This is a genomic window from Actinomadura madurae (genome assembly GCF_900115095.1).
GTDB lineage: Bacteria > Actinomycetota > Actinomycetes > Streptosporangiales > Streptosporangiaceae > Spirillospora > Spirillospora madurae.
On the sequence record NZ_FOVH01000005.1, the window covers coordinates 52,881 to 168,223 of the forward strand.

General features: G+C 71.9%; 86 protein-coding genes (2 of these 86 cut by a window edge). 33 read left to right on the forward strand and 53 right to left on the reverse strand.

The features are described 5' to 3' along the window. Together BM339_RS16425 and iscB are read right to left on the reverse strand one after the other, a co-directional pair. A protein-coding gene (locus BM339_RS16425) for a Mur ligase family protein (protein ID WP_075021402.1) crosses the window boundary here: on the reverse strand, positions 1-1,197 show its 5' portion. It extends 54 nt beyond the left edge of the window; 1,197 of the gene's 1,251 nt are visible here — the first part of the coding sequence; the start codon lies at positions 1,195-1,197; the stop codon falls past the left edge of the window. Next, positions 1,194-2,621, reverse strand: coding sequence for an RNA-guided endonuclease IscB (gene iscB / locus BM339_RS16430; protein WP_256255374.1), 1,428 nt, complete (start codon positions 2,619-2,621; stop codon positions 1,194-1,196). Before iscB ends, BM339_RS16425 begins: the two co-directional genes overlap by 4 nt. 701 nt (positions 2,622-3,322) lie before the next feature. Between iscB and BM339_RS52300 the strand changes: the two genes are divergently transcribed. Further along, the gene (locus tag BM339_RS52300) at positions 3,323-4,822 is read left to right on the forward strand and encodes a hypothetical protein (protein ID WP_143118451.1); all 1,500 of its coding nucleotides are present in this window, start codon (positions 3,323-3,325) and stop codon (positions 4,820-4,822) included. Positions 4,823-4,976: 154 nt separating this feature from the next. Beyond that, a complete protein-coding gene (locus tag BM339_RS16440; RefSeq protein ID WP_075021404.1) occupies positions 4,977-5,711 on the forward strand; it encodes a flagellar basal body-associated FliL family protein in 735 nt (244 codons plus the stop codon). Position 5,712: 1 nt separating this feature from the next. Here the strand turns inward: BM339_RS16440 and BM339_RS16445 are convergent, their stop codons facing one another. Further along, the gene (locus tag BM339_RS16445; protein WP_024935598.1) at positions 5,713-8,376 is read right to left on the reverse strand and encodes an ATP-binding protein; all 2,664 of its coding nucleotides are present in this window, start codon (positions 8,374-8,376) and stop codon (positions 5,713-5,715) included. Between the two features lie 469 nt (positions 8,377-8,845). On the opposite strand from BM339_RS16445, the gene BM339_RS16450 reads away from it, so the two are divergent. From BM339_RS16450 to BM339_RS16460, 3 genes are all read left to right on the forward strand, one after another. After that, positions 8,846-9,328 carry a transposase gene (locus tag BM339_RS16450; protein WP_075021405.1) on the forward strand — a complete coding sequence of 161 codons (483 nt, stop codon included), beginning with the start codon at positions 8,846-8,848 and terminating at the stop codon, positions 9,326-9,328. Positions 9,329-9,412: 84 nt separating this feature from the next. Further along, positions 9,413-9,775: a metalloregulator ArsR/SmtB family transcription factor gene (locus BM339_RS16455; RefSeq protein ID WP_083597669.1), complete on the forward strand. Its 363-nt coding sequence runs from the start codon at positions 9,413-9,415 to the stop codon at positions 9,773-9,775. Continuing rightward, the gene (locus BM339_RS16460) at positions 9,772-10,266 is read left to right on the forward strand and encodes an SRPBCC family protein (RefSeq protein ID WP_075021407.1); all 495 of its coding nucleotides are present in this window, start codon (positions 9,772-9,774) and stop codon (positions 10,264-10,266) included. The genes BM339_RS16455 and BM339_RS16460 overlap by 4 nt, the downstream gene beginning before the upstream one ends. A 99-nt stretch (positions 10,267-10,365) precedes the next feature. Here the strand turns inward: BM339_RS16460 and BM339_RS48680 are convergent, their stop codons facing one another. From BM339_RS48680 to glf, 15 genes are all read right to left on the reverse strand, one after another. Continuing rightward, positions 10,366-10,668, reverse strand: coding sequence for a hypothetical protein (locus BM339_RS48680; RefSeq protein ID WP_143118452.1), 303 nt, complete (start codon positions 10,666-10,668; stop codon positions 10,366-10,368). Between the two features lie 325 nt (positions 10,669-10,993). Then, complete coding sequence (locus tag BM339_RS16465) at positions 10,994-11,407, reverse strand: DUF4259 domain-containing protein (protein ID WP_075021408.1); 414 nt, start codon at positions 11,405-11,407, stop codon at positions 10,994-10,996. Between the two features lie 63 nt (positions 11,408-11,470). Continuing rightward, a complete protein-coding gene (locus BM339_RS48685; protein ID WP_143118453.1) occupies positions 11,471-12,091 on the reverse strand; it encodes a hypothetical protein in 621 nt (206 codons plus the stop codon). Positions 12,092-12,134: 43 nt separating this feature from the next. Then, entirely contained in the window at positions 12,135-12,599 is a 465-nt protein-coding gene (locus tag BM339_RS16470; protein WP_075021409.1) for a DUF4304 domain-containing protein, read from the reverse strand. Beyond that, positions 12,599-19,534, reverse strand: coding sequence for an RHS repeat-associated core domain-containing protein (locus tag BM339_RS16475; protein WP_143118454.1), 6,936 nt, complete (start codon positions 19,532-19,534; stop codon positions 12,599-12,601). The genes BM339_RS16470 and BM339_RS16475 overlap by 1 nt, the downstream gene beginning before the upstream one ends. 108 nt (positions 19,535-19,642) lie before the next feature. Further along, positions 19,643-23,788: a LamG domain-containing protein gene (locus BM339_RS16480; protein WP_143118455.1), complete on the reverse strand. Its 4,146-nt coding sequence runs from the start codon at positions 23,786-23,788 to the stop codon at positions 19,643-19,645. Positions 23,789-24,239: 451 nt separating this feature from the next. Continuing rightward, entirely contained in the window at positions 24,240-26,273 is a 2,034-nt protein-coding gene (locus BM339_RS16485; protein WP_024935597.1) for a hypothetical protein, read from the reverse strand. 245 nt (positions 26,274-26,518) lie between these two features. Beyond that, a complete protein-coding gene (locus BM339_RS16490; protein ID WP_143118456.1) occupies positions 26,519-27,409 on the reverse strand; it encodes a class I SAM-dependent methyltransferase in 891 nt (296 codons plus the stop codon). After that, positions 27,345-28,958: a DUF2142 domain-containing protein gene (locus BM339_RS16495; RefSeq protein ID WP_075021412.1), complete on the reverse strand. Its 1,614-nt coding sequence runs from the start codon at positions 28,956-28,958 to the stop codon at positions 27,345-27,347. Before BM339_RS16495 ends, BM339_RS16490 begins: the two co-directional genes overlap by 65 nt. Continuing rightward, the gene (locus BM339_RS16500) at positions 28,955-30,040 is read right to left on the reverse strand and encodes a class I SAM-dependent methyltransferase (protein WP_075021413.1); all 1,086 of its coding nucleotides are present in this window, start codon (positions 30,038-30,040) and stop codon (positions 28,955-28,957) included. Before BM339_RS16500 ends, BM339_RS16495 begins: the two co-directional genes overlap by 4 nt. Next, positions 30,027-32,690 (reverse strand): HAD family hydrolase, encoded by a 2,664-nt coding sequence (locus tag BM339_RS16505; RefSeq protein ID WP_075021414.1) that lies wholly within the window; start codon positions 32,688-32,690, stop codon positions 30,027-30,029. Before BM339_RS16505 ends, BM339_RS16500 begins: the two co-directional genes overlap by 14 nt. A gap of 72 nt (positions 32,691-32,762) precedes the next feature. Next, on the reverse strand, positions 32,763-33,551 hold the full coding sequence (locus tag BM339_RS16510; RefSeq protein WP_021595201.1) for an ABC transporter ATP-binding protein: 789 nt from the start codon (positions 33,549-33,551) through the stop codon (positions 32,763-32,765). A 2-nt stretch (positions 33,552-33,553) separates the two neighbouring features. Continuing rightward, on the reverse strand, positions 33,554-34,423 hold the full coding sequence (locus BM339_RS16515; RefSeq protein WP_075021415.1) for an ABC transporter permease: 870 nt from the start codon (positions 34,421-34,423) through the stop codon (positions 33,554-33,556). After that, positions 34,420-36,486 carry a glycosyltransferase gene (locus BM339_RS16520; protein ID WP_256255376.1) on the reverse strand — a complete coding sequence of 689 codons (2,067 nt, stop codon included), beginning with the start codon at positions 36,484-36,486 and terminating at the stop codon, positions 34,420-34,422. Before BM339_RS16520 ends, BM339_RS16515 begins: the two co-directional genes overlap by 4 nt. Continuing rightward, positions 36,483-37,697 (reverse strand): UDP-galactopyranose mutase, encoded by a 1,215-nt coding sequence (glf, locus tag BM339_RS16525; RefSeq protein ID WP_083597672.1) that lies wholly within the window; start codon positions 37,695-37,697, stop codon positions 36,483-36,485. Before glf ends, BM339_RS16520 begins: the two co-directional genes overlap by 4 nt. Before the next feature lie 138 nt (positions 37,698-37,835). On the opposite strand from glf, the gene BM339_RS51405 reads away from it, so the two are divergent. From BM339_RS51405 to BM339_RS16545, 4 genes are read left to right on the forward strand one after another with little or no spacing between them, the layout of a single operon-like run. After that, positions 37,836-39,173, forward strand: coding sequence for a hypothetical protein (locus tag BM339_RS51405; RefSeq protein WP_021595205.1), 1,338 nt, complete (start codon positions 37,836-37,838; stop codon positions 39,171-39,173). 8 nt (positions 39,174-39,181) lie between these two features. Then, positions 39,182-40,366, forward strand: coding sequence for a hypothetical protein (locus tag BM339_RS51410; RefSeq protein ID WP_024935596.1), 1,185 nt, complete (start codon positions 39,182-39,184; stop codon positions 40,364-40,366). Continuing rightward, positions 40,363-41,358 carry a glycosyltransferase gene (locus BM339_RS51415; protein WP_075021416.1) on the forward strand — a complete coding sequence of 332 codons (996 nt, stop codon included), beginning with the start codon at positions 40,363-40,365 and terminating at the stop codon, positions 41,356-41,358. The genes BM339_RS51410 and BM339_RS51415 overlap by 4 nt, the downstream gene beginning before the upstream one ends. Then, on the forward strand, positions 41,342-42,895 hold the full coding sequence (locus tag BM339_RS16545; protein WP_177287707.1) for a glycosyltransferase family 39 protein: 1,554 nt from the start codon (positions 41,342-41,344) through the stop codon (positions 42,893-42,895). The genes BM339_RS51415 and BM339_RS16545 overlap by 17 nt, the downstream gene beginning before the upstream one ends. Here BM339_RS16545 and BM339_RS16550 read toward each other — a convergent pair. Next, positions 42,877-44,343 carry a family 43 glycosylhydrolase gene (locus BM339_RS16550; RefSeq protein ID WP_075021418.1) on the reverse strand — a complete coding sequence of 489 codons (1,467 nt, stop codon included), beginning with the start codon at positions 44,341-44,343 and terminating at the stop codon, positions 42,877-42,879. The genes BM339_RS16545 and BM339_RS16550 overlap by 19 nt on opposite strands. A gap of 116 nt (positions 44,344-44,459) precedes the next feature. Here BM339_RS16550 and BM339_RS16555 point away from each other — a divergent pair, with 116 nt between their 5' ends. Next, the gene (locus BM339_RS16555) at positions 44,460-45,956 is read left to right on the forward strand and encodes a sulfatase family protein (protein ID WP_075021419.1); all 1,497 of its coding nucleotides are present in this window, start codon (positions 44,460-44,462) and stop codon (positions 45,954-45,956) included. 120 nt (positions 45,957-46,076) lie between these two features. Continuing rightward, positions 46,077-49,316 carry a beta propeller repeat protein gene (locus tag BM339_RS16560; protein ID WP_143118458.1) on the forward strand — a complete coding sequence of 1,080 codons (3,240 nt, stop codon included), beginning with the start codon at positions 46,077-46,079 and terminating at the stop codon, positions 49,314-49,316. 25 nt (positions 49,317-49,341) lie between these two features. Here the strand turns inward: BM339_RS16560 and BM339_RS16565 are convergent, their stop codons facing one another. Further along, the gene (locus BM339_RS16565) at positions 49,342-50,304 is read right to left on the reverse strand and encodes a glycosyltransferase (protein ID WP_021599827.1); all 963 of its coding nucleotides are present in this window, start codon (positions 50,302-50,304) and stop codon (positions 49,342-49,344) included. A gap of 158 nt (positions 50,305-50,462) precedes the next feature. Beyond that, positions 50,463-51,902, reverse strand: coding sequence for an LCP family protein (locus tag BM339_RS16570; protein ID WP_075021421.1), 1,440 nt, complete (start codon positions 51,900-51,902; stop codon positions 50,463-50,465). A gap of 142 nt (positions 51,903-52,044) precedes the next feature. Here BM339_RS16570 and BM339_RS16575 point away from each other — a divergent pair, with 142 nt between their 5' ends. Continuing rightward, positions 52,045-52,986, forward strand: a complete 942-nt coding sequence (locus BM339_RS16575; RefSeq protein WP_220126541.1) for a DUF6177 family protein — start codon at positions 52,045-52,047, stop codon at positions 52,984-52,986. 73 nt (positions 52,987-53,059) lie between these two features. Beyond that, positions 53,060-54,475: a DUF1266 domain-containing protein gene (locus tag BM339_RS16580; RefSeq protein WP_075021422.1), complete on the forward strand. Its 1,416-nt coding sequence runs from the start codon at positions 53,060-53,062 to the stop codon at positions 54,473-54,475. An 81-nt stretch (positions 54,476-54,556) separates the two neighbouring features. Here BM339_RS16580 and BM339_RS16585 read toward each other — a convergent pair whose 3' ends face one another. Together BM339_RS16585 and BM339_RS16590 are read right to left on the reverse strand one after the other, a co-directional pair. Beyond that, the gene (locus tag BM339_RS16585; RefSeq protein WP_075021423.1) at positions 54,557-55,060 is read right to left on the reverse strand and encodes a hypothetical protein; all 504 of its coding nucleotides are present in this window, start codon (positions 55,058-55,060) and stop codon (positions 54,557-54,559) included. Further along, entirely contained in the window at positions 55,057-56,700 is a 1,644-nt protein-coding gene (locus tag BM339_RS16590) for a CpaE/TadZ family protein (protein ID WP_075021424.1), read from the reverse strand. The genes BM339_RS16585 and BM339_RS16590 overlap by 4 nt, the downstream gene beginning before the upstream one ends. Before the next feature lie 193 nt (positions 56,701-56,893). On the opposite strand from BM339_RS16590, the gene BM339_RS16595 reads away from it, so the two are divergent. Continuing rightward, entirely contained in the window at positions 56,894-57,739 is an 846-nt protein-coding gene (locus BM339_RS16595) for a flagellar basal body-associated FliL family protein (RefSeq protein ID WP_143118459.1), read from the forward strand. Positions 57,740-57,766: 27 nt separating this feature from the next. On the opposite strand, the gene BM339_RS16600 is transcribed toward BM339_RS16595, so the two are convergent. Next, positions 57,767-58,081, reverse strand: coding sequence for a hypothetical protein (locus BM339_RS16600; protein ID WP_143118460.1), 315 nt, complete (start codon positions 58,079-58,081; stop codon positions 57,767-57,769). A 255-nt stretch (positions 58,082-58,336) separates the two neighbouring features. On the opposite strand from BM339_RS16600, the gene BM339_RS16605 reads away from it, so the two are divergent. The 12 genes from BM339_RS16605 to BM339_RS16660 all read left to right on the forward strand — a co-directional run bounded on the left by BM339_RS16605 (position 58,337) and on the right by BM339_RS16660 (position 78,055). Then, positions 58,337-58,738, forward strand: a complete 402-nt coding sequence (locus BM339_RS16605; RefSeq protein WP_075021425.1) for a YbaB/EbfC family nucleoid-associated protein — start codon at positions 58,337-58,339, stop codon at positions 58,736-58,738. Continuing rightward, positions 58,735-59,037, forward strand: coding sequence for a WXG100 family type VII secretion target (locus BM339_RS16610; protein WP_075021426.1), 303 nt, complete (start codon positions 58,735-58,737; stop codon positions 59,035-59,037). The genes BM339_RS16605 and BM339_RS16610 overlap by 4 nt, the downstream gene beginning before the upstream one ends. Positions 59,038-59,045: 8 nt before the next feature. Further along, positions 59,046-70,154 carry a WXG100-like domain-containing protein gene (locus tag BM339_RS16615; protein WP_177287708.1) on the forward strand — a complete coding sequence of 3,703 codons (11,109 nt, stop codon included), beginning with the start codon at positions 59,046-59,048 and terminating at the stop codon, positions 70,152-70,154. Positions 70,155-70,188: 34 nt separating this feature from the next. After that, the gene (locus BM339_RS16620) at positions 70,189-71,043 is read left to right on the forward strand and encodes a hypothetical protein (protein ID WP_075021428.1); all 855 of its coding nucleotides are present in this window, start codon (positions 70,189-70,191) and stop codon (positions 71,041-71,043) included. Between the two features lie 9 nt (positions 71,044-71,052). After that, complete coding sequence (locus tag BM339_RS16625) at positions 71,053-71,469, forward strand: hypothetical protein (protein WP_075021429.1); 417 nt, start codon at positions 71,053-71,055, stop codon at positions 71,467-71,469. Further along, positions 71,469-72,416, forward strand: coding sequence for a hypothetical protein (locus tag BM339_RS16630; RefSeq protein ID WP_075021430.1), 948 nt, complete (start codon positions 71,469-71,471; stop codon positions 72,414-72,416). The genes BM339_RS16625 and BM339_RS16630 overlap by 1 nt, the downstream gene beginning before the upstream one ends. Beyond that, positions 72,413-73,861: a glycohydrolase toxin TNT-related protein gene (locus tag BM339_RS16635; protein ID WP_075021431.1), complete on the forward strand. Its 1,449-nt coding sequence runs from the start codon at positions 72,413-72,415 to the stop codon at positions 73,859-73,861. The genes BM339_RS16630 and BM339_RS16635 overlap by 4 nt, the downstream gene beginning before the upstream one ends. 26 nt (positions 73,862-73,887) lie before the next feature. Next, positions 73,888-74,406, forward strand: a complete 519-nt coding sequence (locus BM339_RS16640; RefSeq protein WP_024936303.1) for a hypothetical protein — start codon at positions 73,888-73,890, stop codon at positions 74,404-74,406. A 40-nt stretch (positions 74,407-74,446) separates the two neighbouring features. Beyond that, positions 74,447-75,253, forward strand: a complete 807-nt coding sequence (locus tag BM339_RS16645; protein WP_075021432.1) for a hypothetical protein — start codon at positions 74,447-74,449, stop codon at positions 75,251-75,253. Positions 75,254-75,267: 14 nt separating this feature from the next. Continuing rightward, complete coding sequence (locus BM339_RS16650) at positions 75,268-76,509, forward strand: hypothetical protein (RefSeq protein ID WP_075021433.1); 1,242 nt, start codon at positions 75,268-75,270, stop codon at positions 76,507-76,509. A 129-nt stretch (positions 76,510-76,638) separates the two neighbouring features. Then, positions 76,639-77,130 (forward strand): hypothetical protein, encoded by a 492-nt coding sequence (locus BM339_RS16655; RefSeq protein WP_021598004.1) that lies wholly within the window; start codon positions 76,639-76,641, stop codon positions 77,128-77,130. A 94-nt stretch (positions 77,131-77,224) separates the two neighbouring features. Then, a complete protein-coding gene (locus BM339_RS16660) occupies positions 77,225-78,055 on the forward strand; it encodes a hypothetical protein (RefSeq protein WP_143118464.1) in 831 nt (276 codons plus the stop codon). On the opposite strand, the gene BM339_RS16665 is transcribed toward BM339_RS16660, so the two are convergent. From BM339_RS16665 to eccD, 8 genes are all read right to left on the reverse strand, one after another. Continuing rightward, a complete protein-coding gene (locus BM339_RS16665) occupies positions 78,052-78,771 on the reverse strand; it encodes a sulfotransferase family protein (protein WP_083597675.1) in 720 nt (239 codons plus the stop codon). The two genes, BM339_RS16660 and BM339_RS16665, sit on opposite strands and share 4 nt — an antisense overlap. A 4-nt stretch (positions 78,772-78,775) precedes the next feature. Next, entirely contained in the window at positions 78,776-80,077 is a 1,302-nt protein-coding gene (mycP, locus tag BM339_RS16670; RefSeq protein WP_075021436.1) for a type VII secretion-associated serine protease mycosin, read from the reverse strand. Positions 80,078-80,159: 82 nt separating this feature from the next. Next, a complete protein-coding gene (locus BM339_RS16675) occupies positions 80,160-81,272 on the reverse strand; it encodes a hypothetical protein (protein WP_024936305.1) in 1,113 nt (370 codons plus the stop codon). Between the two features lie 24 nt (positions 81,273-81,296). Then, entirely contained in the window at positions 81,297-81,896 is a 600-nt protein-coding gene (locus BM339_RS16680) for a hypothetical protein (protein WP_021596459.1), read from the reverse strand. Positions 81,897-81,997: 101 nt separating this feature from the next. Next, on the reverse strand, positions 81,998-82,294 hold the full coding sequence (locus tag BM339_RS16685) for a WXG100 family type VII secretion target (RefSeq protein WP_021596460.1): 297 nt from the start codon (positions 82,292-82,294) through the stop codon (positions 81,998-82,000). Positions 82,295-82,340: 46 nt separating this feature from the next. Next, positions 82,341-82,628, reverse strand: a complete 288-nt coding sequence (locus tag BM339_RS16690; protein WP_021596461.1) for a WXG100 family type VII secretion target — start codon at positions 82,626-82,628, stop codon at positions 82,341-82,343. A gap of 215 nt (positions 82,629-82,843) precedes the next feature. Further along, positions 82,844-84,289 (reverse strand): type VII secretion protein EccB, encoded by a 1,446-nt coding sequence (gene eccB / locus BM339_RS16695; RefSeq protein ID WP_021596462.1) that lies wholly within the window; start codon positions 84,287-84,289, stop codon positions 82,844-82,846. 7 nt (positions 84,290-84,296) lie between these two features. Beyond that, a complete protein-coding gene (gene eccD / locus BM339_RS16700) occupies positions 84,297-85,697 on the reverse strand; it encodes a type VII secretion integral membrane protein EccD (protein ID WP_075021437.1) in 1,401 nt (466 codons plus the stop codon). 175 nt (positions 85,698-85,872) lie between these two features. Between eccD and eccCa the strand changes: the two genes are divergently transcribed. Next, on the forward strand, positions 85,873-89,856 hold the full coding sequence (gene eccCa, locus BM339_RS16705) for a type VII secretion protein EccCa (protein ID WP_075021438.1): 3,984 nt from the start codon (positions 85,873-85,875) through the stop codon (positions 89,854-89,856). Positions 89,857-89,908: 52 nt separating this feature from the next. On the opposite strand, the gene BM339_RS16710 is transcribed toward eccCa, so the two are convergent. After that, positions 89,909-91,186, reverse strand: coding sequence for a S8 family peptidase (locus tag BM339_RS16710; RefSeq protein ID WP_021596465.1), 1,278 nt, complete (start codon positions 91,184-91,186; stop codon positions 89,909-89,911). Positions 91,187-91,360: 174 nt separating this feature from the next. Here BM339_RS16710 and BM339_RS16715 point away from each other — a divergent pair, with 174 nt between their 5' ends. Genes BM339_RS16715 through BM339_RS16725 form a run of 3 tightly spaced genes read left to right on the forward strand, consistent with a single transcriptional unit; the run spans position 91,361 to position 93,074 of the window. Further along, a complete protein-coding gene (locus tag BM339_RS16715) occupies positions 91,361-91,906 on the forward strand; it encodes a hypothetical protein (protein WP_075021439.1) in 546 nt (181 codons plus the stop codon). After that, entirely contained in the window at positions 91,903-92,505 is a 603-nt protein-coding gene (locus tag BM339_RS16720; RefSeq protein WP_021596467.1) for a hypothetical protein, read from the forward strand. The genes BM339_RS16715 and BM339_RS16720 overlap by 4 nt, the downstream gene beginning before the upstream one ends. Continuing rightward, the gene (locus BM339_RS16725; RefSeq protein WP_075021440.1) at positions 92,502-93,074 is read left to right on the forward strand and encodes a hypothetical protein; all 573 of its coding nucleotides are present in this window, start codon (positions 92,502-92,504) and stop codon (positions 93,072-93,074) included. The genes BM339_RS16720 and BM339_RS16725 overlap by 4 nt, the downstream gene beginning before the upstream one ends. Here the strand turns inward: BM339_RS16725 and BM339_RS16730 are convergent. The 10 genes from BM339_RS16730 to BM339_RS16775 all read right to left on the reverse strand — a co-directional run bounded on the left by BM339_RS16730 (position 92,962) and on the right by BM339_RS16775 (position 99,057). Further along, on the reverse strand, positions 92,962-94,263 hold the full coding sequence (locus BM339_RS16730; RefSeq protein WP_143118465.1) for a hypothetical protein: 1,302 nt from the start codon (positions 94,261-94,263) through the stop codon (positions 92,962-92,964). The two genes, BM339_RS16725 and BM339_RS16730, sit on opposite strands and share 113 nt — an antisense overlap. A 72-nt stretch (positions 94,264-94,335) precedes the next feature. Next, positions 94,336-94,644 (reverse strand): DUF1416 domain-containing protein, encoded by a 309-nt coding sequence (locus tag BM339_RS16735; protein WP_021596470.1) that lies wholly within the window; start codon positions 94,642-94,644, stop codon positions 94,336-94,338. A gap of 45 nt (positions 94,645-94,689) precedes the next feature. Continuing rightward, entirely contained in the window at positions 94,690-95,529 is an 840-nt protein-coding gene (locus BM339_RS16740; protein WP_021596471.1) for a sulfurtransferase, read from the reverse strand. After that, positions 95,526-95,963, reverse strand: a complete 438-nt coding sequence (locus tag BM339_RS16745; protein ID WP_075021442.1) for a DUF4395 domain-containing protein — start codon at positions 95,961-95,963, stop codon at positions 95,526-95,528. The genes BM339_RS16740 and BM339_RS16745 overlap by 4 nt, the downstream gene beginning before the upstream one ends. Positions 95,964-96,043: 80 nt before the next feature. Beyond that, positions 96,044-96,229 carry an Ms5788A family Cys-rich leader peptide gene (locus BM339_RS16750; RefSeq protein ID WP_021596473.1) on the reverse strand — a complete coding sequence of 62 codons (186 nt, stop codon included), beginning with the start codon at positions 96,227-96,229 and terminating at the stop codon, positions 96,044-96,046. Continuing rightward, positions 96,226-96,651 (reverse strand): TlpA family protein disulfide reductase, encoded by a 426-nt coding sequence (locus BM339_RS16755; RefSeq protein WP_075021627.1) that lies wholly within the window; start codon positions 96,649-96,651, stop codon positions 96,226-96,228. Before BM339_RS16755 ends, BM339_RS16750 begins: the two co-directional genes overlap by 4 nt. 49 nt (positions 96,652-96,700) lie before the next feature. After that, positions 96,701-97,423, reverse strand: coding sequence for a zf-HC2 domain-containing protein (locus BM339_RS16760; protein ID WP_075021443.1), 723 nt, complete (start codon positions 97,421-97,423; stop codon positions 96,701-96,703). Continuing rightward, positions 97,420-97,977: a sigma-70 family RNA polymerase sigma factor gene (locus BM339_RS16765; protein WP_033333625.1), complete on the reverse strand. Its 558-nt coding sequence runs from the start codon at positions 97,975-97,977 to the stop codon at positions 97,420-97,422. The genes BM339_RS16760 and BM339_RS16765 overlap by 4 nt, the downstream gene beginning before the upstream one ends. A 3-nt stretch (positions 97,978-97,980) precedes the next feature. Next, positions 97,981-98,688 carry an LmeA family phospholipid-binding protein gene (locus tag BM339_RS16770; RefSeq protein WP_075021444.1) on the reverse strand — a complete coding sequence of 236 codons (708 nt, stop codon included), beginning with the start codon at positions 98,686-98,688 and terminating at the stop codon, positions 97,981-97,983. A 114-nt stretch (positions 98,689-98,802) separates the two neighbouring features. Next, positions 98,803-99,057: a MoaD/ThiS family protein gene (locus BM339_RS16775; protein WP_021597027.1), complete on the reverse strand. Its 255-nt coding sequence runs from the start codon at positions 99,055-99,057 to the stop codon at positions 98,803-98,805. A gap of 224 nt (positions 99,058-99,281) precedes the next feature. Here BM339_RS16775 and BM339_RS16780 point away from each other — a divergent pair, with 224 nt between their 5' ends. Continuing rightward, positions 99,282-99,998: a winged helix-turn-helix transcriptional regulator gene (locus BM339_RS16780; protein WP_024936309.1), complete on the forward strand. Its 717-nt coding sequence runs from the start codon at positions 99,282-99,284 to the stop codon at positions 99,996-99,998. An 8-nt stretch (positions 99,999-100,006) separates the two neighbouring features. On the opposite strand, the gene pstB is transcribed toward BM339_RS16780, so the two are convergent. From pstB to mshD, 5 genes are all read right to left on the reverse strand, one after another. Then, positions 100,007-100,783 (reverse strand): phosphate ABC transporter ATP-binding protein PstB, encoded by a 777-nt coding sequence (pstB, locus tag BM339_RS16785; RefSeq protein WP_075021445.1) that lies wholly within the window; start codon positions 100,781-100,783, stop codon positions 100,007-100,009. A 15-nt stretch (positions 100,784-100,798) separates the two neighbouring features. Further along, on the reverse strand, positions 100,799-101,704 hold the full coding sequence (pstA, locus tag BM339_RS16790; protein ID WP_075021446.1) for a phosphate ABC transporter permease PstA: 906 nt from the start codon (positions 101,702-101,704) through the stop codon (positions 100,799-100,801). Next, a complete protein-coding gene (gene pstC, locus BM339_RS16795; RefSeq protein ID WP_075021447.1) occupies positions 101,701-102,681 on the reverse strand; it encodes a phosphate ABC transporter permease subunit PstC in 981 nt (326 codons plus the stop codon). The genes pstA and pstC overlap by 4 nt, the downstream gene beginning before the upstream one ends. Before the next feature lie 92 nt (positions 102,682-102,773). After that, positions 102,774-103,877, reverse strand: a complete 1,104-nt coding sequence (pstS, locus tag BM339_RS16800; protein WP_021597032.1) for a phosphate ABC transporter substrate-binding protein PstS — start codon at positions 103,875-103,877, stop codon at positions 102,774-102,776. A 277-nt stretch (positions 103,878-104,154) separates the two neighbouring features. Further along, positions 104,155-105,015: a mycothiol synthase gene (gene mshD / locus BM339_RS16805; RefSeq protein ID WP_412521122.1), complete on the reverse strand. Its 861-nt coding sequence runs from the start codon at positions 105,013-105,015 to the stop codon at positions 104,155-104,157. Between the two features lie 127 nt (positions 105,016-105,142). Between mshD and BM339_RS16810 the strand changes: the two genes are divergently transcribed. Beyond that, on the forward strand, positions 105,143-106,822 hold the full coding sequence (locus tag BM339_RS16810) for a bifunctional metallophosphatase/5'-nucleotidase (RefSeq protein WP_075021449.1): 1,680 nt from the start codon (positions 105,143-105,145) through the stop codon (positions 106,820-106,822). A gap of 74 nt (positions 106,823-106,896) precedes the next feature. Here BM339_RS16810 and BM339_RS16815 read toward each other — a convergent pair whose 3' ends face one another. The 5 genes from BM339_RS16815 to BM339_RS16835 form a co-directional block, all read right to left on the reverse strand. Beyond that, positions 106,897-108,060: an inorganic phosphate transporter gene (locus BM339_RS16815; protein WP_083597677.1), complete on the reverse strand. Its 1,164-nt coding sequence runs from the start codon at positions 108,058-108,060 to the stop codon at positions 106,897-106,899. Beyond that, positions 108,057-108,674 carry a DUF47 domain-containing protein gene (locus BM339_RS16820; RefSeq protein WP_075021450.1) on the reverse strand — a complete coding sequence of 206 codons (618 nt, stop codon included), beginning with the start codon at positions 108,672-108,674 and terminating at the stop codon, positions 108,057-108,059. The genes BM339_RS16815 and BM339_RS16820 overlap by 4 nt, the downstream gene beginning before the upstream one ends. Positions 108,675-109,020: 346 nt before the next feature. Beyond that, a complete protein-coding gene (locus BM339_RS16825; protein WP_021597037.1) occupies positions 109,021-109,212 on the reverse strand; it encodes a hypothetical protein in 192 nt (63 codons plus the stop codon). Positions 109,213-109,444: 232 nt separating this feature from the next. After that, the gene (locus tag BM339_RS16830; RefSeq protein WP_143118466.1) at positions 109,445-113,455 is read right to left on the reverse strand and encodes an AAA family ATPase; all 4,011 of its coding nucleotides are present in this window, start codon (positions 113,453-113,455) and stop codon (positions 109,445-109,447) included. Positions 113,456-113,544: 89 nt separating this feature from the next. Beyond that, positions 113,545-114,066: a gamma carbonic anhydrase family protein gene (locus tag BM339_RS16835; protein WP_021600229.1), complete on the reverse strand. Its 522-nt coding sequence runs from the start codon at positions 114,064-114,066 to the stop codon at positions 113,545-113,547. Between the two features lie 236 nt (positions 114,067-114,302). Between BM339_RS16835 and BM339_RS16840 the strand changes: the two genes are divergently transcribed. After that, on the forward strand, positions 114,303-115,343 hold the 5' portion of the coding sequence (locus BM339_RS16840; protein ID WP_083597678.1) for a DivIVA domain-containing protein. Its footprint extends 15 nt past the window's final position; only the first 1,041 of its 1,056 coding nucleotides appear in the window; it begins with the start codon at positions 114,303-114,305; its stop codon lies off the right edge, out of view.

The window sequence follows — 115,343 nt, forward strand, 5'->3', positions numbered from 1 at the left end:
GATCACGTCCAGGTGGCCCGGCGGGACGGCCATGACCGCCTGGTCGATGTCGTCCACGATCGTGAACGACACCTCCGCGGCCTCCAGCCGGGCGGCGAGGTCGATGCGGCGCTCGCCGGTCACCCACACGGGACGCCCCCGCAGGATGCGGTAGTCGACGTCCCACAGCCAGGACGTGTCGCGCCCGTCGGGCCCCTGCGCGTTGATCGACAGGGCGACCGGGCCGGGCGCGGGCTGCAGGACGTCGAACGCCTCCAGCCACCCGGCCGGGTTCTTCGACAGCAGCAGCCGGATCGAGCGGCCCTCGTGCTCGACCGTCGTGTAGCGGCCGGCGACCGAGGTGACCTGCGACAGCAGCGGCAGCGCCTGCTCGGGCGCGACGCCGAACTGCGCGACCACGGCCAGCGCGATCAGGGCGTTCGACCGGTTCGCGCGGCCCGGCAGGGACAGCCCGGTGAACGAGTACGTCCGGCCGTCCGGCCCGGTGACCAGGTCGCCCTTCAGCGCCCAGTCGGGGCGGGGACGGGCGAAGTGGCACTGCCGGCAGCGCCAGTCGCTGTCCTCGTCGGTGTCCTGCCGGTCGAGGGGGCCGCCGCACTCGGGGCAGCACCACGAGTCCTCGCGCCAGTGCTGGCCCGCGGCGACCCACGTGACGCTCTTGGCGGTGGACGCGCCCCAGGTGACCAGCGGGTCGTCGCAGTTGGCGATGACGTGGCTGGTCGGGGACGCCTCCAGCGAGCGCCGCCACTTGCCGGCCAGCAGCCAGATCTCGGCGGCGCGGTCCATCTGGTCGCGGCTCAGGTTCATCAGCGCGACGACGTTCGCCCCGGTCTCCTTCAGGACCATCGGGACGTATTTCTCGTCACACTCCAGCACGCCGTAGCGGGCGGACGGCGCGGACGCGAGCGCGGACACGTGCCCGGTCGGCATGTTCGCGCCGAACGCGTTGGTGGCGACCTCCCCCAGCGGCGTCATCGCCGAGGTGATCAGCCGGGTCGTCGTCGTCTTGCCGTTGGTGGCGCTGACGAGGACGAGCTTGCGGTCCTTGGCGAGCCTGGTCAGCAGTTCGGGGTCGAGCCGGAGACCGACCTTTCCGCCGATCACCGAGCCGTCCCCGCGGCCCGCCATACGGGACATCTTGGCGGCCGTACGACCGAGCGCGACGGCCAGCTGCGAACGCAGCGGAAGATCGCTCATGGACTTCCTTCGAGGAAACCCCCGCCGTGAGGCGTGGGAGGGATCGGATCCCCTGCGAGGCACTGCAGGGAAGAGGTTCCCGCCTTCAGTGCGGGCACCTGTCTACCAGCATCGGGCCCGTGCACGCGCGCGGCAATCTCGGGACGGGTGTTGTAGCCGTACCCATCGGCCCGCTGCAACAGCCGGGCGTAACGGTGGCCGACACCGTTGACGGTGCCGTGGCGAGTAGTGATGTTGAACGAACCGGTCGCCCGGACCGCGACCCGCCCGAGATGCGTCCCGGCCCTCTTTCCGCCGGGGACGACCGCTTTGACGAGGTCGCCGGTCTGGAATCCGCGTACGGTCTTGCTCCTCGGCAGCCGGAGGCGGGGGAATCCGTACCGGTCGGTCCGAGTGCGGCTGTGACCGCCACGCCCCGTGCACGCGACCACCAGCACGGTGGCCGGGTATGCGGTGACAGCGCCGGTCTCGCCCACGCACAGTGCGTCGAGGGTGTGGGATTTGGGCAGGCCGGACCGGGTGCGATTCCATCTCGTCCGCCCGCCCGATCCCACCACGACTCGGCCGGGAAACCGGCGGTCGAGGGCGTGCCGCAGCCCTAGACGAGTCGAGTTGATCGCCGCGGCGTCACGCAACGGGGCCTTGGCCTGCGCGAGAACCCGCACCACCGTCGCCGGCCGGTGAGCCAGAAACAGTTCGATGGGACGATCACTCTTGCTCTGGTTGCACGGCACGCAGGCCAGGGCGAGGTTGCAGACCCTGTCCGCGCCACCCTTCGATCTGGGGTGGATGTGGTCGACGGTCAAAGGCACATTGACGGCGCCGCAGTACGCACAGGCCCGCCCCCACTTCTCCAGGAGGTACTCGCGAACCTGGTACCCATACAGCGTGCCGTGCTGATACTCCACGCCTTCCAGCGACCGTCCGGCCGAAAGAGCATGGGTGTCGAACGCGGCCAGCTCCACATGCACCGCTTCAACGGGTGCCCACCGGGCGAGTCGTTCCACCCAAGACGTCGTGGTGTCGACCCTGTGTTTCAGGGACGGGGCCAGCCATCCGTCCGGCCGCACCCGGTTCAGGAACCGGGGTGCCCGGTACCGAAGGTTGGCCGACCTGCGGCGACGCCGGTAAGCGGCACGTTGTCCCAGCTTCTTGCGGATCCGCGCGCCCCGGTGGTCGAGCTGGATGGCGTATCTGCCCCGCCGCTCCCCTTTCCGGGCTGTGAAGACGGCGATCCCCGTGTGCCTTGAGCCGGGATCGATGCCGACCTCCACTCCCTCCACCTCCGACGCGGCCGCCGTGCGGTCTTTCAGGCGGATGACGAAGGGGGTGTGCCGCGCCACGACCGCCCGTCCCGAGGCCAGGAGCCGCCGGGCACGCGCAGGGTGGCAAGGTTGCAGCGGTGCGCCGTCCTTGTCGAGCACGAAAACGTGATGCGCCTCACGGCGCCGCTCCCCGCCCCGGAGGTCAGGGGTGACGCCACCGGGACCAGGTGAGGTGCCGGTGGTCTCTCCTCGCACATGTCCCGCACCGGTTCCACCGCCCAGACGGGCGGGAGGTCGGAGCCCCGTTTCGTTCCCGATCCGGGGAGTGTCTGCGAGCCCCGATTCCAGAGCAGCCCGCTGGAGAAGCACGGGCCGGTGGGTCGGCCCACCTGTGCGGAACGTAGCCGACAAGGTCACCTCCTTACAGATGTCGGCCGGTGCTGGTAACGACGGCCTCAGCCGCAGGGGCCGAAGCCCCCTCCTCCTGGAGGGAGATCCCGTTACGGACTCCGTCTTCTCTGGATGCGCCGGGAAACCGCTCCGAGCCTAGCCGCTGAGCGCGCCGCTCGCGGCGTGGCGGCGGGGTTCGCGGACGTCCCCGGTGCCGTGCGGACGCGATGTGAGCAGCATCACAGGATTCCAGGTAAACCAGTGATGAGTTTCTTGACCGATACCGACATGTCGTGATTCGGTGCGACCTCCGACTGCGGTGTGCCAGATTCCCAACCACGCGTCCGAGAACGGCGTCACCCACTACTTTTGTCGGGAGCCCTGCTGGTACGCGGGGAGGCGGTGCCCGCCCCGGCCGGCGGGCCTGGAGCGCAAGCGTGGGCAAGCGGCTAAAAGGCGAGGTCTGAGCGATGCAGTGTCCGACGTGCGGGAATGACACGCCTGGGACGCTCGGGAAGTGTTCGCACTGCGCGGCGCCGATCGACGTGTACTCGGTCGGGCCCGCCGTTCCGCTGGGCGCACCGGTCGCGGAGGCGCCGCCGGCCGGCGGCGCCGACGCGCTCGGCGACCGGACGATGATGGTGCCGCCGCCCACGCCGTCCTGGGCCTCGTCGTCGGCGCCCGATCCGGCCGTGCCGTTGGGGGGCGCCTCGCCGCAGCAGACGTCGCCGGAGCCTCCCGCCCAGCCGCCGCTCCAGCTGTCGGTGGAGCCGACGGGGCCGACGCCGGCCGCCGCGTCCCCGCTGCCGGCCGCCGATCCCGAGGACACCGCGGCCTGGACGTTCGACCCGAACGACTACGACGAGTCCGGCGGGTTCAGCACCCCGCCGCCTCCGCCCGCGTGGGCGAACGAGCAGCCCGCGAGCGAGCCGCCGCCCGGGGGCGCGCCGGCCGGCGCCTTCGGCGTCGACGAGCAGCCGAGCGGCGCTCAGTCGATCGTCCCGGAGTCGTGGTTCGCGCAGCCCCGCAAGCCCGAGGCGCCGGAGGCCGAGGCGACGCAGGTGTGGGGGCAGCAGCAACCCGCGGGCGCGCCGCAGACGATGCTGGACGCCGACGCGACGCAGCTCGCCCCCGCGCCCATGAACCCCGGCATGCCCGGCCCGGGCCAGGGCTTCGGAGACCCGGGCTTCGGCGGCGGCATGGACCAGACGCGGATGGACCCGGGCTCACCCATGCCCATGGGGGCGATGGGTCCGGGGGTGCAGCCGATGGGGCCGGGCGGCCCGGGTTACGGCGGCTTCCCGCCGGGCCAGATGCAGCCCGGCCCTCTGCAGCCGGGCCAGGGCAAGGGCGGGACGAGCAAGCCGCTCGTCGCCGCCGTCGCCGCGCTGGTCACGGTCGCGGTCGGCGCGGTGGCGTTCGTCGCGTGGCCGTCCGGCGGCGACGACCCCTCGGCGGGCACGAACCCGTCTCCGGCCGCGTCCCAGACGCAGGTCGCGCAGAAGAACGCGATCCCGGCGGAGACCAGGCAGCAGGCCGCGGTGCTGAACAAGATCTTGAACGACAGCGTCGACACGCGCCGGGTCCTCGCCGGGGCGCTCGGCCGGGCCGGCAAGTGCAAGACGCTGCCGCAGGCGATCCAGGGGTTCCAGACGGTCGCGCAGCGCCGGACGAACCAGCTGAACCGCACCAAGGCCCTCAAAGTCGACAAGCTGGCCAACGGCGAGCGGCTGCGCACCTCCCTGTCGCAGGCCCTGACGGCGTCGCTCCAGGTCGACCAGGTGCTGCTGCGGTGGGCGCAGGCGAACCAGCCGCGCTGCAAGGGCAAGCCGCGTCCGAGCGCGGCGCGGGTTCCCGGACGCGCGGCCATCGAGCAGCGCGCGACGACGGCGAAGAAGCAGTTCGTCGTCCTGTGGAACCCGGTCGCGAAGAAGACGGGCCAGCCGCAGCGTAGCTGGAAGCGCGTATAACGGCCCGTAGCGCAGTATTGTCGGACCGTTCGTACTCACGGGGCAGGGGGCCGTCATGCGGTGTCCAAACTGCGGGACCGACACCTCGTCAGGGTCGCCCACGTGCACGCGCTGCAACGCGCCGCTTCCGCCGTCCGGCGGCGGGGACGCGACGGTGCGCGACCCGCAGGGCGGCGGCGTGCCGGTGCCGCCGCCCTGGACGCTGCAGTGGGGCGCGCAGGCCGACCACACCACCCCGATGCCGCCGTCGGAGGAGCGGACGACCCATCTCTCGCCCGAACCGTGGGCGGAGCCTGCGATCTGGCAGCCGCCGGCGCCGCCGAAGCGCGGCAGGCTTCCGTACTTCCTGGGCGCGGCGGGGGTCGTCCTGCTGATCGGGCTGGCGCTGGCCATCGTGTTCTGGCCGAGCGGGTCCGAGACGACGCCTCCGGCCGCGTCCGAGCCGTCCGCCCAGCAGAGCCAGAGCGCCCCATCCGAGACCGGGAGCACCGAGGGCGACTTCGACGCGCAGGCCAAGGCCGTGGACACGCTTCTGGACGAGATGGGCTCCACCCGCTCCGACCTCGGCACGGTGGTGGTCGGCGGCTGCTCGAGGGGCGGTCTGCAGCGCATCCTCAACGCGCGCCAGGGGCAGCTGGACGAGGCGCGCAATCTGCAGGTGAGCGCGCTCGACAGCGGCGAGCAGCTGAAGGACGCGCTCGTCCGGGCGCTGGAGGCGTCGACCGAGTCGAACCAGCGCTACCTGGACGTCGCGCCCGGCTGCCCGTCCGAGGGCGAGGTGTCGGACATCAACCGGCGCGCCAGCGACGCCAAGACCGAGTTCATCGGCTACTGGGCGCCGGTCGCGGAGAAGGCCGGCCTTCCCGCCCGCACCGAGTCCGACATCTGAGTCAGCCGTCCTCGCGGGGCGGGTCGAGGAACGGCAGCCCCTTCGAGGGGTCCTCGAAGGGCGTGACGAAACGGTCGAACCAGCTCAGCACCGGCTCCAGCCATCCGGTGACGCGCATCGTCTCGGCCACGTGGTCGATCTGGTCGTCCTCGTCGAACCCGATCGCGACGACGGCGAGGTCCTGGAAGAAGCCCGACTGGTCGTCGTCGCCGTAGAGGGCCGTCAGGGCGATCGGACGGTTGCGTTCCAGCTCCATCGACAGCGGATGGCGGCGCAGGGCGCGCAGGCGGTGGCCCAGTTTCGCGTCCGGCGGCTGCTTGAGGCCGGGCAGCGGGTAGTCGAGGGGCGGCGCGAGAGCGTGCTTGTCGGGGACGGCGCCGCCGTAGGGGAAGAGGCGGTCCAGCTCGTGCAGCCATTTGACCTGCGGGATCAGCCATTGCGGGCCGGGGGCGGCACCGGATGCGCCGCCGCCCAGCAGGCGTTGCGCGACCTCGGCGGCGGCGGCCGTCAGGTCGGACGGCGGGTAGGCGGTCCGCAGCGACCGGGACCGGCGCGTCACCGCCCGTTCCAGGACGGTCGCGAGCGCGCACTCGCGGAGCCTCGGCGCGAGGCGCGACCAGGCGCGCCCGAGTTCGGGCGGAACGGCCGGCATCGGACGGTTCACGACATGCGCGAGGACGAGCGTGTCGGCCCACAGCCGCAGCCACGCCCAGTCCGCGTGGCCCGCGATCAGGTCGGCCTCGCGGAGCTCCCACAGGGTGCAGGCGCGGCCCGACCGGCACTCGCAGCCGCAGGCCGCCGAGCGTCGCCCGTCGACCGGCGGGGGCGGGCCCGGCAGTTCGGCCTCGCGTCCCTCGCCCAGCGGGACGCGCACGCGCAGGGGTCGGTCCATGCCGTCCGCGAACACCGCGGCGACGCCAGGCCGTAGCGACACCACCTCGCGGGACTGGTCGCCGTCCAGGTTCATCGCCGCGCCGACCTGGTGCCGGTCGTCGTAGGCGGGCAGCCGGTGCACGACCTTCAGCGCCGTGTTCTTGATCACGTCCGGGACGAGCTTGGTCGGGATCTGCTCCGCCACGATGATGCCCTCGCCGTACGCGCGGATCTCCGCGAGCATCCCGGCGAACAGCTCCACCGCGTGCGAGCTGCCGCGCTCCGGGCCGCGGTTGCGCAGCAGCCGGTGCGCCTCCTCGATGACGATCACATGCCGCAGCGCCGGCCCGGCCGCGCGGTCGCGCCTGCGCTCGCGCATCCGCAGGTGCTCGACGATGCGGATGATGAGCGTCCCCATGAGGAACGCCTTGTCCTCGTCGTTCGCGACGTCCTCGATGGCGAGGACGATGTTGTCGCGCAGCATGCCGCCGATGTCGGCCGGGTGACCGCCCTCGAAGAACCGTCCCGCCGACCCGATGCGCAGCGACCTCAACCGCACGTCGACGAACCCCTGCACGTCGGCCATCAGCTCGCGCCCGTACCCGACGTCCTGGATGACCTGGAGCGCCGCGTTCTGCAGCTGCTCCAGCGTCGGGACCGCCGGCTCGATCAGCGACCCGGGCACGCCCGCGCCCGTCACCACGTCCCACCCGTTGTTCTCGTAGACGCGCTGGAGCGCCTGCGCCATGATCTGCGGGAACGGCTCCTCGGCGTCGAACGCGGCCTGGAACAGCGCCCGCACCATGTCGATGTGCGCCTGGACGGGATAGCCGGGCTCGGGCGCCAGCGGGTTCACCGACAGCGGCACGGCACCCGGGTCGGACGGGTTGACCACGGTCACCGGCCCGCCGAGGTCCCGGATCCGGCCCGCCATCGCCGCGTACTCCGACTTCGCCGGCTCGATCGCCAGCCACGGGACGCCCGCCCTGGTCAGCTGCTCCAGCAGATGCCGGACGGTCTGCGACTTGCCCGCGCCCGTCGCGCCCGTCACGAACACGTGCCGGTTGATGGTCGACCGGGGCACGGTGAACCGTCCGACCTGCCGGTCCTGCCCGTCCAGGATGGCGCCCAGCTCGATCTGCGGCTCGCCGCCCTGCGGGGTGGTCTCGGACGTGACGTCGAAGTACCCGGCGTCCAGCACCCGCAGCCCGGGGACCTCCCGCCGCGGCAGCCCGGCCAGCGCCGCCAGCGCCCCCGCCGTCGCGACGAACGGGAACCGCTGCTCCTCCGCCGCGGGACGAACCGGCGCGGGCGCCGCCCCGGGGCTCAGCATCTCCGCGAACGTCCCGCTCCCCTGCCCCGACCTGAGCCGGTACGGATGATGCCCGAGCTCCATCGACCCGACCAGCACGGGCGCGATCTGCCCCAGCTCGTCCTGCGACGCGGCCCCCGCGAGGACGCGCACCTGCCAGAGCCCGGCCTCGCGGAACGCGTCCAACTCCGCCAGCCGCTGATCAGCCCTGGCCACCGCCAGCCGCGCGTGCTCGTCCTCGCCTCGCCGCAGCATCCGCAGCTCGTGGTGCAACTCGCGCATCTCGGTATCGATCAACCGCTCGTCACACGGATCGGCCACCACGAACCACCCGAACGGCCGCTCCATCAACGTGACGAGCGTCGCCTCGAACAGCCCGGGCCCGCCCTCGACCCCACCCCCCGGCGGTGCCAGCCGCCCGGGACACCGCGTCCACGTCATCCGCTCGGCCTGCCGCAACCACCCGTCCCCGATGGGCACCCCACGCGCCCCACTCGGGAACAGCAACCCATGCGTCTCGGCCCCGGCCTCCGGCGTCCCGATGGGCCCCGCGTTAGTGATCAGCTGAAGCGGCGCCCCACTCCCCGCCGACAACCATCCCACCACGAACGGCCGCCCCAGCCGAGCCGCCGACAAGGCCGCAGGCAGCACACTCACGAAGTCCCACTCGGCCGAGGCCCCTCGCTGAGGCGCCGGCACAGCCTGAATCCGATACCAGGGCCCCGGCAACACCACCGACCCCCCACCCAGAGCACCCGGCACCCGAGGAAACGGCGGCAACGACCCAGAAGACAACCCCACCCCAGCATCCTGACGCCCACAGCCCCCCAAGCCAATGCCCACCCAGGAAGACCTAAGAAGCCGACCATGCCCCGGAAAGGAGCACTTGACCTCAACAAAAGTCGAGGTTCTAGCGTGATGCGGTCCCACTGGTGAGGAGACACGCCTGATGACCACGACCGAGATCCCGAGCATCGACCAGATGAGCGATGAGGAGCTTGCCCGCCAGCCCGCCGCCTACTGGACCGGCGTCGCCTACGAGTCGGTGATCGGCTTCATCCGCGCGGAGCAGGCACGGCACGGCTCCACCCAGCCGCAGTTCTGGCTGCTGCGCAACCTCTCTCCCCACGACATCTCGCCCGACGGCCAGGGCATGACGATCCCCGAACTGGCCCACGCGATGCGCACCTACCTCCGCCCCGAGGACGATCTGGAAGCCGAGGCCGAGGCACTCCTCGCCCGCGGCTGGCTCCGGCGCGACGACGACGGCCGCCTGTGGATCACCCCCGAAGGCGAGGAGGGCCGACGAGCCATCAAGCAACTGGCGCCGGAGATCACCGCACGGATCCACGAGGGCATCGACGACGCCGACTACGTCGCCGCACTCAAGGTCCTGGGCCGAATGATCCGCAACACCTCCGGCCCGGGCTAGACCCGAACCTTCCTGGCACTACGCCCGTCCCCGCCTTCAATCCCGGTGTGGCCAGATGCGTAACCTATGAGTTACGCTTTCTCCGTGGACGACGTCGTCGGGGCGATCGCGGACCCGGTACGCCGGGAGATCCTGGTCATGCTGCGCCGGGGCAGGCTCTCCGCGGGGCAGATCGCCGCGCATTTCCAGATCAGCCGGCCGGCCGTGAGCCGCCACCTGCGCGTGTTGCGGCAGAGCGGTCTGGTACGCGGCGAGGCGGTCGGCAGAAATCGGCTCTACGAGCTCGACGCCGGACGGTTCTCCGAGCTGTCCACGTGGCTCGCCCAGTTCGCCGAACCGTCCGGCTGGGAGCACCGCTTCGACGCACTGGAGACAGAGGTCTACCGAACCAGGCGCGAGAACCGGTCCGGCCGGGCTCCCGCCCAGCCAAAGGAGGACACGGCATGAAACCGACCGCTCAACTTCTGCGTACCGGCACCGGAAGCGACCTCGTCCTCACCCGGACGTTCCGCGCGCCCATCACGGACGTGTGGGCCAGCGTCACCGACCCCGACCGCACGGCCCGCTGGTTCGGCCCCTGGAAAGGCGACGCCGCCCCCGGCAAGACCATCCAGGTCCAGATGGCCTTCGAAGAAGAAGAGCCATGGATGGACATGCACATCGACGCATGCGAGCCGCCGAAGCGGCTGGCACTGTCGGCGTCCGACGACTACGGCGACTGGCTCCTCGAACTGCATCTAGAGGAAGCGGACGGCACCACACGGCTGCGGTTCGTCCAGCACCTGGACTCCACCAAGGAGATCGGCGAGGTCGGCCCCGGCTGGGAGTACTACCTGGACATGCTAGTAGCCGCCCGCGAAGACTCCCCCAAACCAGACTTCGCCGACTACTACCCCGCCATGAAGCCCCACTTCCTCGACCAGGCTTCACGGCTCTAACGTCCACCCCGGCGTCAGGGGTCTCCGCCAAAGGTCCTGCCATGGCTTAACGATGCACAGATTGATCGGGGCTTCACCACATGCCGACTTTGAGAACGCTCAGCCGCCCAGTTCACGAACCGCCATCAGAAAACCGTGAGCCATATCGATCAGATTCTCGGTAAAGGCTCCGACCCTGGAGTGAAATGTCTCTTCAGTAGCAAAATATAATGGGAGGCAGACTAATAGTGAGTATATCGCATGAGCTTCCTCATAAGTAGTCTCGACCACCACGCGACTACCCGTTTTCGCCGGTCTTCCACTCTCCAGCATTGCCTCCAGGCCACCGCCGGCAGGACCAGCCGCCAACTCAACCTCCCTCTCATTCTGCAAGCTTTCTCGAAAAGCGGCAGAAGCATTCACGAGCACTGAGTACGGCGACTGGCTCCTCGAACTGCTGCTGGAGGAAGCGGACGGCTCGACGCGACTGCGCTTCGTGCAACGCCTGGAGTCCACCGACCAGGTCGGCGAGGTCGGGCCCGGCTGGGAGTATTACCTGGACATCCCCGTAGCCGCCCCGCGATGACTCCCCCACACCAGACTTCGCCGACTACTACCCCGCCATGAAGCCCTCGAACTGGCCTCACTACTCTGACGACCACGAGGTCAGGAGCCTGACGTCCGCGTTTTCCCGCACCCGTGTCGGATAGCGGTGCGCAGTCGATTCGAGACAGGTCGAGCCATACACTTATCGGCGATAATCCAAAACAGATTTCAGAGTGTCGACGACACTCTCAGCTTCGCGCCTCTCTTCGTTGGTCACCCAGCTTCGCCGGAACCATCCGTCGGCCGGAATAACGGCCTCCATCGCCCGCAGCGCCGCAGGTGAGAGCTCAGCCGCAACAGGCTCCGGCAACCAGGCCGAAATACCCGGATAGTCCGTGCTCCAGGGCAAAGCGGCACCCGATTCCAGGTTTGCGGCCACCACTGCGGCAGCAGCCACGACTTCCCCAGGTGACTCCTCAAGCTCCACGGAATGGATGGCACGAGTGAATATGCGCTCCAACGCCGCCAGTCGTTCCTCGACAGCCAGCCGCTCCAGACCGTCGACAAAGTCTTCGGCCGTGTCACTGTCAAACGGCCCTGCACCCCAAGTGCCCACGCACTCTCGGAATCGCCTTGTGGGAAATACCCGCCAGTTGGTACCGCTATTTGTGATCTCCTCTTAGCCTCGATCCACCGATGGTGAATCGAGGCTCATCTTTCGGCCTTTTCGGTAGGACGGTCGAGTTATCGACCGCCCGCGGGTAAGGGTGATCGGCTGGTCTGCCCAGCTCTTCCACGTTTTCAGTTCCGGTCGGGCCCTGGCGGGCGGCGGATAACGGCAGGTCAGATGCTGTCGGGTGGGGCGTGGATGGTGTCGAACAACTGCCGCCATGCGTTGGCCCAGGGCCAATGCCGGGGCAGGTGCAGCTACAGGCGGCGGGCCGAGCGGGCCAGCCGGGCGGGGATGTTGAGCAGGTGGGCGCGGATGGTGGCGGTGGTCGCACGGGCGTGGAAGGCCGAGGCCAGCTTGCCGGTGACGTGCAGCAGGTTGAAACGACATCGCCCACAAGGCCAGCCAGGCGGCGCCTGCGTTGAAGTTCCCGGAGGGCAGGTGGGCCAGAGGGCTGGCCTTCCCGTCGGCGATGACCTGCTCGATCACGGCATGGTAGCGGTGGTGGCGCTCGGCCTGCAGCGTCTCAAAGGGGCTGTCGGTGAAGAACTGGTGGTAGCGCCAGGCGGGGAACAGCTCGCCCTGCTCACCCACGGTGGCTGGTTTGGCCAGGTCACGGACGCGGCGCATCTATCGAATCATCCATTCCACTTCCGAGTGAGAGGAAGCTGCATCAATCCTCTTCGAGCAATTCGTCCCTGACCTCGCGATGAATGAACACCTGATCACTAATGCTTGTATGCAACAGATATTTCAAGTCCTGCATGCTCGCAATCGAATCAACTGTCCGCGCTACTGGAGTTGCAATCTTGTCCACAACATCTCCTCGAAATTCACGCTCTCCGCTCGCATCCACCCATCCTCCCGATAGGAGTTCGAGCCCTTCCCGGGAGATAGAGGAGATTGCGTCCACTCTGAACCTGACTAGGCACTTTGATTCAGATAGCCATCCCGTCTTGACTTTGGCCGCCGGGGTGAATCCGACATTCACGTAGCATGACTCATCCCAACGTGATTTCTGGACGTTAACCACACAGTAGAGATCGCCAGACACTCTGCACCAATTTGCCGACTTCCTTCTAAAGCCCAGCGGCACGAGGACCTCATTGATGGCCTCCAAGAGGATCGAGTTCACCATCAGCCAAACCTCTTATACGTATCGAGATGACCAGTCCAACTCTGACCGGTAATATCTTCCAACTCGGCAACGTATTTTTGCAGCTGTCGCCGTCCTGTCGCCTGACTGCTCCTCGCATCTGACTTCAATTCACGCACAACCCGGTTCTTCCAGTCGACCGCATCAGGCCTCAGCCCGCTCGGGAGCGTGACTTCGAAGTCGTATCCAGCCCCCAAGGCACTCCTGTAGTTCAGGTGCGTCTGGCGCCCTCGGGCCGCATCCGCATTCTCTCCAGATGTGAACTGCCCCTTCTCGTTACGGGCGACGCCGCATCCGTTGTCGTTATGAACTAGGACCGGCGCCCCTGCCAGCACATAGTACGTGTGGGTGTTGGCGATGGTGAGGTTGTGGACGCGTTGGTGGTGGGTGGTCCAGTGCTGCGTGGCAGTGATCTGGACGTAGGTGCCGGCGCTCGTGCGGAGCCACATGCCAGGCTGGAGGTCGGCCGCCTCGACCCACTGGTTGATGTCGCCCGCGACCCAGAAGGGGTGGTGGTCGGTGGCGATAACCACGCCGCCCTTTGAGTCTCGGGGCTTGGCTGTGTTGCTCGTTGATCCGGTGAAGCTGGGAGCGTCGCCGTCCACTGTGATCTGGACGAGGTTCTTGTCGCCCTTGCTGGTGATCGTGCCCAGGACGGGCTGGGCTCGGGTTTCACCGGTTTCGGGGTCTGTGGCGAGCACCTTGTCGCCGACCTTGACATCCTCGATGGGTTTGCGGCTTCCGTCGGCCATGAGGACCGTCGTTCCCGGTACGAAGCTGCTACAGGAACGGAGATTCTGCGACTTCCCCGACTTCGATCGTCCGCCGCCTCCGAGCCCGCCCGGGTGGCCTACGCCGCCCTCCATGCCGGGTTCGAAGCCACTGAGACCGAGGAGGAAGTAGTTGCGAGTCGACAGGTGGCTGCACTTGAAGCCGCCGACCTTGCAAACCAGGTCGCCGAATCTCGTGAGGATGTCGATGTCACCGGGCGAACATGCGCCGTTGACCGCGCCGGCGGCTCCGGGCGTGCAGGTCGGAAGCGGGTCGTGCCTGTCGACCCAGTAGATGCTCTTGTCCCTCAAGAGGAGCGCACTTAGGAAAGCTGCACGGTAGGCAGCCGCTGTAGGTGCGTTGATTACGGTGGCACCTATTTTGGTTCTACGCGGCCTCAAGTAGCTGTCGACGATGTTCGCGGTGTTCTTCGGAGAGCCGCAGATGTCGTGGCCGCAGCCGCCGGTTTTGGCTGGTTTGCTGTGGCCTACGTTGATGACGCCGGCGCCGCAGATGTCCGGTGGGCACTGGCCGTCGGGGTCGGCATGCGTCACCGGGTTGTTGTTGGCGTAGGTGTAGCCGTTCATCTGCTGGGGGTCGGCTTGATCCATGACGGGGTCGACGGAGATGAAGCGGCCGGTGTCCGGGTCGTATTCGCGGGCGCCGAGATGGGTGAGGCCAGTGGGGTCTTGCGTGCCGCCGAGGAAGCCCTTGTCGCCTGGCCAGGTCGCGTCGTCGTCCATTCCACGGATCCCGCCGAACGGGGTGAAGCGACGAATTGTGCTGGCTTGGGTGGCGGCGTTGATGGCGATCTGGTCGGTGCCCTGGTGGTCGCCGGTGAGGTAAGTCAGGGTGCCATCGGATGTGCGCATCGCGACGGTCTGGCCGGCGAAGTCGTAATAGCGAGTGCCGGTTGGGGTGGTGGCGCCGTTCAACGCGCGCAGTTCGGTGCCGCCGGGGAGGTAGAGGGTGGCGCCGGTCGGGTCCTTGCGGATGAGGCGGTTGCCGGTGGCGTCGTAGATGAAGGTCTCGTCATTGCCGTTCTCGGTGACCTTCGCCAGTTCACCCTCGGTGTCCCATTCCAGGGTCTGCCCGGTGCCCGGGGTGCCGGAGTCGACGGCACGGGTAATGGTGTTGCCGGTGGCGTCGTAGCCGTAGATGTCGGTGCGGTTTCCGGCGGGTCCGGTCTGGGTGACCTGGGTGAGGCGGTTGCCTTGTCCGGTGGGGGCGTAGGTGTAGGTGCGGACGGTGTCGGCCGCACCGCCGATACCGTGGCGGGTCTCGTTGGTGCGGTTACCGGCCTTGTCGTACCCGAAGCTCTGCCAGTACGGGGCTGGGCCGCCTATCACTGAGCTGGTCGGCTCGCTGGCGCAGGCGTCGGCGGTTCCCTGGGTCCAGGCTTCGGTCAGGCGTTGCAGGTGGTCGTAGGCGAAGCACTGGTTGTCGATGCCGTCGCGGGAGTTGTCAGTTATCGACGTGACGCTGCCGGCGTCGGTGTACTGGTAGGTGGCATTCCGGTCGTTGCCGTCGATGCCCTCGCGCAGCGTCTTCGCGGTATCGAGGCGTTGCGTCCCGTGCTGGTAGGTGAAGGTCTGCCAGGCGCGCTTGGGAGTTGTGCCCAGTTCGACGATGGACGGTTTACCGGTCGGTGTGTAGACGGTGTCAGCGACGTAAGTCGTGCCGGTGGTCGCCATACGGGTCGGCCGCAGCCAGGTGTCATAGCTGTTGACCAAAGTCTCGACAGGCAGGCCGCCTTTAGCGGGCAGAGAGTTGCTTTGAACGGTGCCGTCCAGGTTGTACTTGCTGGAGAACGTGTAGGCGCCGGCAAGTGCCCCCTGCTGGGACGGAATCGTGATGGTGATGGCCTCTGGCCTGCCGAGGGTGTCGTACTGGCGAATCTGGCTGGTGTATTCAGCGTCGTCCGCGTGACGGCTGGCAGTGGCGAGGGCGCCCTTGCCGCGGGTGACGGTGTCATAGGTGAACGAGGTCAGAAGCGGCCCGTCGGCGGCGCCGTCGTGGGTGGCTGTCTTACGTCCCAGGCCGTCGTATTCGGTGAAGACCTTTTTGCCGCGGGCGTCGGTGGTAGAGGTCAGCCGATCCAGGTCGTCGTAGGTGAAAGTGCTGGTGCCTTTGTCGGGGTCGGTCGTCTGGGTCTTGCGTCCACGTAGGTCGTAGGTGGTGGTGAAGGTGTTGCCGGAGGGGTCGGTGATCGATGCGATCTCCCCGGCAGGGGTGTAGGTGTAGTTAGTGGCGTCGAACTCACCGGACGGTGTCGCGGCCTTGTACTGGCGACGCTCGGTCACCTGGCCGCGGGCGTTGGTGATCTCTGCGGTGGGTGTGCCGCCGGCGGGCGGGGTCACGGAGACGCGGTTGCCGCCGCCGTAGGAGTAGGTGGTACGCCATAGTTCCTGATCCGGTTGGGAACCGTTGCCCGTGGTGAGCTTCTCGACGGTCTTACGGCCCAGGCCGTCGTACTCGGTGCGGGTCTGGGTCTCCACGTCGCCGGGGGTGCCGACGCCGAACAGGGCGGGTTCAGGGGCGCCGGAGGCCGGATAGGCGGCATACGCCTTGATGACCTGGCCTCGGTCGTCGTAGAAGGTGTCGGAGACCAGACGTCCGGTCGGGCCGGGCACCTGGATCTGCCGGGAGCGCAGCCACCCGTCCAGCAGCTCGACCTTCTCGACACGCTGCCCGCCGGTCGCCGTAAGGGACTTGTCGGTGATCGCGGCGATCTGCCCCTCGGCGACCCGGTACTCGAACTCGCGGTTGGGGTTCTGGTTGTTGGCCTTGGAGCGGTCGGGCAGCCACACCTTCCGCAAGCGGCCCAGCCCGTCGTACACCAGGTCCGTGTTCAACCCGTTGGCGTCGGTGGTGCGTACCGGCTGCCCGAACGCCGGGTCCAGTTCCTCCGTGGTGGTCAACGCCGTACCGGCTTCGCCCGGCTTGGCCGGTGGGGTGGTGATCCGTTTGTCGGTGGTCAGGCCGTGGGTGTCGGTGTAGACGGTGGTCGTGGCGGCGCCGAGCGCGTCCTTGACCTCTGTGACGCGGCCGAACGAGTCGTAGACATTGGTGGCCTGGGTCACGTATTTGGGAGTCGTTCCCTCGTAGTCGGCGAGCTTCTCGGCCTTGGTGATGTCACCCTTGGACGGGGCGGCGCCGAACCCGCCGTTGTCGTAGTAGGTCCGCGTGTCGGAAATGACCTTGGCGGGCCGGTTCGGAGTGGTGGCACAGGAGACCGAGACGGTTTCCACCTTGGAGGGAAAAGACACCATCCAGGCATCGGTGTTGTCGGCGTAGTCGGTGCGCGTGCATTTGTCGTCGCTCGACGTGCCCGTGTCGCCGAGGTCGTTGACCGCGGTGATCCGGCCGATGCCCGGGCCGGAAGCGGTGTAGGTGTTGTCGGTCCTGGTCTCGGTCCAGCCGCCGCCGTCCTTGGCCGTCCATGTGCGGGTGCTGCCGACCGCCACCACATTCGCGGTGGTGGTGCCCCAGGGCCGGGTGCGGGACGCGGTCTGGACCCGCCACGGAGCGTTGACCGTCTTCGCGTGAACGCTGCCGTCGGGTTTGGTGTATTGGGCGGTCTTCAGCGAGAACCCGGCGAGCGCGTCGTGGTCGGTGTGGGTGCCGCCCTCACCGTCCGCAACTGTGACGGATTTGGTGCCGCCGTCCTTGTTCTTGCGGTCCCCGTCCATCCCGCGCAGGTACAGCGTGTCCAACCGCGTGGCGGGAGCGGCCGGGTCGCCGGTGAAGGTGCGGACCTGGCCGTAGCCGCGCCATTGTGACCAGGTCTTCTCCTTCTCCCTGGTCAGGCCGTCATCGTTGTCGTAATGCCAGGCGGCATCGCCCACGTATTCGTACTTGGTGCCCATGTCCGGGGCCAGGCCGGTGCGGTCGGTCTGGATGACCGAGGTCACCACGTATTTGTGGAACCAGTCGGTGATCGGGTCTTCCCGTCCGGGCGGTGTCCAGATCACCGGCATGCAACGTGTCGTGTTCGTCTCCGGGGTCGGCAGATCCGACAGCGAACAGTCCGGCTCGGAGTAGGCGATGTCGATCTGGCTGCCCGACTCGTCATAGATGGCGCCGAGCCGGTAGCGGATGTAGGGCAGGATGTCGTCGCCGGTCCTGTCCAGCCGGTTCGGCAATTGGACGTGGTTGAAGGTCACCTTCGGGAGCGAGACCGCACCGCCGCCGTCGGTCGCGGCGTGCCCGGTGTGCGTGATCTCCTTGAGCAGCAGGTCGCGCTCGACGTCCGCCAGTCCCCACTGATGATCCATCGACCATGAATCCACCGGTCGGTAGTCCGACCCGTCCGGCTTGAGGATCTGGGTGGTGACCTTGGTCAGCCGCTTACGAGACCAGAACGTCGGCGACAGAGAGCCGTGGGTGTCCTTGCATTGCTGTCCGGAGTTGCAGTTCAGGTCCCACGGGACGTCCCACCAGTGGTCCGGCTTGTCGCCGATCTTCGCCGGGTCACAGTCGAAGTCGTCGTCCGGGATGCAGCGTTCGGAGGTGGCGAACGAGACCTGGGCGGGAGCCTTGGCGAACAGGGCGTCCTTGCGCAGGCCATAGAAAATCGTCTTCAGGTAGCCACCGCGGACGTACGGGGTCTCGTCCTCGGGTTCGATATTGCGGCCGTAGTGATTGGTCTCCTGGCCGTAGGTGTAGGTGATCGCGTTACCGGACGGGTCGACGACATAGTCCAGATTCCAGCGGTAGGCCTGCTGGCACCACGAGCTCGCGAAGGTGGAGTCATGACAGGGCTCACCGGAGTCGTCGCCGAAGACGGGCGCCGTCCAGGTCGAGTTGGTTTCCGGCTTGCCGCTCGTCCAGTTCGGCAGCCTGTTCAACCCGAAGAAGTACTGGGTGCCGTCAGTGGTCGTGACCTTCCAATACTCGCCGTTGTCGTCACCATTTCCGGTGGCAGAGCTGGTGAGTTTCTCGAATTTCGTGCCGTCATCGTTCTTCATCCGCCAGCTGCCGTCGGCGGCTTTGATCAGCTCCCCGCCCTTGCCGTTCCAGGTGACCGTCGCGTTGTCATACCCCCAGCATTGGTCACCAGGAGAGTTCCCGAATTCGTCTTTGGGAGCATCGTCGTCCTCACACGACTTGTAGCGCCGTTCGATGAAGCCGGGCCACAGGTCAAAGCCCTCACCGGCCCATGAGGGCTGCCCGTTGGTGTTGGCGGTCTTGCCGTCCACGCTGCCGGAGGAATAGGTCAGCTGTACCTTCGGTGTCAGCCCGCCGGGAACGGGCGGGACGCGCATCGGATATGACCAGCCGAAGTCCCCGGAGTTGCCGCCGGCGCCCCACGTCGCCGATGCCTCTAGGGATGTCGCCTTGTAGTCGCCTTGTGAGCTGCCGGAATCGGCGGCCGCGACCAGCAGGGTCGCGTTCTGTCCCGACGCCACCGCCGGTGAGCCCGAGACGGCGGACGGGACGGCCTCGACATCGGCGGTCAGTGTCTTGGCGGCCGTGTCGTTGCGTGCCGTCACCGGCTTGGGCGTTCGGCATTCCTGCTTGTCCAGCGTGCTCAGGGCGCATTGCGGCAACTGGAGGAGTCGCAAACGCGCACCGTAGGCGCCGCCGAACGCCTGCGCGAACGTCGAGTAGTCCAGTCGTACTCGTACCCGCCCCGGCGTCCCTGCGTCCGTGCGCGCCACTGTGAGAGCAAGCCCGTCCACACCGAGCCCGTGGCTGGTCTGCCGGTCAAGGACCTGCACCCGCACACGACCCGCCGCAGGGACGGTCCTCGCCGAGCGTGGCTGTTCAGCGGGCGGCAACACCTGCACCGGCAGTTTGCCCGCGCGCACACCGGCGGTCTTCGTGCCGGACGGGACGGCGACCTCGGCCGTACCTGCCTGCGGCCATGCCGCCCTCGCGGCGGGCCCGCCTTCGACCGGATCGATCTTGCGTGGGCGGACCTTCAGGTCGTGCCCCGGCACCGGCTTCTCATGGTTCCCAACCTTGGGGCGGTGGGAGTTCGGCGGATCGGCCAACGCCGGCGGGACCGACAGCAACCCGGCGGGCATGGCGACGGTGAGCACCGCCGCAACAGCGGCCACCGCCCGACGTGATCCCAGCACCAGTCTTGTGCGCCGGGTGCGACCAGACATTCTCCGGCCTGCGTTCACGACATCCTCCATCGCTACCACCCCGGGACATGGGGCGCTTCAGAGATCACGAAGAGAAGGGGGGGACTCGGCTCGCCCGCCGCTGCCGACCATGACGGGAACGGCGGGCCCGGATGGGGCCTAGGGGCCGTCCTCGGTGGGGAGCTCGATATCGCCGGCCAAGGACTGGATTTGCTCCGTCGTCAAGGCACCTTGGTAGGCCCATAGGTCATCGACGGCATCGGTCCAGTACTCGGTGCCATCGGCAGCGCCGAATTTGGTGCGGCCCACCTGAAGGCCACCGTTGCCCGCGGCTTTGAATCCGGTGATCTGGTCTTCTTGGGAGACCCCGTCTGCGGTTTCCTCCAACTGTCCGTCGACGTACAGGCTGACGCGATCGCGCAGCGCGTCGTACACCACTGCCACATGCGACCAGTCCTGCGGGACGAAACCCGAGTGGGACGCCGTCAGCGCCGGGGCGGCCCCGTCATCGGAGTTGTGCATCACGACCTGCCAGCCGCCCTGCTCGGCCGGATCCTCGCCGGGGACGTACCGCAGCGCGAAGGCATTGATATTGGCTCCCGGCTGGGAGAAGACCGTTGCTGCTTGCTGGGGCCGGCCATCGTTGCGGACCCAGCCGGTGATCGTGAAGCTCTTGTCGGTGTCCACGACGGGTTCGGGTGTTTCCGCGAATGCCTTCTGCGCCGGGTTGAGCCTCAAGCCCGCCGGTGACACCCATCCGCCGAAGCCCGCCGTGGGGTCGATGGCCGCACCGTTGTGCATCACCAGCGATGGTGCACCCGCGGGCTCACCCGATCCGTCCGTGTTGAGGATCCATCGGGCCCTGAGCACTGGCTGCTGGGTGACCATCTCTTCGGCTTCTTGCCGGCCCACCACCCGGTCGTAGACGCGTACGTCGTCGATCAGGCCGGCCCAGTCGTCGACCGGATTGGCAGCCCATTGGGCGCGCCCGATCTCCAGGCCGCCGGTGGCGAGCCAGCGCGAGGTCACCTCAGGGCTGTCGATGCCCCGCTGACCGTTGACGTAGATCTGTAGCCGCTTGGATGTGTCGTCATAGACCCCGACCAGGTGGGTCCACTCGTCGGTTTGCGCTGGATCCTTCGACGTGGCCTGATACCAGTCAGGATCGTCGCCATCCTCGCCTGTTCGTGCGAACACCCATCGGTGGGTGGCCTCGACGTACTTGAGGTAGAAGCCGCTGTGGTAGTTGCCACGGGCCGAGACCGCAGTGAAATTACTCGTGGGTGAGGAGGCCGCGCCGTCGACCTTCACCCAAGCCGATACTGCGAAACTGCGCAGAGTATTGACCACAGGACGATCAGTGCCAGCGTACTGGTGGGCGGTGTTGTCGAGGTCCAGCGCAGTCTTTACCTGACCGGGCCTACCGAGGGCGGCTCCGTTGTGAAGGGTCGCCTTCCATGGAGCCACCGGGCTGTACACACGGGGTGCGCCCTGCGCATTGTCCAAGTTCCAGTGCGCGACCAGATCGGTTCCTGCGGGCGTGGTTCCCGTGGCGAGTTGCTGTGCCTGTGCGTCCGACAGGGGGCGGCCGAACACCTTCACGTCATCGATCAAGCCCGGCCAGTTGTTGACGAAGAAGCCGTTGTAGAGACTCCGACCTATCTGGAGTGGGCCATTGGTCTTCAGTGGCGTCACCCCGTTCCTGGTCGCCTGGAGCTCGCCGTTCACGTAGAGCCGCATCTGTGCGGCGCTCTTGTCGTACACGCCGATCAGGTGGCTCCACTCTCCGAGCGGGAGCGGCGCATCGTCCACGGCCCACTGCCAGGGTGTGCCGTCCGTGTTGTTGTCGACGGTCGGCCACTCGAATATGGCCGCCCCGTCGGCGTGCATGCCCAAGACGAAGCCGCTTTGGTATGTCCCGGACTGCGCAAGGAGCTCACCCTGCCTGTGCTGAGTGGGCTTCGCCCAGGCCGAGACCGTATAGCTCTCGGTGGTGTCGACTATCGGCAGGCTGCTCTCCGCAGAACCGCTGACGCCGTCCAGGCTCAGCGCCGTTCCGATCTTGCCTTCGGCTCCGAGCGTTGCCGAGCCCAGCACGTGTGCCGGTCGTCCCGGACCTGTGGAGGCCACCGCAGTCGCTCCGGCGCCTTCATCCATGCTGAATCGAGCCACCGGATCGGATCCGGTGTTCGCCCGGAATTCGTAGGAGACCGCCGGTCCGTTCTGGTTGGAGGGGGCGAAAGCCTGCACGGTGAGGATGTTGGGGCCGGAACGGGTAGGCGCGATCTGCACTTGCCGCGGTGCGCCGGCGGCCGTGGTCACCGTTCGCGCGGGTTCGTCGTTGAGTGTGATGACGTACCGGTCGGCGACGCCTTCGGAGTCGGCGATGGTGAAGGTGCCAGTCTGCCCTGCGCCGCCGTGCCAAGCGTCATCGGCGGGGTAGTCGGTCGAGGTGACGGTGGGTTTGGCCGGCACCGCCGGGTCGTAGTAGAAGTAGCAGCCGGTTTGGGCGCCGACGTAGCTCCAGGGTCCCCACTGCTCGCCGTCCCAGGCGCGTACACCCCAGCCGATCTTCGTCTTCTGCGGGATCGTGGACGGCAGTTTTACCGAGAACCGGCTGCCGGACGTCTTCGCCGGAGTGAGCGACGATGTCCATTTCGGCCCCCAGTCCGACCCATCGGCGTTGTTGGCCCAGTGCAGTGTGAACTGTCCCTGCACCTTGTTCCTGTCCTCGGTATCGGGATCCTTCAGGTAGGCGTACACCGTGGAGATGTCGTTGACCGGCTTGGCCTGGCCGCTGTCGACGCACTTGGTCCCCGGGTCAGCGAACATCGTGTCGGTGTCAGGCTGCCTGGGTGGGTTGTTGTACTGCACCTTCAGATACGCGTCGTCGGCGAACCGCTTCCACCAGTCCATCGATGACTCGCTGTAGGCCTTCAGTCCGAGCGTGATCGTCCCGTAGCCCTTGTTCACCGCGTCCTGGACGTGCGACCGCAGCTTCGCGCCGCCGAACTCCACCGGAGCTCTGGAGCAGTACGCCACATCCCTCGCGGCCAGTTGCTCCATCCACACGGACGAGTTGTTCGTGTTGTTCCAGGTGGCGTAGGACTGGAGGGTGGCGGTCCTCCATAGCTGGACCGACGTGGGATTATCGCAGTTGTAGGCGCTGGTCTCATACGCCACGAACTCGACGTTCTGGATGTAGCGGCCCTTCACCGCGGGAAGTGGCATCCGGAAGAAGAGGCGCTTGGTCTGATTCTTCACACAGTTGGGATCCTTGGCGACCTCACAGCGGCCGACCCCCTCGGTCGAATTGCCGGCGAACTTGTAGTAGGACTCATCCGGCCAGCCCGATGAGACCATCCCCCAACTGGTCGCCTTCTTCGCCCCCCATACCGGGTCGATGTACACGGGAAACACCGTGTCGGACGCCGAAAGCAGTCCCTGGTCCGGCGTCAGTGTGATGCGTCCGTCCCCCACCGCGACCCCGATCCGTGCGGTCTTGGCGCCCTGCGGGGGGCCGGCCGCCGGATCGGTATCCGCCGCACGTGCGCGAGCCTGCGCCGTCGCCGGCTCGGCTTGCGAGGAGTCCCACATCCGCGGGGTGGGCGCCTCGAACACTCCCGCGCCCGAGCCGGTATCGGCCGCCGTCAGGACTCCGCCCTGGCCCTGGCGCACCGACAGGCGACTGGTCGACAGCGCCATCGCCACCTTCGCCACCCGCGGATCCTTGGCCGCCTGCGCGGTCTTGACCACCAGGACATGCGCGAACCCGCCCGGCCGCGCCTGCAGACGCAGATCCACCTCCGGGCCCGCGACGCCCTTGTACACCGCCGTGTCACCATCCAGGACCGGCTCCGGCAGCCGCTGCGGCCACGACAGCGACAGCTTGCGGCCCGACAGGGTCATCTGCACCAGCGGACCGTCGCCACCGGAAGAGAACCGAAGTCCGACCGTCGTCGCGGTGGGGACGATCCCGTCGCCGGAGCGGCGGAGCGCGGTGTCGATGTCCACCCATTTGGCGCCCTGGCGAGTGCGGATGGGCTGCACATGCTGCTCGATCTCGATCCGGCCGTTCGGCAGCGCACGCACCGTATGGCTCTCTCCACGCCTTGACGTGATCTCCACCGGCGCACCGGACCGCTTCGCCTGCGCGACCGCCTGCTGCTCGGTCGCCGCCGTCTTCGGCTCATCGGCGTGAGCCGCCGTCTGCGGCAGCACCGATACCAAGGGAACCTGGAGCAGGCCGGTGACCATTACCAGGGCCACAAATGCGGCCGCCGCAGCCGAACGCCGCCACAACATGAAGCGAAGAACGGACGCACAACGACATGCCGCATGACGACCCATATGAACCCCAAGGAGTAAAGGGTTGTTAAAGCCGCCTTAAGTTAACCCGGCGATCAACCGATGGGAAGACCTCTGGTTGATCTTCATTTTGTGATGCAGGTCACATTTATTTCAGTAACCCGCCGGCCCGCGTCGAACGTCTTCTTTCTTTCGCCATCAGCATCTGCATGACTCTGAGTGACTTGGCGTTCGCAATTCTCGACGTTTACCGCCGGGAAAGCCGGGGAAACATCGACGCTCGCGCGACAATAGGCGGCCATACCGCCCGATCGCCGACGACAGGTGTAACTGCCTTGACTCGGCACGAGAACTGGCATAGGCGCCGGAAAAGGTCCGCTTGATAGGACTTTTCGGATGGGGGGTTGCGGGTCATTTGTGCCAGCGGCCGATCTCGAATGGGCCGGGGTCAGGTTGGGGGGTCGGCTTTGTGGCGGCCGTTGGGTTTCAGGGTGGGGACGATGCGGGCCGGGCGGGGGGCGGCGCCTCGGGGGAGGGCGTGGCGGGCTCGCGGGACGCGTGGAGTGGCGGGTTCCGCTGGAGGCTCGGACGGCGCCGGGGGCTCTTCGTCGGGGGGTTCGACGAGGGTTGCTTGCTGCTGTTCGCGGAGGTACTCCTCGAACTCCATGGAGTGCGCGGTCGGCAGGGTGATGATCCCGGGGTTGGCGTCCACGAGGAGGGTGCGGCGGCCCGTCGCGCCGGAGTGGGTGAAGACCATCGCGGTCGGCGGCAGCTCCTGGAGCTGCGGGGGCTCGACCAGCAGTTCGCGGAAGCGCTGCTTGTCGGCGCGGCGGTCGGCGACCGTGCGGCCCCAGGCGGTCGCGGAGCTGATGCCCTCGACCAGGACGGAGTCGTCGGCGGCCGGGGCGGGCAGCGGCGACCAGACGGGGTCGGTGAGGCCGTCGCCGCGCGGGCGGGCGAAGGCGACCGTGCTGGCGTAGCTCTCCCCCGCGACGTCGAACAGGGTCTCGCCGGCGGCGTCGGTGATCTCGGCGACGAGGAGGGGTTGGCCGGCGCCGATGTGCTCGGCGGCGACCCGGGCGTCCTCGGGGTTGCCGAGCCGCATGAAGCCGACGGCGGCGTGGCCGCGGCGGCCGAGGCGCTCGCGGACGTGGCCCGGGATCGACCGGTACATAAGGACGAGGCCGGTGCCGGTCGCCTCGCAGGCGTCGATGAGGCGGTCGAGGACGTCCCCGCGCAGCTTCTCGGCGCCGCACAGGAACAGGGTGTGGTCCCATCTGCCGCCGGGCGGCGCCTCGCGGATGCGGTGCGTGAGCGCGGTCGTCACGTAGGTGCCGAGGATCTTGTTCGTGAGGACGCCGGCGCGCCGGTCCATCGACACGACGTGGAGCCGGGACGGCGGCAGCCGTACCGGCTCGGTGGCGAGCTTCTCCAGTTTGCGGAGCTGCGCCTCCAGGGCCCAGGCGCGGCGGACGACGATGCGGTCGGTGGCGTCCCGTCCGAAGAGCGTGGCGATGCGCTCGTGCTGCTCCTCGGTGAGCAGGCCCTTGCGGAGGTCGTCGCGGGGGTCGCCGACCTGGGCGAGGACGCGCAGGGCGGCGGTGATCCGCGGGATCGTGGTGTCGGGCCCGAGGACCTCGATGAGGCGTTCCAGGATCGAGTTGTCGAACGAGAGGTCGCGCGTGCCGCCTTCCTCCTCGCCCGCGCTCACGACCAGGGAGAGGACGTCGGCGAGCGCCTCGGGGTTGAGGCCGCGGGTGACGTCCAGGCGGGGCAGGTCGGCCGGGAGCACCCAGACGAGCGGGTCGTCGCCGCGGTCGGCGGCGAGGCGCAGCAGGTCGTGCGCGACCGCGCCTTCGGACAGGTCGATGACGGTGAGGCGGGCGCCCACGGCGAGCCTGGCCGCGCCCATCGTCGTGACGGCCGCGGACCATCCGGCGAGCGTGCCGCCCACGACGTCCACCCGGTCGACCCCGGGCGGGACGGCGACCGGGTACCACTCGCGCTGGCTCTCGTACGCCGAGTGGCGGCGCTCCCACTCGGCCCTGGCCTTCGCGTAGTCCTTCTCGGCCGTCTCCCGTTCCCGCTCCCGGGCGGCGCGGCGGCGCTCCTCTTCGCGCCGTTCCTGCGCGAGCCTTTCGCGGACGCCCCGCTCGTCCCGCCAGAGCCCGCCGCCGGTGATGGCGAGGACGACCGCGCAGGCCAGCAGTGCCACCGCGACGAACGCCCACGGGATGACCCCGGCGATGCCGCACAAGAGGAACAGAGCGACGAACGCGAGCGTGCCGATGAACGCGATCCGCAGCGGGCGGCCGGCCATGTCCTCGCCGAGCCGCCGCGCGGGCGGCGGCAGCGGGGCCCGCTCGGGCTCCTCGGGCCGTCCCGGGGGCGGCCCCGGATCGGGGTGCACCTGCGCGTAACGCCAGCCCACGTGGACGCGGTCGGCCTGTGTGAGCCGCGCCTTCGCGGACTCGCTCGCCATGTCCGTCACGTCGAGAGACCCCTGGGAGTCGCGGGAAGGTGTGAAACGCCTGGGGGTTGCCGGTTTCGCTTAGCTTACGGTCGGTTTCCTACACAGCCCAGGGTAAAGACCTTCCAGCGCGTTCGCGCCACGTTCCTGAGAAGAGCCCCGAACCAACCTCGCATCGGACCCCATTTCGGTCACCACGCCCACCTGCGCCGAAGAACGGACACCCCTCCCGCACCCCTGGCCACACCCGGCCACACTCAACCGGCGGGCGCCGCCTTCACGGGCATGAACGCCTCCAACTCCATCGAAGAGTGCGGGTACTTCCACTCCACCCCGTCGAACGGCACGTACATCCCCTCGGGCTGCCCGGCGAGGAAGTAGTTGCCGTTCCATGCGTTCGGTTCGGTCACCGGCGCGCCGGCGGGGAAGTTCGCCCCGAGCGGCTCGTACTTCACGCCGACGCCGAACATCGCGTAGACGGCGGCGTCCACGAAGTTGAGATACCGGATGTCGCCCCGCAGATGGGTGGCCTGTATCGCCAGGCCGTGGACACGGTCGCGGACGAAGAACAGCGAACTCAGATCCTTGACGACCTGGTCGAAGCCGTGTGCGCCGTCATGGTGGACCAGGGCGCGCGTCCCGTGCTCGGCACTGAGCACGTTCGCCACATAGGTCGGCAGGTCGCCATGGAACATGCGGACGCGTGTCATTGCGCGCGGGAAGATGCGCCGCAACCGCTCATGGGTGAATTGCAGGTAGGCGGTGTTGGCGTCGACGAGGTCGAGTTCGAGTCCCATCGGCTCGACGCAGCCGGCGAGGATGGCCGAGGAACCTCCCATGAACACGCCGACATCGACGAGCCTGGTCAGTTCTCCGTGGCAGCGTTCGACGCAGCCGAACAGGTCGAAGTAGTGGTAGGCGCTGCATTGGTCCTCATAGGCGAGGCCCACGCTGTCGATGCGAGCCGCCGTGCGGTCGAAGACCGTGCTCCTGCCGGCGAAGTGCTTCAGATCGGCGTGATGGCCGCCCTGGATCGAGATGTCGAGCGCCTCGTGCGGATGCTCGACGTCCGCCAGTCCCGGGTCAGGTTCGAGGAACGTTCCCCACGTGTCCTGGTGCATCGCCACTGTCGAGACGTAGTCCGGCATTGCCTGATCCTTCTCTCGGTGTCGGGGCGTCCTCGGTCGCCGTGCTCTTCCCGGTGGTGGCCAGCCAGACCATCGCGCCCAGTGATACGAGTCCCGCCGCCGCGACGCTCAGCGCGGTGGCCGAGCCCAGGGGCGGCGACCACTCGCCGGAAAGCGGGTTAACGGCCGGGACGCGGCCGTGGAGACCGTGCTGGTAGCGGATCATCGTGTACGCCAGGCCGATGAGATGCGCGAGCAGCAGGGACGCGGTCAGCCAGCGGGCCACCGAACGCGCGAACCGCACGGGGAAGGGCCCGCGGTCGTCGACGACGTACGCGGCGAGGATCGCGGCGCCGGCCGCGGTGGGCAGGATGTAGCGGCCCTGCGCCATCATCCCGTTCTCCTCGGCGCCCATGACGTCCATCCACAGCGGCAGCGCGAAGGCTCCGGCGATCACGAGCGCCAGCCGCCACCGGTCGCCGCGCCGCCCGGCGGCCAGGGCTGCCACGACGAGGAACCCGGTCGCGGCGAACCAGATCGCGTAGTAGGCGTCGGGCATCTCGACGTCCACCCAGCCGAAATGCCCGATCATCGACTTGAGGTAGAAGGACGTCCGATCGACGACTACCAGCTGGAGCGCGTCGCGGGGGCCGAGACCGGCCCCGCCGGGGACGGGAACGAGCTCGGTGGCCTTCATGGCGAGCGTCCAGATGCCTGAGAGGACGCACGCGACGATCGCGGCCGACCCCAGAATCCACGCGCCCCGTGAACGTGCCAGAACCGCCAGGCGGGCCCGGCCCGCGGTGGCGGTGAGGATCGTGAACGCCAATGCGACGGTCATCGGGCCGTCCGGCCGGGTCCAGGCGAGCGTCACGGCCGAGACTCCGGCGAGGATCAACAGCCGCCGGTCGAGTGGGGCCTCGCCGAGCACGAGGGGGATCAGCGCCGTCCACATCGCGATCGCCGCGCTGATCTGCAGGCCGTTCGCGTTGATCACGCCGGCGAGGTGCAGCGCCATGGGCGTCGCGGCGACGAGCAGCCCGACGAGCAGGAAGGGGCGCCGTGACCAGGCGAGGACGCTGTACACCGCGGCGGCGAGGAAGGCCGCCGAGAGCGCCGCGCTCAGCAGCCGGGCGGCCAGCAGCCCGCCCTCGCCCGGCCACCACCTGAGCGGCCAGCCGACGAGGGCGTAGTACGTGGGCTGGTAGCGTCCGGCACCCGCGGTGAACTGTTTCACCGGTTCGTGCGGTGGCCGCGAGTCCTCGTGGACGCAGTTCGCCGGCTGCTCCGCCTTGAACGCGAAGCAGGGCGGGGACGGCCTGGCCACGCCGCCCGGGATGGTCTGGTTCGATCCGGCGAGGGGACGCGGCAGATCCGGAACGGGCAGGTAGATGGGCGAGGGGGTGAGCTGCCCGTCCACCACACCGGCCGCGCGGGTGATGTGGGACTGCTCGTCGGGCCCGCCGTCCCATGGCATGGCGATCGCCCACCCGGCCCCGGCCGCGAAGAAGCCGAGGAAGGCCAGCAGTGTGATCAGGCGCAGCCTGCGGGCCGGGACCGCCGGTCTCATCGCGGTCGTCCGGGATTCTTGCGGATGCGTGCGGACAGTGCCCGCCCCAACTCCGACACCGCCTCGCCTAATTCCGGCTCGGGCCGTGCCGCCGGTTTCGCGGGCTCGTCACGCAGGCGTTGGAGTTCGTGGTGTTTGGTGGTGGTTTCGGCTTTGGCGCGGTCGAGGGCGGAGCGGAGGCGGGTGATCTCCTGCTGCTGGGCGGCGACGGTCTCGGTGAGGCGGTTCGTGTCGGCGGTGCGGGCCTCCGCCTCGTACTGGAGCTGCAGGATGCGGGTGTAGAGGGCGATGCGGTTGTTCTCCATCGCCGCGAGCAGGTGGGAGGACGTGTAGGGGCGCAGCGCGTCGAAGACGGCGTCCGCGCCGGGGGCGCCCGTCCTGATCAGGACGCCGAAGCCGAAGACGGCCGGGACGATCGCGAAGCGCCAGCCGGGGGCGTCGTCCAGGGCGTCCTCGACGGCCGTGAGGACGCCGTTGCGCGGGCCGCCCGCGTGCGCGGCCACCGTGTAGGCGCCGTCGCCGACGAAGCCCGCGGGAGTGAGGTCGTCGTGCCATGCCGTCGGGCCGTCGGTGGTGGACGGGTGCGTTTCCTCCAGCGGGGACGGCTGGTAGTAGAAGTCGCGGCGCCCGCAGGGCCAGAGGACGTCGTGCAGGACGACGACGGCGTCCGGCGCGTTCGCCATGATCCAGGCGAGTTCGGCGCGGACGACGGCGTGGTTGTGGTCGCCGTCCAGGACGTAGAGGTCGGCCGCCGGCAGGTCCGGCAGGACCGCCGGGGACAGGCCTTCCACGAGGTTCAGGCGCGGGTCCTCGGCGAGGAAGGCGCGCAGGTCGTCGCCGGGGGCGGGCTCGACGCAGTGGACGGTGGCGCCGAGGTCGGCGTACACCGAGCTGACCTGGCCCGACTCCACGCCGACCTCGACCACCGTGGCGATCTCGCGGCAGCCGAAGATCGTCTGGAAGAGCTCCCGGAACACCGACATGGAGTGCAGGAGCAGCGGCTGCTCGCGGGCGGCGCGGGCCTGCGCGTGCGGGTCGGCGGGGGTACCGGTGACGGCCGCCCCGAAGTCACGTCGTGTCACCGAGCTTCCTCCTGGCCACTCGTCCGGCGCCGGCGGCGATGCCCTTGACGCCCGCGGTCCGGTACTCCTCGCGGACCCGTTCGGTGAGCCGCGCGGCCCGCGCGGACCGCTCGGCCCTCCGGTCGACGGGCATCCGCGGCGCCATGCCGGTCATCGACTGCGGGAGCATCGCGAACGCGATGGTGATCTGGCCCGACGACACCGCCGGGACGCCGGCGCGGCGGGCGAGCGGGAGCCACACCGCGGCGTAGGAGGTGTCGAACTCCATCAGGTTGCCGCCGAGGTAGCGGCAGTCGGCGTAGTGGAGGCCGACGAAGTCCTCCGGCCTGTCCCAGCGCAGCACCTGCTCGCGGCGGCGCCCTCCGGCGATGACCCTGGCCTCGATCCAGTCGACCCGCACGATCGCGGGGCGGCCGGGGATGGCGAGCGAGATGTCGATCGTGTCGTGGTGCTCGAACGACAGCCGGGAGAACGACAGCCCGTTGTGGTTGATCCGGACGCGCCTGCGGATGGGCTCGTGCCAGCGGTCGTCGGCCGTCCGGTAGCGCAGCCGCGTCTCGAACCTCTCCCCCGCCGGGTCGAACGCCTCCGGGGCGATGGCGCCGTCCGCGATGGCCCGCGCCATGGCGCCGAGCCCGGTGTCGGACGCGGCGATCAGCGCGGGCCAGAACGAGTCGCGCATGTCCAGGTCGCCGAGGTCGCCCGGCGACAGGTAGGGGATCGCGGGCTTGAGGTCGGCCGGCAGCAGGGTCGTGACGAGGGAGGAGCCGAAGTTGTCCTCGTGGGTCCAGTTGCCGAAGACCGCCGCCTCCTCGGGGGTGGGCGACTCCAGCGCGGCGACCAGGATCCGGGCGAGCCGGTCCCGGGCCGCAGGCGGGCGGGCGAGGTCCGGCCATGCCCCGCCGGAGGCGGTGACGTACCTGTTCCACATGTGCTGGAACGCGAGGATGCCGTCCTGGACGGTCCGGCGCTCGGCGTTCTGGGTCGGGGAGTCGGCGGTCTGGCCGAGGACCGGCGCGCCCTCCTCGGTGTAGCCGATGAGGGAGCCGCAGAGCGCGTTGACGCACTGCTCCACGATCTCGGGGCTGCGGGTGATGGTCGCCGCGACGTGCGCCGGATGACCTGCTTGTGCCAGGTAGCCCTCGGCGCGCAGCCCGGCCATGGAGACGCGCTCGGACCTGGTGTCGGTGGCGAGGTACAGCCCGGCCGGCCGGACGTCGATGCGGGCGATCTCCAGGGCGCGGGCGAGCTGCCGCTGGATCGTCCCGCCCCAGCCGAGGTCGACGAGGGTCAGCTCGCCGCCGTCGAGGGCGCCCGCGTCCCGCAGCGACCGGATCATGCGTTCGCGGGCGGCGGTGACGGTCACCGCGAGCCGGTTGCACAGGTGCGGCGTCTCGGTCAGGGCGCTCGCGACCCGGTCGGCGATGTCGCCGTTGTCGATGACGGTGTCCAGCTCCGTCGCGAGGCCGGGCACGTCGCCGGGCTGGAGCTCCAGGACGGACAGGGCCTGCCGGACGGTCAGCCGGTACCCGGTGCGGACGAAGGCGTGCACCGCGGCCGTGTCGTGCGGGTCGAGCCCGGCGAGCGAGGTGACGAAGCGGGACAGCCACACGGGCGCCGCGCGGACGTCCCAGCCGCGGGCGGCGGCGGCCTCGTTGATCAGCCGGGACAGCAGCTCGCCCTCGCGCATCGAGCACCAGAGCCGGCGCGTCCCGGACTCGTGCGCCTTCCACGCCGCCCACTCCGCGAAGCCGGTCAGCACCGGGCCGAGGACGCCCGCCCCGTACCGCCACGCGACGTCCAGCGCCGAGGTGGTGAAGGGCACGCCCGAGTGGACGGCCTTGGCGCGCAGGCTGGTGAGGCCGAAGTCGCCGTGCCGGTCGTCGAGGTCGGGGGCGTGGTCGCCGAACGGCCGGACGGGCTCCTTCTCCCGTTCCAGGACGTCGAGGTAGTCGTCGTCGAGCCTGCGGTAGTGCACGGTGCGGATGCCGAGGCCGCTCGGGACCTCGTGGTCGGCGACCTCGTGGTCGCCGATGTGCACGATCTGCTCCGGGCTGCGGCCGAGGTCGCGCAGCACGATCTCCCAGAGGCCGGACGCCTTGGCGGTGCCGTGCTGGTTCGACCGGAAGATCCGCACGCCCTCCATCGGGCCGAGCTCCGGCCGGTCGAGGAGCCGGGCGAGCTGGTCGTCGGTGAAGTAGGTGTCGGAGACCAGGACGACCTGGATGTCCTGCTTGCGCGCGGCCATCACGACCTCGGCGACGTCCAGGTCGACGACGGTCAGCTCGCGCTCCAGGAGCAGCTCGGCCTCGACGAGCTGCTCCAGGGGCGCGGCACCGAAGACGCCGTCCGGCATGGCCCGCCAGATGTCGAACAGCGAGACCTCCGTGCCGAGGGCGTCGCGGCCGCGGCGGGCGGCGTCCTCGGCGGCGATGCGCATCCGGCGGAGGGTCGCGTCGGTCACCCACGGCGGGCAGAGCCCGGCGTCCCGCATCCGGGACGCGAGCAGCCCGAACACGTCGGCCGGGCGCGGCACGCGGCGCCACAGCACGGTGTCGAAGATGTCCAGGGACAGGACGGCGCACGCCTTGTCGGCGATGACGCGGTGGACGTTGTCGAGCAACGGGCCGCCGGATACCTGCTTGGTCAACGCCGCACCTTCCCCTGGTCCTGCACCGGCCGCCGGCGGAGGGGCGGCCCCCCGGCCGTGGTCCGGGACACCTTATCCACCGAGATCACCCGGTGCGGCGCCCAGCCGGATGCCGCCGGCGCGGCGGGCGGCGCGGTCCTCGCGCACCAGCCGGCCGGCCTCCCGCGTCGGCCCGTCGAAGATCACCCGGCCCTGCCGCATGGTGATGCCGCGGTCGCAGAGGCCGACGAGCATCCGGATGTCGTGCGCGACGATGACCATGGTGCGGCCCTCGCCGCGCAGCTCGCGGATGCGGGCCAGGCACTTCTCCCGGAACGGCGGGTCGCCGACGGCCAGCACCTCGTCGATCAGGAACACGTCCGGCTCGGTGTGCGCGGCGATCGAGAACGCCAGCCGCATGAACATGCCGGACGAGTAGAACTTCACCTGGTCGTCCAGGAACCGCCCGACCCCGGAGAACTCGACGATCGCGTCGAACTTGCGGGCGATCTCGGCCTGCGTCATGCCGAGGATCGCGCCGTTGAGGTAGACGTTCTCCCGGCCGGTCAGCTCGGGGTGCAGGCCGGCGCCCACGTCGATCAGCCCGGCGATCCGGCCGCGGACGAGCACCGACCCGGAGTCCGGGCGCATCACCCCGGAGATGAGCTTGAGCAGGGTGCTCTTGCCGGACCCGTTCAGCCCCATCAGCGCGACGGTCTCGCCCTGGTTGATGGTGAGGCTCACCTCGTCCAGGGCCCGGAACCGGTCCGACAGCCGCTGCCCGCGGAACGCGCGGACGCTCATCTCCTTGATCGACCGCGCGTGCCGCAGCGTGAAGTTCTTCGTGACGCGGTCGATCACGATCGACGGGGTGGGAGGCACGGCTACAGCTCCTGCGCGAAACGCGCCTGCATGCGGGAGAACGCCGCATGCCCGGCGATGGACACGAGCACGCTCACCGCCAGCGCGGCGCCGGCGCTGAGGTACAGGTGGGGCGGGAACGCGAAGTCGCCGCCGGTCCCGGGGAACCAGAAGGCCCGCTGGAACAGCGACACCGCGCTGACGAGCGGGTTGGCGAGGTAGACGTCCAGCACCCAGCCCGGCGCGTGCTCCCGGACGTGGGTCCACGGATAGATCATCGGCACCGACCAGGTGATGACGATCATCGAGATGTCCACGACCTGCTCCAGGTCGCGGAAGAACACGTTCACGGCCGCGCACAGCAGCCCGAGCCCGAAGCCGAGCACGACGATGATGGTGAAGCCGAGCAGCGCCGCGCCCAGCTCCTGCGGCGCCGGACGCCATCCGGTGGCGACGGCCCCGCCGAGCAGGATCGCGAACCCGGGCAGGAAGTGCACGAGGGACACGAGGACGGACGCCGCCGGGAACAGCTCGCGCGGCAGGAACACCTTGCGGACGAGCGCGGCGTTGCCCGTCACCGACCGGGTCGTCGAATGCAGCGTCTCGGTGAACAGGTTGATCAGCACCATGCCCGCGAACAGGTAGATCGGGAAGCTCTCGATCCGGTCGTCCATGCCGAGGAACACGCCGATGACGTAGAAGTAGACGCCGAAGTGCACCGCCGGACGCACGTAGGACCAGCCGAGGCCGAGCAGCGAGCCCTTGTAGCGGGCCCTGAGCTCCCGCCGCACCAGCAGCCGCAGCAGGTACTTGTCGCGCAGGGTCTGCCGCAGGCCGCCGTCGCCGCCCGGCGCCCGCAGCCCGCCGTCCGCGCGGACCGGCGCGGCCGTCATCCCGGCTCGCCTCCGGCGCGGCCGGGGTCCGCGGCGTCGAAGGTGGTGCGCCACGCCTCGGCGGAGGCGATCTCGGCCATGGCCGCGCGGTAGCGGCGGCTGAGCTCCGGCCACTCGCGGCTGAGCCTGGCGTGCAGGACCGACGTCCGTTTGAGCAGCGCGCGGAAGCGCTCCGGGTCGCGCTGGTACCACGCCACCCGGGTGCCGTCGGCCGACGAGACGAGCGCGCTGTCGACCTGCGACAGCAGGCTCCAGTGCCGGTCGATGTGCGGGACGACGACCTGCGGGTTGCCGCGCGAGCCCGCGTCGACCGGGCGGAGCTGCCTGACGGTGCCGAGCATCGCGCTCGCGAGCACGTTCACCTTGCCGCGCGGGGGCTTGAACCCGCGCCCCCGCTTCGGCGGCTTGGCCCGGCGGACCTGCGGGAACTCCTCGTGGCTGGTGCGGTTCCGCGCGTCCGGGAAGGCGGCGCGGAAGGACAGGATCTCGGGGAGCCTGGTGGCGATGCCCGCGTGCATGTGCTCGGGGCCGCTCAGCACGTCCTCCACCGCGGAGAGCATCAGCTCCGCGGTGGAGTACTGCATGGCGAGCGCGTGCTTCACCGAGATGATGAAGCTCTCCTTGACGAGGTTGCCGCCCCGCTCGTACGGCGAGTGCATCAGCGCGGTGACCAGGCGGTTGCGCTCGTGGAAGTACGCCTGCCAGTCGATGCCGTCGTCCTTGTCCTGCCAGGGGACGTGCCAGGCGGCCATCCCGGGCAGGGACACGGTCGGGAAGCCGGCCTCGCCCGCCCGGACGCAGTACTCCGCGTCGTCCCACTTGATGAACATCGGCATGGACAGGCCGACCTTGCGCACGACGTCGGTGGGGATGAGGCACATCCACCAGCCGTTGTAGTCGACGTCGACGCGGCGGTGCAGCCATTTGGTCTTGCGCAGGCTGCCCGAGCTCGTCTTGGCGCGCGGGTTCGGGTCGGGGGGCAGGGCGAAGTCGTGCTCGCGCTTGGTGTGCGGGGCCTCCTCCCACCACCAGCGGTACCGTCCGATGGTCTCGCCGTAGGCGTGCAGCTGGGAGCGGGCGAACAGGTTGAACATGTGCCCGCCCACGATCGTCGGCGTGCGGGCGAAGTCGCCGAACGCGACGGCGCGCAGGACGCCCTCGGTCTCGGTGACCACATCGTCGTCGAGGAGCAGGACGTAGTCGCTGGTCCCGGCCTTGACGGTCTCGTCCATCGCGCGCGAGAAGCCGCCGGAGCCGCCGAGGTTGCCCTGCTCGATGACGCGCAGTTTGGGGCCGAGCGCGGCCGCGGCGCGCTCGAAGTCCGCGTCGTCGCGGACGCGCCGGGTGCCCTGGTCGACGACGTAGACGGCGTCCACCACGTCCAGCACCTCGGGTGCGCGGCCGAGCGCGACGAGCTGGTCGACGCAGAAGCCCGGACGGTCGAACGTGGTGATGCCGAGGCTGACCCGCCCCTGCCGGACGGGGGCGGACGCGCCCACCTCGGCGCACCAGTCGGCCCGTTCGAGGACGGCGTCCTCCTCGCCGGCGAGGACGTCCATCCAGTACCAGCCGCCGTCGATGAACGGGGCGAGGGTCAGCCGGAACGCCACCTCGCGGGCGGTGCCCGAGTCGACCCGGACGGAGTCGACGCGCTGGACGTGCCCCTTCGCGCTGGACCGGTAAACGATCACCGTGGCCTGCCCGCGCGTCCGGACGCGCAGGACGACCTCGTCGACCGACGTCCAGCGCCGCCAGTAGGAGGCCGGGAAGGCGTTGAAGTAGGTGGCGAACGAGACCCGCCGCCCGACGGGCACGACCACGCTGCGGCGGCCCACGTCTTCGGCCGGCCCGGCGCCGGTCCCGGTCTCGGCGGCGGCCTCGGCGGCGAACGCCTCGGCGCCCCGGCCGATCTCCCCCTCGACGTAGAGCTTGAGGACGTCCAGGTCGCGGTCCACCGGCATCACGACGCGCTGCAGGACCCGCAACCGCGCGGACGGCTCCGCCTCGGTTTCGGCCTCGGTTTCGGCCCTCACCTCGCCGGACGGTTCGGCATGTTCGGTCACTCGCCCGCACCTCCACGCGGTCGGGGCCGGGGGGACGGCCCGCCAGACCCGCCGGGTCTGTTACTTAGACGCGAAGCCCCGGCGAAATGGGGACGCAGTTTGTTGTCGACCATGCTGAGCGCGCTCGCGATGGCCATGTGCATGTCGAGGTACTTGTAGGTGCCGAGCCGCCCGCCGAACAGGACGCCGCCCTCGCGCCCGGCCAGCTCGCGGTAGGCGAGCAGCCGGACCCGGTCGGCGGGGGTGTTGACGGGGTAGTACGGCTCGTCGCCGCGCGCCGCGGCGCGGGAGAACTCCCTCATGATCACCGTCCTGTCGGCGGGGTAGTGCTCGCGCTCGGGGTGGAAGTGCCGGAACTCGTGGATCCGCGTGTACGGGACGTCCTCGTCGGCGTAGTTCATGACGGGGGTGCCCTGGAAGTCGCCGGTCGGCAGGACCTCCATCTCGAAGTCCAGCGTCCGCCAGCCGAGCTCGCCCTCGGCGTGGTCGAAGTAGCGGTCCAGCGGGCCGGTATAGACGACCGGCACGTTGCCCACGGCGTCGTCCCGCAGGTCGAAGAAGTCGGTGTTCAGCCGGACCTCGATGCGGGGGTGGTCGGCCATCCGCTCCAGCCAGGCCGTGTAGCCGTCGACGGGGAGGCCCTCGTAGGTGTCGGCGAAGTACCGGTTGTCGAAGGTGTACCGCACCGGCAGCCGGGTGATGATCTCCGCGGGCAGGTCGCGCGGGTCGGTCTGCCACTGCTTGGCCGTGTAGCCGCGGATGAACGCCTCGTACAGCGGCCGCCCGATCAGCGAGATCGCCTGCTCCTCCAGGTTGGCCGGGTCGCGCACCTCGGCGGCCTGCGCGGCGATCAGCGCCCGCGCCTCGTCCGGGGTGAACACCCGGCCGAAGTACTCGCAGATCGTGCCGAGGTTGATCGGCATCGAGTAGACCCGGCCCTTGTACGTGGAGTACACGCGGTGCCGGTAGCCGGTGAAGGAGGTGAACCGGTTCGCGTAGTCCCACACCCTGCGGTTGGACGTGTGGAAGAGGTGCGCGCCGTAGCGGTGCACCTCGATGCCCGTCTCCGGCTCGGCCTCGCTGTAGGCGTTCCCGCCGATGTGGCCGCGCCGGTCGAGCACGAGGACGCGCAGGCCGAGGTCGGCCGCGCATCGTTCGGCGACCGTGAGACCGAAGAATCCGGAGCCGGCCACCACGAGATCAACGTTCACTGGACGGTGCCCATCCGTCTCGTGCGGGGAGCGAAGGACCTGGCCGCACGGGGTGCCGCCGACCGGTCCGCATGTCGGGATTGCGGCTAAGATACCCGGGGTTCGATCGGTACCGGCGCAAGACTCCCAAGGATCGCGGTGGCCTCACCCCCTCCTGGCAGCGCGGCACGGAGTGCCCGCCCTGCGATCTTCCTGCACGTCGGGGCCGCCAAGAGCGGCACGACGTTCCTCCAGAACGTGCTGTGGCACAACAGGGAGCGGCTGCGCGAGCGCGGCGTCCTCTACCCCGGCGGCGACCCGGCCGCCCACGTGCGCGCCGCGTTCGACCTGCGCCGGACGTTCTTCCGCGAGGCGTCCGATCCGGCGACCCGGGGCGCGTGGCGGGAGCTCGTGGACGAGGCCGCGGCCTGGGGCGGGACGGTCATCGTCTCGCAGGAGCTGTTCGCGCCCGCCCGGCCGAAATGGGTCCGGCAGGCCTTGGACGACCTCGATTTCGCCGACGTTCACGTGGTCTTCACCGTGCGCGACCTCGGCCGGCAGATCCCCGCGCACTGGCAGGAGGACGTCAAGAACCGGTTCACGACCTCGTTCACCGAGTTCGTGACGGCCCTGCGGCGGCAGGACTGGCGGGCGTACGAGAGCGCCCGGCTGTTCTGGGGGCTCCAGGACCCGGTCGCGGTCCTGCGGCGCTGGGGCGCGCACCTGCCGCCGGAACACGTCCACGTCGTCACGCTGCCGCCGCCCGGCGCGCCCCGCGACCTGCTGTGGCGGCGCTTCTGCGCGGCCACCGGCCTCGTCCCGGACGACTACGACCTGTCCCGGACGTTCGCCAACCCGTCCCTCGGCCTGGCCGAGACGCAGTTCTTGCTGCGCCTCAACGAGGCGCTCGGCGGCCGGGTCGCCGAGCGCGTCGGCTGGCACGCCTACAACGAGGACGTGAAGCTGTTCCTCGCGCAGCAGGTCCTCGCCGGGCGGCCGCATCCGGCCAGGATCGAGCTGCCGGGCGAGCACGTCCCGTGGGCGACGGAGCGGGCCGTGGAGACGGTCGAGGAGCTGCGCGCGGCCGGGTACGACGTGGTCGGCGACCTGTACGAGCTGATGCCGGGCCCGGCGTCCGGCCCGGCCCTCGGCCGCGCGGTCGCCCCGCCTCCCGACGAGCCGCGCTGGGGGGAGATGGCCGATGTGGGCGTCGATGCCATCGCCGCGCTGCTGCGGCGCGTCCAGGAGAGGCGGGAACGCGCCGACGCGGTGCCCGGCGCCGGGATCGCCGTCCGCGACCGGATCGACATGCTGCGGGCCGAGTCCGCCGAGCTGCTGGAGCGGACGGGGCGGCTGGCCGACGACGCCGCGCCGCTGGTCGAGCGGGCGGTGCGGACCGCGGCGGAACGCTATCCGGCGGCCGGACGCCTGCGCGGCGCCTACCGCAGGATCCAGAGCAGGGCGGGACGGGCCGGCGCCCGGACGAGAGCGGAGTGAGCGCGCACATGGGGGACCAGCCAGCCGGGAAGTCCGTCTACCTGCACGTCGGGGCGCCGACCGCGGGCGCGGCCTTCCTGCACCGGGTGCTGTGGGCGAACCGGCGGCGCCTCGGCGACGCGGGCGTCTGCTATCCGGTCGCGGGGCCGCAGGAGCACTTCGCGGCGGTCATGGACCTGCGCGAGATGAGCTGGGGCGGCCACCGAGACCCGAGCTGGGACGGCGCGTGGGACCGGATGGCCCGGCGCGCCCGCGACTGGGACGGCCCGACGGTCGTCTTCTCCCAGGCCCTGCTCGGCGGGGCGACAGAGCAGCAGGCCCGGCGGGCCGTCGAGGCGCTGGAACCGGCCGAGGTGCACATCGTCTTCGCGACCCGCGACCTCGGCTGGCAGCTGATCCTCGACTGGCAGGAGCAGATCCGGCACGCGCACACCATCACCTTCGAGCGCTTCGTCGACGACCTCGTCGCCCGCGGCTTCGACGCGCCCGAGCCGTACGGGGAGATGTTCTGGGGGCTGCACGACGCGGTGCGGGTCCTGCGGGCGTGGGAGCCGGCCGTCCCGAAGGAGCGCGTCCACGTCCTCACGCTGCCCGCGCCCGGCGGGGGCCCGGGGCCGCTGTGGGACCGGTTCCGCGCGCTGACCGGCATCGGCGACGGGGTGTGCGACCTCGGCGGCATCGCCGCGGACGAGCCGCTGCCGGCGACCGAGGCGGAGCTGCTCCGCCGGCTGAACGAGAAGATCGGCCCGGCGCTCGGCGGCGACTACGAGCGGATGGTCCACGAGCATCTCGTCGGGCACGGCCTCGCCGGGGACGGCTCGGACCGGATGGGCCTGCCCGCGCGGCACGCCGAGTGGGCCGCGCGCCGGACCCGCGAGCTCGCCGACTCGCTCCGCGCGTCCGGCTACGACGTCGCCGGGGACCTGGAGGAGCTGACGACCTCGCGGGCCCCGGAGGCCGGCATGCTTCCCGGCGACGTCCCGGACGAGCTGATCGCGGTCGCGTCCGTCGGGGTGGTGGCCCACCTGCTGGAGGAGCTGACCCTGGCGCGCGAGCGCGTCGGGCTCGCCCATCTGCAGAGCGAGATGGCCGGCGTCCGGGAGAATTTGGAGCGGCTCACCGAGGCCGCCGCGTCCCCGTCACCGGCCCTGCAGCGCGCCGCCCGGCGCGCCGCCGGCAGGCGCGCCCCGTGACCGCCGGGCCGGGAGCCCGGGGCGGGCCGCCCGTCGCCGCGGTCGTCGTCACCCACGACCGGCGGGACCTGCTGGAGGAGGCGCTGACCGCGCTCGGCGCCCAGACCCGCGCCCCGGACCGGATCGTCGTGGTCGACAACGCGTCCGCCGACGGCACCGCCGAACTGGTCGCCGACCGGTTCCCGGACGTGGACCTCCTCGTCCTGGCCCGCAACATCGGCGGGGCGGGCGGGTTCGGCGCGGGCATCGCGCGCGCCCTGGACGGCGGCGCCGCGCTCCTCTGGCTGCTGGACGACGACACGGTGCCGGAACCCGACGCCCTCGAGATGCTGCTCGCCGCCCGGGAGAGGGCCGCGACCGGCGAGGACGGGCCGCCCGCGCTCGTGGCCAGCCGGGTCGTGTGGACCGACGGCCGCGACCACCCGATGAACACGCCCCGCCCCAAGCCCCGCGCGACGGCCGCCGAGACGCGGATCGCCCGCGCGGCGGGCTGCGTGCCGATCCGGTCCGCGTCGTTCGTGTCCGTGCTCGTCGACGCCGCGGTGGTGCGGGAGCGCGGGCTGCCGGTCGCCGACTACTTCCTGTGGAACGACGACTTCGAGTTCACGACGCGGCTCCTGCGCGGGCGCCGCGGCCTGCTGTGCCCCGGCAGCGTCGCGGTGCACAAGACCAGGGCGTTCGGCGGGACGGACGCCGACCCGGGCGACCGCTTCTTCTACGAGGTGCGCAACAAGATCTGGCTGTTCACCGGCAGCCGCGGGCTCGCGCCGCCGGAGCGCGCCCTGTACGCCGGGTCGACGCTGCGGCGGTGGGCCCGCACCTTCGCGGCCTCCGGCGACCGGGCGGTGCTGCGGCGCGCCGCGGTCCGCGGGGTCCGGGAGGGCCTGTTCACCCGGCCGAGGCCGACCGCCGCGGTACTGCGCGAGGCCGGGGTCGGACCGCCGCCCGACGACGGCCGCGTCGATGGCCGCGCCCATGGTCGGGACGGCTAGCCGGCCGCGGACCGGCGCCGGCCGGCGGGCGCGCCGGCTCGCCGGGCCGGGGATGCCGCTGGTCCCGGCGGCGGTGACGCTCGCCGTCGCGCTCGCCGGCATCGGCACCCCGTCGCTGTGGCTGGACGAGGCCGCCACGATCAGCATGACGACCCGGTCCTACGGCGACATGCTGCGCGTCTTCCCGCATCTCGACCTCGTCCACGCCCTCTACTACCTGGTCATGAAGCCGTGGGTGGCGGTGTTCGGGACCGGCGAGACCGCGATGCGGCTGCCGAGCGCGCTCGCCATGGCGGCGGCCGCGGCGGGCGTCGCGGTCGTCGGCCGGCGCTGCGCCGGACCCGCGGCCGGGCTCGCCGCCGGGCTGGTGTGGGCCGCCGGCCCGCAGACCAGCAGGTGGGCGCAGGAGGCGCGGTCCTACGCCCTGACGGCCGCGGTCGCGGTGCTCGCGACGTACCTGCTCGTCCGCGCCCTGGACCGGGACGAGCGGCGGCCGTGGCGATGGTTCGCGGGCTACGCGCCCGCCGTCGCGGTCCTGGGTCTGCTGCATCTGCACGGCGCACTGCTGCTGGCGGCGCACGGGGTGACATTGCTGCTCACCCGTCCCAGGGCCGGGACATGGGTGCGCTGGCTCGTCTCCGCGGTGGTGGCCGCGCTGCCGCTCGCGGCCCTGGCGATCGCGGCGCAGGACCAGAAACGCCAGGTGACATGGCTTCCCGACCCGTCATGGAAGGTCGCCTGGACGCAGGTGCAGTTCCTCACCGGGGGCCATGACCTCGTCGCGCCGGTCGTCGCGCTCGTCCTGGCCTGCGTCGTGGTGGACGCCGTGCGGCGCGCCCGCCGCTCCGATGACGCCCGCCCCTCGGGGACCGCCTCCCTCACGGCCGTCGCGCTGCCGTGGGCCGTCCTGCCGACCGTTCTCCTGCTCGCCGTCTCCGCCCTCGGCGACCCGATGTTCTACTTCAGGTACACGGTCTTCTGCCTGCCCGCGATGGCGCTGCTGGCCGGCGGAGGGATCGCGGGGCTGCTGACGGCGGCGCGCCGTCCCGCCGTCCAGGCCGCCGTGGCGGTGGCGGCGGCCGCGGCGCTCACCGCCCCGGCCGTCCAGGACCACGAGTCCCTGCGGCGGCAGGACAGCCGCCCGGAGAACATGCGCGAGGCCGCGGACATCGTCCGCTCCCACGCCCGCCCGGGGGACGCCGTCGTCTACCTCGCGGGAAGCGTGCGCTGGAGCGCCGCCACCTACCCCGGCGTGTTCGGACGGCTCCGCGACGTCGGCATGCGGACGGACCCGGTGACGGCGGCGAACCTCAAGGGCCGTGACACCTACCCGCGCGACCTGCCCCGCATGCTCGCCCGGGTGAACCGGGTGTGGGTGATGAACCACCGGTCCCTCGACCCGCACGACCCGATCATCGATCGGCGGGAGCAGGCCGTGCAGGCGGCCGGCCCTTGGCGCCCGGCCGGAAACTGGGCGTACCGGGGCGGGTGGCTCGTCCTGTTCGAGCGGACGGCCCCCTACCGCAGCTCCAGGTAGTCGATCTGCCCCTGGCCGTTCAGGCGGCGGAGGCCGAGGGTGCTCCAGCCGGCGGCGAGGTCGACCGTCGCCGTGACGGACGTCCAGCCGGCGCCCTTCGTGGCGTCCAGCCGCACGGACGTCGCGGCGTAGCCGTTCACCGACACCTCCAGGTCCGAGGCGCTCCCCGACCGGTTGGCGTACTGCGTCCGGACCGAGTACCGGCCGGCGACGGGAGCGAACACGGGCACGTCCACCCGGCAGTCGTCGCGGGTGAACGGACCGATGGCGCCGCCACCGGACGCGTTGGGCCGGCCCAGCGCCGACACGCAGCCGTTCAGCCGTGCCCGCTCCGCCTCGTACCGGACGGGCACGCCCCGGACGACCGGCCGGGCGCCGTCCCAGCCGAGCCGGGCGACGTACATGCCGCGGGTCACCTTCGAGCCGCCGTGGTGGTCGAGGATGCCGTGGAAGACCAGGTAGTCGCCGGTCTCGTCGCCGAGGACGTCCGCGCTCCCCGGGCCTTCGACCTTCCCGCCGTACAGGCCGGTGGACTGGACCGCGCCGCCCTTCTGGTAGGGCCCCTCGATGGACGAGGCCACCGCGTAGCGGGTCTGGTAGTTCGACTGGAAGTACCAGCCCGCCGAGTACAGCAGCACGTACTGCCCGCCCCTTCGGACGAGGTCCGGCGCCTCGACGAGGACGGGTTCGTCGGCGGCGCGGCCCATGATCTGCTTCGGCGGCCCGGCCAGGCCGAGCCCGTCCGGGGTGAGCCTGACCAGGTAGATCGCGGCCGTCTTCCGCTCGTCGGTCTTGTACAGCAGGTAGCGGGTGCCGTCCTCCTCGATGTAGGACGCCGGGTCGATCGCCCCGCCGAGGTCCAGCGGGCACACCAGCGGCCCGCCCTCCTGCGGGACGAACGGACCGGCGGGCGACGAGGCGGTCGCGACGCCGACGCACTGCTCGTCGCCGTCCTTGCGGCGCGCGGAGAAGTACAGCAGGTACGACCGGGACCCGCCGCGCGGCGGGACGACCTCGGGCGCCCACGTCCACCCCGCGGCGGCCCAGGCGGGGAGGCGGGCGAGACCGTCACCCGGCGACACCCTCCAGGGCCCGGTCGGCGACGGGGCCGTCGCGACGGGCATCGTCGCGTCGGCGTTGTTGGTGCCGTACGCGAAGTACGTGCCCGCCACCTTGATCACGGTCGGGTCCGCGAACGAGCCGTCGATCACCGGCTCGGCGGGCGAGTAGCCGGGCGGGTCGATCGCCGCCGCCGAACCCGCCGGGCTCGGCGGCGGCCCGGAGGCCGTGCCGTTCCGGCCGGAGGGCCCCGCGTCCGGGCCGCCGCGCGACGGCCCGCAGGAGACGGCGAGCCCGACGACCAGCGCGACCAGGGCGCTGATCGCGGCGCCCGCGACCAGCGGTATCAGCGGCGCGATCACCTGCGGGTCCCGGACGGTCCTTCTCATGGCACCCCGCATCATGCCAACAACCCGCACGCGACGGCCAACCCCGCCGGGTACACCGGCCACCGCCCGGATCGTTACGCTTGCCCGGCGATCGCATCACGGAAGGGACACGGACGTTGATCCGACATCGGCGGCTGGCGGCCGCGGTCTGCCTGGCCACCGCCCTCGTCCTGAGCGGTTGCCTCTTCCAGGGTGAGGAACGGTCCGGCGGCTCCAAGGGCGGCAAGGCCCCGAAGAAGCCGAACATCGTCTTCGTCCTCACCGACGACCTCTCCTGGAACCTCATCGCGCACATGCCGCAGGTGCTCCAGATGCAGCGGGACGGGCTCACGTTCAGCAACTTCATCATGGCGGACTCGCTGTGCTGCACGTCCCGCGCGACGATCTTCACCGGCCGGTATCCCCACAACACCGGGGTCCGCACGAACTTCCCGCCCCAGGGCGGCTACGAGGTGTTCAAGGACAAGGGCGGCGAGCAGGCGTCCTTCGCCCCGTCCCTGCAGAAGGCCGGGTACAGGACGGCCCTGCTCGGCAAGTACATGAACGGCTACCAGCCCAACGACACCCAGGGCGGCACGAAACCCTACGTGCCGCCGGGCTGGAGCGAATGGTACGTCAGCGGCAACGGCTACCCCGAGTACAACTACAACCTGAACGAGAACGGCCGCCTCGTCCACTACGGCGCGAAGCCGGAGGACTATCTGACCGACGTGCTCGCGAACAAGGGCGTCGAGTTCCTCAAGCGGTCGGGCGGGTCCGAGCAGCCGTTCTTCATGCAGATCGCGACGTTCGCGCCGCACGGGCCGTTCGTCCCCGCGCCCCGGCACACCGCGAAGTTCGGCGGGTTGAAGGCGCCCCGGTCGCCCGCGTTCAACGAGGCCGACATCCGCGACAAGCCGTCCTGGCTGCGGTCGCATCCGGCGCTGCGGAGACCGGGCCTCGCCCGCATCGACGCGGGATACCGGGACCGCGTCCGCATGGTGCAGTCGGTGGACGAGATGATCGGCCGGATCCGGACGACTTTGAAGGACCTCGGCCTCGACCGCGACACCTACGTCGTCTTCGGGTCCGACAACGGCTTCCACATGGGCGAGCACCGGCTGGCGGGCGGGAAGATGACCGCGTTCGACACCGACGTCCGGGTGCCGTTCGTCGTCACCGGACCGGCCGTCCCCGCTGGTCGGAGCGCCCGGGAGATCGCGCAGAACACCGACCTGGCCCCCACCTTCCAGGACCTCGCCGGCGTGCGCCCGCCCGCGGCGACCGACGGCCGGTCGCTCGCCCCGTTCCTGCGCGGCGCCGCTCCCCCGGACTGGCGCGAGTCGGCGCTGGTCGAGCACGTGAAGCCGCCGCCGTCCCCGCTGGACCCCGACCGGCAGGACTCCGCGCCCGGCGCTCCGACCACCTACAACGCGATCCGCAACGACGACATGCTGTACGTGGAGTACGAGGACGGCGAGCGCGAGTACTACGACAGAGCCCGCGACCCCTACGAGCTGAACAACATCGCCGGCACGCTGACCGAGCAGCGGCGGCGGCACCTGTCGGACCTCCTCTACGCGCTGACGCACTGCTCCGGCGGCGGCTGCACCGCCGCGGGCCGCAGCCGCTGAGGAAGTTCGGTCCCTTATGCGCCGCTATCATCGCTGACGACCCCCGGATCGCAGCGCGAGGTGCCGCCGCGGGTTTCCAGGGTGAGTCGAGCAGAGTGAACGGATGCTGGGAGAGCGGGTGTGACTGCAACCGGAAAGCCGGACGACGAGCACGTGGGTGAGCGTCCCGAGCCCGGGCAGCCGGCTCAGACCCCGCCCCCGCCGCGCTGGCTGGACGACCAGGGGGCCCCGTCCGAACCGCTGCTCCCCGAGGACGACCCGGAGGACGACGTCGAGGACGACCTCGTGGACGACCCGGAGGACGACCCCGAAGAGGACGACCTCCCGGAGGAGCCCGCGGACGACGCCCCCGAGGACGTCCAGGCGCGCTCCCCGGAGGCTCCCCCCGAGGACCCCTCCGACGACTCCGAGGACGGCGCGGACGCCCTGCCGGCCGACCGCACCGTCGTGGATTTCAAGCTCAACGAGACCCTGCAGACGGTGATCCTGCCGAAGGGCCGCAAGGCCGCCGCCGAAACCGAGACCGCCTCGGAGACCGGCTCGGAAACCGACGCGGAGAACGCGGCCTCGCCCGCCGTTCCGGCTCCGGCGGCCGAGGCTCCGGCGACGTCCACCGACATCCCGGCGCCGCCGCCCTTCCCGTACGGGCAGGAGATGCCCGACGTGACGAGGGTCGAGCCGATCGCACCGCCGCCGTTCCCGTACGGGCAGGACATGCCCGACGTGACCCGCGCCGAGCACCTGGCCCCGCCGCCTCCGGCACCCCCCGCACCGCCGCAGCCGCCGCCGAACGTCCCGCCCTCGCAGAGCCCGCCGGCCCACGAGCCGTTCCCGTACGCGCAGGAGATCCCCGGCACTCCGCCGCGCCCGCCGGCGGAGCCCTTCCCGTACGCGCAGCAGATCCCGGGCGCGCAGAGCGCCCCTCCGCCCGCCGAGCAGTTCCCGTGGGCGCAGCAGATGCCGGGCACGCCGCACCCCGGGCAGGAGGCCGCCCACCCGGTCGCGCCGCCGCCGGTGATCGAGGAGCCGTGGCGGACCGGAGGGCCGAGCGGGGGCCGCCGCAGAAGCGTCAAGAAGCCGCTGCTCATCGGCGCGGCCGGGCTGGCCGTGGTGGCGCTGGCCGCCGCGGGCGTCCTCGTGGTGCCCGGCCTGCTCGGGGGTGACGACGGCGACGGCGAGGCGGGCGCCAAGCTGGCCGGGTCGCTGTTCCCGGTGGACGGCGCGGCCCGCACCGACGGCCGCGACCAGCAGGTCACCGGCGTCGCGGCGCTCGGTTCGACGGTGGTCGCGGTCGGCGGCGAGACCGACCCGCAGGACTCCCGCGGCCTGTTCCTCGTCTCCACCGACGGCGGGCGCACCTTCGAGTCCGTCGCCCAGCAGGACACCGACGGCGGCGTCGCACCGCCCGGCGGCGTGCCCGCGGCGGTCGGCGCCTCGTCCCGCGGATGGGTCGCCATCGGCCACCGCGCGGGAGGCGCCGGCGCGGTGTGGACCAGCGAGGACGGCAAGGAGTGGCGCCGGCAGCCCGACGCCGTCGGCGACGTCTTCGGCGCGAACGACCGGGTCACCCGGATCGTCGGCACCGGCGGCGGCTTCCTGGCCATCGGGCAGAACTCCCCGAAGGGCGACTTCAGCGACGCGCGGCCCGCCGCGTGGCTGTCGGCGGACGGGCGCCGCTGGGAGGAACGGGTCGACGATCAGATCGGCCTGCAGGTGCAGAAGGGCGACCTGGCGCTGGTCGAGGCCGCCGCCGCGGGCGACGTGATCCTGCTGGAGGGGCTCATCACGCCCGATTCCCGCAAGCCCGGCCCGTACCGGAAGGTCTGGCGCTCCGAGGACGGCGGCCGGACGTGGGCGACGTCCGAGGTGCCGGTGCCCAAGGGAAGCCGCGGCCTGATGATCGGCGGCGGCGAGGCCGGGTTCCTGGCGATGCGCGAGATGAAGGCGTCCGGCAAGCTCTTCGGCCAGGCCTACGCGTCCAAGGACGGCCGGTCGTGGACCAAGGCCGGGAAGCTGGCGCCGTCCGGCTACGGGCGGACCAGCGGCATCGCCTCCGACGGCCAGGGCTTCACGGCCGTCGTCGTCCGCGGCGGCGACGTGCTGCTGTCGCGCTCCGCGAACGGCACCGCCTGGAAGGACGCCGGGACCGCCGAGTCGAAGGCCGGACGCGAGGTGCTCGGCGCGGCGGCGGCGGGCGGCCAGACGGTCCTCGTCGGCCGCGAGCCCGGCGGCGGCGACACCGACCCGATGCTCGGCGTCTGGGACGCGTCCGGCACCGCCGTCCCCGTCGACCTGACGAAGATCCCCGGCGCCATCCGGCCGGACCACGCGGTCCGGGCGGTCGGCGCCACCGGGAGCCTCGCCGTCGCGGTGGGCAGCGCGAGCGGCGACGCCGCCGCCTGGTCGTCGGCCGACGGCGCCTCCTGGAAGCCCGCGCAGGGCCTCGGCGCCGCGTTCACCCGGCCGGGGCCGCAGCAGCTGAACGACGTCGTCGCCGGCGGCGCGGGCTGGCTGGCGGTCGGCTACGACCAGGCCCCGGCGCGCCGCCCCCTCGTGGTCACCTCGAAGGACGGCGCGACGTGGCAGGCCGCCGACACCGCGCCCGCGTTCGGCGCGGGCCGGGGCGGCGCGCCCGTGACCTACGCCGCCGCGGCCGGCTCCGCCGGATACGTCGTCGTCGGCACGGAGGGCTACTCGGCCGCAGCGTGGTCCTCCACGGACCTGAAGAGCTGGTCCAAGGGCGCCGGCGCCGACGCGAAGGCGATGACGGGCAGCAAGAACGCGACGCGCTGGATGCTGGACGTCGCGGCCGGTCCGTCCGGGTACGTCGCCGTCGGCGGAAGCCGGGACGGCAAGGGCAACCACCCCTCGGTGTGGGTGTCGCCCGACGGCAAGCAGTGGACGCTGCAGGTTCTGGAGCTGCCGGCGTCCGGCGTGACCGAGGGGCATCTGACCCATGTCGCGGCCAAGGGCGACACGCTCGTGGCGGCGGGCATCGCGGCCACGCAGAGAGGCCTCGACTGGCTCGGCTACGTCTCCACGGACGCGGGCAGGACGTGGCGTCCGCTGGAGTCTCCGAGCGGCGAGACCCAGGCGACCATCACCGCGCTGACCGCGACCCCGAAGGGCTTCGCCGCCACCGGCACCACCGGGCGCGCCGGCGCGACCGACGTCGTGTCCTGGACGTCCGCCGACGGCGCCTCCTGGCAGGCGGCCGCGCCCGGCGGCACCGGCCTCGGAGGCGTCGGCGACCAGCAGATCACCGGGCTGTCGGTCTTCGGGGACTCGCTGCTCGGGGTGGGCCGCAGCGCCGACTCCCGCGGCGGTCAGCCCGTCCTGTGGAGCCGCCCGGTGCCGTGACGGCGTCCCGCCCCGGCGGGCCGCGTCACTGGTCGAGGTGCGGCGGGGCGGCCTCGACGCCGGGCAGCCCCTCGGCCGCGGGCCGCGCGTGCCGGGGCGTGTAGGCCGGGGGCTGGGGCGTGACGCGGGCGTCGTCGCGGTCGCGCGAGCGGTTGCGGCGGGCGCCGTAGGGGGCGACGACGGCGCGGTAGAAGGGCTTGCGGATCACGGTGGGGACGAGGCGGTAGCCGCCGCGGACCATCACGTTGCGCCAGTACTGGGGCTGGGAGATGAAGCCCTCGCGGAGCATCTCGCGCTGCAGGCGCAGCTCGGAGCGGAGCAGGTCGCGGCCGCCGCGGCGCTCGTAGGCGCCGTCGCCGACGCGGTAGTAGACGAGGGGCTCGGCGAGGTTCACCATCCGGGCGCCGGCCGCGATCATGCGGACGAACAGCCAGTAGTCCTCCATCAGCGGGAGGTCGCCGTAGCCGCCGGCGGCGATGACGGCGCTGCGCCGGTACACGACCGTCGGGTGGTTGAAGGGGTCGTGCAGGCGGGAGTAGCGGGCGATGTCGGCGGGGTCGCTCGGCGGGGTGCGGCGGCCGACGATGTCGGTGATGTCGGTGCCGAACTCCAGCAGGCCCGCGCCGACGAGGTCGGCGCCCGCGCGGACCAGCGGCACCTGGAGCTGGAAGCGGTGCGGCATCGCGACGTCGTCGGCGTCCATGCGGGCGACGATGTCGTGGCGGGCGGCGTGCAGGCCGGCGTCCAGCGCGGGGCCGAGACCGCGGTTGTGCTCCAGCCGGACGAACGACACCTCGACCTCGCCGGTGGCGGCGAGTTCGTGCAGGCACCGGGCCAGGTCGGCGGACACGGGGCCGTCCTGGACGAGGACGACCTGGTCGGGGCGGAGCGTCTGGTCGTGGACGGCGCTGCGGAACGCGTCCCGGACGTGCTCCGCCCGATCACCGCCGTAGACGGTCATCAAGAGGGTGAAGGGCTCGGGCTGCATGCGTCCGTCCGGGGGGAGCGTGGCGGCCGTGGAGCCCTGTGCGGGGGGTGACTCCGGGCCAGGAGGTCGGGGGGATCGGTTGTGGGGCGTCCTACAAGGGACGCTTTGGTCTGGTCGATGGTTGGCGCGGGCCAACATACCGGGGGGACATGGCCGCATCAGGTCTTGGCGCAGATATCGCGGTCCGCCCTGATCTCGCCGGCGAGTTTCGGCACGGTCGGGGAGAGCCCGCGCAGCTTGGCGCCCTCCCTGCCGATCACCAGGTAGACGTGGCCGGGCCGGGCGGACGCCCAGGCGCGCGGCCGGGGCCCGGGGACCGCGATCGCCGTCCGGGCGGCCTGCCGCTCGGCGCCCGCGCCGTAGAGGATCTGGGTGCGGGGGTACTGCTTCCTGCTGGTGCCGACCTTGACGACCTGGAAGCCGCGCTCGCCGAGCTGGTCGGCGGTCCGCTGGGCGAGCCCCGCGGTGCCGGACGCGTTGAACACGCCGATCCTGACCTGTGCGGGCGGTACGGGCTGGACCCCGTTCTGCCCGGCCACCGGCGCCGGGGTCTGCTCGGGGAGCTCGTTGTCCTCCCGGACGGCCTTGAACAGCGGTTCGGCCAATGCCTGGTCGAACTGCACGCGGTTCTTGTCCTGCGGGTACGCCTGGACGGGCACGGTGACGAACCGCACCTTCCCGGCGCTCATCCCCCGCAGCGACCCGGCGAGCTTCTGCATCACCGACAGCGTGAGCCCGTCGTCGGCCTTGATGGACTTGGCGGCGGCGGAGAGGAAGCCGTAGGTGCGTCCCGGGTCGGTGAGCATGCCCTTGTCGGTGGCCTTCTTGACGACCGAGGCCATGAACGCCTGCTGCCGCTTGATCCGGTCGAGGTCGGAGCCGTCGCCGAGGACGTACCGGGTGCGGACGTAGCCGAGCGCCTGGTCGCCCCGGACGACCTGCCTGCCCGCCCGGAGGTGCAGTTCGGCCTTGGGGTCGTCGATGCGGCGCGGCACGCAGATCTCCACGCCGCCGAGCGCGTCCACGACCCGCTTGAACCCGGCGAAGTCGACCTCGATGTAGTGGTCGATGTGGATTCTGGTGAGCGACTCGATCGTCCGCCAGGTGCAGGCGGGGCCGCCGTTGGAGAACGCCGTGTTGATCATCCCGAACCGGGCCGGGACGGTCGCGCCGTTCTTCTTCTTGCAGGGCGGCATCTGCACCATCGAGTCGCGGGGGAAGCTGATCCCGATGGCGCTCTCGCCGCCGGGCGAGATGTGCAGCAGGATCGTGGTGTCGGAGCGCTGCCCGGCCTCGGCGCCGTAGCGGGCGTTCTCCCCCGCGCGGCTGTCGGAGCCCATCAGCAGGATGTTCAGCGAGTTGTTGAGCTTTTCGGGGCGGTCATCGCCGAGCCTGCCGTCGACGTCCTCGCGGTCGATCTGGCCGTCCAGCCGGCGCCAGAACCCGTACGCGGTGAGGCTGCCGGCGACGAGCACGACCGACAGCACGACCGAGACCCAGCCGAGCGCGCGCCAGAGACGCCCCCGCACCGGCGGCTCCGGTGGCGTCGGGGCGTCGTCCGCGTAGTACACGGGGGAGGGCGCGGCGGCTCGCTGCATCCGTAACATTTCAGCACAGATTGGACATGCGCCACGCGAGTCACGGTGAAGACGCCGGTCGGATGGCGATCGTCCGGCGGGCGCGGCCGGGAGGCGGGGTGGGCCCGGGGACGGGCGGCCGGTGACTAGACTCCCGGTCGAGATGAGCACCGTAGACGCGCTGACCGAGCAGGCCATGGTCGTCCTCCAGGACCGGCCCGTGGTGGCGCTGAGCGCCTGGCTGAACAAGGCACTCGGCGACTGCACCGGCAGCGGCCGCACTCTGCAGGTCGTCACGCCCCTGGACTCGCGGCTGTCGCTGCCCCTGCGCACCGCCGCGTCCGGGAACGACGTGCAGTGGGTGGTCCGCAACGGCGACGGCTACTACGAGGGCCTCACCGGACGGCCGCTGAAGTGGAGCGGCACGACGTTCGTGCCCGTCCCGGAGGCCCGCGACTACGCGCCCGGGTTCACCACCCGCCCGACGGCCCCGGTCGGCTCGCAGCTCACCCTCGTCTACCGGATCAGGCACGGCGCCGAGGGCGACCTCGGCGGGCCGGTCGAGCGCCTCCTGCAGCTGCTCACCGGCAAGTACCCGGCGGGCGTCGGCCCCGCCGAGCCGCTGGAGCACCCGTGGCGCCGCGACCGGCTCACCGAGTACGCGCGCGGGCGGTCCACCGCGCGGCTCATCGTCGGCGGCGACGGGCCCCGCCCGGCCCAGGCGATCTGCGACTACACCGCCAGCGAGGGCGGCGGCGTCGCGGAGGTCAGCACCGTCACGGTCGGCTACGCGCCCGAGGACCCGCCGCCGCTGCAGCACCTGCCGACCCTGGTCGGGGCGCTCGCGGCCGACCAGCCGGTGGCGTCGCTGTTCGTCCAGCTCACCCCGGGCCGCGCCGACCTCACCACCGAGCCCCGCTGGACGGGCGCGCCCGCCCCGGTCGCGCTGGCGGTCGCGGGGGCGGTGACCGGCCCGAACGGGCTGCCGGGCCAGCCGGTCGGCCCGCCGCGCGCGCCGCTGACGTTCTTCCCGCTGGGCGACGGCCGCTCGCAGGACGGCTGGCAGCGGCACAGCATGCTGATGCAGCACCTCCAGTCCGCCTGACGAGGGTCTAACCACCGCATATCGCACACAGGGGTGATGATCTACCCGTAAGGGATGATGTACGGTCCTGCCCATGGGAGAGGCCGGTCGGCTCGACGCGCTTGAGCGGGCCGTCGAGGGGACACTCGCCGAGGCGTCGCTGGAGTTCGACGGCGACGAGGCCGTGCTCCGCGTCGAAGGGTCGCTCGCCGTCACCACCGGCTGGTTCCTCGGGTTCGGCGCGGGCGGGGTGGCGTTACTGCTCGCCGGGGCCGTGCTCTCCCTGACCGGCATGCCGGACGAGGCCCGGTGGGCGCTCGCGCCCGGTGCCCTCCTGGTCACCCTGGTCTGCGCGTTCGTCCTGCTGCTGCGCTTCACCCCGATCGCCGGGCTGTGGTCGGACCTGGAGCTGCGGTTCGCCGAGCGGCAGATGGTCCACCGGCGGACGCGGATACCGTTCGGCGAGCTGCGCCCGGAACACCTGGTGTGGAAGAACGGCCGGTTCTTCCGGCGCCTCTACGTCCGGCACCCGGCGCTCCGCAAGCAGCTCGCCGGGTTCTTCGGCAGCGAGGAACGGCAGGCCGCGGAGTTCCAGCGGCGGCTCTGGGAGCTGATCCGCGCGCCCGGCGCCCTCACCCCGGGCTCCGGTCTCACCCCCGTGCAGCGCTGGATCATCGCGGCCGGCGCCCCCTACGGCGCCGTCAACGGCTTCCGGGTGGACCGGCTCGGCACCGCGCCCGGCGCCGCCGCCGCGGCCGATCGCCGCGCCGCGCACGAGCTGCTCCAGCAGCCGTGGGGCGCCTACGACCTCGAACAGCTCCTCGGCGCCGTCAACTGGCTCGTCCAGGACGGGCACCGCGCCGACTTCACGCAGGACGCCCGGCTCGCCGCCCGGTCCCCCGCCGCGCAGGAGGAGTACGGGACGCTGCTGCGCGAGGTCGACGGCCTCATCGCCCGCGACCGGCTCGAACCGCCGTTCGTCGAGCGGCTGATCGAGCTGGTCCGCGTCCGCTACGGCGACGAGGGCGGCGCGTACGCGCGGCTCGTCCCGCCGCTGCTGCGGGACGAGCCCGGCGCGGACGCCAGCGAGGAGGGCGCCGAGCTGGCCCAGTTCCTCCACCAGCTCTTCAACGACCGCAACCACGCGGCCGAGGAACTGCACCGGCTGAAGGCGCTCACCGACCCGGCGCTGCGCGCCAACGTGGGACGGTTCCTCATCTGGGACTACGGGCGCGCCCTGATGCTCTACCGGTGGGGCCACATGGTGGGGTGGCTGACCGAGGAGTACTGCTGGGAGCGGATGCTGCCGCTCGCGCTCGACATCCAGCGGCGGTACACGTCCTGGCGGGACATGGCCACCTGCTACCTGCAAGGACGGCTGCTGTGGTCGGGCGGCGGCGGGAAGGCGCAGGCCGAGTACGAACGGCTCATCGAGGAGCTCGCCACCGACCCGCGCAGCCCGTGGAACCTCGTCCCGTGGGACCTGGACCTCACCCGCGACTGGCCCTGACCCGGCCCTCACCTGGCCGGCCCTCACCTGGCCGGCCCTCACCTGGCCGGCCCTCACCTGGCCGGCGCTGACGCGGCCGGTCTAGCCGCCTATCACGCCGCCCTGGTACGCGGCGCCGCCCGGGTCGCCCGCCGGACCGGGGAAACCGCCCGGCGTGCCGCCCGCCGTGCCGCCTTCCGCACCGGGACCGCCCTGGCCGGACGCCCTCCAGCTGCGGGCCGGGGCGTCGGCGGCGCCCTCCGGGTACACCATGCCGCCGAGCCAGTGGACGAGCGAGTCGGCGAACTTGCGCGCGACCCGCTGCGCCTCGGGCACGTCGGCGACCGCGCGGACGTCCACCCACCAGACCGGCGTCATGACCCGGGCGGCGAACTCGGCGCCGAGCAGCCGGCCGATCTCGCCCTGCACCGACACCTGCACCGCGTCCTCGATCGACACCAGCAGCCGGCCCTCGCCGTCGTGCAGCCGCGTCGAGTCGGGCTCGCCGCCGCGCAGCTCCAGCGGCTCGCCCATCGCGATCATGCCGTCGGCGATGGCGTGCACGTCGGGACGGCGGCGCACCAGCGCGACCAGGTCGGTGCTCATCGCGTCACCCCCGCGGTCAGCGAGCGCGAGAACACCTCGTGGACGACGCGGGTCACGGCGGTCCGGGCGGCGGCGGAGACCCGGGACAGGTCGAGGGAGCTGCCGGTCGCGAGCTGCCGGTCGTACGGGACGGACACGACGGGCAGGCCCCACGCGGTGAGCATCTGGTGCGCCCGCTGGAGGTCGGCGCCCACCTGCGGCGCGTGCGAGACCATCGCGATGACGGTGCGCGGCAGGAGCGCCTGCTGGTTGTTGGCCGAGAACCACTCCAGCGCCCCGCGCGCGCTCAGCGCGCCGTCGACCGTGCCCGGGGTGACCAGAACGAGGCCGTGCGAGCCGGCGATGACGCCGCGGTTCACCTCGGTCAGGATGCCGGCGCCGCAGTCGACCACGGTCGCAGCGACGTACCGGCTGACCGCGCTGAGGGCGGTCTGGAACGTCTCCAGCGTGAACTCCCCCGCGATGCGCCCGCCGCGCGTGGAGGAGAGCACGTAGAGGCCGTCGGGGGTGCGGGTCAGGAAGCGCTCCGCCTCCTCGAACGTGTGCGGGTTCTGCGCGGCCAGGTCGAACAGGGACAGCTGCGCGTAGACGCCGAGCCGTAGCGGCAGCGAGCCCAGCTCGGCGTCGGCGTCGGCGGCCAGCACCCGGTCGGCGCGGTGCCGGGCCAGCTCCGTCGCGACGAGCGCGGCCATCGTCGTCTTGCCCGCGCCGCCGCGCACGCTCGCGACCGCGATCTGCCGGGAGCTCGGCACCGGCCGCTGCATCAGCTCGGCGAACGCGGCCTGCTCCCTGGCCTCCCGGGCGCCGCCGCCCATCGCGTTGCGGACGCCGCGGCCCATGCGGCGGGCGAGCGGGTCGCCGTGCTGGTTCTTGCGGACGAGGTCGCCGGCCGGGATCTGGTGGCCGGAGCCGACCTGCTCCGGCGGGACGGGGTGGGCGGGGGACGCGGGCGCGGGGGCGCTCGCCTCCGTGCTCTGCTCGGTGCCGCTCCCGGCGGTCGGCACGGCGCCGAGGACGGGGTTGACCGCCGCCTCCCAGTCGAAGTCGGAGCTGATGAGCGGCTCGACGTGGCCGGGCCCGCCCTGACCGTCCGGCGCCTGCTGCTGGGCCGGGGGTTGCTGCTGGGCAGCGGCCTGCTGGGCGGCCGCCTGCTGTTGCACGGCTCCCTGCTGCGCCGCGACCTGCTGTTGGGCGGCCTGCTGTTGGGCCGCGGCCTGCTGGGCGGCGGCCTGCTGCGCCGCGGCCTGCTCGGCCGCCTGCTGGGCGGCGACCTGCGGCTCGGGCGCGGGGAACGGCGGCTGCGGGGACGGATCCGGCTGCGGCGGGAGCAGGGGCTGCGGTTCCGGGAGCAGCGGCGCGGGGCCGTCGGGCGCCGCCTGCGCCTGCTCGGCGGGCGCCGCGAACGGCGGCACCTCGGGCGCGGCCTGCGACGCCGGAGACGCCGCGGCCTCGGCGGGCTGCGGGACGGGCGCCGGGACGGGCGTCGCGGACGGCTGCTGTTCAGGCGCGGGCAGGGGAGGCGCCTCCGCGCCCCAGGAGCCCTGCGCCGGGCCGTTCGGCGTCGCGTCGAGCCTCTGGAGTCCCCTCCGCGATACGCCGATCTCGCGGAGGACCGCCTGCTGCCAGCTGGAGTCGGACACCTGCCTCCCCTCTCACCGGCCAGCCTACGAGACACTCGTCCCCCCACGCACCGCGACGGAGCGCCTGACCCACGCCCCCCAGCCTAGGATCCGGACCGCACAGACGGCTCACCTGCACTTAAATCACCACGATCGGCCCGCTAGTCTGGCCCGATCCCATCGGCACCCCGCTGTGACACCGCCCGGAGCGATCATGAACCCCCCACCTTGGCCCGGCCAGCAGCCCGGCCCGGGATTCCCGCCGCCGGCCGTGCCTGCCGCACCGCCCCCGGCGCCGGCCGGCCCGCCGCCGCTGCCCGGCGGCCCCGGCGGCATCGGCGGCCCCGGTTTCCCGCCTCCGCCTCCACCGCGGCGCGGTGGAGGCGGCCTCGCCCTCTTCCTCATCATCGGCGTCATCCTCGTCCTGGCCATCGCCGGCTCGGGCGCCTTCCTCCTGCTCGGCGATGACGACGACGCGCCGGACCGGACGTCCTCGCTGCCGTCGGTGACGCGCGTCCCGTCCTACGAGGCGACACCGCCGCCGAGCCCGACCACCCGGTCCGGCGGCGGGGGCGCCATCGACCCGTCCGGCGTGCTGACCCGGACGATCGAGACGGCGAAGGGCAACACCTTCACGCAGGCGGGGACGCGCGTCGAGTCGTGCACCACCCGCGCCAACTCGGTGCTGCAGCCCGCGCTGCGCCGGCACCCGTGCGTCGGCAACATGTACTCGGCCGTCTACGCCAACCCGTCCAAGCAGATCATCACGTCGGTCTCGATCCTGAAGTTCGCCACCTCGTCGGACGCGTCCGTCATCAAGGGGTACACGAACCAGGAGGGCTGGCCGAAGCTGCTGACCCCGTCGGACGCCAGCGGGCTGCGGCAGCCGAAGGCCGACCCGGCGTACTGGACGCGGACCTGGACGCAGGGGTCGACCGTGATCTACGCCCAGTCGTACTGGGTGACCGGCGGGCCGACCGGCGGCCGCACCGGCAGCGTCTTCGCGACCGCCGGCGAGCTGGGCGTCGAGGTCACCAACACGCTGCTGTGGAGCAACTGATGGCGCGCGGGGCGGCCGGCCCGCCGGTCAGCCGCCCTGCCCCGTCCCCCGGCCCTGTCCGGGGGCCGTGCCCTGCCCGGACGCCGCGTTCTGCTTCCGCGCGGCGGCGGACTCGTACGCCGCCAGCGCCCGCTCCCCGCCGGGACGCAGCTCGAACCGGATGCCCCGATCGCCCTCGAACGGGTTCCGGTGGTCGAACCCGTTCCGGTAGATCTCGTTCGGCACTCCCTCTGGGAAGGCGTCGCAGTAGGGGATCCAGCGGTCGAGCGACGTCTGCGCGTCAGGGTTGGACCTCTTCTGCAGGCGCACGCAGGCGTCACAGATGTTCGGTCTCCTGCGCATCGTTCGCCACACCTTTCGCAGATCGTCCTGTCGGGTCGCGCGGCGCACCGCGCGATCCCCGCAGTGTTCCACAACGCCGGCGCCGTCCGGTGCGGGCGTCGCACCACGTCGGTGACGTGGACCGCCGTCACGGACAGTCCGGAACAGGTTGCGACAACGGCCTTGAAACCCCTATAAATGATCAATCCCTGTGTGTGTCTGTGATCGTGCGCGGTCGCGGGCTCTTTCAAGCTCCCGACGAACAGAGGGGTCCCTGTGCGCGCTGAATGGCAGGCGCATATCGACGAGCTCCTGCAGACCTACCAGGAGAAGCGCCGGCAGATCCAGGAGATGCAGTCCAATCTGGAGGCGATCGAGGCCGAGGCGGAGGCCGCCGACGGCATGGTCCGGGTGAAGGTCGACCGGCAGGGCCGGCTCACCTCGTTGGAACTCGACCCGCGCGTCCAGCGCAAGCTCGGCTCCGAGCAGCTCGCCGAGGCGATCATGGAGGCGACCCGGGACGCGCAGACGCAGGTCACCGACCAGATGCGCGCCGCCATGCAGGGCCTGGCCCCGGAGGGGGCGGCGGAGAGCGGCTTCGACATCGCCAAGCTGCTGCCCGAGCGTCCGGACGACATCGACGCCATCCGCGAGCGCCTCGGGATCCTGCCGCGATGACCTACGAATACCTCGAGGTCGACACAGAGGAGCTCAAGCGGTCCGGCAAGGGGTTCCACGACGGCGCCACCCAGCTCAAGGCCATCTACGACCGGCTCAGCTCGGCGCTGTCCGCCGAGGGACAGTGCTGGGGCTCGGACGAGACCGGCAAGACGTTCGCCGAGGGCTACGCGGACCCGGCCAAGAACGTCCTGGAGTCGTTCCCCAAGCTCAAGGACGGCCTGGAGGGCATCAAGAAGGGCGTCGACCAGATGGCCAAGACCTACAAGCAGGCCGAGGACGCCTCCAGGCTGAAGTGAGCTGATCCGTGGGTCTTGAAATCCCAGAACCGGTCCAATGGCTGTCCTGGATCATCGGGTCCGACTGGCCTGAGGGCGACGAGACGGCGATGCGCCGCTGCGCCGAGGCGTGGACCACCGCCGGCACCGAGATCAACGAGCTGATCGAGGATCTCAACCAGACGGCGTCCGACGTGCGCACCGCGCTCGACAGCGGCGCCGCGGACGCGTTCAGCCAGAAGTGGGATCAGTGGGTCTCCACCGACCCGCAGATCCTGACGAAGCTCGCCGAGTCGTGCGGGCAGCTCGCCGAGATGCTGGACGGCGGCGCGCTGGACATCGAGTACGCGAAGTACATGTTCATCGCGCTGCTGATCGTCACGGCGATCGAGATCGCGTACCTGATCGCGGCCGCGTTCGCGACGTTCGGCGCCTCCACCGCCGCCATCCCCGCCGTGGAGGCCGGGGCCCAGGTCGCGTCCAGAACGATCTTCCAGCGGCTGCTGGAGTGGCTCAGCCAGCGGCTCCTCGGCGCCATCCTGCGCGGCGCGGCGTTCGGCGCCCTGGAGGGCGGCGGGCTCGACCTGCTCGTCCAGGGCGTGCAGATCGCGCAGGGCAACCGCGACGGCGTCGACTGGAAGAAGACCGGCTCGGCCCTCCTGGACGGCGCGATCGGCGGCGCCATCTCCGGCGGCATCGGGCACGGCTTCGGCAAGATCCCCGGCCTGAACGGCCCGGCCGACAGCGCGATGAGCGGCATGGTCCGGGGCATGGTGCGCGACGGCGCGGCCGAGGCCGTCAGCGGCGTGGCCGGCACCGTCGCCACCGCCGCCGTCCACGGCGACCCGCTGACCTGGGACGCCATCGCCAAGGGCGCCACGTCGGGCGCGTTCGGCGGTGCCGTCGGCGGCGGCAAGGACGGGCTCAACGACTACCGCTCCTCCCTCCCCGGCGGCGACCCGCCGACCCCCAGTCCCACCGACCCGACGCCCTCGCCGAGCCCGAGCAACTCCCCGTCCCCGTCCCCGTCTCCTACGCCGCCCGGCGGGAACGACGGCGGCGGAGGCGGCGGCGGAGGCGGCTCGAACCCCGGCGGTGGCGGGGGCGGAGGCGGCGGAGGCGGCTCCCACTCCGGCGGCGGAGGAGACGGCGGCGGTGGCGGCGGTAACCGCATCGCCACACTGCTCGGCGACACGGGCGGTGGCGGCGGCGGTTCGTCGCTGGCCTCCACCGGCGGCGACGGCGGTGGAGGCGGGGCCCCGGGCGGTTCGGGCGGCGGCCTCGGCGGCAACCCGTCCGGTTTCGGCGGTTCTTCCCCGTCCGGCGCCGGCCCCACCGGAGGGCCTTCGGGCGGCGCCATGGCCCCCGGCGGCGCGGCCCCCATGGGCGGAGCCGCCCCGATGGGAGGCGGTGCCCCAGCAGGCGGCGGCGCGCCTTCCGGCGGAGGAGGCTCGTCCTCGGGCGGCGGCTCGTCATCAAGCGGAGGATCGTCCTCGTCGTCTTCGAGTAGCGGAAGCGGCTCGTCGTCGTCTTCATCGTCCTCGGGAAGCGGCTCGTCTTCCTCGTCCTCGTCTTCGGGCAGCGGCGGTTCGAGCGGCGGCGGCTCCGGAACGCGCGGCGGCTCGGGCACACCCGGCGACGGCGGCTCCCAGCAAGGCGGAGGCTCATCCCCGGCCTCCCACAGCACGCCCCCGCACTCGGGCTCGTCCGACGGCGCCTCAACGCCTCACCCCGGCACGTCCACACCAGGCGACGGCACATCCACTCCCCACCCGGGGACGTCCACACCCGGCGACAGCACCTCCAGCCCAGGCGACGGCACCTCCACACCCGGCGGCAGCACGCCCACGCCAGGCGATGGTTCGTCGACACCTCCCCCCGGCACGTCGACGCCGGGAAGCGAGACCCCGAGCTCCGCGCCGCCACCTTCCGGGACGGTCCCCGATGGCGGTTCCAACACCGCCGATGGCGGCACGGCCACGCCCACCGGGGCTGCGGCACCCCCGCCCGGTGGCGGGAACACCGCCACCCCAGGCGGCAGCGGTTCCTCCACGCCCGGCGGCGGCCCGCGCACGCCTGACGGCGGCGACTCAGCGTCCGGCGGCGGCTCGCGCACACCCGAAGGCGGCGACCCGGCGTCCGGCAGCACCCCCTCCCGCCCCACCCCGGGCGACGAGGGGACGAACACCGCCGCGGACCCGAACCCGCGCAGTACCGACGGCTCCACCGAGGCCCAGGACGCCATGCCGAGTCCCGAGAGCGACTCGGGCGGCTCGACGGGCTTCGTCGCGGGCATTCCGATGATGCCGATGGGCACGATGGGCGGCCCGGCGGGGACGGCGTCGGCGGGCGGAGTCCGCCCGCCGTCCGGCGGTGGCACGTCCCCCGGCGGCGGCTCGGGCAGGACGCCCACGTCTTCGTCGTCCCCGTCCCGCCCGGCCGAGACCCCGGCCTCCGGGAGCGGGCCCCGGCCGGAGACGTCCCAGCACAGGCAGGAGTCCCGGCCGTACGAGCCCGCGGACCCCGGCGCGCAGCCGAAGCCGCCGCCGATCGAGAACGTGGACGACCAGGGCGTCGTCCGCAACGAGCAGCCTCCGGCGCAGGACGGCCCGTCCCAGCAGGACCAGGACGGACCGCACAAGAAGGAGGCGGCCGACGACGGCACGCCGGACGACGGCAGCACGCCCGGCGACGGCACGCCCGAGGACGGCTCGGCGGACAAGTCGCAGGACCTCGCGGACGCCGAGCAGCAGACGCGGGACGCCCTCGCCCCGTTCGGCGACGACGCGCCCACCGTGGACTTCAGCTCCAACCCGATCGACCCGGCCACGGTGGGGGAGATCAACAACGCCGTCCAGCGGCTCGGCGCGGACTACCCGAGCACGATGCAGGGGCTCTCCCACATCGGCTCGCAGGACTTCAACCAGTCGCTCGGACCGAACAACGGCGACGTCCTCGCCTACGCGACCCCCCAGGACAGCAGCCCGGGCATCTACATCAGCGAGGAGGCCTTCTCCGACAACGCGGCGCGGGCCGAGGACGGCGCGGACGAGGAGGCGACCGGGTTCACCGTGCCCGGCGGCGGCTCCGCCGAGGGCGTCTTCACCCACGAGTTCGGGCACCACCTGGCCCAGCAGCTCCTCGACAACCCGCAGATGCTCGCGGACCTGAACCGCGCCGTGTCCAACGCCATCGGCGTCCCGTACGACGCGACCCAGCCGCACGACGCCGCAACGCAGCAGCGCGTCGAGAACGCCCTCTCCACCTACGGCTCCAACGACTCTCACGAGATGATGGCGGAGGCGTTCACCGAGTACCGCCTCGCCGAGAACCCCCGCGCCCTGGCCCAGGCCATCGGCCAGGTCATGGACCGCCACCTCGGCGCGAACGGCACCGGCACGCCCGCCCCGGACGGCTCGCCCGGCGGCGACGGCAACACTCCGTCCCAGACCCCGGACGGTGGGAACACCCCCGAGGGCACCTCCCAGCCGACCCCCAACGAGAACCAGCCCAGCTCGGGCGAGACCCCACCACCCGCGGACGAGGGCCAACCACGCCCCGGCGACGACCAGCCGCGCTCCGACAACGGCCAACTCCGCCCCGGCGAAGACCAGCCCCGCACAGACGACGGCCAACCCCGCACAGACGACGGCCAGCCGCGCACGGGCGAAGACCAGCCCCGCACGGACAACGGCCAGCCGCGCACAGACGACGGCCAACCCCGTACGGACGAAGCTCAGCCCCGCCCCGGCGACGACCAACCTCGGCCCGGCGACGACCAACCTCGCACGGACGACGGCCAACCCCGTCCCGGCGATGACCAGCCGCGCACGGACAATGGTCAGTCGCGGACGGAGGAGGGACAGCCGCGTCCCGGCGAAGAGCGCCCGCGCACGGACGACGGCCAGCCACGGGCAGACGACGGTCGTCCGCGCACCGACGAGACCCGGCCGCGGCCCCACGAAGAGCAGCCGCGTACGGACGACGGGCAGTCGCGCGATGGCGAAGGGCAGCCTCGGGCGCGGGACGGGCAGCCTCGCGAAGGCGATGACGGACGGTCCTCCGACGGGCAGCCGACGCGTGGTGACGAGCCGCCGCCGGGACTGCCGGGGCATCTGCACGACGCCTGGCGGAACAGTGCCGACACGCCGGCCGGGCGGGCCCTCTACGGTCCCGATGAGCCGCACATGCGGAACACGGCGGGAATGGTACCGCCCGATCCCGCGGGCAGGTTCGTCCTAGACGCGCACGGGAACAGCGACGGTCCGATCGTCGGTGACCGGCCGATGAGCGCGACGGACCTCGCGGCGCTGATCCGCAGCGACCCGAACTGGAACGGGCGCGACCTGCTCCTGCTGTCCAACAACACCGGGGACGGCCGGTTCGCGTCCGACCTCGCGCAGAACCTCGGTGTCCGCGTCACGGCGCCGACGGGCGCGGTCGACGTCGACGCGCGCGGCAACCCCGAGTCGTCCGGCTGGACGGTCTCCAACCCGGACGGGACCACCGCGGACCCCGACCCGGTGCGCCGCTTCACCAGCGACGCCGAAGGGCAGTGGTACGGCGACAACCGGCTCGGTGAAGCGTTCCGCAACCTGCCGCCGCACCTGCAGAACGCGCTGTACCAGTACACGGTCCAGTCGATGCCGAACGCGTTCCTGCGGCCCGGCGCCGACCTGCCCGGCGCCCTGAACCACTTCCAGAACGATTTCAACAGGGCCTGGGCGCTGGCCCGGATGAACGACGGGACCAACCTCCCGACGCTGGACGACCTCCAGCGCTGGTCGTCCCACCCGAACCTCAGCCCGGAACAGCGCGACCTGATCAACAACGTCCTGAACGACAGCGATCCGGACGGCCGCCTCGACCAGATCAGGCAGAACGCGGGCTACTGGTCGTTCCTGCACGATTACTTCGGCGGGACGCCCACGGTGGACGCGTTCAACGCCCGCATCGGCGAACTCGACCAGGCGTTGAACCAGCGCCTGCCGGAGCCGGTGCAGACCGAGCGCGGCCTGCACGACGTGAGCTTCATGCGCCTCCCGGACGGGACGGCGCTCGGTCCGCGCGACGCTCAACTGCTCATCGGCTCCATCCAGACCGAGCCGGCGTACATGTCGACATCGCTCGGGCAGAATCCGGCGGTCGTCGACGGCCAGCCGTTCAGCTACCGGATCCACATGGACCTGCCGGAGGGCTCCAACGGCGTCTGGATGGGCGGCAACAGCGCCTACCCGGATCAGCGAGAGCTGGTCCTGCCGCGCGGCACCAGGTACCAGATCACGAGTGTGGACACCAGCGCCCGGGACGCCGACGGCAACCCGATCGTCGAGATCCGCGCCACGGTGATCCCGCCGGGCGCCCCGGACCCCGGCCCGCTCAACACGAGCGGCACGTCCGCCACCCTGCCCGTCGGCAACTCCGGATACGCCGGATCGCCGCCCAACCCGGGCCCCGCACCCGGATCCGGCACTCCCCCGGCATCACCACCGCACTCCGGCCCGCCCGACCCGGGCTCGTCACACCCAGGCCCACCGGCCCGCTTCCGCTCCACACCACCACCGGACCCAGGTACGGGCACCAACCCGTCGCCCCCGCCGCGCGACGGAAACGACCCCGCCGCACGCGGCGGCAACGAGCCCGCCACACCTGGCACCGACCCCGCCGCACGTGGTGACGAATCCGCCACGCCCGGCGGCAACCCGGCCGCACGCGGCGGCACCGAAACCCCGGCCCCCGGCAACGATCAACCCGCGGCACGCACCACCAACGAACCTGCCACGCCCGGCACCGAACCCGCCGCGCACGGCGGCACTGACCCAACGCCTGGCAACGACCCTGGCGCGCGTGACGGCAGTGCGACCCCGGCGCGCACCACCAGCGAACCGGCCGCGTCTGGTGTGCGTGGTGGTGGTGAACCTGCAATGCGCGGTACGGACGACGGGGCGTCCGGTCCCGGCGAGTCCGGTGCACGCGGGGGTGACGGCCCTGCTGCGCGCGATACTGACGGAGGTGTCGCACCTCGTACCGAGACCGCGGCCCTTGGGGGCGGCGAGTCGGCGGCGCGTGGTGGCAACGAGGGGGCTGGGCGGAGCGGCGGCGAACCTGCGGCGCGAGGTGGCGAGGCCGCGGTGTCCAGCGGTCAGACCCCGGCTCGGGGTGGGAATGAGCCTGCTGCGCGCGGTCCTCATGACCCGGCGGCGCCGCATGAGGGGGAGGGCGCCGGGGAGGCGCCGCCCGCGGGGCTGCCCGACCATCTGCACGATGTCTATCGGGGGAGTCAGGAGACTCCTGCAGGGCGCGCCTTCTATGGGTCCGACGAGGGTGGCATGCGGGATCTTGCCGGGCGGGTGCCGGCCGATCCGCAGCGGTTCGTCGTCGATGGGCACGGGGACGCGGACGGGATGCGGGTCGGGGGGCGGCGGCTCAGTGTCGATGACGTCGCCGACCTGATCCGCAACGACCCGAACTGGAACGGCCGCGAGGTCATGCTGCTGTCGTGCGAGACGGGCGACGGGCGGTTCGCCACGCAGCTCGCGCAGCGGCTCGGTGTGCCGGTCACGGCGCCGAACGGGCTGGCGTGGTCGGACTCGGACGGCAACGTGTACGCGTCGTCCGGCCGTCCCGGCGAGGACGGGCGGACGCGGCCCGACCTGCCGCCGAACGGCGGGTGGCAGACCCACCGTCCGAACGGCGACGTCGCCCCAGCGGGGCGCGACGGCTACGCACCCGGGCACCCGGTGTCGGACGCGCCGCGTGCGGGCGACGGTGACGAGACCCGCGGCTCCCCCACGCAGCATCCGTGGGATCCACCGCGCGTCGATCCCGCGGACACCCGGGACCATGCGCTCAGGCCGGGCGAGCACGCGTCGACGGTGGGCTATCCGCCGCGCGAGGGCAGGCACCGCATCCTGGCGCTGGACGACGACGGCAATCCCGTCCTGGACGAGCAGGGGCGGCAGATCGTCCGTTCCGTCGTCTACACGAACGCGGACGGCCAGGTCACCCACGTCACGAACCCGCAGGCGGAGGGCGAGCCCGCCGCGCTGCGCAACCCGAACGAGAACATCGACCTGACGCGGCCGGAGCCGGGCGTCGTCCACCAGGTCGACTTCGGTCACGGCGACCCGCACGTGTTCGTCGGCGGGGACGACGGCAGGCCGCCGGCGGCGGCGCCGTTCGACCCGCCGACCCACACGGCCGGCGGCGAGCCGCTGCAGCACGTGACGCAGGACGGCTACGACCCCGCGCAGGGGCCCTACAGCGCGAACCAGCCGCTGCAGCCCGACGCGCGGATCGCGGTCTACGACAACCACTCGCCGCCCCGCCTGCACGGCATCTTCTGGACGGACGCCGACGGCAACATCACGCACGTCCGGACGTGGTTCGGCGACGAGGACGGCGCCGCCCACTACAACAGCGAGCTCGGCGTCCTCAAGCACAAGAACGACGGGGTCCCGCTGCCCAACGTCAGCTACATGGTCGAGCCCCGCGACCGTTTCGCCGGCCTTGACCCGGCCGACTTCGACCCGGTCGACGCGGTCCGCCGCGGCGACCTCGGCGCCCAGCGGGTGCCCGAGGACGGGGACGGCCTCCCCGACCCGACCGCGCCGCAGCGCGCCCCGGGCCCGGATCACGAGGTCCCGCCCGGGACCTTCCTCTTCCACACCGACGACAACGGCCAGACGGACCTGGCCACCGGGCGTCCCGACCACGACACGGGCGGCGGGGCCCGCTACGGGGCGCAGGGGCACGTCGGGAAGATCGGGGGGAAGGAGTACCCCGGGACGCCGTTCAACGGCGGGCACATCTTCGGCCACCAGGGGCAGGGCCCGCGGGAGCGCATCAGCTACTTCCCGCAGTGGGAGGTGGAGAACCAGGGCCAGAACCAGCACCAGGTCACGCGGCCGGAGAGCTGGTACGGGCTTGAGGAGCACCTGGCGCTCCTCGACCAGGATCCGTCGAACGACATCCGGGTCGACCGGTTCGAGTTCTTCGCGGAGCCGAACCGGAACACCGACGGCGATCTCGCGTACACCCCGCAGGTGATCCACGCGCGGTGGGCGCAGACCGACTTCGGCACCGACCCGCCGACCACGACCGTCCACTACCGGACGTTCTACAACCTGCCGCCGCACCAGCTCGGCACCCCGGCGGCGACGCCCCCGAGGCCGGACGGCACCCCGGTGCGCCCGTTCGGCTGGCAGGACCCGGCGGCGCGGTCGCAGGACGACCCGGCTCCGGCGGCCCGTTCGGCCGGGCCGGAGGACGGCGCCGCGTCCCGGCCCGGACCGGAGGACGGCCCCCGCCAGGACGACGCGGGGCCAGAGCGGCGGGCGTCCGACGAGGTGATGCGGCAGGTCCACGACGACCCGCGGGTCCGGGACATGCTCGACCGGGCCGGGGAGCCGCTCGGCGACCAGCTGCGCACGCAGCTGCGCGACATGCTGCCCCACCACCCCGAGCTGGCGCGGATCGTCGCCGGGCACGGCCTCAACGATGTGGAGTCGTCCCTGCGCGACTCGCTCCTCGCGCGCCCGAAGACGCTGAACAGCGTGCTGAACCACCCCGAGGCGGTCGGGATCCTCGAAGGGGCCGTCCGCGACGTCAACGAGCGCGGCGCGGACGCGATCCTGGGCGAGGACGGCCCGGTGGCGCGGCCGACCCCGCTCACGCCGGAGCAGGAGCGGACCAGCGAGCGGCTGGCCGGCTCGGTGGTGGAGAACCGGCGCGAGGGCGAGAGCCGCGACCCGCGGGTGGCGCCGGATCAGCCCGGCTTCGACCCGTCCAGGGCCGATCCCGCGCTGGGCCGCGACGACCCGTACCTCAACGAGTACCTGGACGGCCTCTACGACGCCAAGCACGAGAGCGAGGCGGCGCTGCGGGCCCTCGTCCACGATCCGGAGCTCGCGGAGATGGGCGCCGATCCCAAGCTGCGGCCCGGCGACAAGGACCGCACCCGCGCCCTCGACAAGATCATGGGCGACTACGACGGGGACCCGAGCCGGCTCAGCGACCTGCTCGGCGCCCGCATCCAGTTCCGTTCCGTGGACGGCCTGTACCGGGCGCTCGGCGACATCGAGCGGATCGCCCGGAACCACGGCGTGGAAATCGTGTCCGTCAAGGACCGGATGCAGAACCCGGTGCCGAGCGGCTACCGCGACGTCCAGATGACGGTCCGCATGCCGAACGGGCACATCGGCGAGCTGCGGTTGCACCTGCGGTCGATCGACGACGTGGCCGCCTACGAGCACTCCCTGTACGAGGTGCGCCGGGACCTGCCGAACGTGGCGGAGGACCAGAACCGGGCCCTCACCCCGGAGGAGCGCGCGCTCGACGAGTCGATCAAGCAGCAGGTGGTCGGCCGGTTCCAGCAGGGCCTGGACGAGGCGCTCGCCGGCGGGCCGCCGCGCGCCCGCACCGCCGAGCCGAGCCCGGCGGAGGCGCCCGCGGAGGGTCCCGCGCCCCGTCCCGAGCCGGCTCCGCGTCCGGAGGTCGCGGCGAAGTACGGCTGGTACTCCGAGCCTTCGCCCGGCGACGCGCCCCCGCACGGGACGACGCCCGAGAGCGGCGCGCACGACGTGCGGGAGCCGCACGCGGCCGACCCCGTGCACGACGACGGGAGCGACGCCGACGGCGCCGACCCGGTGCCCGCCGACCTGCCGCCGCACCTGCACGACATCTACCGCGACAGCGAGAGCACCCCGGCCGGGCGGTCGTTCTTCGGGCCGGACGAGCACGCCATGCGCGACCTCGCCCGGCGCGTCACGCCCGATCCGGACACGTTCACGGTGGACGGCCACGGCGACCGCGACGGGGTCCTGGTGAACGGGCGGCGGCTGAGCGTGGACGACATGGCCGCGCTGATCCGCAACGACCCGGACTGGAACGGCCGCCAGGTGACGCTGCTGTCCTGCCGGACGGGCGAGGGCGACTTCGCCGCCCGGCTCGCGCAGCGGCTCGGCGTCCCGGTGGTGGCTCCGCGCGGCCTGGCCTGGTCGGACTCCGACGGCACCGTCTTCGCCTCGTCCGCGCGGCCCGGACCGGACGGCGGGCGGCGCCCCACCTGGCCACCGGACGGCGGCTGGGACGTGCACCGTCCCGACGGCACCGTCCTCGCCGGCGACGACGGCCACGCGCCCGGACGGGCCGGGCGGCGCGACCCGGGCACCGAGCCGCCGGACGCCGAGGCCCGCGGGCTGCGGGACTGGCTGCGGCCGGAGGGACGGGTGGACCGCGACGGCGTCCACCGGTTCGACACCGACCGGCAGGGCGAGCGGTACGGCGAGAGCCGGCTCGGGCACGCCTTCCGCGACCTGCCGGAGAACCTGCGGCGGGCGGCGTGGTGGTACACGCGGCAGTCCATGCCCAACCGGTTCCTGCGTCCGGGCGGCCCGGACGTCGGCGCCCACCTCAACCGGCTCGCGTGGTCGGAGTGGTCCGCCCACCAGCTGCACCACCTGAACGGCGGGCGGATGCCGACGCGCATCGAGGAGATCGTCCGGCTGCGGAGCCGGACGGACCTCGACCCGCACCAGCGGCAGCTCGTCGACCGGCTGCTCGCGCCGCCGCTGACGTCGGTGACGGCGCGGCTCGAACAGCTCCGGGCCGACCACCAGGAGCGGCAGTGGCTGCGCCAGTACCTCGGCGAGGAGCCGACGGAGCAGGCGTTCTGGCGGCGCATCGCCGAGATCGACCAGGCGATGAACCAGCCGCTGCCGGAGCCCGTCCAGGCGGTGCGCGGGCTGTCCGGCCTGGACTTCATGCTCGGACGGGACGGGCGGCCGCTGGGCGACCGCGACCCCGTCGCCAACCTGCTCGGCACCGTGCAGACCGAGGGCGCGCCGATGTCGACGTCGCTCGGACGCGACCCGGCCGAGGTCGACGGGCAGTCGTTCGGCAACCGCGTCCGCCTGGTGCTGCCGCCGGGGAGCCGCGGCCTGTGGATGGGGTCGAGCAGCGCGTTCCCCGACCAGCGCGAGCTGATCCTGCCGCGCGGGACCCGGTACCAGATCACCAACGTCGTCCACACCGGCTACGAGACGGTCACGCTCGGCGACGGAACCGTGCGGCGGCGGCCGACCTACGATATAGAAGCGGTGGTCGTTCCCCCAGGACCGCCCAGGTCAGCGCCATGACGGGACGGACGTCGACGCGAAAGGGACGCGCGAGATGAGTGACCTGCCTCCCCCGTGGGACCCGGGCGCTCCTCCGAGCAGGCCGGGGGCGCCTCCGGCCTTCCCGGACGCCGTCGAGCTGCCGCCGTCGACCCCGTCGTACGCGCACTGGACGCGGGAGCCGCTGATCTACTTCTGGGTGCTGCTGCGCGGCCGCCGGATCGGCTGCCTGTGGGGGTCGCCCCGGCATCAGGCGGCCGGTTTCCTCCTCGTCCCCGACGTCTCCGAGGCGGAGATGTACGCCGCCGACGTCTGGGAGGACCGGCTCGCCGAGGCGTACGCGCGGGACATGCAGGCCGCCGAGGCCGTCCGGCGGTGGAAGGGCGCCGCCGAAGACCAGGTGGGCGGCGCCATCCCGGCGGACGAGGAGGAGCGGCGGGCCCCGAGCCTGCAGGCCCTCCACGAGGTGGTCGCGCCCGGGTACCCGGCGCCGGAGGGGCCGTCCGTCCAGGACGGCCTGTTCGAGGACGGGACGCCCGCCGACCGGTCGCAGGGGTTCGGGCCGCTGTTCAGCGCCCCGCCGCCGACCTACCCGGAGGAGGCCGCCGGGCCCGTCCGCTCCCTGCCCGTCACCCTCGCGGGGACGGTCGTCGGCTACGTGTGGGCGTCGGCGGACGGCCAGGCCGCCGGCTACGTGAGCAGGGAACCGGCCGGAACGGCGGGCGAGGTCGCGGCCGGGCTGTGGAAGATGCGGCTGAGCGACGCCCACCGGGAGGGCGTCTCGTCGCTGGAGGCGCTGCGCCGGTGCGCGCTCGCGCCCGAGGACAGGCTGTCCGGGGTCATCGGCCAGGACGCGCCCGAGCAGGAGCTGCCGGGCCTCGACGCGCTGCGCGAGCTCGCGCGTCAGTGAGGGAGCGAAGTGGCTGAGAAGTATCCGCAGTACTACGTGTACGAGGGAAAGCCTGTCGCGTTCGCCGAGGCGCCCGACGGCGGGTTGTTCGTCTGGGCGCTGTCGCCGCGGACCGGCGAGTTCGAGCTCGACCGGTCGTACGTGGACAAGATCTGGTTCGGCACCACCGCCGACATCGAGACGGTCGACCGGCCGGAGTTCGTCCAGCGGGTCGAGGAGTACCGCGCCCGGAGGCTGCGCGGCGACGGCCCGGTCTACGCGCTGTACGAGACGATCAACGGCCTGGTGGACGCGTCCCGCGCGGAGGCGCGCGACCTCACGCCGGACGAGAAGGCGCTCGTCCACACGCTGCGCCTCCGCGCCCACGAGTTGTTCGAGGCGGAACTCCGCGCCCAGGGACGCCAGGGAACGCCCGGGGAATCGTAATGGCCCCTGAAGCGCTTCCCGAGCTTCCGCAGGACGAGTGGGAACTCACCGGACGGCTCTATCCGGAAAGCGCCTGGATGTTCGTCTGGGCCCGGCGGGTCGTGCGCGACCTGGTCGGCGGGCGGGTGTCGCGTTTCCTGGTCGGACGGCTCGAACCCGGAAGCTGGTCGGTGTTGCGCGGGGAAGCGGAATGGGTGGCCGCCCGCGGAGCGAACGGAACGGCGTCCCACACGGCGTCGTTCGCGTCGGCTCAGGACGCGGTCGCGTACGCGGCGGCGGGCCTGGCCGTCGACGAGAACATCGCGACGCACGAGGATCTCCTACGCGAGCAGGGCATTGTCGGCGACATCTGGGACGACGCCCGCAAGCGCCTTGAATGGCAGCTCACAGACGACGGACGGCGGCTCGTAGAGAAGTCGCTCGACGAGGGGCGCGCCCGCTACGGGGATTCCGGCATCGTGCTCGACCAGGTGCTTGAGCACCGCAAGGGCTACCAGGTGATTCGGCCGGTGCCTCGTCCAGATGGCGGGCTGTTCATCGGCCGGCACGAGTTCTTCATGGCGCACGTCCATTCACGCCTTCCGGGTGACTTCGGAGCGAGCACCGGTGAAGAGCTTCCGGAGAACACGCTCCTCGACAGCTACGCTCCGGCCGACGAGCCCTACCTGTTCACTCTTGAGACGCCCTTCGAACGCCGGGGGCTTTCCGGGACGGGCCGCAACAACGAGCGCAGGTTCTACGTCGTCAAGCGCCCCATCACTGTGTATCCGGGTTTCCCCGTCAAGGAGACCACCATTCCCCCGCAAGGGCTCCAGCGTGTAAAGGAGCCGTCGTCGAAGGGCCAGGGATACCTTCTACCGCGTCCTCTCGCCGACTTGGTCGCCGCCGGGGACATCATCCAGGTCACCAAGGCTGAGGCTCTGCGCATCTATCGGGGGCGCACATGACTCAGGACGACGAACGGCTCAACGAGATCGCCTCGCTTCTCGCCCGCCTCGCACCCGACGGCTCGAAGACGTTGAAATTCGCCTACCGCGCCGTGGGCTCGTCGTTCGAGCAGGCCTTCATCCCGGACGGAATGACCGCCGCCGAGGCGCGACTCCCGCAGTCGGGCATCTATCCCCTCCTGCGCCACCTTCGCGCCCGCATGTACGAGGACGGCGACGGCACGTGGCTGGAGATGGACCTCACGGTCCGCTCGCGTCCAGAGGCGGCGTCGCTCGCGGACGACGACGCGCCCGCGTGGGAGGTCCGCTACAGGAGCGTCGACGAGATCACGTTCGCGGACGAGATCACGCCGCTCGCCGCCTTCGAAGAAATGCGGATGTTCCCCCAGGAGGCGCGGCGCGTCCCCCGCTGGATGGGGGCCCTGGCCTCCGTCGAGGACGCGGTGGACCGCTTCGACCCCCACGACTTCTCTCCCCAGGACGACCTGGAATCGGCATTGCCCGACGGTCTCGACGGGCTGTTCACGGCGGCGCGAGAGCGACTGCTGGCCGTCGTGCCCCGCGAGGACGCGGACCGGTTCCTGGTGGGCCGCCTGGCCGACGGATGCTGGTCGATCGTCCACGCGCCCCCGGCCTGGGCGGCCGTGCGGATGGAGAACGGCGAAAGCGTCGAGAAGCACGCCTACGCCGGCCCCGTCGCCGCCGTCGCGTTCGCGGCGGGCGCGGTGCTCGCCGAGGCCGGCGCGGAGGTGAACTCCTCGGTTCTCAGGGGCGCCGGAGCCCTTTCCAGGGTCACCGACCGGAAAAAGGGCGTCGACGCCTGGACCCTTCCCGCGCACGACAAGAACGGGAGCCGTCAGGTGCGGCGTTCGATGGCCGCGGAACGGCCCGAGGGTGCCGCGACCCGAGGCCGCCGCTACCTCGCATTGTCGCCCTTGGACAACAGGCACGGCGGATACTTCGTCGTCCATCCCGGCCCGGTGCCCGCCCAGGGCGACTTCGTCAGCACCCATCAGATCTTCGAATGGCACGTCCGGAGCGGTCTTCCCGAAGCCAGAACGCCGGCACCGGCCCCCGCCGAGGAAGTGGTCCTGGACGCCGGCATGGAATTGGACACCGCCGAACCGGTCAGCTCGGGCCTCCTGTTCACCCTCGGCACGCCATTCGAGAGACGGCGGCTGCCGGGCGACCCGGACCATTACTCCTATCGCGTCTACCGGGTGCAGCGGCCCATCACCGCCACCCCCGTCGACCTGGGCGCGAAGACCTTCCACCGGCCCGGGGAAAGCGGCCCGAAACGGCTGCCCGACGAGCAGGGGCAGGCCTTCTCCCTTCCCGGCCCGATCATCGACCATCTGGAGTCCGGTGATCTGGTCGAGATCAGCGGTCCCGGCGGCGCCCCCGTCGCGCCCAGGGACTACTGGGACACCGAGGAAGAGCCGTGAATCCGGCGCCGGCAGGAGCCATAGACTTGCGCGACGAGGAGAGGAGCACCGACGCGATGAACCAGCCCCCCGCCGAGGCCCCGGTTCCGCAGCAGGGGCCGCGGCCGTACGACCGGCAGCGGTACGAGGAGCTGACGCAGCGGCTCGGCCGGGCCCTGCTGGAGGTCGCGCCCGCGGGCTGGCGGCGGATCGACCTGACGGTCCTCCTGCTGGCCGGGGTCGGCGACCTCCGGCTGACCGTGATCATGCCGGACGGGAGCTCCCCCGCCGTCGACCCGCCCCGCGAGTGCATGCCCGTCGCCGCCGAACTGCGGTCGATGATGTACCGGCCGGACGAGGGCACCTGGTTCGGGCTGCGGTTCATGATGGACCCGCCGAGCGCGTACTGGATCAGCTTCAACGGTGACTTCGACCCGGGGTGGGACCCGCCCGTCCCGCCCGAGACCTGGGCCGGGGACCTCGCGGTGTTCCCGCGCGCGGACGAGCACATCCCCGGCTGGCTGCGCGAGCGGCTCGGCCAGACCGCGGGCGCCGGCGGCCGATGACGCCCGGCCAGCCCCCCGGACGCACGGAAAGAGGTACGTCGTGAGCGAGAACGGGTCGCTGAACCCCGTCGAGCAGAACGACCTGCTCCAGCAGATCACCCTGGCACTGACGCACAGCCTGCCCCCCGGGTGGGGCGAATGCACGGTGGTGCACCGCTCGCTCGGCTCGCACAGCGAGACCCTGGGGCAGGTCAGCATGGTCACCGGCCCCGGCCTGCCCGCCCCGTTCGACGTGCCCGCCGCGCTCGGCGAGCTGTTCGAGCGGCTGCGCGCCGGAATGCACACCCCCGGCCTCGGCACCTGGTTCACCGCCACCTTCACGCTGACGTTCCCGTTCTCCTACGACGTCCGCTACGACCGCGACGGCGAGCCGCGATGGCAGAGCCCGCCGCCGCCGGACGCGGCCGCGGAGGAGCAGCGCAGGTTCCCGCGCGACGCCGAGCACACCCCCGCCTGGCTGGACGCCGGCTCCGGGCAGGAGATGCGCGTCGCCCGGCCCTTCGACGGCACCGCGGCCGACGGGCGTCCCGAGGTCCGGCGGCCGGACGTCCCCGGCGGCGAGCGGGAGGCGATGGTGCGCTACCTGGAGCGGGCCCCGATCGTGCTGGCCGCCCGCAGCTACGACAGCGACGTCCTCGACCCTGAGCAGGCACGGAACGTCCCGCTGACCTACCACACCGACGGCACCTGGATCTGGCCCGGCGCCGTCGGCTACTACCTGCGCGCCCACGGCGTCCCGCCGGAGCCCGAGTTCGCCGAGCACATCCGGCGGGGCGGCTTCGAGGTGCCCGACGTCGCCGACGACGTCCGCTCCGCCGCGGTCGCGACCATCACCGGCTCGTCCTGATCGCTGGAGTCGACATGAGCAACGTTCCTCCGCCGAGCGGTCCCCGGGGGCCGCAGGGGCCGCAGGGGCCGCCCGCGCCGGGCGCCCCCCCGGCGCCCGGGTTCGCGGCGTCGCGCCCGCAGTCGTACGCGCACACGACCCGCACGCCCGTCGTCCACCTCCCGGTGATGCTGAACGGCCTGCACATCGGCTACCTCTGGGCCGGGATGGACGACAGGTCCGCCGGCTTCGTGCGCCGCAACGAGTTCCTGGAGCAGGCGTTCGAGGCGCCGGCCGTGTGGTCGCGGCGGCTCCGCGACGCCCACGCCCAGGGGCTGCCCTCCCGCGAGGCGATCCGGCAGTGGGCCGGCCGCCCCGAGGACCCCCGCGGCGGCGGCGTCCCCGCCGGCGCGCCCGAAGAGACCGCGGACGGGACGCGGGCCCTGTCCGAGCTCGCCAACCCCGGCGGCGAGCGCCACTCCTGGGACTCCTTCCGGCACGGCGAGTTCCCGGACGGCACGCCGATGGACCGGTCGGAGGGTTGGGGCCCGCTCCACTTCGAGCTTCCGCCCGGCTACGACCTCGCCACCGACGGCCCCGTCCGGTACCTGCCGGTCGTCGAGGGCGACCTCGTCCTCGGCTACCTCTGGGCCGGCGGCGCCGCGGCCCTGTTCCTCCCCCGCGCCGACGCGGCCGCCCCCGGTGGCGACGCCATGGGCGCCTGGGTGCAGCGCCTCCGCGACCTGTACGCGGAGAACGTCCCGGTCGCGGACGTCCTCGACCGCGCACGCGCCATGCCCGCCGACCCGGTCGCCGGCGCCGTGCCCGCGGACGCGGCCGTGCGGGAGGCCCCGAACCTCCAGGCCCTCCGCGACCGCGCGGACGTCCACGAGCAGTCGCTGCGCCTGGCCGGCAACCCGGTTCCGGGCGACCCGGACGTCCTCAAGCGTCCCGCGCTGGACGCCGCCGAACGCGAGGCGGTGCTGCGCTACCTCCGCGAGGCCCCGGTCGTCTACGACAGCGGCCGGCACCTCACGGACGGCTTCGACCCGGCACGGCCCTCAAGCGTCCCCGACACCTACCAGACCGACGGCACCTGGATCTGGTTCGGCGGCGTCCCCCACCATCTGGAGCACCACGGCGTCGCCCCGGAGCCCGACCTCCTCCAGCACGTCCGGGCCCACAACGCCCAGCTCCCGCTCCTGGACGCGGCCGCACATGAACGGGCCAAACGCACGCTGCGCCTTCACCGAATCCTCGTGCCGCCGCCCGTGTAAAGGGCGGAATTCCGGAACTGGTCCGGCATCCGCTAACGTATAGCCGTTGATCACGCATACCTCTCGTATTGTCCCCGCCCATACCGAGGAATGTGATGACCGAAATCGGCGAAGCGTGCGGTCGGTGACATGCTGTTCGGCACCGGCGAGTTCCTCTATTCCCAAGGCATGTGCCGAGGCTGGAACGGCGAGGTCCTGGCCGAGATCCGGCAGCCCCGGGGGTCGTGGCGCGCCCTCTTCCTCGGTGCCGGCGACCGCGTCCGGCTCGCGCGCCCGGACGGCGCACCGATCCTGACCACGGTCTTGCCCCGCGAGACGCCGGTCCGGGACGTCCCGGTCGAGGACGCGTCCGGAACCCTCATCGGCACCATCCGGAAACGCGGCCGCGACTTCACGGTCGAGGACTCCTTATCGGTGCCGATCGGCGACATCCGTTTCGACCGGAACACCCATGTCATGACCGACCTGCACCGCCACTCGATCGCCCTCGGCGCGCAACGCCCCGATATGGCCTGGCGAATCGACCTGCGTCCGGGAATCCCCGATACGGACGCCCGCCTTTTCCTCGCATTCGTGATAGTGATGGACGAGACCCTCCGCCGCACCGGAAACGGCACCTAGCCGCCCTCCCAAGCGCTGACACCGAACCGGGAGCGTCACGGGAGGTGTTAGCCTCGCGGCGGAATGTCCGGCAGTGGTGGTTGGGGCTTGCAGCTTGTCTGAGGGGTCGCGCCCGGAGTTCGTCGCTCCGGAGCAGCAGTTGGACGGGTCGGAGCGGCCGGTCGAGGAGCAGGCCGCCGAGGCGCCCGCGCCGCCTCCCCGGGATGCGCGCCGATGGTCCCGGCTCACGCACAGGCGGTGGGTCCTCGGCGCCGTCGCGCTGGCCCTGGTCGCGGGCGGCGGGGCCTTCTGGGCCCTGGGCGGGCCGTCCGGGGAGTCGGAGGCGGGGCGGTTCACGTCGATGCCGGAGCCGTGTTCGCTGGTGCCCGGGGAGACCCTCGAACGGTACGTGCCGAACTCCGAGCCACCAGTCCCGAGCGAGGCCCGGAACTCGGCGGACGCCCGGTACGAGGCGTGCGAGTGGGCTGAGCCGATGGGGGCGGCGGGAAGCGCCGAGACGCTCACGTCGCATCGGCTCAACGTCGCGGTGCGGCTGCATCTGGACGGGACGGAACCCGCGAAGTCCGAGTACGACGCGGCGTGGGGCGGGGCCCGGTCCATGGCCGGGACGGCCGACGGTGCGGCCGGGGCCCTGCACGCCGAGGCCCCCGTCACCATGGGCATCGGCGACCAGGCGTTCGCCCAGCACCTGACGCTGTCCGGCTCCCTCGGGCGGTCAGGGAGCGTCGCGGCGACCGTCCGGCTCCGCAACGCGGTGATCAGCGTGCGGTACCGCGGGACGACGTCGCCGGCCGGCGTGGACGGTGCCCCCAAGGCCGGCAAGACGGCGCCGCTGGACGAGGCGGAGGCGCGGGCCGGCGCGGAGGCGGTCGCGCGGGGCATCGCGGGCACGCTCGCGGCGTGCAAGGACTGCGTGAGCCGCTAGCCGGGCGGGTAGCCCCACGCGACGCAGACGTCCTTCAGCTCGGACGGCGGTGCCTTCGGGACGAGCAGGTCCGGCTGGATGCGGCCCGAGTGGATCTTCCCCATCCAGTCGCCGAGGCCGGGGACGAACGAGTCCGTGCCCGCCTTCCCGTAGTCGAGCATGTCCTCCTGATACTCGACGCCGAGGAACTCGCAGAGCCCCCGGACGGTGCCCCCGGGGTCGCCGATCAGGTCCTCGTACCGCACGGCCGGGCCCGGCAGCTCCTGGCGGGCGGCCTCGACCGCCTCGCAGTACCGGACGATGTCGGCGATGCGGTCGGCCTCGGAGTAGTACGGCCGCGCCGTGTGCCAGGAACGCAGTATCGCCGACGGGTGGCGCAGCAGGAAGATGAACCGGGCGTCCGGCCAGCAGTCCACGATCTCGTCGCGGATGAACACGTCGTTGGGCGACTTGTTGACCAGGTGGCGCTTGCCGCTGCGGGCGAGCTCCTCGGCGAGCACCGCGTCCCAGAGGAGGAAGCGCAGCTCGCGCTCCGTGTGCCCCAGCCGCTCCATCGAGGCGGCGACCTGGCGGGACTCGAAACCCACCGTGATGTCGCCCAGGTGTGTCTCGTGCGGGGCGTGCAGCTCCGGGTGCCCGCCCAGGACGGCGCGCAGCAGCGTCGAACCCGTCCGCACCGACGAGAGGATGAACGTCGGTGCGGTCAGCCTGCGCATCGGCTCAGCGGCCGGGAGGCGGGTTCTGCGGACCGCCCGCCGGCGGCCGCGGCTGCTGCGGGCCCGGCTGGTACGGCGACGGCTGGGCACCGTTCTGCGGTGCCCCGAACGGCTGCGGCGGCGCCATCGGCCCCGTCCCCATCGGACCGGACGGAGCGGCGGGCTTCTTGCGGCCGCGCAGGAACAGGAACGCGCCGCCGCCGAGGACGAGCAGCACGACCACGACGCCGCCCACGATCAGGATCGGGAAGCCGCCGGAGTCCTCTTCGGCCGCGGCCGGCTTCGTGGCACCGGCCTTCTTCGCGCCCGCGACCTTGTCGAGCCGCTCGTACACCGGGTTCGGCGCGTTGGACGGCACGTTCTGCTTGAGAGCGCGCGGGATGCTGATGACGCCGTAGCCGACGAGGTTGTCCCGGCCGGGCGGGCCGAAGTCCTTCGCGGTCGCGGTGAGGCGCTGGACGACCTGCCGCGCCGGCATCCGCGGGTTGCGGCTGCGGAGGAGAGCGGCGGCACCGGCGGCCAGCGCGGACGCCTGGCTGGTGCCCTCACCGGCGTTGTAGGCGTGGCCCTCCTTGTTGATCCACCCGACGTCGGTGCCCGGGGCGGCCACCGTCACGTAGGGCTGCCGCTGCGTCGACTTCCACGGCTTGCCGTCGTGCCCCAGCGCGCCGACGGCGAGCACGCCCGGACACGACGCCGGGTAGGAGGGCTTGTTGCCGTTGTCGCCCGTGTTGCCGGCGGAGGCCACGATCACGACGTCCTTCGCCGCCGCGTACTGGACGGCTTCGAGCAGCTGCGGCGGGCACTGGTTCGGGTAGATGGCGGCGGACTCGCTGCCCTCCGAGATGTTGATGACCTTGGCCCCGTGGTCCACGGCGTAACGCACGGCCTTGCCCGTGGTCGTGCCGCTGACCGAGGCGGCGATCGGGAGGATCTTGGCCTCGGGGGCGACGCCCACGAACCCGGTATTGGTGCCCTGCGAGGCGATGAGGCTGGCCATGCCGGTGCCGTGGCCGTGCTTGTAGGCGTCGGTGTCCTGCCGGCCGTCGCCGCCCTTGCCGGTCAGGTCGGTGCCGGGGAGCACGACGGGCTTCAGGTCGGGGAGCTGCGCGTTGACGCCGGTGTCGATGACGGCGACCGTCACCCCCTTGCCCTTGGTGACGGGCCAGACCTCCTTCTGGATGCTCCAGGAATCGAACCACCACTGGTCCGACCTGGGGCCCGGGGCGGCCTGTGCGGGAACGACCGGCGCGGCCGCCAGCCCGATCGCCGCCGTCGCCGCCGCCGTCCGAAGCAGCCACCGCATCTGTCGCACACTCCCTAGTCCGTCGCACGTCCGGGCGGCGGAGGCCGGAGCCTCCGCCGCCCGCCCACGCCGCTTCGCGGGTTCAGCCGATCACCGGGGGAGCGGTGTCGTCGTCGGCTCCCCACACGTCCTCGTCCTCGGTCAGCCAGGTGTTGCGCTCGCGCTCCTCGTCCTTGCCGCCCTGGCCCGCGCCGGGCGCCATCGGCATGCCGCCCATGCCGCGCATGCCCGCCGCGGCGCCGCGTCCGGCCGCGCCCATCCCGGCACCGCCGCCGCCGAAGGCGCCGCCGGGGCCGCCCGCGGCACCGCCGCCCGAGCCCGCGCCGCCGAAGCCGCCGGGGTCGGCGCCGAAGCCGCCGCCACCTCCGCCGAGGCCGGGGCCACCGCCGGGCGGACCGCCGCCCGGGAAGCTCGACAGGTCGGTGCCCGGGCTGCCGAAGCCGGCGCCGCCGGCTCCGGGGCCGCCGCCGGGCAGGTGCGGACCGCCGTCGCCGCCCGGGTTGAACGGGCTGTCGGCACCGGGCGCGAAAGGACTGGGGCCGCCGCCCGGCTTGAACGCGCCCGCGGGGTCGGAGGTCGGCAGCCCGGAACCGGAGCCGGAGAAGCCACCGGGGCCGCCGCCGGGAAGGCCACCGGGCCCGCCGCCGGGACCGGGACCGCCCGGGGGCTTGTCGTGCCCGTCACCGAGGGTGGTCGGCAGGTCCTTGGTGATCTTGAGCGGGTGGCCGTCGAAGGCCTCCTTCATCCGCCGGCTGAACTTCTCGATCAGCTCGCGGGCGCGGTCGTCGTCGCCGCCGGTGTGGACGTAGCCGTCCTCCATCGACTCGCCGGTCGTCTTGTACCAGTCGAGGATGTTGGTCTTGTACCAGTTGTAGAGCTGCGCGTTGTTGTGGCTGTCGTCGGACAGCTTGCCGGAGGTCTCGTAGACCTGCCCGAGCTGGTCGAGCGCCTCCTGCGCCACGTCGCCCTGCCAGTGCTGGACGATCCGCTTGGCGAAGTTGTTGCGCAGTTCGCCGGTCATCTCCGCGAGGACGTCCGAGGCGTCCTTGTAGGCGGTCGACGCGTCACCGACGGCTTCGGGCCGGAGCTTCTTGAGCTGCTCCTTGATCTGGCCGAAGTCCTGGTCGCCGAACGTGTAGGCCCCGAACTCCATCCCGTCCCGGATCGGGTACGACTCGGGATTCCGCTTACCCATCTGTCCCTCCTTCCAGGACGCTGATCACGAGAGGTTCGGGTTGCCGCTGCCGGTCGGATCGACGCCGTTCACCCGGTTCTCGGTGTTGCCGTGGGCGTTCTCGTACTGGTCCGCCGTCGCGTTGAGCTTGCCGATCACGCCGTTGTAGGCGGTCTCGATGGCCGTGATGTACTCCTGAAAGCCGTTCTTGCTGGCGGTCGTCAGCTCGACGAACTTGTCGGAGCCCTTGATGCCGCCGAAGTCGGCCGTGGTGATCGAGGTCGCGCCGACCTTGTTCAGCTTGCGCTTCCAGATGTCGAGCTTGTACTTCATGTCCTTGGCGAGCTGGCGGAGCTCCCCCGGATCGACCTCGTAGCCCTTCTCGGCCTTCAGGTTCCACTCGCTGCGGTCGGGCGTCTCCCCCCGCGGGAGGGCGTTCTTCGGGTCGTCCCACTTCCCCGCGTCGGCACCCGCGCTGTACTCGTAGTACAGGTCGCGCTGGCGCCACTCGGGGAGATCGTCCCACTCCTGCTGGGTCAGCCCGTGGACCTCCACCGTCTGGCCGGGACTGTACTGGTTGGCCCCGACGGTGTAGGTGTACTCGACCTTCGCGAGTTGCTCAGGAGTCAGGTTGTAATCGGTCATCGCTCGCCCTCCCGGCGAATCACACTTCGTCCCCCGGCATGCCTACGCCGTGCAGGCCCGGCAGCGGTCCTGCACGACGTAGACCAAGCCATGCGCCGTGGTCAGCCGGACCAGATGTTCTGGTTCGCGCGCTCGGCACCGCTGTAGTTGCTGTGCGCGTCGCCGATGACGACACCGAGCTGGTTCAGGACCTGGCCGATGTGGGCGGCGGCGGTGTCCCACTGGCGCTTGGCGTCCCAGTAGGCGGTCTGCGCACCGCCCTCCCACTGGCTGAGGTGCTGTTCGAGGTTCTTCTCCAGGTCGTCGAGCTCGTCGACCAGGGCGCGGTAGGCCAGCGTGAAGTCGGCCTGGGCCTGCTGCATCGCGCCGAAATTCGCCCGTGTGTAGCTGTCACTCACCGTAGGAGTCCTTTGCGGTCGGAGGGATGACGGGGAGGGGGACCGATCAGGTGCCGCCGTTGAGCAGCTGGTTGATCTTGTTGACCGCGTCCTGCTGCTCCTGCTCCGTGCTCTCGTACGTGATCTTCGTGTGCACGAGCTTCTGGTGCATGCCCTCCAGGGCCGTCCGGACCTTGTCCATCTCGGTCTGGAACTCGGTGAAGACCCGGTTGAACGACACCGCGGCGTTACCGGACCAACCGGACATCAGCTGCGACTTGTGCCCTTCGAGCTGGCTCTGCAGGCCCTTGACGATGCCCGCGGAATCCTCGATCCGGGTCGCGGCCTGCTGCATCGCTGCTCTGTCGGCTGCGGACGTGTTTCCCACAGTGTCACCTCCGTTTGCGAATTTTTCTCACGTGCCTCAGAAGAGAAAGGGAGCGGTGACCGGGGCCCGGCCTGCTAGGGGAGCACTCCTGACGACACGAAATGTGAGCGATCATAGGTGTTACGCGCCATCTATGTCGACGCGCCTGATGATCTAGCGGTTCATGTGACCTACGTCATAGTTCAGGCCTTTGAGGTGGACATCGGCTTGCGCGCCTGCGTGGGATCGAGCGCCGGGCCCTGCGGGATGAGGTGGATGACGCTGGACGGGACGGGCGCCGCCTTCTTGGCGTCGTAGCCGAGCTTCTTGGCGACCTCCGCCGACGGGAGCGCGAACCGGATGCCCTGGTCGTTGACCAGCGAGAGCGACCCCGAGCCGCCGCCCTGCGCGTTGCCGCCGCCCGCGGGGACCAGGCTCATCAGCGCCGCGCCGCCGGGCGGCAGGACCATCTGGTCGATCGTCCCGGACGAGCCCGCGGTGCCCGAGCCGAGCACCCCCGCGGACGGAGCCGGGAGCGATCCGCCCATGGTCAGCTGGGCCGTCGCGGAACCGACGGGGAACACCGAGCACAGCGGCGTGGCGGTATCCCAGGAGACGAACTTCGGTAGCGTCGGCGGAAGGTTGTTGTCCAGCAGCCGCGTCTTCGAGGCGAGCTGCTGCGCCGACGGGACGTCCGTCGGCAGCGGGCGCGCCTGCTCGCCGGGGTAGGCCGCGGCGGTCTTGACGTCGCGCAGCAGCAGCTGCGCCTGCGTCTCGTTGATCTGCGAGAGCCCGTCGGGGAGCATCACGTACCAGAGCGCCTGCCCGCCGGCGCCGGTCTCGGCCTTGAACACCTGCCCGACGCGGGACGTCCCGCCGCGCGGGCCCGGCACCGACTTGCCCCGGTCCGGGACGTTCGGCGAGCCGAAGTTGCCCGCGGCCGGGATCGCGTTCAGCCACGTCGCCGGCACCTCGACGGCACCGGGCCCGCCGGTCAGCGACGTCACCTGGTTCGCCGGGATCGTCATCTGCATCCGGTGGTCCTTCCAGACCACCCACGGGGCGCCGCCGGTCTGCACGACGACGGCCTCGGTGTCGCTCAGCCGGCGCCCGCCCACCTTGCGCCCGGCGGCGAGGGCGCTGATCTGCCGCGGCACGCCCGTCGGGCCGGACGCCTGCCGGGTGCACACCGACCAGGGGCCGCGGATGAGCTGGTCCTTGCCGGGCAGCGAGTCGGGCGCGCCCGGGATGCCGATCATCGCGCCGCGCTCGAAGCCGGACAGCGACTTGCGCGACACGGTGCGCCGCTCCGGCTCGCTGTCGGAGTCGAGCGCGAGCAGCGCGGACGCGTAGTTCGCGACCGGGAACATCTTCTTGGTGCCCGCGTCGTAGATGTACTTGGTCCCGGTCTCCTTCTCGATGATCAGCTTGCCGGGCTCGTCCAGGCCCTTGGCCCCGCCCGGGGACAGCAGCCCCCAGATGCCGAACACCGCGATGATCAGCAGCCCCACCATCACACCGGCGAACGCGCCGACCGACAGCCGCCGCATCGGGGACTCGGCGACGTCCGGTTCACCCTGGAGCAGGGCGAGCCCGACCCGCTGCGTCATCAGGCGGTGCGCCTGGTAGAGATCGCGCCGGCTCTGCATCAGCGCGTCACCCGGCCAGCCCGCGGACGCGGGTGTAGACGTCCAGCACCGCGAGCGCGAGCGGGATGAGCGAGATCATCACGAGCATGTCGAGGATGTCGCCCCAGCGGCCCCAGACCGGGGTCGGGCGGTGGCCCGGCAGCCACAGCGTGACCGCGACGACGATCCCGGTGAGCACCAGCAGCGGGACGAGCGCCGCGGCGAGCGCCACGACCTGGCTGCCGTGCAGCGCCATCCCGATCGTCGTCAGCACCAGCCCGAACAACCCGATGACGAGCATCCAGGAGCGCTGCGCCACGCCGCGGAAGATCCGGGCGCGCAGCAGCAGCGACACCGACATCGTCGCGGACGTCGCGGGCCCGGCCCAGCCGTCCTCGGCGAACAGGAACAGCATCGCCCCGGCCGCGACGAGCGCGATCGAGGCGATCAGGCCGGTGGAGAACCGGTCGGCGGCGGCGGTGCGGGCGAGCACCTGCCGGCCGTCCACCGTCTCGGTGTCGCGGCGCAGGTCCTCGGCGCTGCTCGGGACGGGCGGCAGCGGCATCCGCGCCAGCTTGAACGACAGCGACGGCACCGCCGCGATGAACATCATCACCACCACCGCGGCGACGGCGGCGATGCCCGCGGCGGGCAGGCCGTCGAACGCGAAGCCGACCCCGGCGCCGATCGCGCCGACGAACGCGGCGAACGCGACGCCGAGGAAGACGGGCAGGCCGTCGGCGATGGCGAACGCGGCGATGATCGCGGCGAGCGCCGTCACCCCGAACGCGGCCAGCAGGTGCGGCGCGCCGAGGTCGAACAGCTCCAGGTCCTTGCGGGCGGGCGCGGCCAGCCCGGCGAGGAACGCGTACGGGAGCGCCGCGTAGCCGAGGATCACGCCCGCGCCGGAGTCGGCGACCGCCCGCGACAGGACCGTCGCCATGATCAGGGTGAGCAGCGTGATGACCCCCGCGGCGGCGGCCGGCACGATCCACGGCGGGCCGGACAGCGCGATGACGATCGCGCCGACGACCAGCGCGATCCCGCCCGCGCCGAGCCCGAAGGAGCGCGTCGTGGTGGGCCGCCACCGGTCGGTGCGCTCCCGGATCCCGGACGCGATCACGTCGGCGACGTCGTCGAACGACATCTCCGGCAGCTGCGCCATGCGCGGCCGGAAGTAGAGGATCTCGCCGTCGCGGACGCCGAGGGCGGTGGTCGTCTGCGAGGCGTCGAACGGATCGGAGTCGAGCCGCTGAAGGACCCAGCCGGAGTGGGCGAGCCCGGCGTCCGCCATGTCCTCGCCCGCCGCGCGCAGCAGTGTCGGAAGCATGTGCGCGAGCGGCACGTCGGCGGGCAGGGACACGTCGATGCGCCGCTTCGGCGCGACGATGGTGACCCTGCAGAGTTCGGTTGTGGCGGGCGAATTCACGGGAGCTCCCGTCCTCCAGGTCAGATCAGGGGGCGGATCCGATCGACGCGCAGCTTAGGATGTGACGTCCGCCTACGCTAAATCAACCTCAAGCATCACACGTAGTCCCCGGGCCGGCCGTGCTCCCCCGAACAACTCGGCCGCCCGGGGTGCGAGCCCACGGAGGAACGCCGAGGTGAGCACCACCCTCGTCAGGCGCAAGGAGCGCCGCAAACCGCCGCCGGCCCCCAAGGGCGAGCTGCTGCTGGAGTCGCCGCCGGAGATCCCGGAGCTGCAGAGCGGCGGCCTGCAGAACGTGCTCATGTACCTGCCGATGGCCGTGATGCCGCTGATGATGGGCCTGATGTTCCTCGGCGGCGGCACCCGCAGCCCGCTGATGATGGTCAGCAGCGGCGGCATGGCGCTGGCGATGGGCGGCATGATGCTCGGCCAGCTCGGCCGCGGCTCCGGCGAGCGCAAGTTCAAGCTGAACGGGGCGCGCCGCGACTACTTCCGCTACCTGTCGCAGGTGCGGCGGAAGGTGCGCCGTGCCGCCGAGCAGCAGCGCGAGTCGCTGGAGTGGAACAGCCCGTCCCCCGACTCGCTGTGGTCGCTGGTGATGAGCGCCCGGATCTGGGAGCGCCGCCCCACCGACCCCGACTTCGGCAACGTGCGGATCGGCGCGGGCCCGCAGAAGCTCGCCGTCCAGCTGATCCCGCCGGAGACGCGCCCGGTGGAGGACCTGGAGCCGATGACGGCGGGCGCGCTGCGCCGGTTCGTCCGGGCGCACTCGACGGTGCCGAACCTTCCGGTGGCGGTGTCGCTGCCGTCGTTCGCGCGGATCCTGCCGATGGGCGACCCGGAGGCGGTGCGCGGCATGGTGCGGGCGATGGTCGCGCAGCTCACCGCGTTCCACTCCCCCGACGACATGCGGGTCAGCGTGTGCGCGTCGCCGGACGCGATGCCGCACTGGGACTGGGTGAAGTGGCTCCCGCACTCGATGCACCCGAAGGTGACCGACGCGGCGGGCCCGGTCCGGCTGATGGCGGGCAGCCTCGCCGAGCTGGAGCGGATGTTCGGCACCGAGGTGAAGGACCGGGCGCGGTTCACCCCCGGCCTCCAGCAGAGCGACCTGCCCTACCACGTGGTCATCGTGGACGGCGGCGCCGTCACCCCCGACTCGCAGATCGGCTCGGACGGCATCGAGGGCGTCTGCGTCATCGACCTGACCGGCCATGTCGCGCCGACCGCCGACAACACGATGCTGCGGCTGCGGGTCGCGCCCGACAAGATGGCGATGCTGCGCCGCGACCGCACCGGCAAGGACGTGCCGAGCCTGCTCGGCAGGCCCGACGCGTTCAGCTACGTCCAGGCGGACGGCCTGGCCCGGCAGCTCGCCCCGCTGCGGGCGAGCGCCGCCACCGGCCCGGAGATGGACGCGCTGTCCGCGGCGACGACGCTGACGACGCTGCTCGGCGTCCCCGACCCGGCGCGGATCGACGCGCGGCAGGCGTGGCAGCCGCGGGCGCCGCGCAACCGGCTGCGGGTGCCGATCGGCCTGGACGCCGACGGCCGCCCGATCGAGCTGGACATCAAGGAGGCCGCGCAGGGCGGGTACGGCCCGCACGGCCTGTGCATCGGCGCCACCGGCTCCGGCAAGTCGGAGCTGCTGCGCACGCTGGTGCTCGGCCTGGCGATGACGCACTCGTCGGAGGTGCTGAACTTCGTCCTCGTCGACTTCAAGGGCGGCGCGACGTTCCTCGGTATGGACGGCCTCCAGCACGTCTCGGCCATCATCACGAACCTTGAGGACGAGCTGCCGCTCGTCGACCGCATGTACGACGCGCTGCACGGCGAGATGGTGCGGCGGCAGGAGTGGCTGCGCGCCGCCGGCAACTACGCCTCGCTGCGCGACTACGAGAAGGCCCGCGAGCAGGGCGCGGCGCTCAAGCCGATGCCGACGCTGTTCGTGGTGCTGGACGAGTTCTCCGAGCTGCTGTCGGCCAAGCCCGACTTCGCCGAGCTGTTCGTGATGATCGGGCGGCTGGGGCGCTCGCTGGGCGTCCACCTGCTGCTCGCCTCGCAGCGCCTGGAGGAGGGCAAGCTGCGGGGCCTGGACACGCACCTGTCCTACCGGATCGGCCTGCGGACGTTCTCCTCGGCCGAGTCGCGGGTCGTCCTCGGCGTGCCCGACGCCTACGAGCTGCCGCAGGCGCCCGGCAACGGCTACCTGAAGATCGGCACCGAGACGATGACGCGGTTCCGGGCCGCGTACGTGTCGGGCGCGTACAAGCCGGAGGAGGACGAGGCGCAGGAGTCGTCGCAGCAGGGACCGCGGCAGCTCGCGCAGGTCGTCCCGTTCACCCCCGCGTACGTGCAGCCCCAGATGCAGGAGCAGCCGCAGCAAGAGCAGCAGCGCCAGAACGAGGACAAGGGCCCGCAGATCAGCCTGTTCGACCTGGTCGTCAAGCAGCTCGCCGGGCACGGCCCGCCGCCGCACCAGATCTGGCTGCCGCCGCTGGAGGAGCCGGCCACGCTCGACCAGGTCCTGCCGAACCTGCAGCAGACGCCGGAGTTCGGCTTCACCACCGCCGGGTGGGACGGCCGGGGGCGGCTGCACGCGTTCGCGGGCATCGTCGACAAGCCGTTCGACCAGCGCCGCGACCCGATGTGGCTGGACCTGTCCGGCGCCGCCGGGCACATCGGCGTGGCGGGCAACCCGCAGTCCGGCAAGTCGACGGTGCTGCGGACCCTCATCACGTCGCTGGCGCTCATGCACACGCCGCAGGAGGTGCAGTTCTACTGCCTCGACTTCGGCGGCGGCGCGCTCGCGGCCCTGGCCGACCTGCCGCACGTCGGCGGCGTCGCCAGCCGCCTCGACCCCGACCGGGTCCGGCGGACGGTCGCGGAGGTGTCCGGGCTGCTGGAGTCGCGGGAGCGGTTCTTCACCGAGCGGGGCATCGACTCGATCGCCGCGTACCGGCGGATGCGCGCCGAGGGGCAGATCGCCGGGGACGGCTTCGGCGACGTGTTCCTCGTCGTCGACAACTGGCTGACCGTCCGGCAGGAGTTCGAGGCCGTCGAGGCGACCGTCACCGATCTCGCCGCGCGCGGTCTCGGCTACGGCATCCACGTCGTCGCCGCGACGAACAAGTGGTCGGAGTTCCGGCTCACGATCCGCGACCTGCTCACCACGAAGCTGGAGCTGAAGCTCGGCGACCCCTACGAGTCGGAGATGGACCGCAAGCTCGCCGCGAACGTCCCCGAGGGGCGTCCGGGGCGCGGCCTCACCCGCGAGGGCCTGCACTTCCTCAACGCGCTGCCCCGCATCGACGCCCGCCCCTCGGCGGGCGACCTCACCGACGGCCTCCGGCAGCTGGTGCAGACGGTCCAGGCGGGCTGGCAGGGCCGGCCGCCCGCGCCGCCGGTCCGGATGCTGCCGGACGTGCTGCCGCACACCTCCCTGCCCGCGGTCACCGAGACGGGCAAGCGGATCCCGATCGGCATCGACGAGGACACGCTGTCGCCCGTCCTGCTGGACTTCGACAACGATCCGCACTTCGTCGTCCTCGGCGACAACGAGTGCGGCAAGTCCAACCTGCTGCGGCTGATCGTCGAGTCGGTCAAGGCCCGCTACACGACGGACGAGGCCCGGATCATCATGCTCGACTACCGGCGGGCCCTGCTGGACTCGGCGGAGAGCGAGCACGTCATCGGGTTCGCGGCGTCGTCGACGGCCGCGGGCGGGCTGATGAAGGACGTCCACGGCGCCCTGGTGAACCGGCTGCCCCCGTCCGACCTGACGCCGGAGCAGCTGCGCAACCGGTCGTGGTGGAGCGGGTCGGAGCTGTTCCTGGTGGTGGACGACTACGACCTGGTCGCCACCCCGTCCGGGAACCCGCTCGCGCAGCTCGCCGAGCTGCTGCCGCAGGCCCGCGACATCGGCATGCACATGATCATCGCCCGCACCATGGGCGGCGCGGGGCGGGCCATGTTCGACCCGGTCCTGCAGCGGCTGAAGGACATGGCCACCCCGGCGCTGATCATGTCCGGCAACAAGGACGAGGGCAACCTGTTCGACGTCCGGCCCGGCCCGCTGCCGCAGGGTCGTGGCACCCAGTCGGACCGCCGCACCGGCAAGCGCCTCATCCAGACGGCCTTCTACGGCCAGCAACTGTAGGCGGCGCACGCGCGAGCCCCGGGCCGGTCGCGGCCCGGGGCTTCCGCGTTTCTCAGTCGCGTTCCTCGGCGGGCAGGACGGCGCGGCCCGGCCTCCAGCCGCGTCTGCGTCCGAGCGGGATGACCGCCCCGCCGAGCGCGACGAGCAAGGCGGCGGCGAGGGCGCCGCCCGCCACGACGAGGCCGATGGTGCGGGCGCGGTGGTCGACGGGCTCGGGCTTGGCGATCGGGACGGCGCCGCTCAGCGGGCGGGCGTCGGCCGCGCCCGGCCGGGCGTTCGGGTCGACGAGGCCGGACACCGCCTGCAGCGGGCTGATCATGCCGTGCCCGCTGCCCTGCCCGTTGCCGCCCTCCGCGGTGATGAGGATCCGGTTGATGACCTGCTGGTAGTTCAGGTCGGGGTGCTTGGCGCGGACGAGCGCCGCGACCCCGGTGGCGTAGGGGGCGCCGAAACTGGTGCCCTGCAGGCCGCCGGCGTAGCCGTTGCCGAGCGTGGAGATGACGTTCTGGCCCGGCGCCGACACGTCGATGCGGGTCTTGATGTTGGAGAACCCGGTGATGGTGCCCGCCTCGTCCACCGCGGCGACGGACAGGACGCCCTTGTAGCTGGCCGGGTAGGCGGCGCTCTCCTTGCCGCGCTGGTCCTGCGCGACGTTGCCGGCGGCGGCGACGATCAGCACGTCGCGCCGCTGCGCGGCCTGGACGGCGGCGCGCAGCGCGGGCGTGTCCGGGGCGGCCGACGACACGTTGATCACCTTCGCGCCGTGCTCGGCGGCCCAGGTGATGGCCTTCGGCAGGAGCGTGTTGTCCTGGGTGCTCTCCCCGCTGGCGAACTTGGCGTTCAGCAGCTTGACCTGCGGGGCGACGCCCACGAACGGGACGTCGCGGTTGCGCATGTCGGTGGCGGCGATGATGCCGGCGACCTCGGTGCCGTGCCCGAGGCAGTCGTCGGTCGTCGTCCCGGACGCGTCGAAGCTCGCGGCGACCTTGCCCTTGAGCTGCGGGTGGGCCGCGTTGATGCCGCTGTCGACGACGGCGACGGTCACGCCCCCGCCGCGGGTGATCGGCCACGCCTGCTCGAAGTCCAGCCGCCGCTGCGCCCACGGCTCGACGGTGATCGCCGACGCGGGCTGCCCGATCTGCTTGTTGCACTTGGGCGCCGGGGCCCGCTGCTGGGTCTTCTTCGGTTTCGCCGGCTTCTTGGTCGGCGTGGGCGCCGCCCGTGGACGGTCCGCCGGGGCCGCCGGGGCCGCGGCCGCCGCCGGGGCGAAGGCCAGACCGGACGTCAGGGCCAGGCTTGCGGTGCCCGCCGCGATTCGCCCTCCGCGCATACCTCGTCTCTCCTGACGTGTGCGAACCCCATGACTCTAAGGGATCTCGGGAGCGGGTATCACGTCCAGCCCGGACATACCCGGCGTATTACCATCTGGCAGGTGCACCCCCACGCGCCGGTTCCCCCTCCACCGGCACAACATCGGCAGCCTCCACGGTCGCGGCGGTGGCTCGTGCCCGTGGCGGTCCTCGGCGTGCTCGCCGTCCTGGTGCCGGTGCTCTGGCTGGTGGGGGGTTTGAAGGAGACGCCGAAGCAGCCGGCGAAGCGGCCGGGCGAGCCGCTCGACCTCGGGCTGTTCACCGTCACCGTCCACGACGCCCGGATCGGCGTCGTGGACGCGGGGTTCGGCAGCGCCAGGGAGCGGTTCCTCATCGTCCGGATGCGGGTGCTCAACAACGGCAAGGAGACGGCCTCGCTGGGCATCGGCGGCCTGGGCAACGGCGTGGTCGCGCTGACCAGGGCCGGGAAGTGGGTCAAGCCGGAACAGGTGGAGGGCGTCGCCGCCGGCGCCAAGACCGACACGACGCAGCCGGGACTGCCCGTGGAGGCGTCCGCCATGTGGAAGATGGGCCCGGCGGACGCGCCGAGGAAGCTGACCGTCGGCCTGAAGAAGTGGGAGTACGAGCACGGGTTCACCGACGTCAGCTACAAGTGGCTGATCACGACCGAGGGCGACGACCTCGCCGGCCGCCTCACGCTCCCGGTGAGCCCGCGGTGAACGCGCGCGAGATCCTGCTGCGGGCCGGCGCCGGCATCGGCGGGACGCTGCTGCTCGCCGGAGCGATGTGGCTGCACACCCTCCGCCCCAAGGTCGAGGCGGCAGAGCTGGATCCCATTCGGACCGGCGGCACGGTCGGCGAGGAGATCACCACCCGGTCCTTCAGCCTCCGGGTCGACCGGGTGGACGTCGCGCGGTCGCTGGCGCCGAGCCTCAGCCTGGGCGACCCGCCGCCCGTCGGCACCGACGGCGTCTACCTCGTCGTGCGGCTCCGGGCGATGAGCCGGGAGGAGCCGATCCAGCTCAGGGCCGCGACGCTGGAGACGCCCGGCGGCTACACCTTCAAGGAGGACCCGCGCACCGGGACGGCCTCCGCCGACGCGCAGCCGACCTTCCAGCCGCTGATCTGGACGCCCACCGCGTTCCTGTTCGAGCTGCCCAAGGAACGGCTCGAAGGGGCGCACCTCGTCGTCGGCACCGGCGGGCTGCTCCCGCAGCTGTCGGCCGCCGCCGACATCGACCTGGGCCTCTCCGGAAGCCGGGCGGCCGAACTGATCCGCGGCGCCGCCGAGCGGTACGAGATCGAGGAGGACCCGTGACGGCCTCCGAGACCCGTCCCGACGGGATCCCCCTCCCCGACGCCCCCGAACGCTCCCGGATCCGTCCCAAGGACAGGCGCGTGGCCGAGGCGATCGCGCTCGTGTGCGCTGTGGCGACGCTGCTCGCCGTGCAGTGGGCGGACGAGGCCAACAGCGTCCGGAAGAACCTGAAGCCGCCCGAGAAGGTCACCACCGTCCCGGAAGGCCAGATCGGTGAACTGGCGGGCGCGAAGTGGAGGATCTACGGACGGCAGAAGGCCGACCCCCTCCAGAAGACCGGCGACGTGACCGAGCTGCGGGTGCAGCTCGCCGTACGCCCGGGGGACGCCGCCAGCGCGAAGGCGGTCGGTTCCTACGGGCTCGTCTACCGGCTCCTGGACGGCCAAGGCCGCGAATGGTCCGCGCTCGGGCAGCGGACGGGCGAACCCAGAGCGGGCGTCGCCATGGGCGTCACCGTCAAGGGGACCGTGCCCCGCTCCATGGCGGACTCGCTTGAACTGGAGATCCGGGCACCGAAGACGTCCCGGAAGCCGGGGGAGCCGCAGGTTTCGCTGCGGTTCTCGCGCTGACCCGCGCCATCACCAGGTTGAACGCCGCCGCGAGCAGGCAGATCCGCAGGACCTCGAACACCAGGCCCGTCCCGTACCCGACGAACGGGAGCGCCTGGATCCACCACGTCACCTCGTGCGGGCCGATGAGCTCGTACACCTGCCGGCGCGACGCGCCCTCCGCCACGTGCAGGCCGGTGAACAGCAGGCAGAACACGGCGAACGGCATCAGCCCGGACCGGCGGACGAGCCGCAGCCCGTACCAGGCCGGCAGCCACATCTCGCGGAACCCGCGGGTGAGCAGCTCCCGCGGGCTGCCCGCCCGGTCGACCCCGCCGGCGGCGGCCAGCCGCCGCGCCGCCCGGCTCCCGCCCAGCACGACCCGCTCGTCGCCCGCGTCCAGCCCGAGGACCACCCCGGCGATCACCAGCAGGATCAGTGCGCCGAGCACCGCGTCCTTGAACGGCGGCCACAGCCCGAGCGCCGGCCCGGCGGCGTCGTTCACCCACGCCCACACCTGCCGCCCGGTGAACCAGTCGACGCCCTTCCCGCGCAGGTGGTCGATCGTGAAGATGCCGAACAGCGCGAAGTTGATCTCAAGGAAGGCGACGAGCGCGCCGACCGCGCGGGGCAGCCGCGGCTCCAGCCGCCACTCGGCGAGCACCTTCAGCACGAACAGGCCCGCGGTGAGGCCGATCGCCAGGCCGAGGTGCTTCTCCATCGACAGCAACAGCCCGGCACCCTGGATCTGCCCTTCGATGCCGCCCTCGGCGAACCCGCGGCTCGCGGCCTGGCCGGCGAACTCGCGGGCGTCCTCGCCGTGCCTCCCCCACGCCAGGTAGAAGATCACGAACGGGAGCGCGGCGCGGCCGATCGCGCCGATCACCGACTCCTCGTTCCCGACCGCCCACGGCGTCAGGCCGCCGCCGGCGTCCCGGGCGTGCACCACGTCCAGGCCCTCGCGGACGCAGTGCACCATCAGCACCGTCACCGCCAGGGTGATCACCACGAGCAGGCCGACGGTGACGATCGGCGCGAGGGTCGCCGCGACGCCCTTCATCGTGCCGAGCCGGTAGCCCGCGTACATCGCCCCGTAGCGCAGCAGCTCCCCCACGGTGAACCACAGGGCGAGCGGCAGGACGAAGCGTCCCGCGAGCTTCAGCGTGGCCCACGGCAGGATCAACGGCGAGCGAGCGGGCAATTTGGACATCGCGCCGATCGTAACGAACCCCGCCGTCCCAGGTGGGGCGGGACGGCGGGGTTCGCGAGGCGGAGGCGTCGGTCAGATCGCGACCTGGAGACCGGCGACCTCGCCGGTCTTCGCGGTGACGGTGTTGTCGACGCTCACGCCGCCCGCCGCCAGGACGCGCACGGTCCAGTCGCCGTCGGCGGCGAAGAACCGGAACACGCCCTCCTCGCCCGTGACCACCTCGGCGGTGAACTCGCCGGACGAGTCGAGCAGGCGGGCGTAGGCGCTGGACACGGGGGTGCCGTCACGCGTGACGGTCCCCTGGATGACGGCCTCGTTGGTGAGGTCGACGGTCGCAGGCAGGTGCGCCGTCTGCTCGGGCGCTGCGCAGCCCTGGGTCATTGCTCCTCCATCTCCGTGTGACGGATCGTGACGGGAACTCGTCGCTTACTTGGCGGCGCCGAGCTCGATCGGCACGCCGACGAGCGAGCCGTACTCGGTCCAGGAACCGTCGTAGTTCTTCACGTTCTCCAGGCCCAGCAGCTCGCGCAGGGCGAACCACGTGTGCGAGGAGCGCTCGCCGATGCGGCAGTAGGCGATGGTGTCCTTGTTCAGGTCGACGCCGGCCTCGGTGTACAGCTCCCGGAGCTCCTCGTCGGACTTGAACGTGCCGTCGTCGTTGGCCGCCTTCGACCACGGGATGTTGGCCGCGGTCGGCACGTGGCCGGCCCGCTGCGACTGCTCCTGCGGCAGGTGCGCCGGGGCGAGCAGCTTGCCGCTGAACTCGTCCGGCGACCGGACGTCGATCAGGTTCTGCTTGCCGATCGCGTCCACGACCTCGTCGCGGAAGGCGCGGATCGACAGGTCCTGCTCCTTGGCCTTGTAGTCGGTCGCGGGACGGGACGGGACGTCGGTGACCAGCTCGCGGGAGTCCAGCTCCCACTTCTTGCGGCCGCCGTCCAGCAGCTTCACCTTGCCGTGGCCGTACAGCTTGAAGTACCAGTACGCGTACGCGGCGAACCAGTTGTTGTTGCCGCCGTAGAGGATCACCAGGTCGTCGTTGGCGATGCCCTTGGAGGACAGCAGCTGCTCGAACCCGGTCTTGTCGACGAAGTCGCGGCGGACCGGATCCTGCAGCTCGGTCTTCCAGTCGATCTTCACGGCGCCGCGGATGTGGCCCTTGTCGTAGGCGGACACGTCCTCGTCGACCTCGACGAGCACCAGACCGGGGTCGTCCAGGTGTGCCTCGACCCAGTCGGTGTCCACCAGGACGTCTGAGCGGCTCATGCGGGAACCTCCCTCTCGGAGCGGAATTTCGCGGTTGTACGTCGGAGGAGCAGATACATCTCGCAGCCGAGGCAGAACCCGAACACCGCGTTCAGGAACGCCGCCGCCAGCGCGAGGGCGGTGGCACCGATGCCGAGCCAGGTGATCCCCGTCGCGTACCCGGCCGTTCCCACCAAAGCGAAGGCGAGGCCGACACCCTGCGCGAAGCGGGGCGGGGCCGCGTCCTCCAGTTCCCTGGGCGGAGCGAGCCGGGGACGGATCAGCACTGTGAACACCAGTCCGTACGGGGCGTACCGGAGGCCGAGGAAGGTCGCGAGCGCGAACACGACGGCCTGGGCGGCGAGCAGTGCCCAGCTTCCGCTCACCAGCACCCCGATGAGGACGACGGTGGTGACGTATGCGCCGAAGCGCGGCCCACGCGGATCAACCTGCATCGGGGTGCTCCTGGCGGAGTGGAAGCGTGCGTACGAGCTGAGAAGCGGAAAGGTGCTCGGGGGCGGACGGGCTCGATGCCTCAGACCATGCGACAGAGCGAGGCGGCCACGCGGCAGAAGTCGACCGCGCGGCGCTTCGTGAGCATCTGCTCTGTCCAGTAACGCACGGACTCGATGTTAAGCGGCAATCCACGCGCTGTCACTTCCGTCTCGCCTTGCGAGACAGTGATATTCGTCTTATCCCAGGTCATCCCGATACGGCTCACGGAATGACCTCGCCCAATGCCGCGATGACGTCGGGTTTGCGGGGCGCTCCCGTGGCGCGGCGGACGACACGCCCGGCGGCGTCCAGGACGAGGACGGTCGGCGTCCGGACGACGTTCAGCCTCCGGACGAGATCGAGATGCGCCTCCGCGTCGAGCTCGACGTGCGCCACGCCGTCGACCATCCCGCTCACCTCGCCGAGGACGCGGCGGGTGGCGCGGCACGGCGCGCAGAACGCGCTGGAGAACTGCAGCAGGGTCGCCTTCTCGCCGAGCTCGGCGCCCACGTCGTCCGGCCCGATGGTCTCGGTCACCTCGCCGCCCTTCTCCCCGCGGGCGCGCAGCACCCCGTCACGGTGCCGCCGCACGAGGCCGAACACCGTGGCCGCGATGAGGACCGCCACCGCGATCCATAGTCCGGTCATCGGCATGGACAACTCCCGGAAGCGGGGACTTCTTCCCCGGGCCGTCCCCTCAGGTGGGGATCGTGAGCAGCGGCTGCCCGTCCAGGCCGACGACCTCGAACGAGAACAGCTGGCCGCGCGGGAACATCGTGGACCCGCGGTACTCACCGTAGCCCTCGTCGTACGGGACGTACCAGCTGCCGAGCGCGTCCCGGCGGCCGTCCCGCGCGATCACCAGCAGCCGGCAGTGCGAGCCCTTGGGGACCCCGGCGAGGTGCAGCTCCACCTCCGTCCCCCACGCCTTGCGGTGCAGCAGCACGTACCCCTTGATGTTGGTCTTCGGGTCCGCCGCGTTGATGCGCTCGCCCTGCACCGCCGACCCGGTCGGCGTGGCGGACGGCGGCGCGGCGACGGTGCCGCCGTCCCGGGACGGGAACAGCAGCGCGCCGGCCAGCACCCCGACGACCAGCACCAGGCACGCGGCCGCGGCGAGCGGGACCCACCGCGCGCGCCCGCCGGCCATGCGCCCCAGCGGGCCGAGCCATCCCCTCCGCCGTTCGGCGGCCCTGGCCAGCAGCCCGTCCAGCAGCTCGGGCGGCGGCCCGGCGATCTGCTCCAGCTGCGCCTCGTCGACCCGCCCGAGCAGCGCGGGCAGGCCGGCCATCCCGGCGAGCTCGTCCCGGCAGGCGGGGCAGCCCTCCAGATGGGCCTCCACCTGGCTCCGCTCCCCGGGGTCGAGCGCGCCGAGCATGTACACACCGAGCGCGGTGCGCACGTCCGCGCAGTCGTTCATGGCGCCAACCCCCGCTCCTCCAATGCGAGTTTGAGCGCCCGCAATGCGTAATAGGTGCGGGACTTGACCGTGCCGGGCGGGATCCCGAGCGCCTTGGACGCCTCCGCCACCGACCGGCCCTTGTAGTAGGTCTCCACCAGCACCGCCCGGTGCGACGGGCTCAGCCCCGCGAGCGCCTCGGCGACCGTCCAGGACTCCAGCGCCCGGTCGATGTCGTCCGAGCCCGCCGCGGTCATCATGAGCTGCTCGTCGATGCCCGTCTCCGGCGGCCGGGCGCGCCGGGCGCGATGGGCGTCCACGACGAGGTTCCGCGCGACCGTGAACAGCCACGGCCGCGCGGGGCGCCCCGCCAGCGCCTCCGGATGCCGCCAGGCGCGCAGCAGCGTCTCCTGGACGACGTCCTCGGCCTGGGTCCGGTCCCCGCCGGTCAGCCGCAGGACGTAGCCGAGGAGGGGACCCCCGTGCTCGCTGTACAGGGCGCGAAGCAACCCCTCATCCGCCGTCGGTCCCACACCACTGACACGTACGTCCTCGCGGCCCGGTTCACCGGACACGGGTCATTTCTGTTCCGCCCGCAGATCGTTCAGCCGGACGTTCTGGGCGGTCGCGGAGACGCGCAGCCCCTCCTCGGTCGGCTGGATCTCGCTGATCCGCGACCCGACGGGCAGGTCGGCGACCGGCACGGTCCAGGTGAGCTGCCGCTTCACGAGGGCCAGCGGGATCTGCGCGGCGCCGTTCGACCCCACCGACACGGGCGTGATCGCGATGCCCTTCGCGGTCGGCTTGACCTCCACCACCGCGGTGCCGTTCACCGGGACGCCGAGCACGGCGCCGGTCATCTCGACCGACAGGTCGTCGCCCTTCGGCCCGATCCGCTTGACCTCCTTCGGCGCCTCCTTCTGGATCATGTCGTAGGGGATGACGGCGGAGGCGGTCGCGGTGCGCGCGGTCACGTTCGCCGCGCTGCCCTTGGTGACCTCCGACAGCGGCGCCTCCACGCCCCGCAGGTCGACCTTGACGCCGGTGACGGTCACGCCCTGCTCCGTCAGGTCGCCGACGGCCACCTCGATGCGCTCGTACTCGCCGCCGACCGCCTGGGTCAGGAACGGGATGCCGTGGATCGTGACCTCCGGCTGCTGCCGCAGGTTGTTCTGCGCGGCCACCTGCTCACCGATCTTGTCCTGCGCGACCCGGACCCCGATCCGGTCCGCGGCGACCAGCGCCACAGCCACGAGGATCAGCAGTACCAGCAGTACCTTCCGCATGTCTCTCCTTCGGGCTCCGGCATGCGATCGCCACACGATAATGGGCGAACGACCCGGAAGGCGTCGCACCGGGGAATGACCGTGCGACCGGGAGAAATCACCCTGCCGGTGGGATCAGCCGCCCGCGAACGGCGGCAGCACCTCCACCACACCGCCTTCCGGCAGCATCACCGACTCGTGCGGACGGGTCCCCACCGGCTGCCCGTCGATGAGGAACGAGCTCCGCCCGACGACCCGCGCGAACTCCCCGCCGCGCCCGTCCCCGGCCGCGGCCACCGCCTCCGCCAGCGTCACCGCGTCGTACGGCTCCTCATGGGTCCCCGCGGCCGCCTTAGCGGCCGCCCAAAACCGCAACGTGCCCTTAGCCATGGCTTCAGTCTCCCAGGGAGCGACCTCCGGGGTGTGTGTGGGCGGGCGCTCATTGCCGTTCGGGGCGGCTCGGTTATGCTCTTGGGGAGGGATCCGGGCGACGAGGCCATGGAGTTCATCTGAATGCCCTTCATGGTCGCCTCGTTCTCGAGTCGCCGGCCGTTGCCGGGGCTGGAGGGTGAGCCGCCTGGGTCCTACGTCTTTTTCGGACGGGAGGCGGGCACTTGAGCAGCTTGCTCTTGCTGACCAACGCGCTGGAGCCCTCGGACGAGGTCCTGCCCGCGCTCGGGCTCCTGCTGCACTCCGTGCGCGTCGCGCCCGCCGAGGCGTCCGCGCTCATCGACGCGCCGCCCGCCGACATCGTGCTGGTCGACGCGCGCCGCGACCTGGTGCAGGCCAAGAGCCTGTGCCGGCTGCTGCGCACCACCGGGCTCGACTGCCCGCTCCTCGGCATCGTCACCGAGGGCGGGCTCGCCGCGCTGAGCCCGGAGTGGGGCCTGGACGACGTGCTGCTGCAGGGCGCCGGCCCCGCCGAGGTCGAGGCGCGGCTCCGGCTCGCCGTCGGGCGCGCCGCGGCCGTCACCGACGCCGACGAGGTGCCCGGCGAGATCCGCAGCGGCGACCTCACCATCGACGAGGCGACCTACACCGCCCGGCTCCGGGGGCGGGTCCTCGACCTGACCTTCAAGGAGTTCGAGCTGCTGAAGTACCTGGCCCAGCATCCGGGCCGGGTCTTCACCCGCGCCCAGCTCCTCCAGGAGGTCTGGGGCTACGACTACTTCGGCGGCACGCGGACCGTCGACGTGCACGTCCGGCGGCTGCGCGCCAAGCTCGGCGCCGAGTACGAGTCGCTGATCGGCACCGTGCGCAACGTGGGCTACCGGTTCGTGCCCGACCACCGTCCCGGCGAAGCCGAGGACAGGACCCCCGCACGCGCCTGACGCCCGCCTCAGCCGAAGCGGCCCGTGATGTAGTCCTCGGTCGCCTTCTGCTCCGGGTTCGCGAAGATCTTGCTGGTCTCGTCGATCTCGATGAGCTTGCCCGGCTTGCCCGTCCCGGCGATGTTGAAGAACGCGGTGCGGTCGCTGACCCGCGCGGCCTGCTGCATGTTGTGCGTGACGATGACGATCGTGTACTGCGTCTTCAGCTTCTCGATCAGGTCCTCGATCGCGAGCGTGGAGATGGGGTCGAGCGCCGAGCAGGGCTCGTCCATCAGCAGGACCTGCGGCCGGACGGCGATCGCGCGGGCGATGCAGAGCCGCTGCTGCTGGCCGCCGGACAGGCCCGCGCCGGGCTTGCCGAGCCGGTCCTTGACCTCGGTCCAGAGGTTGGCGCCGCGCAGCGACTCCTCGACGACCTCGTCCAGCCGGCCCTTGCGGCGCACCCCGTTCAGCTTCAGGCCCGCCGCCACGTTGTCGTAGATCGACATCGTGGGGAACGGGTTGGGCCGCTGGAAGACCATGCCGACGACGCGGCGCACCGCCACCGGGTCGACGGACGAGTCGTACAGGTCGTCGTCGTCCAGCATGACCTTGCCCTCGACGCGGGCGCCCGGGATGACCTCGTGCATCCGGTTGAGGGTGCGCAGGAAGGTGGACTTGCCGCATCCCGACGGCCCGATGAACGCCGTCACCGAGCGCGGCTCGATCGACATCGAGATGTCCTCGATGGCGTGGACGCCGCCGTAGTAGGCGTGAAGCCCGGAGACCTCGATCCGCTTGGCCATTTCCTCTCCTCTGTGTCAGCGGCCCGCGGGGGCCTTGCGGCGTGCGACGAACCGGGCGACGAGGTTGAGCAGCATGATGATCCCGATCAGCACGAGCGCGCCCGTCCAGGCCCGGTCGATCGAGTTCTGGTTGGGGTCGGCGGCCTGCTCCCAGATGAAGGTCGGCAGCGACGCCTGCGGGCCGTTGAGCGGGTCGTTGTTGATCGCCTTGGTGAAGAAGATCGTCAGCAGCAGCGGCGCGGTCTCCCCCATCACGCGCGCGACGGCCAGCATCACGCCGGTGACGATCCCGGTCATCGCGGTCGGCAGGACGACGAAGCAGACCGTCCGCCAGCGCGGCACGCCCAGCGCGTAGGACGCCTCGCGCAGGTCGTTCGGGACGAGCTTCAGCATCTCCTCCGTGGCCCGCACCACGGTCGGGATCATCAGGATGGTCAGCGCGAGCGACCCGGCGAGCCCGGAGAAGTCGAACCCGAACGTCAGCAGCCACAGCGCCAGCACGAACAGGCCGGCGACGATGGACGGGATGCCGGTCATGACGTCCACGGTGAAGCTGATGATCCTGCCGAGCCGGCCGTTTCCGGCGTACTCCACCAGGTAGATCGCGGTGAGCACGGCGATCGGGACGGCGATCAGGCTGGTGATCGCGACTTGCTCCAGGGTGCCGATGATCGCGTGGTAGGCGCCGCCGCCCGGGTCGCTGCCGCTGACGGCGTTCATCGAGAACTGGAAGAACGTCACGTCGAGCCGCTTGGCGCCGTTCACGACGACCGTCCACAGCACCGACACCAGCGGTACGAGCGCCAGCGCGAACGCCAGGTAGACGAGCCCCTGGACGGCCCGGTCCTTGAACCTGCGCCCGGCCGACACCGAGGTGAGCGAGGTGTCCGGCGCGGACGGGCGCGTGGAGACGGTGGTCACACGAACTCCTTCCGGCGCGCGACGACCGCGCGGGCGGCCATGTTGACGAGCAGGGTGATGACGAACAGCACGAGGCCGGAGGCGATCAGCGCGCCGCGCCCGGTGGTGGACGCCTCGGCGAAGCTGTTGGCGATGTTGGAGGCGAACGTGGCGCCGCCGTCCTCCAGCAGGTGGATGTTGATGCCGGGCACGTAGGTCAGCACCATCGCGACCGCGATCGTCTCGCCCATCGCGCGGCCGAGGCCGAGCATCGCGCCGCCGATCATGCCGGAGCGGCCGTAGGGCAGCACGGCCATCCGGATCATCTCCCAGCGGGTGGCGCCGATCGCGAGCGCGGCCTCCACGTTGGCCCGCGGGACCTGCAGGAACACCTCGCGGGAGATCGACGAGATGATCGGCAGGATCATGATGGCGAGCACCACGGAGGCGGTGAAGATGGAGTTCTTGCCGGGCGAGTCGCCGCCGAACAGCGGGATCCAGCCGAGCGCGCCGTTGAGGAACCCGCCGATGCCCTCCATGTGCTGGGACAGGAAGGCGAGCCCCCAGAGCCCGTAGACGATGCTGGGCACCGCCGCGAGGAGGTCGACGATGTAGCCGAGCCCGGAGGCGAGCCGCCGGGGCGAGTAGAAGGAGATGAACAGCGCGATGCCGACCGCCACCGGCGTCGCGATGAGCATCGCCAGCAGCGACGACACGATCGTGCCGAAGGCGAGCTGCGCGATGCCGAACTCCGGCGGCGTCGCGTTCGGGTTCCACTCCTCGGCGGTCAGGAAGTTCGCCTCGTTGTCCTGGAGCGCCGGGATGGCCTTCCAGACGAGGAAGACCGCGATCGCGGCCATGATCAGCAGCACGGTGATGCCGGAGCCGCGGGCCGCCGCGGCGAAGATCCGGTCACCGGCCCGGCCGGTGCCCATCCGCACCCCGCCGGCGCGCTGTTCGACGCCGGCGGCCGTCTCGACGCCGGTCTCGCTCGTCACGGGACGTCCCCCTTCGATCATGTCGGCGGAACCCGGAGCGGCCCCGCCGCCGAGGTGCTCGGCGGCGGGGCTGCTGGTCCCGTCGTCCGCTGTCAGGACAGGGCCTTCACGGATGCCTGGACCTTGGTCAGCACGCTCTGCGGCAGCGGCGCGTAGCCGTGGTCGGTCAGCACCTTCTGGCCGTCCGCGCTGGAGGTGTAGGTGAGGAAGGACTTGACGAACCCGGCCTGCTCGGCCGGCAGCCCCTTCTCGCACGCGATCTCGTAGGTGACCAGGACGATCGGGTAGGCGCCCGGCTCCTTGGTCGCGTAGTCGATCTCCAGGGCGACGTCGTTGCCGGTGCCGACGACCTTCGCCCCGGCGACGGCCTTGGACGCGCTGTCCGGGGACAGCGCGGTGAACTCGCCGGCGCCGTTCTTCACCTGGGCGGTCTGCAGCTTGTTGTTCGTCGCGTACGACATCTCCACGTAGGAGATGGCCCCCGCGGTGCTCTTCACCTGGCTGGTGACGCCGTCGGACTTGGGCGCGCCCTGGCCGGTGGAGTTCGGCCACTTCTTGGCCTTCTCCCACGTCCAGATCTTCGGCGCGGTGGTGTTCAGGTAGTCCGTGAAGTTGTCGGTGGTGCCGGATTCGTCCGAGCGGTAGACCGGCTTGATCGGGTCGCCCGGCAGTTCGGCGCCCTGGTTCTCCTTGGCGATCGCCGGATCGTTCCAGTTCTTGATCTTGCCGGAGAAGATGCTCGCGATCGTCTCGGGCGACAGCTTCAGGCCGTCCACGCCCTGCAGGTTGTAGACGACGGCCACGGGGCCGACGACCATCGGCAGGTTCAGCGCGCTGCTCCCCTGGCAGCGCTTCTGCGCGGCGGTCGCCTCCTCGGGCTTGAGCGCCGAGTCCGAGCCGGCGAACGCCACCTGCCCGCTCGTGAACGCCTGGATGCCGGCGCCCGAGCCGCTCGGGTTGTAGTTCAGGTTGGCGCCCGCGCACTTGGACGCGTAGAGCTTCGTCCACTCCTCGATCGCGTTCTTCTGCGCGCTCGACCCGGCCGCGTTGACGCTGGCCTTGGCGCAGTCGATGTCACCGGCCGGCGCGCCGCTCGAACTCGCCGTCGTGTTGTTGTCGCTCCCACAGGCGGAGAGGGCCAGCGCCCCCGCGACGACCACGCCGCCGAGGGCGGCGAGTCGGGAACCGTTCTTCACCGGAGGGTCTCCTCTGAGTCTGGTCGGGCGGGTCCCCCGAGCCGCCCCGGCCGTGGGCCGGACGGCGGGTTCGCCGTCGACAGCGACGCTAGGCAGGCGAGGTGACCAGCCGCCCCGATCCAGGTGAACGGCGGATGAACGCCATCGTGCACGGTTGGGAAGAATGTCCCGATTTGCCATGGACGCCGGGTTAACAGCGCAGCTCAGACGTCCAAAATCCAGGTCGAGGAACACCCATCACGGTTTGGCTCCCCAGAGGTAAGGGAAGTGCCGCCGATCAGGCGGGGCCGGTCCCGTACATGACGTCGACGGCGTAGCGGGTGAACCCGAGCGACTCGTACAGCCGGACGGCCGCGACGTTCGACTCGTCCACGTAGAGCATGATCTGATCCAGCCCCGCGTCGCGCAGATGGTGCAGGCCCGCGAGGGTCAGCGCGCGGCCGAGGCCGAGGCCCTGCGCGTCCGGGTCGACGCCCACGACGTAGACCTCGCCGATCCCGCCCGGGTGCACCTTCGTCCAGTGGAACCCGGCGAGCCGGCCGCCCCGCTCGGCGAGGAAGAAGCCCGCCGGGTCGAACCAGCCCTCGCCCTCCCGCTCGCGGAGGTCGTCCATCGTCCAGGCGCCCTGCTCGGGATGGTCGGCGAACGCGCGGGCGTTCACCTCCAGCCAGGCCCGCTCGTCCCGGCCCGGCTCGAACGCGCGGATCGAGACGCCCTCGGCGACGCGCACGTCCGGCAGGGGATCGGACGCCGGGCGCCGCATCTGGAAGAGCGCGCGGACCCGCGTCATCCCCTCCGACTCCGCCAGCGCCGCGGCGGCCGGCAGGTCGCCGTGCGCCCACACCCGCAGCGGGCCGCCGGCCTCGTCCAGCAGGGCGCGCAGGAGCGCCCGCCCGTGGCCCCGGCGCCGATGATCAGGGTGCACGACCAGTTCGGCCGCCGCGGGCTCCTCCTCCGTCGCCGGGTCGAGATGCGCGTACGCCACGACCGCGCCGCCCTCGGCTATCGCCAGACCCGACCGCCCGCCGCGCAGCGCCAGCAGCGCGTGCTCCGACAGCGGCCCCACGCCGTCCGCCTTCTCCGCCGCCTCGGCCAGCGCCAGCGCCGGCGCGACCTCACCGTCCCTCAGCGCCCGCAGTTCACCCACGGGCCCACCCTATGCGGCCGGACGAACAGGATGATCGACATATCCCCTGATCAAGTTGTCACAAAAACGTCATCGAGCCGCCGGGAACCGTATGCCGGACGGATCTACCGTCCACAGAATGACTCGACGACGCACCTTCCTGGCCTGCGCCGCGGCGGGGCTGACGGTCGTGGGCGTGGCCGCGCAACCCGCCGCCGCGCATCCCGCACCGACCGCGTCCGTACGCCTGCTCGCGCTCAACGACTTCCACGGCAACCTCGAACCGCCGTCCGGAAGCTCCGGCCGGGCCATCGACGAGAACGGGGAGACCGTCCTCGCCGGTGGCGCCGCCTACATCGCGACCCACCTCAAGCAGCTGCGGAACCGCGACACCCTCACGGTCGCGCAGGGCGACCTGATCGGCGCCTCACCGCTGATCTCCGCCGCCTACCACGACGAGCCGTCCGTCCAGTTCCTCGGCGACGTCGGCGTCACCGCGTCCGCGGTCGGCAACCACGAGTTCGACGAGGGCTACCGGGAGCTGCTGCGCATCCAGAACGGCGGCTGCCACCCCGCCGACGGGTGCTCGCCCGCCGGGAAGTGGCGCGGCGCGAAGTTCGACTACCTCGGCGCGAACGTCCTGCTCAAGAAGAACGACCGGCCCGCCATCAGGCCGTGGACGATCCGCCGCGTCAACGGCGTCCGGGTCGGCTTCATCGGCGTCGTCACCAGGACCACCCCGAGCATCGTCACGGCCGAGGGCATCAAGGACCTGACGTTCCAGGACGAGGTCCAGGCCGCGAACCGGGCCGCCCGCGAGCTGAAGAAGCACCACGTCCGCGCCATGGTGCTGCTCGTCCACGAGGGAGACCAGGTCAAGCCGGACGCGCGGCCGGACGAGTGCGGCATCGTCCCGGGCGCCGGCTCCCGCATCGCCCAGGAGGCCGACCCCGAGATCGACATGGTGCTCTCGGGCCACACGCACCAGCAGTACGTCTGCTCGGTCAGGGACCCCAAGGGCGCTCCCCGCCTCTTCTCCTCCGGCTCGTCCTTCGGCCGCGTGATCACCGAGGTGAACCTCAAGGTGAACCGGCGGACCGGCGACATCGTCCGCTCCTCGGTGAAGGCCGACAACCACGTCGTGACGCGGGACGTCCCGCCGGACCCGGCGACGGAGAAGTTCGTCCAGACCTGGAAGGAGCGGGTCTCCGTCATCGCCGACAAGCCCATCGGCAAGATCACCGCCGATCTGACCCGCACCCCCTCCGCGGCGGGCGAGACCGCGCTCGGCGACGTCATCGCCGACGCCCAGCTCGCCGGCACCCAGGACCTCGGCGCCCAGGTCGCGCTGATGAACCCCGGCGGCGTCCGCACCGACCTCACCTACGCCGCGAGCGGCTCCGAGGGCGACGGCGTCGTCACCTACGGCGAGGCGTTCGCCGTCCAGCCCTTCAGCAACGTGATGGGCGTGACGTCGCTGACCGGCGCCCAGCTCGACGCCCTCCTCGAACAGCAGTGGACGTCCGCGGGCGAGAAGATCCTCCAGCCGTCGGCGAACCTGCACTTCACCATCGACCGCTCGAAGCCGGTCGGCGACCGCGTCTCCGCGATCACCATCGGCGGCGCCCCCGTCGACCCGGCCGTCGCCTACAAGGTCGCGGCGAACAACTTCCTCCTCGGCGGCGGGGACGGCTTCACGGTCTTCACCGAAGGCACGGACCAGGTCCTGGGCCAGATAGACCTGGACGCCTTCGTCGCCTACTTCGCGGCCCAGGGCACCATCGCACCCCCACCCCTCGACCGCATCTCCGGCCAGTAGGCGGGAGGACACCGCGACGGCCCGCCGCCCTCCCCACGCGGCGGGCCGTCGGCACGTCTAGGCCCGGAAGAGGCTCAGGCCCCGAAGAGGTGGACGAGCCAGTAGACGACGGCGGCCACGGCCGCGGCCATCGGCATGGTGAGCACCCAGGCGACGAGGATGTTGCCGGCGACGCCCCAGCGGACCGCGGAGAGCCGCTTGGTGGCGCCCGACCCCATGATCGCCGAGGTGATCGTGTGGGTGGTGGAGATTGGAGCGTGCCAGATGAACGCGGTCGCGTAGAGGACCACGGAGGCCGTCGCTTCAGCGGCGAAGCCCTTCGGCGGATCGACCTCGATGACCTTGCGGCCCAGCGTGCGCATGATGCGCCAGCCGCCCGCGTAGGTGCCCGCGGACAGCGCCCCGGCGCACACGATGACGACCCACCAGGGGACCGTGCTGCCGTCCGCGTGCCCGGTCGTGACGAGCGCGAGGACGATGATGCCCATCGTCTTCTGGGCGTCCTGGAGGCCGTGGCCGAGCGCGAGGGACGCCGCCGACATCGTCTGCGCGATCCGGAAGCGGCGGCCGACCCGGCTCGGATTGGAGCGCCGGAAGATCCACAGGATCGCCACCATCGTCAGGTAGGCGAGGCAGAACCCGACCACGGGCGAGACCACCATCGGGATGGCGACCTTGTCGATCACGCTCTGCCAGTTGACCGACGACAGCGAGGCCAGCCCGGCGCCGACGACGCCGCCGATCAGGGCGTGCGAGGAGGACGACGGCAGCCCGAAGTACCAGGTGATCAGGTTCCAGGTGATCGCGCCGAGCACGCCGGCGGCGACCACGGTGAGGCCGTGCAGGCCGCTCGGCGGGGTGATGACCTCGCTGACGGTCTTGGCCACCCCGACGCCGAGCAGGGCGCCGATCATGTTCATGGCGGCGGCCATGCCGAGCGCGACCCGCGGGGTCAGCGCCCGGGTGGACACCGCCGTGGCGATCGCGTTCGCCGCGTCGTGGAACCCGTTGGTGTAGTCGAACACCAGGGCCACGACGACGACGAGGACGAGCACCGCCATCTGCGCGTCGGTGCGGAGGCCGAGCGCGCCCGCGACCATGACCACCAGCACGCCGGCCAGCAGCAGGATCCACGCACGCCCCGTCACCCGGCGGGTGGCCTGCTCCCCCAGCGTCTCCTCGGCGCCGGCCGAGGGTTCGCGGGTGAGGGTCGCGCCGGAATCCTCGGCCTTGCTCATGATTCCTTGACCGCGATGGTCTCGACCGTGTTGGCGACGTGCTCGAACGCGTCGGCGGCGTCCTCCAGCCGGTCGATGACCTGCTTCAGCTTCAGCACGGTCAAGGTGTCGTACTCGCCGCTGAACAGCTGTGCCAGCAACTTGCGGTAGACCTGGTCGCCCTGGTTCTCAAGCCGGTTGATCTCGATCCAGTACTCGTTGAGCTCCTTCATCGAGCGCAGCTTCGGCATGGCCTCCGCGGTGAGCTCGGCGGCCCGCTCCAGCACCTCCACCATGTTGACGATGCCTTTGGGGAACTCGTCGATCTTGTAGAGCGCGACGAGGTCGGCGGCCTCCTCCATCTCGTCCATCACGTCGTCGATGTCGGACGCCAGCCGGTAGATGTCCTCGCGGTCGAAGGGGGTGATGAACGTTTCGTTGAGCCGCCGCATGATCGCGTGAGTGCACTCGTCGCCCGCATGCTCGCAGGCGCGCATCTTCTCGGCGATCGCGGCCCGGTCGGAGCCGTCGCTGATGAGTTCCACGAGCAGCCTGGCGCCGGTGACCAGGTTGTTCGCCGAGTCGGCGAACATGTCGTAGAAGCTGTCCTCACGCGGCGTGAGACGCAAGCGCACGTCGTTCTCCTGATGTGCCGGAACAGTCCGCAGAGGATCGTAGGCGCTACCAGCCGTAAAAAGAACCTTTGCCCCAGCTTCTGCTGGTGTCCGCCATCCTCTCACCTACATGATTGCCCTGGATCACCAGGTACATACCCCGCGGACTCCCCCCTATCTGGCGGAACGCCCTCGGGCGCGGGGCCGGTGGGCGGTCTACCTGCGCGGCGATGTTGATCAGGCGTGAGATTCGTTACATTACCGCTACATAGAGCATCCGGTTACGGCACAACCCCAGCCGGGGCTTCGGTGTGTCTGAAAAGACGAACCGGGGACGCCCTCAATCGGCGTCCCCGGCAGGCGGTGATCAATCCTGTGGCGTCAGCTCACGACGACCGGCTTCGTCGGACCGCACTCCGAGCACCATGTCGATCTCCGCGACGGTCAGCGGCCGTTCCGCCGCCGCCACCGCACTGAGCATCTCGGCATAGAGTTCGATCTCGTCCAGCGCAACACGGTCGTGGACGCGCAGATCGAGATTCTGGCGCACCGCGTCCACCTCCGTTCGTTCCCCACACCCGAGTCGAGGCTACGCGTCCGACCCCGGCGCGCACATGACCCAAGAGGGCCATTCGCGGGCCACTCCGACCCTGTCCGTCCGGGGGACGCCCCGGCGTCCCGGCCGCCGCTCCCCGGCGGCCCCGGAAGGACGCACCCCGGATTGTGTAGCCTTCCCGGGTCATGCCCATCTGATGCAGATGTCCTATTCATTCCGGGACGGACGGGCCCGGTCAGCCACCCGGGCGGAAGTCGCCGAGCATCTGCTCCAGCGTCGATTCGGGCAGGTCACGGGCCGTCAGGCGGGCCACGGTCGCCGCGTTGACGTCGGCGCCGGCCAGCCGGGCCGCCTGCCGCGCGACCGTCTGCTCGAACAGCGCCCTGACCGTGCGCGCGTAGGCGAACCGCTGGTCCTCGCGCATCCGCGAGAACCGGCTCAGCAACTCGACGCGCAGTTCCTCGTCCAGCATGTAGAGGTCGCGCTCGGCGTAGCTCTGGAACAGCTGGACCAATTCGCGGTCCCCCATCGGGGTGAACTCCAGGACCCGGCCGAACTCGGCGCGGAAGGCGGGGTTGCCCGCGAGGAAGCCCTCCATCTCCGCCGCCGGGCTGGTGCAGACCACGATGAACCGGGACGCCCCCTGGTTCATGCGGCGCAGCAGCTCGGCCACCACGGCCGGGGACCGGTCGAGCCGGTACGCCTCCTGGATGAGCAGCACGCCGCCGAGGGCCTGGTCGACCATGCCCGCGACCCGGTTCTCGGTGTCGACGCGGTCGCGTCCCGCCAGATGGACGGGACGGCACGCCACCACGTGCCCCGACTCCAGCAGCCCCAGCGCCGCGTAGATGCCGCCGACCAGGCCCGCCACGGTCGTCTTGCCCGTCCCCGGCGGCCCGACGAAGACCAGGTGCCGCGCGTCGCCGCCGGACACCCCGTACCGCGCCCGGTCGGCCGCGAGGCCGGCCTCGTCGGCCAGTTCCAGCACGGCCGCCTTGACCTCGTCCAGCCCGGTGAGCTGGTCGAGCTGCCGCAGGTAGCCGTCGATGTCGCCGGGCGGGCGCAGCGCCGGCTCGATCCCCTCGGCCACGCCCGCGAGGTCGTCCGGCGTCAGCACGAGCCGGTCGTGGGACGCCCCCGCGCGCTCCATGTTCCGCTGGGCGGCCTGGTCCAGGTACGCCTCGACCAGGCGGGCGTTGACCAGGTCGCCCGGGCCGCGGAGCCGCTCCAGGTCGGCGCGCGCGACCTCCAGCGCCGCCGCCCCGATCGTGACGCGCCGCTCGTCCGCCAGCAGGTGCAAAAGCGTCATCCGGTTGTCGAGGTCGGCGAAGTCGGGCAGCCGGTGGACGCGGAACGCCTGCACGAGCTTCGGGTGCTCCTGGAGCAGGCGCTTGTAGGCGCGCGGCTCGCACGTCGCGATCACCGGCGTCGTGTTCACCGGGTCGCGGCGGGCGCGGCGCACCGCCCCGACGACCGCGGCCGGGTCCGCCGCGCCGGAGATGGCCACGTCCAGCCGCTCGAAGAGGATCACCGGGCCGGGCTGCCCGAGGAGCCGGCCGATCCGCTCCGGCGGCGCGTTGCGGACGTCCTCGGCGTCGTGCGCGCGGATCGCCCCGTCGCCGAGGCCGGCGTTGGCCAGCGTCAGCGCGATCATCCGGGACAGCCGGCGCTGCCCGGAGTGGGGGGCGCCGACCAGCAGCACCCCGGGGACCCCGGACTTGATCGAGCTGGGCGCGCCGTCCACCCGGGTCCGCTCGATCTCCTCGCCCGCCGGTGCGTTCCACTCCTCGGCCTGCGCGCGCAGCTCGCCGAGGAACTCGGCGGCGTCGTGCTCGCCGTACAGGAAGCCGAACCCGAACCGCTCCAGGACGCGGCGGGTGCTGCGGTCGCGCGGCGGCGGGATCTCGTGGACGGGCTGCTCGGGCGACGGCGTGTCGTCCAGGAAGTCGAAGTCGCCGACCATCGTCTTGGACATGACCTTCGTCCCGGGACCGGCTCCCGGGACGGGTTGCGGCGGGGGCGCCTGGTCGTCCTCGAGGTCGCCGGGGCCGAGGACGCGCGTGCCGGGCGGCCGGCCGGGTTGCGGCGGCACGGGCGGGACGGGCGCGCCGGCCTGCGGCGATCCCGCCTGGTCCTCCACCCGGGTCGCGTACGGGTCGAACGCCTGCGGCTGCTGCGGTTGCGGCTGCTGCGGCTCCGGCGGGGGCGGGACGGGGCTCGGCGGCTGGACGTTCGGCGGGGACGGGGGCGCGGAGCCCGCCGGCTGGTAGCCCAGCTGCGTGTACGGCGGCACGAAGTTCTCGTCCTGCTTCTCCTCCTCGGGCGGGGAGAAGCCGCCGGCCTGCTGCTGGGCGGCGGGCGCGGGGCTCGCCTGCACCGGCTCGGGCGCGGCGGGCTGGGGCGGCCCCGGCGGCGGGGCCTGCATCGGCGCGGGCGCCGGGCTCTGCATCGGCGCGGGCGCCGGATTCTGCATAGGCGCCGGGCTCTGCATCGGCGCGGGCGCCGGATTCTGCATCGGCGCGGCGCGCTGGAAGCCCAGTTCGGTGTAGGGCGGCGCGGCGCTCCCCTCGTCCTTCTCCTCCTCGGCGGGCGAGGCCCCGCCCATCATCGGGTCCGGCGGCGCGAACCCGGGGGAGTCGAACGCCGCCTGCGGCGCCGGGGGCTGCCCGGCCGGTCCGGGCGCGTTCTCCAGGCCGGGCTGGGCGGGCGGCTGGACGAACGGGCGGTCCGGCCCGGCGGGCGCCTGCGCCTGGGGTGCCGCGCCGGGCGCGAGGCCCGGCTGGCTCTGCATGTTGAACGGGGACGGCTGCGGTGCGGGGTTGGGCGGCGGCGTGGACGTCGGGGCCGCGGCCGTGGCGCGGGCCCGGTTGCGGCCGATGATCCCGGCGACGACCGCGGTCGGGACGGGGAAGCCGCGCGGGCGGGCGGGCATGCCGCCGAGCCGGCACCACGCCAGGTCGACCTCGTACGTCGCGGCGAGCAGCGACTCGGCGCCCGGCCCGGACCCGGCCGCGGACCGCAGCGGTTCCGGGAGGCGCATGTCCTGCGGCCACAGGCGGCGCAGCGGGTGCCCCTTCTGCTCCGACACCGCCTGCACGGTGTAGCGGATCTCGGGGTCGAGCCAGGGGACGATGGTGCCCACCATGTCCTTGCGGACGACGTCCAGGTCGGCGGCGAGCAACGCGGCGGCGACCAGCCGGGGCTCGATGTAGGCCGGTTCGGCGGGGTCGCCCGAGAGCTCGGCGATCAGCTCGCTGAGCGTGTAGAAGGCGTGCCGGAAGTTGTCGCCCGGCGAGCTCTCGTTCCGCAGCGCGGGGACCAGGTTGGGCGGGCACCGCGTCAGCCACTGCTGGACGATCGCCTGGTCGCCGTAGGGCAGCGCCCCGTAGTCGACGGTCGGGTTGGCGAGCGTGGCGCCGAGGATGGCGAGCAGCGCGTCGGCCCTGGCCTGGAAGCGGATGTCGTCGCGCAGCGCGCTGGCGACGGCCCACATCGTCCGCAGGACGACGACCGCCGCGTCCACCCGGCTGGCCCGCAGGCGCTCGGAGTACAGCGCGACGAGGGTCTCCAGGGCGGGCGGGGTGAGCCAGCGCGGGCCGTCGACGTCGGGGAGGGGCCGGGCGCGGTAGGGCTTCCAGAGGTCGAGCATCTGCGCGTCCAGCCGCGAGTCGAAGGCGGGCGCGGCCGAGCACCACAGCATCACGCCCCACGCGACGGCGACCGTGGACGGCGTCTCGCTCGTGAACTCCCGCCACCAGTGCGGGTAGTCGGGGGCGGGCAGGGTGGCGGCGGACTCGACGGTCGACCGGACGCGGGAGGTCAGCTCGGTCGCGAACCCGTGCGCGACGAAGGGCAGCCCGGACGGCGGGTCGTAGGAGAAGTCGGGCCCGGCGGGGATGACGTGCGGCGGCAGCGCGGGCACCTGCGCCTGCCCCTGCTGCGCGGGCCGCGCGGCCATCCGGACGGCGGGGATGCGGGGCGGCGGGCAGAGGTACCACTGTCCGTCGGACGGGTGCAGCCGGTACCAGCGGGCCCACGCCCCGAACAGCCACCACGTCCCGTCCGGGAGGACGAGCATGCGGCCGGCGATGGCGTGATGGCGCTGCTGCGGAGGCGCCGACGGCCACCATGCGGCGGCCACCATCGCCCTCGTGTCGCGCTCCGCCTCCGCGAACGGATCCTGCCCCGCCTGGGGGCTGGGCGGCGGAGCACTGCCATAGCCCGGTCCCCACACCACGATGGTCATCGTAGTCAGCAGAAACCGGGCGGAGCGGCCCCCACCGGCCGAGGAGCCGCGTCCTCGCAGGTCAGATGGGCCTCAAATCGGCCCCTGGGTCAGCGCCACTGCGCGGTGCGGTGCCGCTCGGCCTTCTTCACGTACGTATCGGGGGTGTACTCCAGCACCGCCCGGTCGTCGTCGGTCAGCTCCCGGACGATCTTGCCGGGCGTCCCGGCGACCAGCACCCCGGAGGGGATCTTCTTGCCGGGCGGGACGAGGGCGCCCGCCGCGATGAGCGTCCCGGAGCCGACGCGGGCGCCGTTCAGCACGATGGCGCCGATCCCGATGAGCGAGCCCGTCTCGATGTGGGCGCCGTGCACCATCGCCTTGTGGCCGAGGCTGACGCGGTCCTCCAGGACGGCGGGCAGCCCGGGGTCGGAGTGCAGGCAGCTGAGGTCCTGGATGTTGCACTCGTCGCCGACGACGATCTCCTCGTCGTCGCCGCGCAGCACCGAGCCGTACCAGACGCTGGACGCGCGTCCCAGCCTCACCCGCCCGACGACGACCGCCCCGGGCGCGACCCACGCGGTCGCATCGATCGTCGGAGTGTCCTCGCCCAGCGTTCCCAGGTAGCTCATGGCGCCGATGGTAGCCGCCGCCCCTTGGCACCTTTTCGCCGGAGTTCGGGTGCTTTGTCACCACCGTCCAGATGAAGAAACGGCAGCGAGAAGCGTGTTCCGGTTGCGCGAATGGGGTGGACCGGACAAGAGTCGGTTCCGACGTCTCCCCACCGTGGGCAGCTCACCGGCGGGCGAGGATCGCATTCTGGCCGACCCTGACGGGGTGATCCCCGCCAACGACCCCCCAAGGCATCATGAGCAACGAAGCCGAAATCCTGCCGAACCTCCTCCAAGAAGAGTCCTTCGAGATCGTCATGCGCGGCTACAACCGCCGCCAGGTCGACGACTACATCGCCCGCGCCCAGCAGAAGCACCGCGAACTCGAGGCGCGGCTCGCCCGCGCGCAGGACGAGGTCGAGCGGATCCGCCGCGAGATGGCCGAGGTCCGGGAGGCCCGCAAGCCCACCGGCGACGACCTGAGCGACCGGCTCCGCCAGATCATCAACCTCGCCGAGGACGAGGCCCAGGACAAGATCGCCGAGGCCGAGGCCAAGGGCACCGAGATCCGCGAGGACGCCGAGCAGGAGTCCAAGCGCATCATCGACGACGCCCGGTCGCACGCCGAGAAGAACCTCGGCCAGGCGCAGGAGAAGGCCGACACCATGCTGGCCACGGCCAAGAAGGAGTCGGAGAGCGTCCTGTCGTCCGCCAAGCAGGAGGCCGAGCAGACGGTGACCAGCGCGCGGCTGGAGGCCGAGCGCACCCTCACCGCGTCCGAGCGCCGGGCCAGCGTGATCAACGAGGGCGCGACGCAGCGGCTCACGGCGCTCACCAAGAACCACACCCAGGCCCTGCAGCGGCTCACCGAGATCAGCGACACCCTGCACCGGCTGCTCACCGCCGAGAACGAGGCGGGCCCGCTGGAGAAGATGGTCGAGGACGCCGTCCGGCAGAGCCCGCCGGCCCGCGCGCAGGCCAAGCAGGCGCCGCCCGCGCAGCCCGCCCCGGCGGCGAAGCCCGCGGCGCCGTCCGCGGCTCCGTCCTCGACGTCGACCGGCCCGAAGCCGATGCCGGCCGCGGCCAAGCCCGCACCGGCGACCCCGGCCCCGGCCGCGCCCGCCGCCCCGGCGAGCCCGCCGCAGACCGCGCCCCCGGTCAAGAAGCCGGAGCCGTCCCCCGCCGCCGACGCCCCGGCGCAGCCCGCGCCGCCGCAGCAGCAGCCCAAGCCCGCGCGTCCCGCCGACGACTCCGGCGGTCCCGCCACGGCCCCCATCCCCCCGCAGCAGCCCCGCGGC

Coding starts and splice junctions, on each gene's coding strand:
- BM339_RS52300 (WP_143118451.1), top strand. CDS start 3,323: ATGCAGTGTCCGACGTGCGGGAATGACACGCCTGGGACGCTCGGGAAG.
- BM339_RS16450 (WP_075021405.1), top strand. CDS start 8,846: ATGACCACGACCGAGATCCCGAGCATCGACCAGATGAGCGATGAGGAG.
- BM339_RS16460 (WP_075021407.1), top strand. CDS start 9,772: ATGAAACCGACCGCTCAACTTCTGCGTACCGGCACCGGAAGCGACCTC.
- BM339_RS48685 (WP_143118453.1), bottom strand. CDS start 12,091: ATGCGCCGCGTCCGTGACCTGGCCAAACCAGCCACCGTGGGTGAGCAG.
- BM339_RS16470 (WP_075021409.1), bottom strand. CDS start 12,599: ATGGTGAACTCGATCCTCTTGGAGGCCATCAATGAGGTCCTCGTGCCG.
- BM339_RS16475 (WP_143118454.1), bottom strand. CDS start 19,534: ATGGAGGATGTCGTGAACGCAGGCCGGAGAATGTCTGGTCGCACCCGG.
- BM339_RS16480 (WP_143118455.1), bottom strand. CDS start 23,788: ATGTTGTGGCGGCGTTCGGCTGCGGCGGCCGCATTTGTGGCCCTGGTA.
- BM339_RS16485 (WP_024935597.1), bottom strand. CDS start 26,273: ATGGCGAGCGAGTCCGCGAAGGCGCGGCTCACACAGGCCGACCGCGTC.
- BM339_RS16490 (WP_143118456.1), bottom strand. CDS start 27,409: ATGCCGGACTACGTCTCGACAGTGGCGATGCACCAGGACACGTGGGGA.
- BM339_RS16495 (WP_075021412.1), bottom strand. CDS start 28,958: ATGAGACCGGCGGTCCCGGCCCGCAGGCTGCGCCTGATCACACTGCTG.
- BM339_RS16515 (WP_075021415.1), bottom strand. CDS start 34,423: ATGACGGCCGCGCCGGTCCGCGCGGACGGCGGGCTGCGGGCGCCGGGC.
- BM339_RS51410 (WP_024935596.1), top strand. CDS start 39,182: ATGGGGGACCAGCCAGCCGGGAAGTCCGTCTACCTGCACGTCGGGGCG.
- BM339_RS16545 (WP_177287707.1), top strand. CDS start 41,342: ATGGTCGGGACGGCTAGCCGGCCGCGGACCGGCGCCGGCCGGCGGGCG.
- BM339_RS16550 (WP_075021418.1), bottom strand. CDS start 44,343: ATGAGAAGGACCGTCCGGGACCCGCAGGTGATCGCGCCGCTGATACCG.
- BM339_RS16565 (WP_021599827.1), bottom strand. CDS start 50,304: ATGCAGCCCGAGCCCTTCACCCTCTTGATGACCGTCTACGGCGGTGAT.
- BM339_RS16570 (WP_075021421.1), bottom strand. CDS start 51,902: ATGCAGCGAGCCGCCGCGCCCTCCCCCGTGTACTACGCGGACGACGCC.
- BM339_RS16575 (WP_220126541.1), top strand. CDS start 52,045: ATGAGCACCGTAGACGCGCTGACCGAGCAGGCCATGGTCGTCCTCCAG.
- BM339_RS16580 (WP_075021422.1), top strand. CDS start 53,060: ATGGGAGAGGCCGGTCGGCTCGACGCGCTTGAGCGGGCCGTCGAGGGG.
- BM339_RS16585 (WP_075021423.1), bottom strand. CDS start 55,060: ATGAGCACCGACCTGGTCGCGCTGGTGCGCCGCCGTCCCGACGTGCAC.
- BM339_RS16595 (WP_143118459.1), top strand. CDS start 56,894: ATGAACCCCCCACCTTGGCCCGGCCAGCAGCCCGGCCCGGGATTCCCG.
- BM339_RS16600 (WP_143118460.1), bottom strand. CDS start 58,081: ATGCGCAGGAGACCGAACATCTGTGACGCCTGCGTGCGCCTGCAGAAG.
- BM339_RS16610 (WP_075021426.1), top strand. CDS start 58,735: ATGACCTACGAATACCTCGAGGTCGACACAGAGGAGCTCAAGCGGTCC.
- BM339_RS16620 (WP_075021428.1), top strand. CDS start 70,189: ATGAGTGACCTGCCTCCCCCGTGGGACCCGGGCGCTCCTCCGAGCAGG.
- BM339_RS16630 (WP_075021430.1), top strand. CDS start 71,469: ATGGCCCCTGAAGCGCTTCCCGAGCTTCCGCAGGACGAGTGGGAACTC.
- BM339_RS16635 (WP_075021431.1), top strand. CDS start 72,413: ATGACTCAGGACGACGAACGGCTCAACGAGATCGCCTCGCTTCTCGCC.
- BM339_RS16650 (WP_075021433.1), top strand. CDS start 75,268: ATGAGCAACGTTCCTCCGCCGAGCGGTCCCCGGGGGCCGCAGGGGCCG.
- BM339_RS16655 (WP_021598004.1), top strand. CDS start 76,639: ATGCTGTTCGGCACCGGCGAGTTCCTCTATTCCCAAGGCATGTGCCGA.
- BM339_RS16665 (WP_083597675.1), bottom strand. CDS start 78,771: ATGCGCAGGCTGACCGCACCGACGTTCATCCTCTCGTCGGTGCGGACG.
- mycP (WP_075021436.1), bottom strand. CDS start 80,077: ATGCGGTGGCTGCTTCGGACGGCGGCGGCGACGGCGGCGATCGGGCTG.
- BM339_RS16675 (WP_024936305.1), bottom strand. CDS start 81,272: ATGGGTAAGCGGAATCCCGAGTCGTACCCGATCCGGGACGGGATGGAG.
- BM339_RS16680 (WP_021596459.1), bottom strand. CDS start 81,896: ATGACCGATTACAACCTGACTCCTGAGCAACTCGCGAAGGTCGAGTAC.
- BM339_RS16690 (WP_021596461.1), bottom strand. CDS start 82,628: ATGCAGCAGGCCGCGACCCGGATCGAGGATTCCGCGGGCATCGTCAAG.
- eccB (WP_021596462.1), bottom strand. CDS start 84,289: ATGCAGAGCCGGCGCGATCTCTACCAGGCGCACCGCCTGATGACGCAG.
- BM339_RS16710 (WP_021596465.1), bottom strand. CDS start 91,186: ATGCGCGGAGGGCGAATCGCGGCGGGCACCGCAAGCCTGGCCCTGACG.
- BM339_RS16730 (WP_143118465.1), bottom strand. CDS start 94,263: ATGTCCAAATTGCCCGCTCGCTCGCCGTTGATCCTGCCGTGGGCCACG.
- BM339_RS16735 (WP_021596470.1), bottom strand. CDS start 94,644: ATGACCCAGGGCTGCGCAGCGCCCGAGCAGACGGCGCACCTGCCTGCG.
- BM339_RS16740 (WP_021596471.1), bottom strand. CDS start 95,529: ATGAGCCGCTCAGACGTCCTGGTGGACACCGACTGGGTCGAGGCACAC.
- BM339_RS16745 (WP_075021442.1), bottom strand. CDS start 95,963: ATGCAGGTTGATCCGCGTGGGCCGCGCTTCGGCGCATACGTCACCACC.
- BM339_RS16755 (WP_075021627.1), bottom strand. CDS start 96,651: ATGACCGGACTATGGATCGCGGTGGCGGTCCTCATCGCGGCCACGGTG.
- BM339_RS16760 (WP_075021443.1), bottom strand. CDS start 97,423: ATGAACGACTGCGCGGACGTGCGCACCGCGCTCGGTGTGTACATGCTC.
- BM339_RS16770 (WP_075021444.1), bottom strand. CDS start 98,688: ATGCGGAAGGTACTGCTGGTACTGCTGATCCTCGTGGCTGTGGCGCTG.
- BM339_RS16775 (WP_021597027.1), bottom strand. CDS start 99,057: ATGGCTAAGGGCACGTTGCGGTTTTGGGCGGCCGCTAAGGCGGCCGCG.
- pstB (WP_075021445.1), bottom strand. CDS start 100,783: ATGGCCAAGCGGATCGAGGTCTCCGGGCTTCACGCCTACTACGGCGGC.
- BM339_RS16810 (WP_075021449.1), top strand. CDS start 105,143: ATGACTCGACGACGCACCTTCCTGGCCTGCGCCGCGGCGGGGCTGACG.
- BM339_RS16815 (WP_083597677.1), bottom strand. CDS start 108,060: ATGAGCAAGGCCGAGGATTCCGGCGCGACCCTCACCCGCGAACCCTCG.
- BM339_RS16830 (WP_143118466.1), bottom strand. CDS start 113,455: ATGACCATCGTGGTGTGGGGACCGGGCTATGGCAGTGCTCCGCCGCCC.
- BM339_RS16835 (WP_021600229.1), bottom strand. CDS start 114,066: ATGAGCTACCTGGGAACGCTGGGCGAGGACACTCCGACGATCGATGCG.